Annotated in this window: 91 protein-coding genes and 3 pseudogenes; 50 read left to right on the top strand and 44 right to left on the bottom strand. The window is 39.3% G+C overall.

All coding sequences use genetic code 11. The features are described from left to right. From NUV69_04455 to NUV69_04350, 22 genes and pseudogenes are all read right to left on the bottom strand, one after another. A partial coding sequence (locus tag NUV69_04455) for a glycosyltransferase family 39 protein (GenBank protein ID MCR4324907.1) occupies positions 1-1421 on the bottom strand: 1421 nt, incomplete at its 3' end. Beyond that, positions 1418-2983 carry an O-antigen ligase family protein gene (locus tag NUV69_04450; GenBank protein MCR4324906.1) on the bottom strand — a complete coding sequence of 522 codons (1566 nt, stop codon included), beginning with the start codon at positions 2981-2983 and terminating at the stop codon, positions 1418-1420. The genes NUV69_04450 and NUV69_04455, both read right to left, overlap by 4 nt. Beyond that, positions 2958-3854 carry a glycosyltransferase family 2 protein gene (locus NUV69_04445; GenBank protein ID MCR4324905.1) on the bottom strand — a complete coding sequence of 299 codons (897 nt, stop codon included), beginning with the start codon at positions 3852-3854 and terminating at the stop codon, positions 2958-2960. Before NUV69_04445 ends, NUV69_04450 begins: the two co-directional genes overlap by 26 nt. Then, the gene (locus NUV69_04440; GenBank protein MCR4324904.1) at positions 3833-4726 is read right to left on the bottom strand and encodes a DMT family transporter; all 894 of its coding nucleotides are present in this window, start codon (positions 4724-4726) and stop codon (positions 3833-3835) included. The genes NUV69_04445 and NUV69_04440 overlap by 22 nt, the downstream gene beginning before the upstream one ends. Beyond that, positions 4723-4938 (bottom strand): annotated as a pseudogene (locus NUV69_04435) (acyltransferase). Before NUV69_04435 ends, NUV69_04440 begins: the two are co-directional and overlap by 4 nt. Before the next feature lie 126 nt (positions 4939-5064). Then, positions 5065-5307 (bottom strand): annotated as a pseudogene (locus NUV69_04430) (hypothetical protein). A 22-nt stretch (positions 5308-5329) separates the two neighbouring features. Continuing rightward, the gene (locus NUV69_04425; protein ID MCR4324903.1) at positions 5330-6433 is read right to left on the bottom strand and encodes a glycosyltransferase family 4 protein; all 1104 of its coding nucleotides are present in this window, start codon (positions 6431-6433) and stop codon (positions 5330-5332) included. A gap of 10 nt (positions 6434-6443) precedes the next feature. After that, positions 6444-7598, bottom strand: coding sequence for a glycosyltransferase family 4 protein (locus tag NUV69_04420; protein MCR4324902.1), 1155 nt, complete (start codon positions 7596-7598; stop codon positions 6444-6446). Continuing rightward, positions 7599-8342: a class I SAM-dependent methyltransferase gene (locus NUV69_04415; protein ID MCR4324901.1), complete on the bottom strand. Its 744-nt coding sequence runs from the start codon at positions 8340-8342 to the stop codon at positions 7599-7601. It abuts the gene before it with no gap. 1 nt (position 8343) lies between these two features. Then, positions 8344-9795 (bottom strand): glycosyltransferase family 39 protein, encoded by a 1452-nt coding sequence (locus tag NUV69_04410; protein MCR4324900.1) that lies wholly within the window; start codon positions 9793-9795, stop codon positions 8344-8346. After that, positions 9792-10631 (bottom strand): glycosyltransferase, encoded by an 840-nt coding sequence (locus NUV69_04405; protein MCR4324899.1) that lies wholly within the window; start codon positions 10629-10631, stop codon positions 9792-9794. The genes NUV69_04410 and NUV69_04405 overlap by 4 nt, the downstream gene beginning before the upstream one ends. Continuing rightward, the gene (locus NUV69_04400) at positions 10628-12364 is read right to left on the bottom strand and encodes a glycosyltransferase family 39 protein (GenBank protein ID MCR4324898.1); all 1737 of its coding nucleotides are present in this window, start codon (positions 12362-12364) and stop codon (positions 10628-10630) included. Before NUV69_04400 ends, NUV69_04405 begins: the two co-directional genes overlap by 4 nt. Next, the gene (locus NUV69_04395) at positions 12361-13425 is read right to left on the bottom strand and encodes a glycosyltransferase family 4 protein (protein ID MCR4324897.1); all 1065 of its coding nucleotides are present in this window, start codon (positions 13423-13425) and stop codon (positions 12361-12363) included. Before NUV69_04395 ends, NUV69_04400 begins: the two co-directional genes overlap by 4 nt. Positions 13426-13524: 99 nt before the next feature. Continuing rightward, on the bottom strand, positions 13525-15435 hold the full coding sequence (locus NUV69_04390) for a YfhO family protein (protein MCR4324896.1): 1911 nt from the start codon (positions 15433-15435) through the stop codon (positions 13525-13527). Continuing rightward, entirely contained in the window at positions 15432-16796 is a 1365-nt protein-coding gene (locus NUV69_04385; protein ID MCR4324895.1) for a glycosyltransferase family 39 protein, read from the bottom strand. Before NUV69_04385 ends, NUV69_04390 begins: the two co-directional genes overlap by 4 nt. A gap of 3 nt (positions 16797-16799) precedes the next feature. After that, positions 16800-17648 carry a glycosyltransferase gene (locus tag NUV69_04380; protein MCR4324894.1) on the bottom strand — a complete coding sequence of 283 codons (849 nt, stop codon included), beginning with the start codon at positions 17646-17648 and terminating at the stop codon, positions 16800-16802. Then, a complete protein-coding gene (locus tag NUV69_04375) occupies positions 17645-18889 on the bottom strand; it encodes an oligosaccharide flippase family protein (GenBank protein MCR4324893.1) in 1245 nt (414 codons plus the stop codon). The genes NUV69_04380 and NUV69_04375 overlap by 4 nt, the downstream gene beginning before the upstream one ends. 98 nt (positions 18890-18987) lie before the next feature. Further along, positions 18988-20553: a hypothetical protein gene (locus tag NUV69_04370; protein ID MCR4324892.1), complete on the bottom strand. Its 1566-nt coding sequence runs from the start codon at positions 20551-20553 to the stop codon at positions 18988-18990. Positions 20554-20623: 70 nt separating this feature from the next. Continuing rightward, a complete protein-coding gene (locus NUV69_04365) occupies positions 20624-21187 on the bottom strand; it encodes a class I SAM-dependent methyltransferase (protein MCR4324891.1) in 564 nt (187 codons plus the stop codon). Further along, on the bottom strand, positions 21184-21723 hold the full coding sequence (locus NUV69_04360) for an acyltransferase (protein MCR4324890.1): 540 nt from the start codon (positions 21721-21723) through the stop codon (positions 21184-21186). The genes NUV69_04365 and NUV69_04360 overlap by 4 nt, the downstream gene beginning before the upstream one ends. Continuing rightward, on the bottom strand, positions 21720-22880 hold the full coding sequence (locus NUV69_04355; GenBank protein ID MCR4324889.1) for a glycosyltransferase family 39 protein: 1161 nt from the start codon (positions 22878-22880) through the stop codon (positions 21720-21722). Before NUV69_04355 ends, NUV69_04360 begins: the two co-directional genes overlap by 4 nt. Beyond that, positions 22862-24445, bottom strand: coding sequence for a DUF2142 domain-containing protein (locus NUV69_04350; protein MCR4324888.1), 1584 nt, complete (start codon positions 24443-24445; stop codon positions 22862-22864). The genes NUV69_04355 and NUV69_04350 overlap by 19 nt, the downstream gene beginning before the upstream one ends. A gap of 64 nt (positions 24446-24509) precedes the next feature. Between NUV69_04350 and NUV69_04345 the strand changes: the two genes are divergently transcribed. From NUV69_04345 to NUV69_04245, 21 genes are all read left to right on the top strand, one after another. Further along, positions 24510-25880 carry a hypothetical protein gene (locus NUV69_04345; protein ID MCR4324887.1) on the top strand — a complete coding sequence of 457 codons (1371 nt, stop codon included), beginning with the start codon at positions 24510-24512 and terminating at the stop codon, positions 25878-25880. A gap of 18 nt (positions 25881-25898) precedes the next feature. Continuing rightward, the gene (locus tag NUV69_04340; protein ID MCR4324886.1) at positions 25899-26618 is read left to right on the top strand and encodes a glycosyltransferase family 2 protein; all 720 of its coding nucleotides are present in this window, start codon (positions 25899-25901) and stop codon (positions 26616-26618) included. Next, positions 26615-27751 (top strand): dTDP-4-amino-4,6-dideoxygalactose transaminase, encoded by a 1137-nt coding sequence (gene rffA / locus NUV69_04335; GenBank protein ID MCR4324885.1) that lies wholly within the window; start codon positions 26615-26617, stop codon positions 27749-27751. Before NUV69_04340 ends, rffA begins: the two co-directional genes overlap by 4 nt. A gap of 35 nt (positions 27752-27786) precedes the next feature. Then, a complete protein-coding gene (locus NUV69_04330) occupies positions 27787-28743 on the top strand; it encodes an SDR family oxidoreductase (GenBank protein MCR4324884.1) in 957 nt (318 codons plus the stop codon). A gap of 2 nt (positions 28744-28745) precedes the next feature. Further along, the gene (locus NUV69_04325) at positions 28746-29693 is read left to right on the top strand and encodes a GDP-mannose 4,6-dehydratase (protein MCR4324883.1); all 948 of its coding nucleotides are present in this window, start codon (positions 28746-28748) and stop codon (positions 29691-29693) included. Then, on the top strand, positions 29675-30541 hold the full coding sequence (locus tag NUV69_04320) for an ABC transporter permease (protein ID MCR4324882.1): 867 nt from the start codon (positions 29675-29677) through the stop codon (positions 30539-30541). The genes NUV69_04325 and NUV69_04320 overlap by 19 nt, the downstream gene beginning before the upstream one ends. Continuing rightward, a complete protein-coding gene (locus NUV69_04315) occupies positions 30538-31821 on the top strand; it encodes an ABC transporter ATP-binding protein (protein MCR4324881.1) in 1284 nt (427 codons plus the stop codon). Before NUV69_04320 ends, NUV69_04315 begins: the two co-directional genes overlap by 4 nt. 73 nt (positions 31822-31894) lie before the next feature. Beyond that, positions 31895-32884: a GDP-mannose 4,6-dehydratase gene (locus NUV69_04310; GenBank protein ID MCR4324880.1), complete on the top strand. Its 990-nt coding sequence runs from the start codon at positions 31895-31897 to the stop codon at positions 32882-32884. Beyond that, complete coding sequence (locus NUV69_04305; GenBank protein ID MCR4324879.1) at positions 32885-33853, top strand: thiamine pyrophosphate-dependent dehydrogenase E1 component subunit alpha; 969 nt, start codon at positions 32885-32887, stop codon at positions 33851-33853. It abuts the gene before it with no gap. Continuing rightward, positions 33843-34886: an alpha-ketoacid dehydrogenase subunit beta gene (locus NUV69_04300; GenBank protein ID MCR4324878.1), complete on the top strand. Its 1044-nt coding sequence runs from the start codon at positions 33843-33845 to the stop codon at positions 34884-34886. Before NUV69_04305 ends, NUV69_04300 begins: the two co-directional genes overlap by 11 nt. Beyond that, complete coding sequence (locus NUV69_04295) at positions 34886-36607, top strand: thiamine pyrophosphate-binding protein (GenBank protein MCR4324877.1); 1722 nt, start codon at positions 34886-34888, stop codon at positions 36605-36607. Before NUV69_04300 ends, NUV69_04295 begins: the two co-directional genes overlap by 1 nt. Beyond that, a complete protein-coding gene (locus NUV69_04290; protein ID MCR4324876.1) occupies positions 36604-37473 on the top strand; it encodes a transketolase in 870 nt (289 codons plus the stop codon). The genes NUV69_04295 and NUV69_04290 overlap by 4 nt, the downstream gene beginning before the upstream one ends. A gap of 1 nt (position 37474) precedes the next feature. Next, the gene (locus NUV69_04285) at positions 37475-38410 is read left to right on the top strand and encodes a hypothetical protein (protein MCR4324875.1); all 936 of its coding nucleotides are present in this window, start codon (positions 37475-37477) and stop codon (positions 38408-38410) included. Beyond that, a complete protein-coding gene (locus NUV69_04280) occupies positions 38397-39506 on the top strand; it encodes an aldo/keto reductase (protein ID MCR4324874.1) in 1110 nt (369 codons plus the stop codon). Before NUV69_04285 ends, NUV69_04280 begins: the two co-directional genes overlap by 14 nt. Positions 39507-39531: 25 nt before the next feature. Continuing rightward, positions 39532-40305: a class I SAM-dependent methyltransferase gene (locus NUV69_04275; protein MCR4324873.1), complete on the top strand. Its 774-nt coding sequence runs from the start codon at positions 39532-39534 to the stop codon at positions 40303-40305. A 42-nt stretch (positions 40306-40347) separates the two neighbouring features. Then, the gene (locus NUV69_04270; GenBank protein ID MCR4324872.1) at positions 40348-41346 is read left to right on the top strand and encodes an NAD-dependent epimerase/dehydratase family protein; all 999 of its coding nucleotides are present in this window, start codon (positions 40348-40350) and stop codon (positions 41344-41346) included. Continuing rightward, positions 41346-42356, top strand: coding sequence for an FkbM family methyltransferase (locus NUV69_04265; protein MCR4324871.1), 1011 nt, complete (start codon positions 41346-41348; stop codon positions 42354-42356). The genes NUV69_04270 and NUV69_04265 overlap by 1 nt, the downstream gene beginning before the upstream one ends. A gap of 22 nt (positions 42357-42378) precedes the next feature. Then, the gene (locus tag NUV69_04260; GenBank protein MCR4324870.1) at positions 42379-42930 is read left to right on the top strand and encodes a dTDP-4-dehydrorhamnose 3,5-epimerase family protein; all 552 of its coding nucleotides are present in this window, start codon (positions 42379-42381) and stop codon (positions 42928-42930) included. After that, positions 42851-43894 carry an NAD-dependent epimerase/dehydratase family protein gene (locus tag NUV69_04255; protein MCR4324869.1) on the top strand — a complete coding sequence of 348 codons (1044 nt, stop codon included), beginning with the start codon at positions 42851-42853 and terminating at the stop codon, positions 43892-43894. The genes NUV69_04260 and NUV69_04255 overlap by 80 nt, the downstream gene beginning before the upstream one ends. Next, entirely contained in the window at positions 43869-44867 is a 999-nt protein-coding gene (locus tag NUV69_04250) for a kinase (GenBank protein ID MCR4324868.1), read from the top strand. The genes NUV69_04255 and NUV69_04250 overlap by 26 nt, the downstream gene beginning before the upstream one ends. A 2-nt stretch (positions 44868-44869) precedes the next feature. Then, positions 44870-46177, top strand: coding sequence for an HAD-IIIA family hydrolase (locus NUV69_04245; GenBank protein MCR4324867.1), 1308 nt, complete (start codon positions 44870-44872; stop codon positions 46175-46177). Here NUV69_04245 and NUV69_04240 read toward each other — a convergent pair. Next, entirely contained in the window at positions 46174-46743 is a 570-nt protein-coding gene (locus tag NUV69_04240; protein MCR4324866.1) for an SIS domain-containing protein, read from the bottom strand. The genes NUV69_04245 and NUV69_04240 overlap by 4 nt on opposite strands. A gap of 270 nt (positions 46744-47013) precedes the next feature. Between NUV69_04240 and NUV69_04235 the strand changes: the two genes are divergently transcribed. The 13 genes from NUV69_04235 (at position 47014) to NUV69_04175 (ending at position 60921) form a co-directional block, all read left to right on the top strand. Further along, positions 47014-47850: a glycosyltransferase family 2 protein gene (locus tag NUV69_04235; protein MCR4324865.1), complete on the top strand. Its 837-nt coding sequence runs from the start codon at positions 47014-47016 to the stop codon at positions 47848-47850. 147 nt (positions 47851-47997) lie between these two features. Next, positions 47998-49065 carry an N-acetylneuraminate synthase family protein gene (locus NUV69_04230; GenBank protein ID MCR4324864.1) on the top strand — a complete coding sequence of 356 codons (1068 nt, stop codon included), beginning with the start codon at positions 47998-48000 and terminating at the stop codon, positions 49063-49065. Further along, on the top strand, positions 49058-49564 hold the full coding sequence (locus NUV69_04225; GenBank protein ID MCR4324863.1) for an HAD hydrolase family protein: 507 nt from the start codon (positions 49058-49060) through the stop codon (positions 49562-49564). Before NUV69_04230 ends, NUV69_04225 begins: the two co-directional genes overlap by 8 nt. After that, positions 49551-50366, top strand: a complete 816-nt coding sequence (locus NUV69_04220) for an SDR family oxidoreductase (GenBank protein ID MCR4324862.1) — start codon at positions 49551-49553, stop codon at positions 50364-50366. Before NUV69_04225 ends, NUV69_04220 begins: the two co-directional genes overlap by 14 nt. A gap of 13 nt (positions 50367-50379) precedes the next feature. Continuing rightward, positions 50380-51843, top strand: coding sequence for an aldehyde dehydrogenase family protein (locus NUV69_04215; protein MCR4324861.1), 1464 nt, complete (start codon positions 50380-50382; stop codon positions 51841-51843). After that, positions 51824-52561, top strand: coding sequence for an acylneuraminate cytidylyltransferase family protein (locus NUV69_04210; protein MCR4324860.1), 738 nt, complete (start codon positions 51824-51826; stop codon positions 52559-52561). Before NUV69_04215 ends, NUV69_04210 begins: the two co-directional genes overlap by 20 nt. Next, the gene (locus tag NUV69_04205; protein MCR4324859.1) at positions 52562-54499 is read left to right on the top strand and encodes a transketolase; all 1938 of its coding nucleotides are present in this window, start codon (positions 52562-52564) and stop codon (positions 54497-54499) included. After that, a complete protein-coding gene (locus NUV69_04200; GenBank protein MCR4324858.1) occupies positions 54486-55256 on the top strand; it encodes a sugar phosphate nucleotidyltransferase in 771 nt (256 codons plus the stop codon). Before NUV69_04205 ends, NUV69_04200 begins: the two co-directional genes overlap by 14 nt. Then, a complete protein-coding gene (locus NUV69_04195) occupies positions 55247-56203 on the top strand; it encodes a GDP-mannose 4,6-dehydratase (GenBank protein MCR4324857.1) in 957 nt (318 codons plus the stop codon). The genes NUV69_04200 and NUV69_04195 overlap by 10 nt, the downstream gene beginning before the upstream one ends. Before the next feature lie 46 nt (positions 56204-56249). Next, complete coding sequence (locus NUV69_04190) at positions 56250-57119, top strand: acetaldehyde dehydrogenase (acetylating) (GenBank protein MCR4324856.1); 870 nt, start codon at positions 56250-56252, stop codon at positions 57117-57119. Beyond that, on the top strand, positions 57100-58170 hold the full coding sequence (dmpG, locus tag NUV69_04185) for a 4-hydroxy-2-oxovalerate aldolase (GenBank protein MCR4324855.1): 1071 nt from the start codon (positions 57100-57102) through the stop codon (positions 58168-58170). The genes NUV69_04190 and dmpG overlap by 20 nt, the downstream gene beginning before the upstream one ends. 67 nt (positions 58171-58237) lie before the next feature. Next, entirely contained in the window at positions 58238-60022 is a 1785-nt protein-coding gene (locus NUV69_04180; protein ID MCR4324854.1) for a thiamine pyrophosphate-binding protein, read from the top strand. Positions 60023-60033: 11 nt separating this feature from the next. Then, positions 60034-60921, top strand: coding sequence for an NAD(P)-dependent oxidoreductase (locus NUV69_04175; GenBank protein MCR4324853.1), 888 nt, complete (start codon positions 60034-60036; stop codon positions 60919-60921). Here NUV69_04175 and NUV69_04170 read toward each other — a convergent pair. Further along, a complete protein-coding gene (locus NUV69_04170) occupies positions 60918-61862 on the bottom strand; it encodes a glycosyltransferase family 2 protein (protein MCR4324852.1) in 945 nt (314 codons plus the stop codon). The two genes, NUV69_04175 and NUV69_04170, sit on opposite strands and share 4 nt — an antisense overlap. 42 nt (positions 61863-61904) lie before the next feature. On the opposite strand from NUV69_04170, the gene rfbH reads away from it, so the two are divergent. The 16 genes and pseudogenes from rfbH (at position 61905) to NUV69_04090 (ending at position 78459) form a co-directional block, all read left to right on the top strand. Then, positions 61905-63206: a lipopolysaccharide biosynthesis protein RfbH gene (gene rfbH, locus NUV69_04165; GenBank protein MCR4324851.1), complete on the top strand. Its 1302-nt coding sequence runs from the start codon at positions 61905-61907 to the stop codon at positions 63204-63206. Next, complete coding sequence (locus tag NUV69_04160) at positions 63178-64857, top strand: glycosyltransferase family 39 protein (GenBank protein ID MCR4324850.1); 1680 nt, start codon at positions 63178-63180, stop codon at positions 64855-64857. Before rfbH ends, NUV69_04160 begins: the two co-directional genes overlap by 29 nt. Positions 64858-65192: 335 nt before the next feature. Beyond that, on the top strand, positions 65193-66188 hold the full coding sequence (pseB, locus tag NUV69_04155) for a UDP-N-acetylglucosamine 4,6-dehydratase (inverting) (GenBank protein ID MCR4324849.1): 996 nt from the start codon (positions 65193-65195) through the stop codon (positions 66186-66188). A gap of 9 nt (positions 66189-66197) precedes the next feature. After that, entirely contained in the window at positions 66198-67514 is a 1317-nt protein-coding gene (locus NUV69_04150) for a hypothetical protein (GenBank protein MCR4324848.1), read from the top strand. Then, positions 67498-68655, top strand: a complete 1158-nt coding sequence (pseC, locus tag NUV69_04145) for a UDP-4-amino-4,6-dideoxy-N-acetyl-beta-L-altrosamine transaminase (protein ID MCR4324847.1) — start codon at positions 67498-67500, stop codon at positions 68653-68655. The genes NUV69_04150 and pseC overlap by 17 nt, the downstream gene beginning before the upstream one ends. A 49-nt stretch (positions 68656-68704) precedes the next feature. Further along, positions 68705-69298, top strand: a complete 594-nt coding sequence (locus tag NUV69_04140) for a YdcF family protein (protein MCR4324846.1) — start codon at positions 68705-68707, stop codon at positions 69296-69298. Beyond that, entirely contained in the window at positions 69295-70200 is a 906-nt protein-coding gene (locus NUV69_04135) for an aldo/keto reductase (GenBank protein MCR4324845.1), read from the top strand. The genes NUV69_04140 and NUV69_04135 overlap by 4 nt, the downstream gene beginning before the upstream one ends. Continuing rightward, positions 70197-70994: an SDR family oxidoreductase gene (locus NUV69_04130; GenBank protein MCR4324844.1), complete on the top strand. Its 798-nt coding sequence runs from the start codon at positions 70197-70199 to the stop codon at positions 70992-70994. The genes NUV69_04135 and NUV69_04130 overlap by 4 nt, the downstream gene beginning before the upstream one ends. Beyond that, on the top strand, positions 70988-71773 hold the full coding sequence (locus NUV69_04125) for a glycosyltransferase family protein (GenBank protein ID MCR4324843.1): 786 nt from the start codon (positions 70988-70990) through the stop codon (positions 71771-71773). The genes NUV69_04130 and NUV69_04125 overlap by 7 nt, the downstream gene beginning before the upstream one ends. Continuing rightward, positions 71767-72384 carry an imidazole glycerol phosphate synthase subunit HisH gene (hisH, locus tag NUV69_04120; GenBank protein MCR4324842.1) on the top strand — a complete coding sequence of 206 codons (618 nt, stop codon included), beginning with the start codon at positions 71767-71769 and terminating at the stop codon, positions 72382-72384. The genes NUV69_04125 and hisH overlap by 7 nt, the downstream gene beginning before the upstream one ends. Further along, a complete protein-coding gene (locus tag NUV69_04115) occupies positions 72377-73171 on the top strand; it encodes an imidazole glycerol phosphate synthase cyclase subunit (GenBank protein MCR4324841.1) in 795 nt (264 codons plus the stop codon). The genes hisH and NUV69_04115 overlap by 8 nt, the downstream gene beginning before the upstream one ends. A gap of 9 nt (positions 73172-73180) precedes the next feature. Beyond that, a complete protein-coding gene (locus NUV69_04110) occupies positions 73181-74308 on the top strand; it encodes an N-acetyl sugar amidotransferase (GenBank protein ID MCR4324840.1) in 1128 nt (375 codons plus the stop codon). Between the two features lie 10 nt (positions 74309-74318). Beyond that, positions 74319-74699, top strand: a pseudogene (locus NUV69_04105) (GNAT family N-acetyltransferase). 57 nt (positions 74700-74756) lie between these two features. Then, on the top strand, positions 74757-75863 hold the full coding sequence (gene pseI / locus NUV69_04100) for a pseudaminic acid synthase (GenBank protein ID MCR4324839.1): 1107 nt from the start codon (positions 74757-74759) through the stop codon (positions 75861-75863). Continuing rightward, positions 75860-77392, top strand: coding sequence for a hypothetical protein (locus NUV69_04095; GenBank protein ID MCR4324838.1), 1533 nt, complete (start codon positions 75860-75862; stop codon positions 77390-77392). The genes pseI and NUV69_04095 overlap by 4 nt, the downstream gene beginning before the upstream one ends. Positions 77393-77523: 131 nt before the next feature. Continuing rightward, entirely contained in the window at positions 77524-78459 is a 936-nt protein-coding gene (locus NUV69_04090) for a class I SAM-dependent methyltransferase (GenBank protein MCR4324837.1), read from the top strand. Here NUV69_04090 and NUV69_04085 read toward each other — a convergent pair. From NUV69_04085 to NUV69_03990, 20 genes are all read right to left on the bottom strand, one after another. Beyond that, entirely contained in the window at positions 78450-79946 is a 1497-nt protein-coding gene (locus NUV69_04085; protein ID MCR4324836.1) for a hypothetical protein, read from the bottom strand. The genes NUV69_04090 and NUV69_04085 overlap by 10 nt on opposite strands. Before the next feature lies 1 nt (position 79947). Further along, on the bottom strand, positions 79948-81549 hold the full coding sequence (locus tag NUV69_04080; GenBank protein ID MCR4324835.1) for a hypothetical protein: 1602 nt from the start codon (positions 81547-81549) through the stop codon (positions 79948-79950). Next, positions 81530-82714, bottom strand: a complete 1185-nt coding sequence (locus tag NUV69_04075; protein MCR4324834.1) for a hypothetical protein — start codon at positions 82712-82714, stop codon at positions 81530-81532. Before NUV69_04075 ends, NUV69_04080 begins: the two co-directional genes overlap by 20 nt. A gap of 38 nt (positions 82715-82752) precedes the next feature. Beyond that, positions 82753-83394, bottom strand: coding sequence for a class I SAM-dependent methyltransferase (locus NUV69_04070; GenBank protein MCR4324833.1), 642 nt, complete (start codon positions 83392-83394; stop codon positions 82753-82755). Continuing rightward, a complete protein-coding gene (locus tag NUV69_04065) occupies positions 83391-84578 on the bottom strand; it encodes a DegT/DnrJ/EryC1/StrS family aminotransferase (protein ID MCR4324832.1) in 1188 nt (395 codons plus the stop codon). The genes NUV69_04070 and NUV69_04065 overlap by 4 nt, the downstream gene beginning before the upstream one ends. After that, the gene (locus tag NUV69_04060) at positions 84565-86190 is read right to left on the bottom strand and encodes a GNAT family N-acetyltransferase (GenBank protein MCR4324831.1); all 1626 of its coding nucleotides are present in this window, start codon (positions 86188-86190) and stop codon (positions 84565-84567) included. The genes NUV69_04065 and NUV69_04060 overlap by 14 nt, the downstream gene beginning before the upstream one ends. Further along, on the bottom strand, positions 86187-87254 hold the full coding sequence (locus NUV69_04055) for a glycosyltransferase family 4 protein (protein ID MCR4324830.1): 1068 nt from the start codon (positions 87252-87254) through the stop codon (positions 86187-86189). The genes NUV69_04060 and NUV69_04055 overlap by 4 nt, the downstream gene beginning before the upstream one ends. After that, positions 87251-88486, bottom strand: a complete 1236-nt coding sequence (locus tag NUV69_04050) for a glycosyltransferase family 4 protein (protein MCR4324829.1) — start codon at positions 88484-88486, stop codon at positions 87251-87253. Before NUV69_04050 ends, NUV69_04055 begins: the two co-directional genes overlap by 4 nt. A gap of 1 nt (position 88487) precedes the next feature. Next, on the bottom strand, positions 88488-89258 hold the full coding sequence (locus NUV69_04045) for a class I SAM-dependent methyltransferase (GenBank protein ID MCR4324828.1): 771 nt from the start codon (positions 89256-89258) through the stop codon (positions 88488-88490). Between the two features lie 13 nt (positions 89259-89271). Then, the gene (locus NUV69_04040) at positions 89272-90087 is read right to left on the bottom strand and encodes a class I SAM-dependent methyltransferase (GenBank protein ID MCR4324827.1); all 816 of its coding nucleotides are present in this window, start codon (positions 90085-90087) and stop codon (positions 89272-89274) included. Beyond that, positions 90074-91024, bottom strand: coding sequence for a glycosyltransferase family 2 protein (locus NUV69_04035; protein ID MCR4324826.1), 951 nt, complete (start codon positions 91022-91024; stop codon positions 90074-90076). Before NUV69_04035 ends, NUV69_04040 begins: the two co-directional genes overlap by 14 nt. Positions 91025-91081: 57 nt before the next feature. Then, the gene (locus tag NUV69_04030) at positions 91082-92200 is read right to left on the bottom strand and encodes a glycosyltransferase family 4 protein (protein MCR4324825.1); all 1119 of its coding nucleotides are present in this window, start codon (positions 92198-92200) and stop codon (positions 91082-91084) included. Further along, the gene (locus NUV69_04025) at positions 92185-93078 is read right to left on the bottom strand and encodes an NAD-dependent epimerase/dehydratase family protein (GenBank protein ID MCR4324824.1); all 894 of its coding nucleotides are present in this window, start codon (positions 93076-93078) and stop codon (positions 92185-92187) included. Before NUV69_04025 ends, NUV69_04030 begins: the two co-directional genes overlap by 16 nt. Then, positions 93075-93887, bottom strand: coding sequence for a glycosyltransferase (locus NUV69_04020; GenBank protein ID MCR4324823.1), 813 nt, complete (start codon positions 93885-93887; stop codon positions 93075-93077). Before NUV69_04020 ends, NUV69_04025 begins: the two co-directional genes overlap by 4 nt. Continuing rightward, positions 93859-94953 carry a glycosyltransferase family 4 protein gene (locus NUV69_04015; GenBank protein ID MCR4324822.1) on the bottom strand — a complete coding sequence of 365 codons (1095 nt, stop codon included), beginning with the start codon at positions 94951-94953 and terminating at the stop codon, positions 93859-93861. Before NUV69_04015 ends, NUV69_04020 begins: the two co-directional genes overlap by 29 nt. Continuing rightward, positions 94931-96076 carry a glycosyltransferase family 4 protein gene (locus NUV69_04010; protein MCR4324821.1) on the bottom strand — a complete coding sequence of 382 codons (1146 nt, stop codon included), beginning with the start codon at positions 96074-96076 and terminating at the stop codon, positions 94931-94933. The genes NUV69_04015 and NUV69_04010 overlap by 23 nt, the downstream gene beginning before the upstream one ends. Before the next feature lie 2 nt (positions 96077-96078). After that, on the bottom strand, positions 96079-96438 hold the full coding sequence (locus NUV69_04005) for a DUF2304 family protein (protein MCR4324820.1): 360 nt from the start codon (positions 96436-96438) through the stop codon (positions 96079-96081). A gap of 25 nt (positions 96439-96463) precedes the next feature. Continuing rightward, complete coding sequence (locus NUV69_04000) at positions 96464-97144, bottom strand: glycosyltransferase family 2 protein (protein MCR4324819.1); 681 nt, start codon at positions 97142-97144, stop codon at positions 96464-96466. Between the two features lie 3 nt (positions 97145-97147). Further along, positions 97148-97516: an SMR family transporter gene (locus tag NUV69_03995; protein ID MCR4324818.1), complete on the bottom strand. Its 369-nt coding sequence runs from the start codon at positions 97514-97516 to the stop codon at positions 97148-97150. A 33-nt stretch (positions 97517-97549) separates the two neighbouring features. Continuing rightward, a partial coding sequence (locus tag NUV69_03990) for a hypothetical protein (GenBank protein MCR4324817.1) occupies positions 97550-97899 on the bottom strand: 350 nt, incomplete at its 5' end.

Raw genomic sequence — 97899 nt, 5'->3', positions numbered from 1 at the left:
ACTATTACGTAAGTTTCGGTTTTCGCGATTGTCTTGCAATCTTCGGCGAGGTTTTTAATTCCGGCGTCATTTGGGTCGACAGAAACGAGATATTTTGTTCCTCGTTCGATAAATTTTTCGAGAGGTCTGTCTGTTATCGGATAACCATGACGGTTTGTTTGGTAAAGAAACGCCGCGTCGCCATTGTATGGCGCGATTACTGTCGCGTCTTTCGGCAATAGACGATCAACCGCTCTTCCGGCTTCGACTATTTCGGGTTTGTTAATCCAGTAAAAACCACGCACTTCGAAAAATCCGAAGGCGTAGATAGTCAGAAGCAACACTAGGGCGATGGTCGCGCCGATTGCTCTATTGAAATATTGAGACGGCAGCGTCAATAGAGTTTGTATACCAATCGCCATAAAGATGCAGAAAATCGGAATAAGCGGAACTTGATAATAATCGTGTCTGACGTTCCCGGAAGCAAAAACAGTCACATACAGCACTGACGAAAGCAGCCAAGCATAATAAAACAACTTTTCGCGGCCTGGTTTTTTGATGACTCCAATAACGAGAAATGTAAAACCACCAACAGTTAAGATAAGCTTCCCTAATCTTTCGACAATAATCCAGCGAAAGAAAGCGCCTTTGAATCTTATACCGTTTTCGTTTATTAGAAAGCGAAAGTTAGGAATGCCTTCGGGAAATCTCATCATCCAGACGCGCCAAGCAATAAAAGGCGCAATTGAAAGCAGGGCAAAAATCCATAAGCTTACTTTGGTAAATGCCGAAAGGCCGTACTTGTTAAATGCCAGATAAATGATTGGCAACATGAAAAAAAGCGCAATTGGCCAAGTCAGAATGGCGATGTTGGCAAAAATTACAGAGGCAACTGCCCAAATAATTTTTTCTGTCTTCATCCAATTGATAAATGACCAGTAAAGGGCAAGAAGCCCCATTACCATTAAGGGCGCGGGCAGAATCGTTGACGAATAAAAAACGTTGTACGGAAGAGTGGCGAACAAAAAAGCCGCCAAGAGGGCTATTTTTTCGCCGGAAAAACGTCTGACTACTAAATAAAGAAGGAGGGTCGAAAATACCGTTATCACAACCGTAGTAAGCCTCGCGTACATTTCGTTTACTCCCCATATTGTCCAAACCGCAGCAACTGCCGAGTTAAAAATGGGGAATTCCACAAATCTGTAGCGGTTGGGGTTATCGAGTCCGTTTGCCTGAGTAGACATGTCGTCGTATGTTGGGACAAAGGGGTTAAAGCCTTCTTTTACAAAATTCCTGGCAACGCTTGCCGTGTCTGCTTGCCTCCATGAATGCCAGTCCGCGATTGGTCTGTCGATTTTATAAAGGCGGACGCCGAAGGCGATTATTAATATCAAGCCAATTGCCAGGAAACTTAAGTTTGAAAGTTTGCTTATGGTTTTCACTTAACCTTTTTTGGTGCTTTTGTGTTTTTTGAAGAAGATGCCAGATTCGCTGTCGCGATGAGGATCGCAACTAAAATCCAAAAAGTATAGGCGACTTTAGAGGCTTCGAAAACGTCGATGTAGAGCGCGTTGACAAGAAGACCAATTATGGCCGCCACGGTTCCCGCGACAACTGTCGAGTAAAACGGGTCGTTAATATTTTTAAATCTTACGAGGGCGTAGTAAATTGCAAAAACGATCAATCCGTAAAAAGCAAGGAATCCCAAAAGGCCGGTTTCGCCTAGCGTCCTGAGGAAGTCATTGTCCGTGGATTCGGCTTCTGTGAATTGTTCGATGCTACTTTTGGTTAGCGTTGAGTAACCAGATCCAAGAAGGATATTCCTTTGAAATCCTTTAATGGCTTGAGGCCACGTGTAGTCTAAACGAATTCCAGTCGATAGATCGTACTGAACCGCTGTTTGCGAGTAAACTCTGGGTTTTGCGGGTCCCGTTGCCCCATAACCGTCCTCTGGGATTTCTTCCGTAACGTCCGCGGGTCTCGCGGTTTGGACTCCTGGCTTTTCGGTAGAAGGAGGAGTATCAGATTTGGGCGCGACAACATCCAGATATGCAATTCCATTCCCCTTGGGCGCGTCTTTTACAGGTTTAAGTAGTGAGGACGCGCTTAGGTTGTCAAGCTTGAGAACATGGGCGAACCTGTCTGAAAGGTCACCAAAAGACAGCATGATCGTTAAGGAAAAAATTGTTACCACAAACCACATTGCGCCTGCCCAAAGCCAACCTTTTTTAAAAGCTAGAATCCCAAAAACAACGGTTATACTGACTAGATACGCGACAAAGGATGTTCTTGAAACAGTTAGAATCATTAACCAAAAACCGGCAAGGCTTACAAGCAAAAAGAGAATTTTGTGGGTCCATTTTTTAACAACTGTGGCAAGAGGTATAAATATGGTTAGAACGAGCATGAGGTACGCGGCGAGGTCATAATGGCCACCAAAAGTCGAGAGAACTCTCGCGTGTTGGGACAGATAGAGTTTTATACCTTTCGAGAATTCTTTATTCATTGTTGAAAACGCGGGCCAATATAGATACTTTTGCCCAAACCCGTAAATAGAAACAGCCAAAAGGACGAGGGCTGAGAGATATACATATTTTTTAATCTGAGTAAGCGATTTTATTGAAGAGAAAAAGATAAAGAAAACAGAAATATATTCAATTCTTCTCGCGTAGTGGAGAAAAAGCTTCGAGATGTGCAGTTGCTCCATGGGGACGGTTTTTGTAATGAAGATCGCGGAAAGAGATGACAGGAGGCCGATTACAAGGTAAATCGCGATCGGGATGAATAAGGGATTACCTTTGAGCGTGACTTTTCTTCTTACGAGCCAGATCAGCCAAATACCAAAGGCAAGGGCGACAAGCAGGTCGTCGAGCCTGATTCTCACGATGTAGCCAGGCAAAATGTCAGCAAGAGGAATTTTTGGGTAAAGCGGAAGCGCGATAAGAAGAGTTAGCGAGAGATATTCGAGTATGTGGTCATCAAGCCACTTTAAGAGCTTCCGCATAGAATTTGGCGAGTTCCTTTCTGCCTAAGGCACCGAAGATCAGAATTCGAGCCAGTGCTCCTATTTTAAGTAACATACGGCTTATTTGCAAAGACACAAAACCTTTGTGCTTTTTATAAAAATAGACAATGCCCTTGTACTCCCCGATAATAGCGTTTTTGGAAACCTTACCCATCGAGCCGCGGCCTATGTGGACCATTTTTGTGCTTGGGGAAAAATATATCTTGTATCCCGCTTTTTTAATTCTATAGCACCAGTCGACCTCTTCACCGTACATAAAAATGGTTTCGTCGAACATTCCTACCTTATTAATAACCTTTTTCGGTAGCAGAATCGCGGCCGCTGTTACCCATCCGACTTCTCTTTCCTTTTTATAAAAACTGTCATGGTCTACATGATAGGGATTAAGCAGTGAGCCGCCAGGAAGGTCATCAATGAAGGTCATCCACCAGAACACTTGGGGAAGGTGAGGGTCGAAACCGACAGATTGTTGGATTGTTCTATCTTCGTTTAGAAGGAGAGGCCCCATCGCGCCGAGGTTTTTGAGGCTGTCCGCTTTTTCGACTAGTTTTTTAAGCGTGTTTTCAATTAAGTAAGCGTCGGAATTGAATAAGAAAATGTACTTCCCTTTGGCGACTTTTATCCCGCTATTGTTTCCTTTTGTAAAACCGGCGTTATAGCCGTGTTCGATTAACTTTACATTGGGGAATTTCTTCTTGACCATTTCGATACTTCCGTCTTCGGAGCCGTTGTCGACGACTATGACTTCGAAAGCGACGTCTTTTGAATACTTAAAAAGGGACGAGATCGCGTCTTCTAAAAGTTTCTTTGTATTCCAGTTGACGATAATTACCGATATATCAATGGCCATCTGATGTATTTTTTAGCGTACTGATACGATGTCGCGGTGAAAACTCCAAGGACGATTAATGCGCTTCCTGTAACGAACGCAGGAGTTAGTTTTTCTCCATAAAAAATTATACCCCCAAGTGCGCCAAAAACAGAAACAGGATAAATAACTAGGGACGCTAAAAAAGCAGAAGTATTTTTAATGAGGTACTGATAAAGGAGGAAGAAGGCAGTTGTTCCTGCAGTGACTGACAAAATCGAGACGACTGAGCTTGAGTTGACAGGGATAGATGTCGGACTCTCACCAACAAGCGGCATGATTGCCAGTGCAAGAACTGCTGTTGTTGCAAAATTAATAATTGTTAGGCCGAAAGTACTGTAGTATGCGCTGATCTTTCTGGAAACCACTGTAAAACTTGCCCAACTAAGAAGACCTCCCACAACAAGCAAGTTACCGAGCGGAGTTCCGACTGATGACAAATCTTGACCTTTAACCGAACCTACAATTAGGACCGAAAGTCCCAATAAAGTAATAACTAACCCGCTGATTTGCTCTCGGGTGAGTTTTTCTTTCAGGAATATAAACCCTATTATTGCGACTATTATGCCTGTTGGAATATAGATTGCTTGTCCCATTAGAACGGTAGTCCTTTGAATCCCTAGAGCGAAGAAAACCCAATTCGCAGCAAAAAGGAGGGTTGAGATAAAAAGTAGTTTCTTGTGTGGTTTCGGGTTTTTTATTTCCTTGTAAGCAAACGGCAAAATAAGGATACTTGATAATATTCCCCTTAAAAATATGAACGACATCGGGGGGAATATTTCGACTGCGTGTTTAATGAGGGGTGAGCCTGTTCCACCAACAATGGCGGTCAGGAAGAAGATCAGTAGCGTCATTGAAAAAGTCTGGCCCGACCGAGTTTGTAATGAGGGTCACGGTTTTTACGCTCCCCTATTACTTTTGCCGGGACTCCACCGACAATCTCAAAATCATTCACATCACTAGTCACCACAGCACCGGCTGCGACCACCGCACCTTTGCCAATTTTGACTCCTGGTAGGATCGTCGCTCGGGGGCCGATAAATACATAGTCCCCTATTTCTACCGGCTCTTCAATGGGATCAAAGCCTTCGGAGTTTACGTCGTGTTCGGAATTGTAAATTAAAACTTGTGAAGCGATGTCTACGTTGTCGCCAATTTTCAGAGGCGCGCGGCCGTCGAGAAAACAGTGGTCTCCAATTATTGTGCCATTTCCTATTGTCACGCCACTTGGTTTGTAGAAACGAGTACCCATATGTATGTAGGAATTTTTACCTATTTTCACACCTGCTAGCCGGAAGGCTAACTTCCTGCAAGAATGGAGGGGGACAAACGATGTAATGATGTTGAGTTTGAGAAGTACGAGGTCGAGAAAGTAATTGTAGAGCCTGTTTTGGGCTTTTTTAGCTACTTCACGGTTGGACAGCTCCCGACCCATTCGGTCTTTCATGTACTTATTATTATACAGATACTAAAATTTTTAGTGTCTCCTTCGCACACTTTTCCCAAGAGAATCTTTTGACGTTTTTGAATCCCTTTTCTATCAGCATTGATCTAAGCTTGTCATCGGTTAGCAAAACTAAAAGGCTTGACGTAATTTCGGGAACTTTTTCGGGATCGAATGTAAATCCGCTTTTATCAACAACTTCAGGAAGGCTTGATGTTTCTGAAACTGAGACGGGAACCCCGCATGCCTGAGCTTCAATTACAGGAATACCGAATCCCTCCCAAAGCGAAGGAAGGATATAAACCTTAGCGCCGGCTATTAATGGTGGCAGGTCGTCATCCGGTACATAGTCCGTAAAGATGATTTCCTTTTCCAGATTAAGTTTTTTCACTTTTTCAAAGATGGGTTCAAAGAGCCATCCTTTTTTGCCGGCTATCATTAATTCAACGTCCGGAATTTTAGAATTTACCTCTGCAAAAGCTTCTATCAGGCGTTCTATGTTTTTGCGCGGTTGGAGTGTGCCGACGAATATAATGTAGTCGCCGCCAATTTTGTACTTCTTTTTTATATTGTCTATTTTTGATTTATTTTGAGGCTTAAATAGTTTTTGGTCGTAACCCATATAGGTTACGGAAATTTTTGAGGGGCTTACTCCGTAATTTTTAATAATGTCGTCTTTTGTGGATTGGGAAATGGCAATTATGTGTTTGGCACCCTCTATGGAGTATTTGGACCAAGATTTTAATTGGTAAAGGTCGTCTTTATTGAAGAGTTCCGGATAGTGTAGATATGAAAGGTCGTAAATTGTAACGACATTGGGAACTCTCGAGAACCTCGGACCATAGTGTGTCATCGAGAAAAAAACGTCGGGTTTGTTACCCAAAAGTCTTAGTGGAAGGGCAAATTGCGTCCAAAGTTTTTTGGGTCCGAATACTTTGTATTTAAAGTTTTGATTTTCTTTAGGTAGATCCTCGAGCGGTTTTTCCTTGAGAAAAATTTCGAATTGATGTTTGCTTGTTGCGAGCTCGGCGAATTGCTTAAGAAGTTCGAATGCGTGGGTTCCGGAACCAACTCTGTTTTTTACATTTGCCTCGTTCGCGTCGACACCAATGAGCATGTATCAAGTGTTAAGCATCTGGAGCTTGAGTGTCAAGCTCAGGGCCTTTGGCTAACTCTTCGTAAATCGCGAGGGTTTCTTTTGCTGTTTTAGTCCAAGAATAGCGCCTTGCTCGTCCGAGACTTGCCCTTACCATCTTTTGGTAATTGTCCATGTTTAAGTTTATTACCATTTGAATAGCTCTTGTGAGTTGTCCTTCGCTTCTTGGATCGACTAGAATTGCCGCGTCTTTTGCTATTTCTGCCATCGAGGAATTATTTGAAGTGACAACGGGGGCTCCGCAGGCCATGGCTTCTAAAATTGGAAGACCGAAACCTTCGTAAAGAGAAGGATAAACGAACACTCTGCACCCAGCATAAAGACTGACTAAATCTTCTTGAGATACGTAGTTAGTCCAAATTACATTTTCCGGCGAATGGAAGCCCGAGCCCCAACCGTACTTACCGGTTAGTACGAGGTGGAACTGAGGGTTATCTTTGAGAATAGTTTCGAAAACGTCGAGAAGTTTTTGAATATTTTTCCTTGGCTCCTGTGTTGCAACAGACAGAATGTAGGGTTTTCTAATTTTATATTTTTCTAAAGCCTGATTTATTTTTTCGTCGTCTTGGGGTTGAAAGTCACCAGACGCCGCCAGATAGACTACTTTAATTTTATCCTGCGGAATGTGTAAGAATTTTGTGACGTCGTCCTTAGTCGTTTCCGAATCAGCGATGATGACGTCAACTTCACTCTTTACGTGTTTGAGTCTTCTTTTCTGGGCAGCAATGATTTTCGGGTGAAGCGACGCCGGAAATATATAAGTAACCATATCGTGAATAGTCGTCACTCTTTTAGTTTTTGGGCTTTTTATTTTTGGCTGGGTCCAATCAGAAGAGTGAAAAATATCGACTTCTCCAATAAATTTTTCTATCGGAAGAACCCTCAATCTGTTCCAGACAAATTCTAGAAGCGTGGGGGGAATTGAGGCAATTTTAAATTCCACATTTTGGTAATCCTTAAGGCTGTCTTTGAATTCTTTTAATTTTTTTTTCGATCTTAGGGAAGATCCAAATAGGACGTATTCGTTCTTGTTGTCTATTTTTAAAAGGTTTTCTACGAGGCTTTTAGTGTAATTCGAGACGCCTGTCCCATAAACAATTTGGGATACATCGATGCCTATTTTCATTTAGCGAAATTCTATCACAAACACTCGGCGGTAGCAGTTTCCGAAGTTAGCGAATTTTAAAAGTGGTATCAGGAGTAAATAGCCTTTTAGATACAGATAGTAAAAAAACTTATTTTTGGAAATCCAAGTCTTCATCAAAAATTTTCTTACTGCCAGGTTAAGGCTCGGATAAGATTTTACCTTCGCCTCTTTTTTTAAGCTCCTGAGTGATTTGTCGATTGTTACTAGTATTTCGTCTGTTCGGGGCAGACCGTTTTCTATATGCTCTTGGAGAAACTGGTGGCCGCTTTTTTGAAAAACCTTGTTCCAGTACGCGCTCAGTTCCTTGTCTTGTTCTTCTGAAAGTTCTCCGACGGGTACAACGATTATTGCTAGTTTTTTGGCGACTCTTATTTGTTCTTCAATTGCTTGTGGTCTATTTTCTTTTTTAAGATGTTCTAAAACATCTGACGATATGACGACGTCGTAAGAATTTCTGCGAAAAGGAAGCTTGGTCGCGGTGCCCTTGATTTCATGCAGCAGTTCGGATTTTGTACCAGTGAAGTCAACGTCTATCCCGTCGATTTCTCTTTTAATGTAAGGTACTATTCCAAGAGCTCCAGAGCCAACTTCCAGGATTTTGGCGCCTTTCAGTTTGGCTTTTTCAATTTCTGAAATTACCGGCATGTACCTGAGGGCTGCTTCTGGATGTTGTTTCCAGAAAAATTTGTCGAAGAGCTTTTTTAAATTTTTTTTAGCATTCATATTATTTCTCGAAGACGTAAACGAACCCGACGCCACTGAAATCTTTGGTGCCAGTATTGACAAAACCTTGTCTTGAAAGTTCTTTAAAAACTAATCCTTGAGGATCTGTTATTTGCGTTAAGTATTGAAAAAGAAATACTTTCGTTTTACCTTTTGTCGCTTCTTTGACTTTCACTTCCACCTCTTCAGGTTTAGCATTCAAACCATTTATGGCGCCCTTTGCTTCGATCTGTCCATTGTTATAAAAATCAAAAGGTGCCATAGATGACCCTGCTTCAAAAAGTGCTACTGACGTTGGTGAAGAATTCGCGGACACGAAACTGACTGCTTCTTTCCAGTGTTCGCGATGAAACTTTGGATTTGTGAAGTAGATCGTTGCGGCCGTCATGTTAATAGCCAACGCAAGCAAGAGTAAGATTCTGGTTAATTTGGGCCAGTTAACAATGTTGATTGCTGACGCGAGAATTATGTAGAGCGCTGGTAGAACAAAGAGCAGGCGAAAATACGCAAAAACGGGAATAAAGAAGCTAAGGACGAAAGCTGCAATTATGGGGACCGCAAACCAGAACCATAAGAAACTTCTAGCACTAGTTTGACGCAGAATAGAAAGTGCTGACAAGAAACTAATGTATAAAGCGACGGGTGCAAAAATCAGCGCATAGATTAGGTTATTGTCGTGAGAAATCCTCCCTATCGTGAATTTGACGAATGTGATTACGAAACTTTTGGCATCGGTGCTACCGACCACTTTCGCCCACGCGGGAGTAGAGGAAGCCGCAGACAAACCTCCTTTTATTTGGTCGGGGAAAATCAAGAGCCATGGAATTAGAAGAATGAAAACTAGAACGTATGCCGGGACGAACGATTTTAGTGTGCCTGGGGGAATTCTTTTTCTGTTTATAAATAAGAAGAGAACGTATGTAGGTAGAAGAAGATAGGGTAGGTAATCGCTATAAAGCATCAAGGTGGTTGAAATCATGAATCCTACCCAATTGCCTAATGTGTCTTTTTTGACAAGCGAGATAAAAAAGTAAACAGAGGCGCTTGCTAAAAATGCGGCTAGCGCGTACATTCTTGCTTCTTGTGAATAGTAAATATGAAGAGGCGCCGTCGCCATTAGAGTTGCCGCGATTAGAGCTGTTTTCTTTTCGTAAAGTTTTTTAGCGATAAGGTAGGTAACAAAAACCGTGAGGACGCCAAAAATTATCGAGGGTATTCGAAAGACGGCTTCTGAGTCGATAAACCGTGTCAGAGGTTCGGAAATTATTATCCAGCCTTTCAGAATTGCGTGATACAGTGGAGGATGAAAATCGCCGAGGGAGTAATTTAAAATTAATGTTTTAAAATCGAGCGCGATCGCGTTGTTGATATTAATCGCTTCGTCGAGCCATAAGCTTTGGTTAAGAGCAATAATACGAAAAAGGACTGCTGCTACAAGGATTACAAATATCATTTAGATTTTTTTTCGCCAAGAAATGATTTTACAACGGAAACCAAGATTGCAAAATCATAATAAAGTCTAAAAATTATAAATTGGAATTTTAAATGTGTAAGAGATTTGTACGAGCCTATTACAAAAGAGATGGGAAAGCTATAAAAAACTAAGGATCTTATTTTCCGAATGGGGGAGCCGGTGATAAATTCGTTTTTTCCAATCCATCTTGCTTGTTTCCAGACTTCTTTTAGTGATGAGGGGTTAGAATGGTGATAATTTGCTCCTTTTGCTAGTGTCGACTTTTTACCAAGTTTTCTTGAAAGTGACCAGTCGTCAGTATACTCCCCTGTCGCGTCAAATCCGCCAACTTTATCAAACTCTGATTTTAGAATTGCTCTGTAGACAGGCGCCTCGTCTGGGTAGTCCGGGGGAATGAGCCTGTCTTTTGGCCATCCCCTATTCAAGTTCCAGCAGGCAGACCAGACGTTTTTTTGATTGGCATTAAATTCGTTCTTGGAAAACGTTCCAATAGTTTTGCCTTTGAGTATTGGGGAAATAAGATCTTCTATGAAATCTTTTTCAAATGTCATGTCGGCATCAACAAAAACGAGGATTTTTCCTTTTGCCTTTGATGCACCCAGATTTCTCGCGGATCCGGGTCCTTTATGATTTTGGGTAATGACTTTCGTTGAAAGACTTTTTGCTATTTCTTTTGTTTTGTCGGTTGAACCATCGTCAACAAGTATTATTTCTACGTTTTTATAAGTTTGGTTTTTGAGTGAGTTTATGCATGTTGCGATAAGTAATTCTTCGTTGTAGGTAGGGATGATTATGGATACAAGTTTATTTGTCATTTTACAAAAAGAAGATAATTATCTATTTTAGTTTGTTTATGACTTCTTTGTAAAAATTTTAACGTGGCTTCATTTGTATCCCTCTGGGGCATTGCAACCATGAGCTTGTAATCTTGCTGGGAAAGTCGAGCTTGGAGAAGATTTTCGTCCGAAGGAAGATAGTAGTCGATGCGGCGATCGGAATAGTAATTTATAAACACCTCGTAGTTTTCTTTAAAACTTTCGGATAAAATGAGTGTTTGCTCGCCCTCCTTTGTGTTGCTATTTACTAGCTTGCCCACTTCGACTCCTTCAACAAATCCGTTGCTTAGAATAAGCGCTTTTGTAAAATCGAACCTTTCCTGTATGCAAAGTGTCAGGACGAGCACTATTAGCAGGGGTACGACATTGCGGGGAATTTTTAATCTTTCGACGAGGATGAAAAAACCGAAGCTTGCGCTTAACGCGAGAAACGGCCAGAGATAGATAATCATGTAATCGTGGATAAAGGCCATATTTCTAAAAACTAGATTGTGCGTGACACCGAAGATTCCGAGCATTAAAAGTATTTGAGTTTTTTTTGGAAATCTTCTTTTTATTAGGTTTATAAAAATCCAGATGAGAGCGATTGCGGAAAAAAACAAGATAGGCCTCGTAAAGTAAACCGTGATCCATCTTGCTTGGAGTTCAAGGAATTTCGTGTGGGAATAACCCATAAGTTGTTCGCCAATATTGAGCCTGAATTTTAGAACGTCAATCAATCCTCCACCAATGAGGTCTCGCGTTAGCCAAGCCGTATGTAACATGTGGACGCCAAACATCATCAGGCTGATTGCCAGAAATAGGAGAAATGTAAACTTTTTCGATTTGTTCTTCGAAAAGAGGATCCAGTGAGCCGAGAAAAGAGGTGTTACGTAGTAAGCGGGCCAGTTTATGAGGTGCGAAAAAACAAGGGCGCTTACAAGTATCAAAGAATTCTTTCTATTTGGTTTTTCGAAGAATTTGAAGTAAGCAATCACTGAAAGCAGAACGGGTGCAATAACAAGGGTTTCCTGAACGGGCATTTTCCCGAAGTAAATAACGATTGGCATTACAGTGGAGAATAATGCAGCCAAAATAGCGATTCTTTTGTTAAAAAATATATTGCCGATTGCGTATATTGCAACAATTGTTGCTAGGGTGAAGATTAACGGTACAAGACGCGCTGACCATTCATGAATTCCAAAGGTGCTGAAACTTAGAAATAAAAGTATCGGTAGAAGCGGTGGGTAATGAGTAAAAAAGTGAAAACCGTCGGGGGATACAACCCCGGTATTCATTACAGACCCAAATTTTGTCTCGATTAATCCGTATCTTAAAAAATTCCTGGCGAAATTTGAATACCACGCTCCATTCCAATCGTGATGGCCCCAGAAAGGTTTGTTGATATTAAGCGAAAGTACTATTGAGGCAGATACGAGAATTACTATCAAAAGATAATTTTGTGAAAGAAAGCGCGATATTCTTTTTTTGTCTATTTCGAGCAAGCGAGGAACACGGCTTCCAGCCGTGGTGGTAGCTGTGACTTTACTTGCGCGAAGCGAAGAAAGAGAGGACCACGGGCTTAGGCCCGCAACTCGCTTTGCGAGTAAGGACCGCAAGCCATGGCCCTGAGTAATCGAAGGGCTCTGCTTTAGACCCGCAGTCGAAGACGAGGACCGCAAGCTCTGCTTATTCGCAGAAAAGCTCCGCTTATGCCCGTGGGAATCTATCATTTCTGGAAGTTCGCAAGAAGGTTTGAATATTTCTGGGCAACTTTATTCCAGCTGAATTTTAAGGATTGGTCGTAAGGGATATTTCGATAGTTGCTTTTTGTCGCAATTACCAAATCCTTGGCGTATTGTTTTATGTCGCTTACGTCGGTTAGGATTCCCGCCCTGCCTATTATTTCCGCACGAGAATCATCACTAGTTGTGACGACGGGAAGATTACAAGCCATTGCTTCTATGTACGCGATACCGAACGCCTCAGTTTCGGATGCGAGAGTAAAGACGTTTGCCGCGCGATAATAAGCAGGAATTTCACTGTAAGGAACCTTAAGCCGTAGGTAATTTTTCCCGAGAAGCCTTTTGCCTAGACTGTCTATTGCACCCCTCGCCTGGCCATCACCCAAAAGCAGAAGGCTTAACTTTGCCTGGGCGACTGCTTTTATCGTTTGATCCACTCTTTTGTGAGGATCCAATGCAGATGTGCAAATAACAATCGGCCTGGGTAAATTTATTTTTCTTGGACGCACTTTGGGATTGAACTTCGAAAGATCGACGCCATTTGGAATTAATGTTACGTTTACTTCTGGACTAAGTTTTTTAGCCCAATCATATTGCGACATTGTGAGGGCAACAAAACAGTCAGGGTGAAACAGAATGTTCCAGGCGTCATCTGATCCTATCCCCGCTTCGCCGGGGATTATCACCTTCGTGGATGTAAGTTTAGAGGCAATTTTAAAAATCGCCGTTTGCCATCCCCCATTCAAACAAATTACAAAATCGTATTTGCCCTTTAGAAAAAGGGGAATTGCTCTTGCCGAAAAGACGAGGACTTTGAGAGATTGATAATCTAGGTAAAATTTCCCCAACACCCCCCTTTTGGCATTTGGGATTTTGGCATTGGCTTTAATCTGGGTCGTTTTAAACTTTTGGAAAGGCTTAGGATTTCCGCCTTGAAACACGGTTACTTGATGCTTTTTCGATAGCCTTAGTGCGATTTCGAATGCGAAAGTTTCTACGCCCCTTTCGACCACTCCCGAGTAAAAACTTAAGATAGCGATGTTATGCATATTGGTGAAGTTTTTGCGGTCCTCGTCACATTCATGAAACTGAATGTGACTGTGGGCCTAAGAAACTTAAGATTGTAACTGTTGCCATTTTCGACTATATCAGATTCTACGAGACTTGAAGCGTATATGCCAGAAGTAGAAGAGGAAACCAAGAAGCGTAAGTGCCGTTACTATAGCACCTATCTTGAAGCTGCGGGGCTCATATTTTACTTCAATACTTTGAGAATTTGCTGGAACCTTTACTTTTTGAAACACACCATCAGACTCTTGTACATCTGCTTTTCCATTTGCCGAATAAGCAACCCATCCGGGATAGTAATTCTGAGCAATTTCAAGTTCTCTATCAGACGGTCTGGGCTTGAATTCCAAATCTATTATGTTTGAAGCGAATCTTCGGATTACGACTTTTTCATTCGAATCAGTAAACCTTGCAACCGGCTTGAATTTTGTGTTCTCGTAGAGCAAGACATTTTCGAATTTGTCTATGAAACGTAGATCGGCGGAGTTAAGGTCGTAAGTCGAAGCAACAAACTGCACTCCGGCTCTGCCGAGCAACTCGGCGTTAGGTTGTGCGGGGTTTTGCCGCTGCCATACCTGATAGGGAGGGAAAATAACTGCGAATTCACTATGTGTATATCCTCCTGCCTTTTGAAGAAAATCGATAAAGCTTGCTTGTTGAATTGGGTTTTCTCCGTTTAAAATCAATATTTTGTTTTTTTCTAAGTATTGAGGATTGAAACAGCCTGATGTGCAGTAAGTTCGTGAATTACTGGAATTTTGGACCAGAAACCTGTATAAATCTGAGTTCTCTGAATTTAGGTTTGGTATGGAACTTAGCATTTGATAAGAAATAAAAAGGCTTTCAGCTAAAAATAAGGTAATTGCCAAGTATGCAATCTTTTTGTTTTTTATCTTGTCAAGGCCGTAGGCAGCAAGAAGACTGACGGCCAAAGTGGGAATAAACCAAAAACGTGTAGTCATCCGAGAATAATTTAGAAACGGCAAGAGACTATAGGCAATTGAAAAAAACGGCGTGGAAAGGCCCGCCGCGAACAACAGCGAGACCAGACCAAAGACGGTTAGGGCGAGTTTGTGGGCGCCTCTTAAAAAGTAGAATCCAAGCGTCGCGAGTGTTATTGGAACAAATCCAAAATAAAGCAATTCTTCGTGGTCAAAAGAGCCGAGATCGGTATAGGGAAAAATTAAACTGGAAATAAATTTTTTAAAGTTCCAAAGTGGTTGAGCAACGTCTGTGATTGTTAAGCTGCTCCTGGTTGAAAAAGGGCCAAATTCCATGTGGGGCAGGAGGGATATTGCAGAAATAAGAAGAGCAACTACAAGCATGAGAAGAGGGGTTACTAGATTCGTGCGCTTTTTGCTGTGAACTAGAAATGCTTCATAGGAAGTGTATACACCGATAAAAATAGCGGTGTAATAAAAAATTGTGGGGAAGGTCATGTACATAAACGATCCACTCAAAGAACCGATTAAAAACCAGTTGAAATTTGGTTTCTCAGTTAACTTTTTGACGCTAAGCATTACCAATGGAAAGTATGAAAACGCCGCGACCATTGTTATGTGGCCAGCCGCGGTATGGGTTAACAGTTTTATGGAAAACGCATAAATGAAAGCTGACAGCAATGACGATTCTTCCGACAATTTTAGCGACCTGGCAAGAAGGAATGTGGAGGTACCCGCCAAGACGATGTGAAGCATTAGATATAATATGGAAGCAAGATTTGTCTCGAAAGCAATAAATATTAAATTCGCTGGATAAAAAAGAGATGAAATTGGGCTGCCAACAAAAGTTTCGCCCATAAGCTGTAAGGGTCGCCAGAGTGGGATTTGTTGGTCTTCGACTACTGACCTTTTGATAAACGAAAAGGTCGGAACGGAACTTCTTCCTAAGTCGTTATCTTTTGCTGTTACTAACTCGGGCCTAAAAAGAAAGGGGGCAAAAATGATTATGGTTATTAGAATTATTTTAAACAAAGGAGTTTCTAATTTCATTTTCTTTTTAAGAGCATCAGATCCGTTGAAATTTTTTCTTTGAACTCGTAGTTTGCGTCGATGTACATTTTTATTAGGCTTGGTTTGTAGGCCCCTAGCTGATAAATGCTGCCAGTGTCGTATGGCTTTGAAACTACATACTCGGGTTTTTCTTTCTCTAGTGACGCTGATATTTTTTCTTGTTGGCCTTCAAGTTCAAGGTACCAGGGAAATTCGTCCGCCCATGGTTTTGTGGGAATACGGCCGGACAAGGGGAGAAGCTGGTCTGGACCGTTTTGGATATATATTTTTTCTTGTTGTTTCGTTTTTTGGCTTAAGATTATCGCGGTGTCAGTGATATTTTTTTCAAAAAAACGGACTTCTTGTGTCCAATTACTTTTTAAATACCTAAGAGTTGCGGCCGACAAAAAAATAAGGCCGATTAGTAAAAATATATTCGCTCGGCTTTTCCTGATAGCTACAAGTTCACCAAACGACAAGGATAGGATGGCGAGTGATGGGATCAGGTGGAAGTAATCAAATCTTGGGTAAGCAAAGACGGTCAGTAGTAATGCCGTTAGTGTTATTAATCTGATTTTTGAGAATAAAGTTGGTATAAAAATAAAAAAAAGAAATAAGAGCATTAGTAATTGTTGATGGTCAGGAAGTAGAACGTACCCTGGCATTTTTGGTGCTTGAAAAATCGGGAATAGCAAAGACCAACTGGCGAATCCGTCTAGATTATTCTGAAGATAAAACAATAATAAAAAAGCAATAAGAAAAATTGCCGGTGTCAAAATCAATACACTAATCTTTTTAAGTTTTTCCGAGTGTTTACGTTCCTTTACCAGAATTATTACGCCAAACCAGATAACAAGCCACGCCGCTTGCTGCTTAATAAAAATGGCAATCGCCAAAAATATTGATGAGATTACTAGAGCTTTAATTTCTGATGGTTTAGCGTAATATTTATAGAAATTGTAAAAGGCCAATAGCACGAGAGGCGTTTGAACTAGATCGAACCAGAGTCCGTTTACGTAAAAAGGAATAGACAAGATTGCAAAAAAGGCAGTGGATAACAAAGCTTTACTTGAGTTTTTGAAGAGATTTTTTGAGATTCTAAAAATTAACAAGTCGATAGAGAGAATGATTAACCAGGTTAAGATCTGAAATGGCATCGGAGAGTACCCGAATATCTGCGAAAAGCTACCAAGGCCCCAGATTAAAAGTGGCGTGTAAGGATTGATAATTTCTGTGTAAAGCTCGAAGCCCTGGTTAAATAAATAAGGATAGACGACCATTTCTGGCCACAGAGTGAACCTCGTTTGGGTTAGAAAAACAAAATGAAAGAGTATGGTGATGAACAGAAAAGCTTTGACCATACTTCAGCGAGGCTTGGGGTTATAAAGGTCGAGAACTCTTCTTCTTGCTTCTCGGAGTGGGAACTGAGCGAGAGCAAGCGTGTTTTCTAAGGCAGATCTTTTCTCCCAAGGGTCCCCTACAGTGCTTGGCCTTTTCTCGTAAAAAGTTTCAGGATATTTAAAATCTTTTGAGAATTTTAACCCGTACTCCAGTTTTCCTTTTTTCGCCCTATTGAGAACTCCTTTGTCTACCTGTCGAGTTGATGATCTTATTAAGTAAGTCGTGTGGAAATACCGATTTTTAAAGAATACTAAATGTTTTTTGCCGTAGTTTTGGATTGGCGTTTTTGTCTTGTCTTTGTATGCTTCGAGAGGATAATCGCCTTCTACGTGGAGACCTGGAACTTTCGTTCTAATCAAGCGCAGATTTGCCCATCCGACGTAATTTTTGGGCGCAAAGGGCCAGTGGTACCTGATTGACTCTGGGTGGTAGTGATATACGTCTCCGACTGGGTTCCATGCTCTTATTACACCAGCCCAAACGTGGGGTTTTGATCTTTTTATGACAGTCGCGAGTTCACTTATGGTAACTTTCGGCCAAATTTCATCGCCGTCTAGCAGCAAAAACCACTCCGTTTTCGTTTTTTCCAGCTGTTCTTGCCTTAATTTTGTAAGCCCCGCAGCGTCTACTTCTCCCTTCTCTTCGAACTTTATTTTGTTGCTTTTAATTGTTCTTATAATTTCTACTGTTTTGTCGGAAGACCCGGTATCATAAATTATGATTTGCTTTGCGATGTCCTTTACGGAAGAGAGGGCGTACCAAATCCATCTTTCTTCGTTTTTGACGACGCAGTGAATGGTAAGATCTATCATTTACGCTTAGCTAAATTGATAATAAGATAAAGACAAAGTGTTAGGAAAACTATGGCCTCGCTTAATGTAAAAGCCCAAGCGCCTCCGATCGCCTTATATTTGGGTACCAAAAACATGAGCGCGCAAATAAAAACGCCGACTCTAAGTGCGGTTATTCTGAATGAAATATTAGATTTGCCCAAATAGTAAAGGATTATAGAACTTGGAATGATAGACGCGAAGAAAAAAATAAATCCGATTGATAAAATCTGAAAGACTCTAACTGACCCCGCGTAATTATTTCCAAATACTACCAGAATCAGTGGCTTTGCCAAAATTGCCAAACCGAGAACCCCTATTGAAAAGAGAGCAATTAATATGGCTGCTTTTTTAGAAAAAATGATTACGCCTTCTTTGCTTTGCATGCTCGCGAATCGCGACGCTAAAACACTGGTGTAGTTGCCTCCGAACTGATAAGCGACGGTTAAGAGTTTGTAAGGCGCGGCGTAAAGGCCTGTCTCGGTGGGACCAGCAAATTTCAATAGAAAATAGTTGTCCAGCGGAATGGATGCGATTGCCATCGAGGCCCCAATCCAAGAATTGTATTTAAAAAAACCAGAAGCGATATTTTTGTCGAATTTTTTAATACTAAAAGAAAGTTGGCTTTTGCCGACAATAATCGAGATTACGGTGATAAAAAAATAAAGTGCTGTTAAAAAATAAAGATTGATCATGAAGAAGTAAGCACCTATTGCGAGAACGAGTAGCCTAGACAGATTCGCGCTGATTGTGATCAGCGAGGCTTTAAAAAACTCTTGTCTTGCCTGAAGTGCCGCCACAAAAAAATTAGTAAGGAGAATAAAAATAACTCCCGCAAAACCAATTCTTAGGTAAGGGGTAATGTGTGGCTCTCCAAGTAGGTTCGCAATTAATGGCGCAACAGACACCCCGACGATCGCGACTGTCGCTCCGATAACTAAATATGATTTCAGAGCAACGGATAAGATGAAAGGCGCATTCGGTGATGTTCGGGTAGCAAATTTTAATATGCCGGTGTCTATTCCAAAGCTTGAAATTGAAACTGCGAGCAAGCAAGTTCCGACTACAGTTGAAAATATTCCGAAATCTCCCGGGCCAAGGAGTCTAGGGGCAATCACAAAGAATAAACCTCCGGCGATAACATTTATTACTGTTCCTGCTAACACTATGCCTGTATCTTTGCCGGTTTTTGTGAAAAGAAGGTTTTTAAACTTTGTCAGCATTTACTTCGTTGAGTATAAGCAAAGCTTGCGGTCCTCGTCAAAACACTGCGGGCCTAATATAGAGCCCCTTCGATTACTCAGGGCCGTGGCATGCGGTCTTAGCGCTGTTGTTCAAAAGAAGGCGGTTTAACACTAGTGTTAATGTCATCGAACCATTTTATCTGGTTATCCATCATTATAACTTCTATATTACCGAAGATTCCCGAACTCACCTCGTGGGATTTTAAAAGCGCATATCTTTTATAAAACTCTTCGGTCTCCTCAGAAAAGTCGTGAGTAACAAAAGCGATTACCGTGCCGGGGTGGGTTTCCCAAACTGTCGTCGTTCCATAAAGGTAAGCGAAATTTGGGTCGACGTAACTTTTGACGGGTTCTTTGCCAAAAACTGTAAACAGGTATCTGTAGCCATTGTATTTCCAGCACGTAGAAACTGATTCTAGGGAGAAAGGCGCGTCCCCTACTCTGGAATTAACATATTCTATTGCCTCTCTCTTTTGTGTTAGCCCATGCGAGTTGGTGGCAATTAACAGCTTGTAGAGATTAGCGCCAACAAAGATTGCCAGTACGACGAGCCAAAGCTTTCTTGGTAATTTGCTTACAACCTTTGCCAAAATTAAAAGAAAAATCGCGAAAGTCCCTGAAATGTAATGTTCAAAAATATCCGCTTTTGCAAGGGTTCCATAAAGTTGGATGCCAAGAAAATAAACTACGAGAAGAAGGGCTGATATAAAGATGGCGGGGTTTTTGGTTTTTTGGTTGAATCCCCAAAGCGCAAAGCCGGTAAGGAGGGATGATGCCAGTAGTATCAAATACACTGGAATAATTCTTGTTTTTTCGGCGACGTAATTTCCACAGTATGAGTATTGTTTAGAGACTTCGTTGTCTCCAAGAGTATAAACGAGTCTCGCGAAGGCCGCGGGAAATATGATAGCGTTGTCAGTCGCTCTTTGTGAAAGTGTTTTTTGATCTGGCTGCCGGTTTGAAAAGTTTTTGAAATGAGAAATCATAGGTCGAGTATTTGCAAAATCATGTCTAAGGTCGAAAGCGACAAGGGGAAGGAATGAGAAAATAATTAAGCTCGTGGCAAGAAGCGTGTGTCTTGTAATTGGCAACTTGTAGATTGCCCACACCAGCCCAACGAGCAATACAAATACGAGGTTGGAAGGGTCGGCGTGGATACCAAAAGCGACAGAGACAGCGAGTGGATAAACAAATCTTGAATTTCCTTTGATTATTCCATGAAGAGAAAACAACACGATCAGTGAAATAATTGGACCCCAAGACAAAGCCCAAAAGTGTCTGTCGTACAGATTCGCAAGAAAAGAAAATGCCCAAAACACGGCAGCCGTTACGCCGGCTTTTTTGTTCAGGAACTTTTGTCCCGCAACATACGCCATAAAAGTTGTGGCGCTTCCTAAAAGAGCCCCCGCAATTCCCCACACGATTGGATTTAACTTGCCAATATATAAGAGCAGTGCCAAGAGCCAGTAAAAGTATGGTCCAAGGTGGAATCCAAAGGGTGTTACTCCCCCGATAAGTGGTATGTGGTTTGTGAGAATCAGTCTCCTTCCGACGAAGGCAGGTATAGATTCATCGTATGTGAAGTAAAAAAGTTTTTCTAGATTTACAACTCTTAAGACAAATGCCAGAATTACAATCAGCAATAGTGGCCAATGTCGGATTAAATTTTTGTACATATGAAAAATGAGTTTCTCACATATTTATTAGGAAAAATTACATTTTTATACAAATAAATAGGGTGGTTGACGCCGGAAACGGTCTTATAGTTCTTTTTATTTCAACCCTGAAGCCTAACCGCTCAAGCTGAGACTTAAGGGCGCTCGAGCTCCAGTAGTCGATGTGGTCCCTAGGGTAAAGGATAAAATCCCAGAGACGTGATAACTTGCTTCTAACTTTCTCTTCCGTGTCGATCTCTTTTATAATCAATATCTTGCCCTTTCTTAAAGAATTTGCAATGTTTTGGAGGATTTTTTCTTGGTCTTTTGAACTGATATGATGAAGGACATCTGATATTACTACCCCGTCCGCTTTTTCCAATTTGTAAGTTCTGATATCGGCATTTATAAACTTTAGATTTTTTGTGGAATTTTTTGGAAGCCTCGAAGTGTCTTGGTCGACTCCAATTACTTTTCTTTTTTTGTTTTTTGCCAGATAGATTGCAATTACTGCTTGACCACATCCAAGCTCAACGATTGTTCCTTGCTTTGGCAGAAGGCTGTCTATCTGACTTAAAGGCAGGATGAGTGGCCTTAATGATTCATAGAATGGAATCATCATTTAATTTTCCTAATTATTTTCGCGGGTACTCCGCCAACTAATGTATTTGGTGGCACATTTTCTGTTACAAGGCTTGCGGCAGCAACAAAGGATTTTTCTCCAATTGTCACGCCACTGAGAATTGTTGAACTTGCGCCAACTACACAACCGTTTTTAAAGACTACAGGTTCTGATCTTTTCGGGAAATACTTTTGAAGCGGATGATCTTTGTACCCCACATTTAGATGTGTAAGCACAGTTACTCTTTGTGCCAGAGTTACTTGGTCTTCGAGAGTTACGTTGTCGTAAAGATCGATAAGGACATCATCGGCAATAAAACAATCTCTTCCCGTTTTGAACCCTTTAAGTCCATTGTGGTGCAAGTTGAAAAATTTGGCATTCATGATGACTGTCCCCTGCCCTATTCGGGCGCCCAAAAGCTCCAGGGAAATCTTTTTTAAAGGCGGTAAAAACAGGAGGCAATAAATCAGTTGGAGAAAGGAAAAAAACGCAAACTCTAGAATTTTTTTAGTGCCTAGCTCTTCCCTGGCTTTCATTTGTTTTTTGACATAACTTCCTTATTATAATCTCGGAGTATTTTTACGCTGAAGTATGAAACAGCGAAAACTATTGGCAAGAAATATCTGTAACTTAAAACGGGATAGATAAAAATAGCCAGATACGAAGCTAGGGCCGAGCTTACAATAAGGATGTCCAAATTATTTCTTTTCCCTTTTACCAAAGACCTCAAAGCACTAACTGCTGCCAGCGCGGACAAGAGTAACCACCAGTGGTGACTGACGATGTCTCTTATAAAAACATAATGTGATATCTTAATCGCGTTTGCCATATACCTAAAAGTTTCTTCCGCTGTAAATTTGTTTGAACGCAAGCCGTAATTATTTTGAGTGTAGCTGATGGTGTCGTATATATTTGGGAGTTTTAACATAAAGGAGACAGTGATGAATAAGATTATTGGGATGAAGGAAACAAAGAGCAATTTTTTAATTTGACTCGCGCCTTTTAGTAAGAGGAGTTTTTGAAGGACTAAAGCGCTCATAAGTAGTGGCGCCATGAGAACGCTTTGCTCTCTGTTTAAGAGGGAGATTGAGAGAGAGATAAAGAAGAATATAAGCCATTTGCTCTTTTTACTTTTGATGTAATTGTAAATCGTGAATATCTGGCTTAACCAAAAGGCAAAACCGATTGTGTCTGTTAAAAAATAAGTTGAACTGTCAAGAAACGGATAGAAAGAAACAAAAAGTGCAGTTGAAATGATAGCAAAAAAGTAGCCCAGTCCTTCTTTTGACAGGCGGAACACAAGAATAACGCTTAAGATATAAGCGGTAAATACGGGTATTTGAAAAGATAAATAATCGTTGAGATTAAATAGGCTTGCCAAATACGCGGTAAGAGGGTAAAAGGGTCTTTTTTGGAAAAATGAATACGAATTAGCGTAAGTTTCCTTGTTTTGAAAAAAATTTCTGGTAATTTCGTCCGCTGCTATCAGGTCTACTTCGCTAATGATTTTTGCTTGGGCCTCGTCGTAGCTTAAACCTTTAAGTTGATAGTATGTATGCTTATAAAAATAACTGTCTGAAACGTATGGATTTTTGTGGCGCAGGATTAAAATGAATTGGGCAGTTGCGAAAACTAAAAGCAGTATGACTGCTAAATTTCTTTTAACGTCGAGGGTTACCTTTCTGTTTGCCATTTAGGATGCTTGAGAGTAAATTTAGAAAAATTTAAAACGAGGATTATTTGGGACACAATTGATAGCAGCAGTATAAGAAGGATTGCATTACCCTTTACGATTTCGGGTTTGTACTGACTGGCCTGATCTATAAAAAGGTTAAGATTTGATGTGCCGTAGTATGAGGAAGCAACGGTAAACAGAGAAACCCAATTAAAAATAATCATCGCCGCGACAAGTAAAGGTGCCAAAAGCCACGCCCTGTCTTTTAAAATTAATCGGGCAATTTCCATAAGCCCAAGCAATAGAATCGTTATATGTGCAACTACGAGCGGAAAAAAATATCTTCCCTGAAAACCAAATGGGAAATTGTGAGTTTGAACGAAAAAGTAATCCCAGACTAAAAAGAGGGCAAAGTAAACAAGGCTTGCGATAATCAAAAACGTCAACAATACGTCTTGTTGGGTAAATTTTCGGTTACGGAAGGCTAAGAAATACCTTAGAAGTACTCCTACGACTGAGACTATTATGATTCTATTTATAATTTGATAATTTAAATGCGGCACTGTTAAAGACAGCCATTTGTAGACTCCCCAATACCAAGGCAGAGTTTGAGCTATGGTTTGCCTTATTGACCATTTCAAATAATCGATAATTGATTCGCTTGCGAGAGATTCTACTTTGATAAGACTTAATTCCGGGATTCGAAAATAAGAAATAAAAGGGGTTGACGCAAACCTGTAACCTGCTTCAAGAAGGCAAATTGCAATAATTAGAATTGAGGCGATTGTCAAGGAAAGAACCTTCTTCTTTTTCCAAACGCTAAATGCGGCGCTTATTGCCAAAATTGGAACTGCGAGAAGAAATTGCTGCCTAGTAAAAACTCCTGCTGTTATGAGCACAATCCCTATAAGGAGGAACTTTGTTTTTAATCCAACTGTCATGATCTTTAAACAAACGAGCAGTACTGCGCTGAATAGGAGATTCGTGAGCGTGTCGGGAAGTACTCCGGTTGACGCATGGACAAGCATTGGCTTGAAAGCAACAAGCGTGGGAATTGTGAAAGCTAAAATTTTCTCTTTAGGGAAGACAATGTTTCCAATTTTTGCCGCGACATAAATATTTGCGACAAAAAGTAATGCAGACATAAACCTTACCGCGTACACGCGATTGAGGATACTGCCACCGTCAAAGATGTTATAAAAAATAGATGCGAGCGTGTAGTAAAAAGGAGGGTTTTGAGTTGCTTCATTTTTTACAAAGTTTGTGCGCTCTGACTCTTGTAATTGCGCAAGCTCCCGTTCTCTGGGGCCATACCAACCGTTGCCATAATTAATTTTATATTCCGGGTGATACGTGAATTTGTTGTTTCCAAGGTTGTTTCTTTCGGTTTCAAGTATTTGTTCAGAGAGGGAAACTTCTTGGGACGTGTTTAGGCTTGTTGGTACATATCCAATTTCCGCCATATCCTGTACTTGAGAAAAATGCGCTTGTTCATCCGGGTATTGCCAAACGGGAGTTAAAATAATCCACGACAAAGAGTTTAAAAGAGCAGCCGCGATAAGTAGTTTAAGGAGTCCATTCACTTAAACTTGATTATATCAGGCAGAATTCATATTTTTGCCATTCTTCGATGATAGAATTAAAACTGTGAGTAAAAACTCGGTTGTTTTTTTGATTTTAACTTTAGTTATTGTCGTAGTATGGTTTAGATCTCTTTTTAATTTCTTCGCTCAAGATGATTTTATTTTAATAAATAATTTTTCTCAAAATTCCTTTTTGGTGGATTTACAAAATGTATTCGGTCCTCCAGAAGTTACTCACTGGCGACCTATACATAACTTGTTTTTTCTTATAACAGGTAATCTTTTTGGGAAATTTTACCCTGCTTACCACGTAGTAATTCTTCTCATTCACACTCTTTGCGCATTTATGGTTTTTTTGGTTTTTGGAAAACTTTTCAAAAATAATATTTCTGGTTTTTTCGCGTCTGTTGTTTACGCTACTCACCCCTTGCACTTCACTTCCCTATTCTGGATTTCCGGAGGAGCGGTGAATATTGGATTTCTGTTCTTTTCTCTTAGCCTTTATCTTTTTATTATAAAAAGAAAGCTTGGGGCATTTTTATTTTATTTTCTTTCATTGCTTGCAACGGAAGCGATAGTTGTTGGTATTTTAATATTTGTCGCGACTTCTGTTTTTCTTAAAAGGATAGATTCCCACGTTCTTTCGGCCGTGGTTCTCTCTTCCTCGCTCAAAGATTCGCTTCATCCCCGGCTTAAAAGCCGGAATTTTTCGCTCGGAATAAAGAGTGACTTTTCTTTTTTATCAGCACTTTTTGCGTTGACTGTTCTCTTTTCGGGAGTAAAGCTTTTATTTTTTACTCCCCCCGATACTTTGAATGTTTACGTCCTCGAGATTTCGCAAAGGACAATTTTCACTTTTAGATTTTATCTGTTAAGGATACTCGGTTTTGTTGAAGGCCAAGGGAAGAGTCTTTTTTCGCTTGCTCTTATTTCATACCTTTTTGTGATTTGCCTTATATATATTCGGGGGTTTAGAAACAAAGACGACTTACGAACATTTATATTTCTTTGTTTTATAACAGTTGTTGGCCTTTTCCCGTTTGTTTTGATACCGAGTCACCTGGGTGCGCATTACATGGTAATCAGCGCATTTGGGTTGAGCGGGATTATCGGCTTTGCTGTTCAAAAACTGAAGTCATCTCACTTAGTTTCTCTTGCTCTTTTATTTTTGATTATTGCAACTTATGGACAAACACTTGCGATGAAAAACAGCTGGGTTATTGCAAGAAGTATCGTCGCAAAAGAAGCGATTAAAAATGTAAAAGACAAAAATTTACCAAGTGGTTCTATGTTAATTTTTGATGGTGCGAATAATGCATCTTCACAGGATCAGTACATTTCTTTAGGTACCGGAAAGGCAATAGATTTCTGGTTCAGGGAAAAAAATTATAAGTACTGTTTTGTTGAATTTGAGAACTGCCCCGAATTACCTTAGAATACAAGATCAGTTGATATGGTAAAAGTTGACTTCTCTTTAATTCTTGCCTGCTATAACGAAGGCCCTACTTTTGAAGAAAGCGTCCAGTCAATCTTTTTGGTCCTTAAATTGTTAAAAATCAACTGGGAAATTATTTTTGTCGAAGACAAAAGCGTCGACGAAACAAAAAGGTCTATTGAAAAATTTGTCGCGTCTGATAAAAACTTTAAAGCGATATATCACAAGAAAAATCAAGGCAGAGGTAAGTCTGTTAGCGATGGAATAAAGGCTGCAGATGGGACTATATGTGGCTTTATTGACGTTGACTGTGAAATTTCCCCAAGTTATATTCCTCTGTTTATTGAAGAAATTGAAAATGGGAGTGATATGGCGATTGCCACTCGCTATTACGAAATAAGCTCTGGAAGTGTAATGAGAGTTGTGGCGTCGAAATCATACTGCGCACTAGTTTCTAAAATAATCAGCCTTCCGTTTAAGGATACAGAGGCGGGATACAAATTTTTTAATAGGAAGAAAATTTTGCCCGTTCTTTCAAAAACTCGCGACCATGGTTGGTTTTTTGATACCGAAATTTGCGCAAGGGCACTGGTTGCAAATCTGAAAATAACGGAGATTCCGGTCCTGTTTATAAAAAGACCAGACAAGAAATCGACGGTGAGATTAATTCCCGATTCAATCGAGTATATGAGAAAACTTGTTCAATTCAGGCAAAAATTCTCCCAAGATTTGAGATGAATTTAACGCCAACTCCTTATACCATTCCCCTTCACAAGCCATTTTGGGGAAGAGAGGAAGAAAGAGCCGCAATTTCCGCGATGAGAAGTGGCACCGGCGTTGGCGACCTTTCTTTTGGCGAGGTTCTGGCTAAAACTATTTCTGATAAATTTGGTATAAAGTTTGTCCTCCCCACAAACTCTGGAACAGCAGCGCTAGAGCTTGCGTGTGCTTGCTTACTGAAGAGTGGAGATGAAGTCATTTTGCCAAGTTTTACATTTTCTTCTTGTGCTAACGCTGTTTTGCTTGCGGGAGCAAAACCGGTTTTTTGTGACATCGATATAAATACTTACAATATTAACCCACTAGAAATTGAAAAACTTATTACAAAAAAGACTAAAGCAATTATGGTAGTCCACTACGCGGGGCTCGCGTGCGACATGGACAAAATTAACCAAATCGCAAAAAAACATAATTTGTATGTTGTGGAAGATGCTGCTCATGCGCTCGGATCAAAATATAATGGTAAATTTTTAGGAACGATAGGTAAAGTGGGTTGTTATTCTTTTCATGGAACAAAAAACGCGGCGAGCGGCGAAGGGGGTATTTTTGTAACGGGCGATTTGAAGCTTCACAGAATGGCGGAAATTATAAGAGAAAAAGGGACGGATAGATCTTCGTTTATGAGGGGGGAGAAGAAAAAATATTCCTGGGTAAGTGTTGGCAGAAGTCTTGTTCTTTCCGATATCCTGAGCGCGATTGCGCTTGAACAAATCAAAAAATTAGACACAATTACTGAAATGAGAAGAAAGAATGCAGAGTACTTTTTAAAAAAGTTGGAACCATTATCGTCTAAACTGATTCTTCCGTTCAGGGATGAGAATCTTGAGTGTGATTGGCATATTTTCGCAATTCGCGTTCCAAGGCTAGCAAGGGCTCGAGTTATAAAATCTCTTAGGTCGTATGGAATTGAAGCCTCTTTCCATTATTTACCACTTCATACTTCTGTGATGGGTAGGAAGATGGGATATAAAGCGGGAGACTTGCCAGTGACGGAAGAGATCGCGGCAACATTGATAAGGCTTCCAATGTATCCCAAACTTAAAAAGTCTGAAATGGATTACATTGCCGCAGTTCTTGAAAAAGTTGTTTAGTAAAAAGTTAATTCATCCTGTTAAAATATGATTACATGGAGACGGTGCTTGTAACTGGTGGGGCTGGATTTTTAGGAAGTCACCTTTCTGAAAAATTGCTTGGTGAGGGAAGCGAAGTTGTTTGCGTTGACAATTTGATAACAGGTTCTCAAAAGAATATTGCGCATCTTCTTAACGATAAGAACTTTACTTTCATAAACCATGATGTAATAAAACCTTTTTCGAATCGTAAATTTAAATTTAATAAGATTTACCACCTCGCTTCCCCGGCTGATCCAAATTCCAACTCGCCATTTTCTTATTTGGCTCATCCTTTTGAAACGATGCTCGTAAACACAACGGGAACTTGGAATATGTGTGAGCTTGCCGCTCGTCATGGCGCTAAATTAAGTTTTGCCTCGACGAGCGAGGTGTATGGCGACCCGGAAAGGTCTCCTCAGGGTGAGGATTACAGGGGAAATGTTTCAACGATTGGCCCAAGATCGGTTTACGATGAGGCAAAAAGATTTGGGGAGACAATTGTTTCCGCTTTTGTGAGAAAGAAAGGACTTGATGGGCGAATCACCAGAATTTTTAATACTTATGGCCCAAGGATGAATCCAAGCGAAGGGAGAGCGGTTGTTAATTTTATAAATCAGGCACTTTCTGGGGAACGAATTACTATATATGGCGACGGAAAACAGACGAGATCTTTTTGTTACGTTGACGATCAAATAGAGGGACAAATTGCCGCAATGGAAGAAGGCAGTAGTGGAGAGATATATAATCTTGGTAATGACGACGAAAAAACAATTTTACAGTTTGCGCAAATGATAAAGGCGCTTACTAATAGCTCCAGCGAAATTATTTTTTCCGAGCCTTTACCTGAAGATGACCCTCTTATCAGGAAGCCTAATACGAACAAAGCGAAAAGAGACCTCGGGTGGCAACCAAAAATACCGCTTGAGGAAGGTCTTCAGAAAACCATCGAATACTTCAGATCAACTTCGTAAATATGCACAAAATATTAGTAACAGGTTGTGCAGGTTTTGTCGGTTCGACTCTTGTTGAGAGACTCCTTGGCGATGGACATGCTGTAGTTGGAATTGACAACTTTAATAATTATTACGACCCACAAATTAAAGAGAGGAATCTTGATCACGTTCTTGGTTCTAAAAATTTTAAATTGTTTCGCGCTGACATATTGGACTTTAAAAAGCTTACTGAGATATTTAAAGTCGAAAAATTTGACAAGATTATCCATTTGGCGGCGAGGGCCGGTGTTCGTCCTTCAATAGAGGACCCGCTTCTGTATTCACAAGTGAATGTTTTGGGAACAACAAATCTTCTAAAGGCAGCTAGCGACATGAACGTGAAGCAGTTTATATTCGGCTCTTCTTCTTCCGTTTATGGAAACAGCAAGCAAATTCCGTTCACCGAAGATGATCTTTGCGAAAATATTGTTTCTCCATACGGAGCTTCTAAGAGAGCTGCAGAGTTTTTTGCTAGGAGCTTTCATAAAAATTTCGGCCTTAAAATTGTAATTTTGCGATTTTTTACGGTCTATGGTCCGAAGGGTAGAGTTGACATGGCGCCTTCACTTTTTACTAACGCCATACTTGAAGACAAACCCATTATAAAGTTTGGCGAGGGAGATAGCAGTCGAGATTATACGTACATTGATGATATTATTGACGGCATAGTAAAAACTCTCGAAACTGACTTGGATTTTGAGATCATAAATTTGGGAAACAGTAACCCGGTTTCATTAAATGAGTTTATTGAAACTTTAGAAAAGTTGCTTTCTTTAAAAGCTGTTATTAAAAATATGCCTATGCAAAACGGTGATGTTGAAAATACATGGGCAAATATTGTAAAAGCTAAAAAACTTTTGGGGTGGGAGCCAAAAGTTCAGTTTACTGCGGGCCTTACAAAATATGTTGAATGGTTAAGAGCACAATAACAAGAAGGCTAACACCGACAATGAAAAATTATGAGCTTACAATTGCACCAAAACAAAAATGGCATTTGGTAAGTTTAAAAGAATTGTGGCGATATAGAGAACTTTTTTTTATTCTTTCCTGGAGAGACATCAAAGTACGCTATAAGCAGACTTTCCTTGGAATAATTTGGGTTATTTTCCAACCCCTGGCAACGACAGGAATATTTACTATTTTTTTTGGCAGGCTTGCCAATATTCCTTCCGGAAATTTGCCTTATGAATTATTTGTATTTATTGGTCTTGTATTTTGGATATTTTTTTCCGCAAGTGTAACTGCAGCGAGTAATTCGATGGTCGAAAATGTCAATATAATAAAGAAGGTTTATTTTCCGAGGGAAATACTTCCAATTTCAGCAATCATTACCTCGTTTGTTGATTTTGCGATTGCGTTTTTGGTTGTTTTGATTGTTACTTTTTATTTTGGGTTCGTTCCTTCGCCTACCATTTTTATTTATTTGCCAATTGTAATTCTGATTATTTTTTTGACTTCTTCCGGAATTGGCCTTTTTCTTGCTTCATTTAATGTGAGGTACAGGGACGTTAGATACATTTTGCCTTTTTTTATTCAATCTATGCTTTTTTTGACTCCCGTTATTTATCCCTCTGCGGTTGTAAGGGATTCTTTTAGACCTATTTTAGCCTTCAACCCAATGACTGGTGTAATTGAGACCATGAGGATAGTCCTTTCCGGATCAGGCAGGGTAGACTTGGGCGTGCTTTTTATATCCTCAGTTTTTTCGTTAATCGTGTTTGTTATTGGTCTCACTTATTTTAGGGTGACAGAAAGATTCTTTGCCGATATTGCATGAGTTCGATTATCGAAGTTAAATCGGTTTCTAAAAAATATAGGGTTGCGGAAAGACAACAATATTATTCACTTCGTGACTCGATTGCTCAAATTGCCAAAAACCCTTTATCTGTTTTTAGTTCAAAAAGAGAAGATGAGTTCTGGCCTCTAAAGAACGTTTCTTTCAACGTTGGCGCTGGCGAAGTTGTCGGTATTATCGGTAAAAATGGCGCCGGCAAAAGCACGCTACTGAAGATTCTTTCTCAGATTACTCCTCCCACAAAAGGAAAAATTACACTCAGGGGGCGTACTGCGAGTTTGCTTGAAGTTGGGACCGGATTTCATCCGGAGCTGACAGGACGAGAGAATATTTTTTTAAATGGTTCCATTTTGGGCATGACTCGATTGGAAATAAAGTCTAAATTTGACGAGATTGTTTCTTTTGCCGAGATGGAGAAATTTTTAGATCTGCCGGTTAAACATTATTCTTCTGGAATGTATACAAGGCTGGCTTTTGCTGTGGCTGCTCATTTGGAACCCGAAATACTTATTGTCGATGAGGTTCTTTCGGTGGGTGATGCAGCGTTTCAATCGAAAAGTCTGGGGAAAATGCAGGATGTAAGTAAGCAGGGCAGAACTGTCCTTTTTGTTTCTCATAATCTGCCTGCAGTTATAAATATCTGTCGGCGCGTTATCTATTTAAAAGACGGAAAAATTGTTGCAGACGGCAACGCTGAAAAAATAGTCTCGAGGTATTTGGAAGAAACAAGGAGCAATGCTTCACTTAAAAAAAGGGTTGCGAGCCGTATGTTTGCGAATAATGTTGTGCGGCTTATCAACGTCAAAGCCTTGGATAAGCATAATCGCTTGTCTAATACTTTTGATATACGAAAACCTATAACCGTAGAAGTCGAATTTGAGGTTTTGAAAAATAAGCAGAGCTTTTCTGCGAATGGGGACCGCTGGGTCGGATGCAATTTACAAATTATAAATAGTGAAGGCCTAACCATTTTTAATTCTGCTGAGGATATAGACAGGAAAATCAGAATGAAAAAAAGTGGAAAATATAAAAGTAGATGTGTGATTCCGGGAAATTTTTTATCTGAAGGAGTTTTTTCTGCTAGGGTTACTGTCGTTGATGAGGAGAGTGGCAAGACGCGAGAGGTCGATGTTCCTGACGCGGTTGTTTTTGATGTAGTTGATCCGACTGAAGGAAACTCGGTTCGCGGACACTCAACAGGATTTTATCCTGGCGTCGTAAGGCCCATGCTTAAATGGCAGAGACATTCATTGAATGATTAACAAAATGGGTATATATTTAGTTTTTAAAACTAATGTTAGCAAGATCACTTTCTGCCTTTCAAATCTTTAGACAATGGGACAAATCAAAAAAGTATTAATTACGGGTATAACCGGATTTGTGGGAAGTCATATGGTGGATTATATTCTAGAGAACCAGCCGGGAGTTGAAGTTGTCGGATTCGTCAGGTGGAGATCTCCAAAAGATAACATAAAGCACGTTTTGGATCGTGTAATTTTAGAATACGGCGATTTGGTTGATCCCTTTTCCACTCGCGGTGTACTTTTAAAACATAAGCCCGACGTTATTTTTCATCTTGCCGCGCAATCTTATGTAGATTTTAGTTTTATCGCTCCAATTGGGACGCTTGAAGCGAATGTTATTGGAACGGGCAATCTTTTGGAGAATGTTAAACAGCTAAAAGATGAAAAGGGTTATGACCCAATTATTCATGTTTGCAGCTCTTCCGAAGTTTACGGACAGGTTTTGAAAAGCGAAATACCTATTGTCGAAACTAATCCTTTTAGGCCGGCATCGCCTTACGCGGTTTCTAAAGTTGCAGAGGACATGTTGGGTTTTCAGTATTGGTCGTCTTGGAAAATTAGGGCGATAAGAACACGCATGTTTACACACGAGGGTCCAAGAAGGGGTGAAGTTTTTGCGCCCTCGAATTTCGCAAAGCAAGTTGCAGCCATCGAGGCTGGCAAACAAAAGCCAACTGTGTATGTCGGAAATTTAAAAAGCGTCAGAACTTTTATGGACGTGAGGGATGCTGTTCGCGCTTACTGGCTTTTGGTTACCAGGTGTAGAGCAGGCGAAGTTTATAATATTGGCGGAGTTGAAACGATGACTATTGGGCAGATGTTAAATAAGCTAATAAAAATGTCGACGCGAGATGATATAAAAATCATAGTTGACAAAAAAAGGTTGAGGCCTTCTGATGTCACACTTCAAATTCCTGCTGTTGGTAAGTTTAGTCGCGAAACCGGTTGGAAGGCTGAAATTCCCTTTGAAAAAACGCTTCTTGATATGCTCGATTACTGGAGAGATTACTATGCAAGATAAATGACTCGCAAAAATTTAAACCTTAAACTCTTCGAAAAAGCCTATCTTATCAGAAGAGCTGAGGAAAAAATTATAGAAGTCTACGATAGTAATGAAATGAAAACACCCATGCACATGTCTATGGGTGAAGAGGCAATTGTTTCTGGGGTAGCCAGCGCCCTATCCGGCCTTGATCTTCTTTTTGGAACTTATAGAAGTCATGGCCTTTATCTGGCAAGAAGCGGAGATACTTTTAGGTTTTTTTCTGAAATGTTTGGGCGGGAGAGCGGGGTTGTTCGCGGTAAAGGTGGTTCGATGCATCTGTCTGATCCGGATCGGGGTTTGGTTGCAACTTCTGCGGTTGTTGCAAGCACTATTCCTGTTGCGGTTGGGTCAGCTTATGCGCTGAAAAAGAAAGGAACAAGAGGCGTAAGCGCCGTTTTTTTTGGGGATGGGGCAATAGATGAAGGTAGTTTTTGGGAGAGTTTAAATATGGCAAGCCTTTTTAAGCTTCCTGTTCTCTTTGTTTGCGAAGACAATGGTTTTGCCGTTCATACGCCACCCGCGCTTAGACATGGATATAAATCGATTTCGGCTATTGTTTCAAGGTTTAACTGTTCCGTTTTTTCTTCCACTTCGACGGACGCTGAAGTCGTCTTTAATCTTGCAAGCCGTGCTAAAAATGCAATTTTTGCAAAACAGACCCCAGCATTTATTTACCTAAAGTACTATAGATATCTGGAACATGTAGGTACCCACGAAGATTTTAGTGCCGGTTACAGATCACAAGAGGAGTACCAGAAATGGCTTAAAGTCGATCCTTTAAAAATTCTGGCGTCAAAACTCAAAAAGCTGGGGGTCGGCAAGGGGGAACTGGATAAAATTTGCAAGGACATTGATCTTGCGGTCGAAAGATCCTTTAAAAAAGCCAGGAATTCAGCTTTCCCTAATCCTGCGGAACTTTATAAAAACGTATTTCATGAAAAGTAGAAGAATCAGTTATAGAGATGCAATAAGGGAAGGGCTTCAGGAAGAAATGAAGCGCGATAAAAACGTTTTTATTTACGGAATAGATGTTGCTGACTTTAAAGGCATTTTCGGTTCAACGATTGGACTGAAAGAGGAATTCGGCGATAGGGTTTTTAGCACTCCTCTTTGTGAAGATTCCCTTGTGGGTTTTGGGCTAGGCGCAGCAGTGTCAGGACTTAAACCTATAAATGTCCACATAAGGGTTGATTTTTTGCTGCTTGCAATGAACCAGCTTGCAAATATGGTGTCGAGTTTCCATTACGGTTCCGGGGGTAAGCTTAAGGTGCCGCTTGTTATCAGGGCGATTATCGGAAAAGGGTGGGGTCAGGCTTATCAACACAGTAAAAGCCTTCAATCATATTTTGCCCATTTACCGGGACTTAAAGTTGTGATGCCAACTACTCCCCATGACGCGAAAGGGCTTTTGATCTCTGCAATAAGAGACGAAAATCCGGTTATCGTTCTTGAGCATCGCATGCTTTATGACGTTGTGGATAAAGTTGACGATGAAAATAAGCTAGTTCCGCTTGGTAAAGCGAATGTGTTGAGGCGCGGAGGTGACATCACGATTGTTGCTACATCTTATATGAATGTGGAGGCAATCCACGCCGCAAATATTTTGAAGAAGCGAGGAATTAGTGCAGAAGTAGTAGACGCCCGGTCGATTTATCCTTTTGACAGCGAGACGATTCTAAAATCGGTCGAAAAAACAGGACATGTAATTGTTGCTGACTATGACTGGACTTTTTGTGGTTTTAGCGCCGAGGTGGCGGCAATCATTTCTGAAAAAAGTTTTTCAAGTTTAAAATCTCCAGTAAAACGCCTCGGGTTCGCTTTCGCGCCGGCACCGTGCACGAGACCTTTGGAAAATCTTTTTTATCCAAATGCCGAGGTGATAGTACGGTCGGTTGAGGAGAAATTAGGACTTAAATCCACTAACCTGAAAGGCGAAGAGTTTTTCACTTACGAAAATAAGTTTAGGGGACCTTTCTAGTGAAGCATTCTCCCAAAAAAATTAGAGTTGCCGATTATGTCGTGCAATTTTTAGTCAAGAACCGGATGAGAGACATTTTTCTCTTGACCGGTTACGGCGCTATGTATTTGAACGATGCGATAGCAAAGGAGAAAAAAATTAATTACTATTGCGTACGAAATGAGGCAGCATCTCCGATGATGGCCGAAGCGTATGCGAGGTTAAAACAGTCCCCAGGCGTGGTTTGCCTAACAGCGGGGCCGGGAGCAACGAACGCAATTCCCGGTCTTGCAGAAGCTTGGGTAGACGCTGCTCCTGTTTTAGTGATTTCAGGACAAGTGGAATTAAGACACACAACTCATAAGGTTAACCTTAAGAGCTTGAGGAGTTTCGGTACGGCAGAAATTAATATTATCCCGGTTGTAAAACCTATGACAAAATACGCACAAATAATCACAAACCCAACTTCAATCAGATATCATTTAGAAAAAGCGCTTTATTTGGCAACAAGTGGAAGACCCGGCCCGGTTTGGCTCGACATTCCCCACGATGTCCAGAGTGCCCTTGTTGACCCCCTCAGCCTTAAGGGTTTTAAGGTGCCCAAGAACAATTTAAACAGGAATCTCCAAAGAGATGTTTCAAGAGTACTGACGATGTTTGGCAAATCAAAGAGGCCTCTAATTGTCGCCGGACACGGAATTAGACAAGGAAAAGCAATTGGATCTTTTAAAAAACTTGTCGACTCCTGCGGTGCGCCTGTTGCTTTTTCCAGGCTGGGTATAGATATTCTTCCTTATAGTGATGAGCACAATATGGGGCTCGCGGGGATTAGGGGAAATCGTTTTTCCAATCAAGTTATGAAACAGGCCGATTTTGTTTTTGTTCTTGGAAGCAGACTCGCAATTCCTTTTGTCGGTCCTAACTTGGATTGCTTTGACAGGCGCGCAAAAATAGCAGTCGTTGACATAGAGGGCGATGAACTGAAAAAACCTGGTGTCAAAATTGATATTTCTTTGAACTACGATGTCAAAGATTTTATCGAGCACCTTTACCTAAAACTTCCAAGGAAAATTTCAGTTGAGAGACGAGCTTGGCTCAAAAGTTGTCAGGAACTGAAAGCTAAATATCCGGCAGTTGACAAGAGTATGAAAAGGAATCCAATTGATCTTTATTACTTCATGTACAAATTGGATCAGATGGCCAATAAAAACCACGTTATGGTGACAGATTCAGGGTCGAATTATTACATAGGCGGTCAGGTGTGGCAATTTAATAGCGGCCAAAGAGAAATAACATCCGGCACTTTTGGGGCCATGGGGCTTAGTATTCCTTTGGCAATCGGCGCGAGTGTCGAAGATAAGAATTCTCAAATTCTTGCGGTGACGGGAGATGGTTCACTTGAGCTCAATATTCAGGAATTGAAGACAATTTCTTATTATGGACTTAATGTAAAGGTCTTTGTAATCAATAATGGCGGCTATGTTTCTATGAGGAGATGGCAGGATACTTTTTTTGAAGGGAGGCGTATCGGCTCGGATGATAAAACGGGGATAGCGGTTTTAAATTTAAGGCGAGTTGCCGAGGCTTTTGACCTGAACTATGAAATCATCGACAGGTGGCAGGATATTAGTGAAAAACTTAAAAAAATCATGGCTGACGACAACCCAATTTTTGTCGAAGTAGTTTGCGACAGTAAGCAAAAGCTTATCGAGCCTATTAGTCCAAATGACATGCAAATATGAAGAAGCAAAGCCTTTCTGCGAAGAAGCGGGGCTTGCGGTCCTCGTCTTCGACTGCGGGCCTAAAAGCCGATCTTAAAGATAAATCAAGGTGGGTACGACTCGAGGTTTTAAACGCGGCCGCGAAAAGCGGTAAGGCTCATCTTGGAGGAACTTATTCTTGCGTCGAATTACTGGTGGCTTTGTATTACGGAAAAATTTTACGTTATAAAACGAATAATTTGAACTGGGAAAATAGGGATCGGTTTATCTTAAGTAAGGGACATGCCTGTACCGCTCTTTACGCAATCTTTTTAGATTTAGGAATAATTTCAAAAGAGATGTATAGCTCTTACGGCGAAAATGGTGGACTTGGAGGTCAGCTGGAAACATGGATAAACGGGGTGGATTTTAACACGGGTTCAATTGGTCATTCGGTTGGGGTTGCTGCCGGCATTGCTCTCGCTGCTAAAAAAAACGGGGAAAATTACAGAGCATATACTATTATCGGCGATTCTGAGCCTTTCGAGGGTTCTATTTGGGAATCGGTTATTTTCGCAAGTGATTACAAACTCAATAATTTAGTCGTAATTATAGACAGAAACAGATTAATGGTAACTGATGTCATCGATGACGAAGGACTGTATAAAAACTTTAAGGAGAAAATGATGAGCTTTGGGTGGAATATTTTTGAAATTAACGGTCACGATTTTGGTGAGATTCTGGGCACATTTGGCAAGATTGAACTTTCTAAAAAGCCGGTAGTTGTTATCGCTAACACAATAAAGGGTAAGGGTGTTTCGTTTATGGAAAATAATTTAAGGTGGCATAACGCGGCGCTTTCCGAAGAAGAGCTAAGGGCGGCGAGAAAAGAAATTATAGAGGGATGATGTGAAGGTTTCTAAAGTTGACATCCGTGACGCTTTTTTTGAAGAAATATACAATCTGGGTAAAAGAGACAAGAACGTTCTGTTTATATCGGATGATTTGGACGCATTCGTTTTAAGAAAATTCAAAAAAGACTTCCCCGAGCAATTTATTAATATCGGTGTTGCTGAACAAAATATGATTGACGTTTCGGCGGGGCTTGCTGCTTCCGGGAAAAAGGTTTTTTGCTACGGTATTTGCTCATACGTTACGCTGAGGTGCTTCGAGCAGATAAAGTTCAGCGTCTGTAGTATGAATTTGCCCGTTACCATTATTGGCGTCGGCGCAGGTTTTTCATTCAGCTTTGACGGACCAACGCACCACGGAGTTATGGATATTGGAGCGATGAGGATACTTCCGGAAATTACTATTTATAATCCTTGTGATAATAAAACGGCGGCATTTAGTGTTCAAAGTTCATATAAAATGAATGGGCCTTCGTATATAAGACTCGACAAAGGATGCTTTCCGAATTTTTATAAAAACAGTAGAGATTTCAAAAATGGTTTTAGTATTTTAAGAGGGCTCAGGAGTGTAAATGTTATAAGCACAGGTTATATGACGTCGAGGGCTTTTGAAGTCTGCGAGGAATTGGTAACTCGCGGCATAGATGTTGGCCTTATCGATGTTTTCAGACTTAAACCAGTAAGTATGGAGCTTGCTGACATTTTAAAAAAATCCTCAAAATTAATAACTATTGAAGAGAACTCGGAAATCGGCGGTTTAGGAACTATAGTTGCTGACATAATTTCACAAGCAAAAAATAAAATAACTTTGAACAAACTAGCAGTTGCAGACAAACAATTTTCCGTTTTCGGTAGCCGAGAATGGCTGCTTTTACAAAACGGTCTTGACAACCGAAGCCTCACCAAGGAAATTTCTAGATATGCAAAAGAGTAGTTTTTTAAAACTTCCCCCAATTGGACAAGGAACGGGTTTTGATTTTAGTAAAGTTTCCCAAAAGAAATTTATCTATTTACTCCAGAAAGGGGTTTCACTTGGAATGACTTTTATCGATACGGCAGAGAGCTATGGAGACGGACTTGCCGAAAAGCTTGTTGGAGCCGCAATTAAAAAAAATAGAGCTCACGTAATTGTTGGTACTAAATTTTCTCCAGAACACAGTTCTTATGGCTCTGTAATTGCGGCTTGCAACGCGAGCCTTGAGAGGCTTAGTACAGACTATATTGACTTATATCAGGTTCACTGGCCGAACTATTCTGTATCTTTTGAGGAGACCTTTAGGGCGCTTTCCGATTTAGTTGGTGACGGGAAGGTAAGATATATTGGTGTTGGTAACTTCTCGCAAACTGAGCTTCAAAGAGCAAGCAAGTTACTCGGAAAAATCAAGCTCGCTTCGATCCAATCGGAATATAATATTTTCGAGAGATCCGTCGAATATAACGGGGTCTTCGATTATTGCCAACAAAATAATTTGCAGCTTGTTGCTTTTAGTCCTTTGGACCAGGGACGAATTGGCTCTATGAGCCCTCTTCAGAAAGAATTAATTGAAGGGTTGGCGATTAAATACGGAAAATCCGGGTCCCAAATAATTCTTAATTGGTTAACAAAAAATCGCTACGTCACAGGAGTACCAATGACGCTTAATGAAAGTCACCTTATCGAAAATTCTCTTGCTGCTTCGTTTGTAATGACTAAAAGTGAATACGACAAAATAGATAAAGCATTTTTTGCTAAGCTTCTGAGCGTTCCGGTTGAAAAGATAAGGGTGTCTGCGCATGGTGAACGGGATAGTCGGGTTTACCAAACTATTGATGAAGCCCTCGAGAATAAACTCAACTTTAATCCGAGCCCAAAGGAACTTGCTGATGTCATCAAAGAAGGAGGTTTGTTGAAACCAGTAAGGCTGGTACGTGCCAAAGGTTCGAATAAATATGATTTTGATTTGATTAGTGGAAGGATACGTTATTGGGCCTGGGTAATTGCGTATGAGGGAAAAAGGCCAATACCGGCGCATGTAAGGGAATATATTTAACTCTCTTTTTACTCTCTTTGATATAATGCGAAAAATTTACAGAATGAGTGGGAAAGTCGGAATTAAAAGATACTTAAGCGGCGAGGAGGCGGTTAACTACGAGGGGGCTGTCGACCTCTTTAAGAGCTCCCCTATTCCGGACGATCAAATTTTTTCAAATCTAGGATTATTTTTAAATTCTAAAGATTTGTCCAGAATTCTTTTTATGGATTTTTTGTACCGTCAGATAATTGACCTGCAGGGAGTGGTTATGGATTTTGGCACTAGGTGGGGACACAATATGGCGATATTTTCAGCACTGCGAGGAATTTACGAACCCTTTAATAGACACAAATTGATTGTTGGTTTTGATACGTTTAGCGGATTTCCAAGAATATCGAGGAAAGATGGACGGTCGGACTTGATGACTGCCGGCAATATTTCTGTTACTAAAAACTATGAAGACTATCTTGACAGGGTAATGAAATTTCAAGAAGGCTCTAATCCTCTTTCACATATTAAAAAATATGAGCTACGAAAAGGAGATGCTTCGGTCGAAACAGTTAAATATCTCAAAGAGCGTCCGGAGACGATAGTCGCGCTCGCCTATTTTGATTTCGACATATATGAACCAACAAAAAACTGTCTGCAGGCAATTTTACCCCACCTTGTAAAAGGAAGCGTAGTGGCGTTTGACGAACTTAATGATCATGATTCCCCGGGAGAAACGCTCGCACTAAAAGAAGTACTGGGCCTTAACAACATTAAATTAAGAAGGCTTCCCATTACATCGAGAACTTCGTATTTTGTATTTGAATAAAGGTAATTTTCCCACGCATTTTTGAGAGGACAGAAGGGCAACATGTTAGAAAAAAAAGTATTAAATAATTTTAGGAACAGGAGGGTCTTGGTTACCGGGGGTACGGGACTAATAGGCAGACAAGTTGTCGATATTTTAGTTGGAGCAGGCGCTCAAGTGAATATTGTTTCTCTCGATAAAATTAATGTGAATAAACATGCTCGCCATATTTACGGAGATTTAAGTAGTTTTGAATTTTGTAAAAAAATAGCAAAGAGAGTAGATTTTGCCTTTCACCTTGCCGGGATTAAGGGATCAATCGAAGTAACAAAGTCGAAGCCAGCAAGTTTTTTCGTACCGCTTCTTATGATGAATACTAATATTCTTGAAGCCTGTAGAGTTAATGGTGTTAAGAAGGTTGTGTATACAAGTTCTATTGGGGCGTATTCAAGCGCGTCGGTTTTTAAAGAAAAAAATGAAAGTGAAGAATTCGAGGGTCCCCCTATGGACATGTATCCGGGATGGGCAAAACGAATGGCTGAATTACAAATAAAAGCTTATAAAACTCAGTATGGCCTAGATAGCTTTGCCGTTGTCAGGCCTTGCAATGTTTACGGACCGGGAGATAACTTTGACCCGGAGAACGCAATGGTTATCCCTTCCCTCATGAGCAGGATTCACAATGGAGAAGATCCTGTTGTTGTTTGGGGTGACGGAAGTGCTATACGCGATTTTGCTTATAGTCGAGACGTCGCCGAAGGTGTAATTTTAGCGCTTCACTTTGGTACAAAAGGAGGCTTTGTAAATTTGGGCAGTGGTAAAGGAGTAACAATTAAAAAACTAGTTGCGACCATGCGAACCGTTGTTGATTTTAACTTTCGATTTGATTCTTCTAAACCGGCAGGTTTTCCAAAACGAGTTATGGACATTTCCCTTGCAAGAGAAATAATTCACTACAATCCCACTACGACACTTAATGAGGGGCTTAAGGAAACATGGAACTGGTATTTGAAAAACACGGAAGAGTTTTTGAAGAGAAAAAATTACTTTAAATCTAATTAATGAGTTCATTCGAAAAAATTAATTCAAATCCCCTTTTGGTTCAATACTTACTGAGGAAAAAGATCCTGAAAGATGAACCGGTTCGCTTGGTAGACGTTGGGGCAAGGGGCGGACGTGAATATTTTTGGGAGGCTTATAAGCCTTATATAGAGATAATCGGCTTTGACCCTGACAGGGCGGAATGCTTACGTTTAAATAAATACTCCGACAATAAAACTACTTACTTCCCTTACGCTTTATGGGAGACTGCACAAAAGAAGAAATTTTACGTTACAAAAAATTTACCATCCTCCTCATTTCTAAAAGCCAGGTCATTTTTTTTGCAAAGATTCCCGGACGAAGTGAATCTCAGGGTTAAAAAGGTCATCGAAGTGCAAACTACAACTCTTGACACATTTGCAAAAGATAACGAGGTTCCCTATGTAGATTTTATTAAATTGGACATAGAGGGTGGAGAGCTTTTTGCTTTAAAAGGTGCAGTAGAAACGCTTTCAAAAAATGTGCTGGGTGTTTCTGCAGAAATTGCTTTTTCAAGAACCCTCGAGTCGCAACCTTTATTTAGCGATCTTGATGTATTTCTGAGGAACCTAGGATTTGAGCTTTTTGATCTTTCACCGATTAGATTGGGCAGAAAATCAATATTTAAATCACCAGGCATTCAAGATAGTGGGCAAGTAATCTCGGCTCATGTTCTCTATTTCAGAGACGCTGTTGGTGAAATTCTAAAAGCCAAAAACTCGAGAAGCAAATTCTGGAACGAGGTAAGACTTTTAAAGCTTGCGTCGTTCATGGAGATTTTTGGTTTGATTGACTGTTCAATTGAAGTTCTTCAAACCGCCAGACGTTTAAAGCTTGTTGGTGATAAAGACACGGGAGAATTCTTAGTAAAAGTAGCAGATAATCAAAAAAAGAAGTCCGAGACTAACAGGACCATTAAGGATATTTTAAGTAGTATAATTCCGAGCGAAGCGAGAGATTACATCAGGCGAGCGAAGCGAGAGCTGATATAATTCGAAATTGAATTTTACGAAAATGAAGATTTTAAAAACGAAACTTGAGGGACTTTTGCTCTTTAACCTTGACCCCTTTGAAGATTTTCGTGGAGAGTATGTAGAGTTGTTCAACGAGAATTTGTATATTCGTGAAATTAAAAAAAACTTAAAAGGAACTATCTACGAAAAAGATGCTTCAAAGTTGAAGTTTGTGGAGGATGATATTTCGACTGGATCTCGAGGGGTATTGAAAGGGATTCATGGCGATCGTCGTACTTGGAAGTTGATCTCGTGTCTTTATGGAAAATTCTACATTGTAGTTGTTAACTGTAACAAAAACTCAAAAGACTTCGGCAAATGGGAAGGCTTTACACTTTCCGATAAAAATAGGGTTCAAATTTTAATTCCCCCTCTATATGGCAATGGCCATCTAGTTCTTTCAACTTACGACATTTATCACTATAAACAATCTTCTTACTACGACCCAAAAAATCAGTTCACAATAAAATGGAATGATCCTAAATATAATATTTGGTGGCCTGTCAAAAACCCCATTATTTCCAGGAGAGATGAGGAGGGCAGGATTGTTTAAAAATAAAAGAGTTGTCATTGCTGGCGGAGCTGGCTTTGTAGGATCAAATTTGATCAATAGGTTATTGAGTGAAGGAGCAACGATTAAAGCTACGGTTCATAAAAAATCTCCACAAATAATTAATTCTAAAATCGATTATGTAAGAGGCGATTTAACAAAAGGGGATTTTTGCAGAAAGATAGTTCGTGGGGCTGATTATGTTTTTATGTGTGCTGCAAACACGTCGGGTGCCGCGGTTATCGAAAAGACCCCACTTGTTCATGTTACCGGGAATATCATAATGAACTCCCTAATGCTCGAAGCCGCTTATGAAGCAAAAGCCAAGAAGTTTCTTTTTATAAGCAGTAATACCGTTTACCCTGTAACTAATCACCCAGTTCGCGAAAGTGAAATGATGAACGGAGAGCCTTTTTTCAAATATTTTCCGGTTGCCTGGATGAAGAGATATAGTGAGATTCTTTGCGAGATTTACGCAACTAAAATAAAGGATCCGATGAATGTTGTTGTTGTCAGACCCGCAAATCTTTATGGTCCTTATGACGACTTTGCTTGGGAAACGTCGCATGTAGTCCCGGCTCTTGTGAGAAAGGTTATCGAGAGGCATAATCCGATCGAAGTTTGGGGTGACGGACGAGATGTGAAGGACTTAATGTATGTTGACGATTTTATCGAAGGAGTAATGCTCGTAGTCACGAAACTTAAAAAGTTTAAGCCGCTCAATATCGGCACGGGTATTCCGGTGAGCGTTAGGGATGTTTTGAAAATTCTAATAGAAGTTGAAAATTTTGATGACGCCAAGATTGTTTTTGATAAAACTAAACCGACGATGATAAAAAAGAGACTGATTGATGTTTCCCTTGCGAGGAGGCTGGTAGGCTTTAAATCAAATACTACTTTGAGGGAAGGGTTGCAGAAGACTGTAGAATGGTACAAGCAAAATGGTAATTTCAAGAACTCCTTTTAGGATTTCATTTTTCGGCGGTGGTACTGATTATCCGGCGTGGTATGAAAAAAATGGCGGCGGTGCTGTTATTGCCGCTTCGATTAATAAATATTGTTACGTTACATGCCGTCACTTGCCGCCTTTTTTCAAATACAACTATAGAATTAGGTATACAAAACAGGAGCATAAAAGGAATATTAGTCAAATAAATCATCCTTCGGTTCGCGAGTGCCTAAAGTTTGTAGGCCATGAGTCGGGGCTGGAAATGCAACACAATGCGGACCTTCCAGCAATGTCCGGATTGGGGTCAAGCTCTTCTTTTACGGTTGGTTTTTTGAATTCTCTCTATGGCCTCGAAGGAAAAATGGTGGATAAACTTCAACTTGCGCAGGATGCTATATATGTTGAGCAAAAATTGATAAAAGAAAACGTCGGTTCTCAAGATCAAACAATCGCAGCTTTTGGAGGTTTGAACAGAATTGAATTTTCTGCTGGTCCCACAATAAAGGTGACTCCAATTATGATGAACCAGGGTAGACAAAATTTACTTCTTGACCACTTGATGCTTTTTTTTACCGGGTTTTCCAGGAATGCTTCCGATGTAGCCAAAAGCCAGATTAAGGCAACATCGAAGAAAAAAAGAGAGCTTAAAAAAATGCTTCGACTTGTTGATGATGCTCAAAAAATATTGGTTAGCACAAAAGCGCCAATTGAGGACTTTGGTCGGCTTCTTGATGAATCGTGGGCAATTAAGAGGAGCCTAACGACTAAAATTTCTAATAAAGTTATCGACGACCTTTATCTGAGTGCAAAAGAAGCCGGAGCTTTGGGAGGCAAACTGTTAGGAGCGGGGGGGGGTGGCTTTATGCTTCTTTTTGTAAAGCCTGAAGAGCAGGAAAAGGTAAGGGCAAAACTTAAGAGGCTACTATTTGTGCCATTTAAATTCGAGAGCAATGGTAGTCAAATAATCTACAAGATGCCGAATGATTTTTAAACATGGATGCTGTAATACTTGCAGGGGGTAAGGGTGAAAGGTTAGGGAGGCTAACATCCAATACACCTAAACCTCTTATTAAAATTGGTAACAAACCTCTTCTTGAGCATCAAATTTTTCTATTAAAAAGATCTGGGGTAAAAAACCTCTGGATTCTTTCAGGCCATTTAGGAGACCAAATTGAAGATTACTTCGAAGACGGTGAAAGGTGGGGGTTAAGGATTCACCATTTAACAGAAGCGGTACCACTGGGTACGGCTGGGGCTATGAAACAACTCGAATTGCTTGTTAAAGATGATTTTGTTTTATTTTCCGGCGATGTAATGCTTGATATCGATCTTTATCGCCTGACTAAATTCCATAAAGCCCATAAAGGTTCTGTCGCGACAATTGTCGTCCATCCGAACGATCACCCATTTGATTCTGATTTAGTCGAGACTGACACCAACAATCAAGTAATTTCTTTTCTGGTAAGAAAGGACAAAGTTCATCCGAAAAGCCTGTTGTTTAAAAACTTAACTAATGCCGGTATTTTCATCTTTTCGCCAGAGATCTTTAAATATATTAAGAAGAAGGAGAAATCTGATCTTGAAAAAGATATATTTGAGGCAGTATTAAAGAGTGGCGGTAAGATCTTCGCCTACAACACTCCTGAGTACCTTAAAGATGTGGGTACTATCGCAAGGCTTAAAAGGGTAAGAGCGGACTATTCTTCTGGAAAGATCACTAGATTAAATTTGAAAAACAAAAGAAAAGCAATTTTTTTAGACAGAGACGGAACAATAAATGAGCATGATGGGACTCATAATGTGAGGTTTTCCAGTTTTAAATTATACCCATTTACGGCTCAGGCTATTAAAAAGATTAATAAATCGGATTTTTTAGCGATAGTAATCACTAATCAGCCAGCTATCGCAAAAGGTTTTATCAGAGTGGAAGAGCTAGATAGAATCCATAAAAAAATGGAGACGGAACTTGGACGAGAAGGGATAAAAGTGGATGCCATTTATTACTGCCCGCATCATCCGGAAAAAGGTTTTTATCGGGAGTTGGCAGAACTGAAAATAAACTGCAGTTGCAGAAAGCCTAAAATTGGGATGATAAGACAGGCTGTAAGAGATTTTAATATTGATCTTAATTCGAGCTATTTTATCGGAGATTCGACTGTGGATGCAGAGTGCGCAAAGAGAGCAGGCTTGAAGTTCATTGCAGTGGAAACCGGTTACGGATTATCTGACGGGCGATACGCTGTGCCGGAAGATACAGTTGTGACGAGAAATCTGTACAGAGCTGTTTCGATGCTGCTTTAATTTGCTTTTACTTTTTCGTCAATCTTTTCGCAAACCATGTGGATTACAAGAGCATGAATTTCTTGAATTCTTGCCGTTTTGTCCGAGGCGACCGAAAGAGATTTGTCTGCTAATTTTTTTGCTTTGTTTTTACTTTTGCCTGTTAATATCCAGGATTTTATTCCCTTTTTCTTAGCAGTTTGCAATCCGTTTAAAATATTTGGCGAGTTTCCAGATGTTGATACGCCTATTGCTAGGTCTTTTTTGTTTCCTAAAACTTCCAACTCTCTTGCGAATACCTCATCGAACCCGAAATCATTAGCGATTCCTGTTAAGTTGGCGGAGCTTGTTCCAAGTGCCAAGCAAGCGAGAGGTTTTCTTTTTTTAACAAATCTTCCGACAAATTCCTCTGCCCAATGGGCAGCTTGAGTAGCCGAACCGCCATTACCAAAGAAAATTACTTTGCCGCCTCGCCTAAGAGTTTCTTGAATGTCGGCTGCTAAATCGTTAATCTCTTCTGTTGGCAGTTCGAGAACAACCTTAACGTGATCTGAGATTATGTCATGAAAAAAATCTGGGTCGGACATTAGCGAGGACAGGAAGTCTATTTTTGCATAAATCAATTTTAATTTCTAGTAAGATCTGATATTATTATGAGCAAGAAAACCTCGGCTTTTAAACCCGGACGAGGGTGAATCTATGAGCGAATATCAAAATATACAATGCCGTGCGGTCCTCGTCGAGTCAGACTCGACTCCGGGCCTAACCACGGACTTTAGTCCGTGTGTAGTTTATTTCCACTGATGCAAGGGCGCCCAAGTTTTGATTCCTACTCAAAAAAAAGAATCTCCTATATTTTGACAATTAAAAATAGAGGAAAATCGATCGAGGCAATACTTAAAAATATCGAGGGGCTTTTGAACTCATCAGATGAGTTAATAGTTGTTGATAGCTTGTCTAAAATTGATCCTGCTGCATTTATGAAAAAATACAGAAAACTTGTAAATGTGTATATTTCCGAACCTGATATAAGCCCTACACATGCCTTCAACAAGGGGATCATGCTAGCGAGAGGAAAATATATCAAAAATATAAGCGACGACGATATTATTTATCCGGAGGCGATGGAAAAAGCCATTAAGGTTCTGGGAAAAAATAAGGATATCGATCTATTAATCTGCGGTGGATCAAAAATGATCGGCAGAAACATAAGACAAGTTTATGTTCCTCCGGGTATTGAATACGGCAAAAATTACGAGGACTTTTTCAATTATGGTGCATGCGGAGTTGGGTTTATAACGAGGCGAAGTTCCATCCCCTTAATCGGCTTATATCCATCAAGAGTAAGTTCTGACGTCGCTTACGCCCTCCAATCCTTAGAGAGAGGAGGGAAAGTTAGATTTTGCAGGGTTAACCTTTTTGTGCATAAAGTAAAGGCGAACAGCACAATAATTAAGAATTCAAAATTTGCAGAGCGTGATTCTTATGAACTGATGAAACAATATTGTTCGGCTAAGTTTTATTATACATTTCGGATTAAAAACTATTTAAAGTCAAGATTTAGAATGTTTAGATCGAGTGTCGAAAGAAGTCCTCTTTTAAGGGTTCTATTGTTCCCAATCAGGGTAGTTATGATAAAGAAAAACCTCGGAACGAAAATGCCTATTTTACGCTGGGATGGGGATTTTAGTTAATTTCTTCAAAACTTATTTTTTGCAAATTTACTAATTTTAATTACTTTTTTGTATTTTTGTTAGGATCAACAGACTAAATAAAGTTGCCATATTGCATTTTAATTGCCTCTGTACTATTGTAAGTAAAGTTTACAACTTCATACTTCAATGCCGAAAGCTTCAGTAACCTCAAACAGAAAACTACAGATCGGCGATAGATTAATTTCGGACGGCTCGGATTGTTTTGTTGTTGCAGAAATTGGGAATAACCATCAAGGAGACATCGAAACTTGTGAAAGAATGTTCGAGATGGCGAAATTCTGTGGGGTCGATGCGGTAAAACTTCAAAAGAGAAATAATAGATTTTTATACACTCAAAAATTTTTTAACTCCCCTTATAATAGCGAAAATGCCTTCGGTCCGACTTATGGTTTACACAGACAGGCACTAGAGTTCGGTAAACGTCAGTATCTCCATTTAAAAAGACATGCAAAAAAACTTGGACTAATTTTTTTCGCGACGGCATTCGACCACAAAAGCGCTGACTTTCTCGAAGACATCGACGTCGACTGCTTTAAGATAGCTTCAGGCGATATTACAAATACTCCCCTACTTTCATACGTCGCCAAGTTTAAAAAACCTATGATTGTCAGTACGGGAACGGGCACACTTGATGACGTCAGACGGGCTTACGAGACAATTGTCAAATACAATAAAAAACTAGCAATTCTACATTGCACTGCTGTTTACCCCGCTCCGGCTCACTTATTGAACCTAAAAGTTATAGAAACTTACCGGAGAGAATTCCCAGATATCGTTATTGGTTTTTCAAACCATTTTAATGGTATTTCTGTTGACCCCGTCGCTTATACGATGGGAGCGAGAATTATTGAAAAGCATTTCACGCTTGACAGATCGATGAGGGGAACAGATCATGCTTTTTCTTTGGAACCCGTTGGCATGAAAAAATTGGTCAGGGATCTGAAAAGAGTTAGAGAGGCTTTAGGTGACGGGATAAAGAAGGCGTATGAAGAAGAGGAAGGGGGCAAGCAAAAAATGGGTAAAAGTGTCGTTGCCGCACGAAAACTCTTGGCGGGACAGAAAATAAAACAGGACGATCTTGCATTTAAATCCCCTGGAACAGGTATTCCGCCTTACCTCGCCGAAGAATTTTACGGAAAAGTATTGAAAGTAAATTTGAGACCTGATCAAGAACTTACGCTCGAGTATGTCTAAACGACAGCTTGTTGGTGTAAGGGCCCGGGAAGTCAAACTTGTAGTTTTCGATTTTGATGGCGTTTTTACAGACAACACTGTTTGGGTATTTGAAGACGGCAGCGAGGCGGTTAGGTGTAATAGATGCGACGGAATCGGCCTTTCTAAGCTACGCAAGGCAGGGATATTGTCCTGGGTTATTTCAAAAGAGAAAAATCCTGTAGTTAGGTTGAGGTGCAGAAAGCTAAAGATACCATGCTTGACCGGTGTAGATGAAAAAAGATTAGCTCTCGAACAATTATTGAAAAGGTTAAACATAGAACACAAAAATACTGCTTATGTCGGAAATGATATTAATGATCTGGAGTGTATGACTGCAGTTGGACTTCCAATTAGCGTCTCAGACGCATACGAAGAAGTAAAGGCTGTTTCTCTTTACATCACGCAAAAAGCCGGGGGTTTGGGTGCGGTTAGGGAAATATGCGATTTGATAGTCACTTCTAAAAATGGCAGTTCTTAATCTTTTTAATCTGGAAGGGAAAGTGGCCGTTGTTACTGGGGCCCTTGGGCTTTTGGGGCCTGTTTGGTCGAGGGCCCTTCTGGAAGCTGGGGCAACAGTTGTTGGTGTGGATCAGAAATATGCGGTGATTCCAAAAACTTTTTCGCTCCTACAGGAAGAATATGGCAATAAGTTAGGTCTTTTAAGGGCAGACGTTTTAAACAGAAAACAAGTTGAAAAAGCATTTTTAGATTGCAAGACAAAGTTCGGTCTTCCTTTAATTCTTGTTAATAACGCAGGAATTGACCAACCTCCGACGAAAGTTCAGGAGGGATACAAATTTGAAGATATACCATACGAGATAGGTGAAAAAATATTGACAGTTAATGTCCTCGGCGCTTTTTTAATGATTCAAGTTTTTGGAAGCGAAATGGCGAGGGCAAAAAAAGGATCAATAATTAATGTTGGTTCGCTGTACGCTTCGGTTTCCCCTGATCCACATTTTTATGATCATATAGATGTGGATCCTCCATTTTTGAAACCACCTATGTATGGCCCCTCTAAGGCGGCTCTTTTGAATTTGACAAAATATGTTGCTGTGATGTGGGGCAAATATAACGTCAGGGTAAATGTGATTTCTCCAGGTGGGGTTTTCAATAATCAAGACAGACGTTTTGTTAAAAAATTTAACGCTCGGGTTCCCTTGCGTCGCATGGCTCGAAGTGAAGATATCGCAGGCCCATTAGTTTTTATGGCCTCTGACGCATCTCGTTACATCACAGGAGAAAATATTAAAGTTGATGGTGGCTTTACCGCTTTATAGTCTTTTTTAAAGTATGGTTTATCCCAAGAAAATCTTTCACTTTGTAGGTAATAAGGAAATTACTTCTGCTTCAGAACGTTTTTTTTCAAAGATAAACCCAGATTCTGGAAGAGTTATTGCGGATGTTGCAAGAGGAAATGGTCAGGATGTTGATAAGGCTATTACTGTAGCATCAAAGGCACTTGATGGTTGGAGAAAAATTTCAGTTGTCGAAAGATCATTAATTTTAAGAAACGCGACTGTAATTATGGGTCAGAGGAGAAAAGAGATTGCGCAGATCGTGTCTGTTGAAACAGGCAAATCTTTGAAAGATGCTTTGGGGGAAGTATTGGCTGCAGTTGAGCTTGGTTTTTTTATAAGCGGTGAGGGGCGAAGATTTTACGGGAGGACTACAACAAGCGCGGTCTTAAATCGTTTCGCGATGACAGTACGTTCCCCTATTGGGGTTTGCGCCCTCATAGTTGCCGCCAACACCCCCATTGCTAATGTCGCATGGAAGGCTTACCCCGCTCTTCTGTGTGGAAATGCCGCTGTTATGAAACCATCGGAAGATACCCCATATACCGCTATTTGGTTTGCAAGGGTGCTAAAAGAGGCGGGGTTACCATTAGGTATTTTCAATGTAATACTGGGATTTGGTGAGGAAGCCGGTGTAGCTTTAGTTGAGGATAGCCGAGTCGACCTTGTAAGTTTTACAGGTTCTGTTCCTGTCGGAAAGTATATTCAAAGTACTGCTGGAGAAAGACTTGCAAAGGTTTGTCTTGAGCTTGGAGGAAAAAATCCTTTTGTAGTTTGCGATGACGCTGACCTTGACGCAGCCTGCGATGCTGCTGTTCTTTCCGCTTTTTCGAATGCAGGCCAAAGGTGTGCCTCCGGAAGCAGGATTATTGTTTTTGACAATGTTTATGAAAAGTTTAAGAAGATGTTGGTTGTAAAAACTAAGAATTTGAAATTAGGGAACTCTGATAGTGATGATTTAGGCCCTGTTATAAATAGCGGACAGCTAGAACAAATGCTGCTTGCCGTAGAGAAGGCTAGAAGTGAAGGCGTAAGAGTTTTATGCGGAGGATTACGACTTGTCGATTCCAGTCATAAAAATGGGTATTATATGGTGCCAACGATTATTGAAAACGCGAATGAGAGAGCTAGTATTTCGCAAGACGAGCTTTTTGGGCCCATCACCATTCTTTTTAGGGTGAAAGATTTTGCAGAGGCCCTAAAGCTTGCAAACAATTCAGTTTATGGTTTGACTGCTGCAATTCACACTAAAAGCATTGATCGTGCTGAAGTTTTCAGAAGCGAAATACAAGCGGGTGTTATTTCGATAAATGGGCCAACTCATGGTAGCGAGCCTCACATGCCTTTTGGCGGATTTAAAAATTCCGGCAATGGGTTCCGGGAACCTGGAACGGAGGCACTGGATGTTTATTCGGAATGGAAAACTGTTTATATAAAACATGACCCAGAAAATATCTAAAGGCAAAAATTTAAAAGTGCTTGGAGTTGTCGGCGCCAGAAGCGGGTCGAGAAGTATTCCGAATAAAAACATTAAACCACTTTTGGGAAAACCGCTTATGGCTTGGATTATTGAGGCCGCTAAAAGATCAAAGTATATTACACGCTTGGTACTTTCTACTGATAGTCATAAGTACGCAAAAATTGGGAAAAATTATGGGGCCGAGGTCCCATTTTTAAGACCGAAGAAGTACGCCGGCGATCGGGCGGATGATATTACCTATCTTACTCATGCGGTTCGATGGCTTGAAAAAAATGAGGGTTGGATCCCTAATATTATTTTGCGTCTCCCCCCTACTGCTCCACTTTGTAGGACAGACTCTATTGACGCATGTATCGAGCTTTTGTTAAATGACAAAAAAGCAACTTCCGCAAGAACTATTAAAACTGCCCCTAAACATCCTTACAAGCTCTGGCGTGTTGACGGCGTGGAATTAAAACCTTTTGTGCCGAAAGAATTAACAGGTTTTAATGAGCCTTCTAATATTGCCAGACAACTCTTGCCGCAGGCGTTTGCCCATGTAGACGTTATTGCCGTAAGATACGAAACTTTAATGAAAGATAAATTGTTAACTGGTAAACGCATAAGGTTTGTGATGCTTGATGAGAACAGTTCTGTTGATATAGATAATGAAATTGATTTTCAGCTCGCAGAGCTAGTTTTAAAAAATAACTTGTAAATGCCAAAAAAGGATTCGAAATATAATAGAAAATTATCATATACTCCAATAGGTGAAATTAAGCGAATAAAATCGCGAGTAAAAAATCCCAAACATTTTTGCCAGATACTTTCTGATATTTTTAGAATAAATACTCTTTATATGATAGAGAGAGCTGGATCTGGGCACGTCGGAACCAGTTTTAGCTCAATAGATATAGCAACTTGGTTGTGGCTTCATCAACTTAAGTTTCCAAACGAATGGCAGAGGAACAATTTTGATATTTATTTTTCCTCGAAAGGTCACGACGTTCCTGCTCTATACAGTATATTGATTGGCAGTGAACGAATTTCTTTTAATTTTATCCATAAATTAAGGGAGGTTGATGGCCTTCCAGGTCATCCAGATGTGAATACGCCTTATATTGCTGCAAATACTGGTTCTTTGGGGATGGGTGTTTCGAAAGCGATGGGAATGGTGAAGGCAAGGAGAATGGACGGTAAATCCGGGAAGGTTTACGTTATGTGTGGCGATGGAGAATTGCAAGAAGGCGCTTTTTGGGAATCGCTTCAACCTGCCGTAAACGGAAAATTTAATGAGATCACGGTAATTGTCGACCACAATAAAATCCAATCCGATACCTGGGTTAGAGACGTTAGTGATCTTGGAGACCTAGAAGGTAAATTAAAAGCGTTTGGTTGGGAAGTTGAAAGATGCAGCGGTCATGATTTTGGCCAGCTTAAGAGAGTGTTTGATAAATTTGCAAAGGTCAAGAATAAACCACAAATCCTAATTGCCGATACGGTAAAAGGCAAGGGTGTTTCGTTTATGGAAAAGGTGGGAGAAGACGGATATTACAAATTTCACAGCGGGGCGCCTGCTATTGAAATTTATTTGAGTGCGCAAAAGGAAATCGCAAAAAGAATAAATTTGAAACTGGAGAAATTTGGGCTGAAGGCAATTAAATTTGACACAACAGATCTGCCCGTAAGAACTGTTTTTGAAAAACCACAAAGGTTAGTTACAGCGTATGGGGATGAACTTGTAAAAATTTCAAGAAGAAATAAAAACATCATAGCCATGGACGCGGATCTGGTTTTAGACACCGGACTTATACCGTTTAAAAATAAATTCCCGCAAAGGTATATTGAGTGCGGAATCGCGGAACAACATATGGCTTCTATGGCCGGAGGACTTGCGTTGTCAGGGAAGTTGCCCGTTGTTCACTCTTTTGCTTGTTTTTTATCTACAAGACCGAATGAGCAAATTTACAACAATGCGACGGAAAATACAAAAATTATTTATGTTGGGTCGCTTGCTGGTCTTGTTCCCGGTGGTCCCGGTCACTCCCATCAAAGTGTGAGAGATATTTCAACTCTCGGAAGCATACCTAATCTTACAATCATTGAACCTTCGTGTGAGCAAGAGGCTCGAATCGCCATAAGGTGGGCGGTCGAAAAAAATAGCGGAAGCACCTATATAAGGCTCGTCAGCGTCCCTTGTCAAATTCCTTACAGTCTACGTGCAAATTATCATCTCCAAAAAGGTCGTGGAGTTGAGATTTTGAAGGGCCACGATGTCGCTATTATTTCTTATGGTCCTGTGATGCTTAGTGAAGCATATAAAGCTGCCCGTAGCGTTGTTGCTCAAAATTTGTCTGTTGGCGTGTATAATTTACCCTGGCTAAATGAGATTGATAGCAACTGGCTGAAAAAGGTTGTTGCAAAATTCCCGGTAATTTTTACAATAGATAATCACTATTTGAAAATGGGTCAGGGGGACATGATTGCTTCTGCGATTTTAAAACTTAAGGTGCGGCCTGAAAAGTTAATTTCACTTGGCTTGAAAGAAGTTCCCGTGTGCGGCCAAAATTTGGATGTTTTGAAACACCACCAATTAGATTCTGGCTCGATAGCGAAATTAGTTAAAAAAGTTTTAGACAAGAATGGCAAAAATTAAAACGGTTATTCTTTGCGGAGGCATAGGTTACAGGTTAAAAGAGGAAACAGAATTTAAACCAAAGCCTATGGTCGAAGTCGGCGGAAGGCCAATTCTCTGGCACATTTTGAAAATGTACTCACACTGGGGGTTTAATGATTTTATCATTGCCCTGGGATACAAAGGTAACTTAGTAAAAGATTATTTTATAAATAAGAAATACTACGATAACGACTTCACGATAAATACTTCAACGCATAAGGTAAAGCACAAGAACGGTTTGCTGGAGAAAATGAATATTACCTTTGTCGACACTGGCCTTGAATCGAAGACAGGTGAGAGGTTAAGAAGAGTTAAGAATTATATAGATGGGAATTATTTTATGGTGACTTATGGTGACGGGCTTTCCGACATCAACATCCGCGATTTAGTTAAATTTCATATGCGTAAAAAAACACTTGGGACCGTGACTGGTGTTTATCCGCAACTCAAATATGGAGGTCTGGATGCCAACGGAGACGGCCTAGTTAGCGATTTTGAGAAAAAGGCCAAGATAAGACAATTGATCAACGGAGGGTTTATGGTTTTTAAAAAGGGTGTGTTCAACTACATAAAACCAGATTCGATGATTGAAGAAGTTTTTGAGCCACTTGTTAGTAAGAGACAATTAGCTTTGTATGAGCATCGCGGATTTTTCCACGCGATGGATACTTACCAGGACATGAACGATTTAAACGAGATGTGGAGGGAAAATCCTGCCTGGAAAATATGGCGCTAAGGGGGAAAAATGTATTAGTCACCGGAGGCTGCGGTTTTTACGGAGGACATTTAGTAGAACGGTTGGTGAATCTGGGGTGCAATGTTTTTGTAACAGATTTGCTGATACACCCAAAATCTTATTTCCTTCAACAAAAGCTTGACGAGAAAGTAGTTTTTGAATATTGTGATATTGGGAATTTTGATCATATAAATTCCGTCATCACCAAAAATGAAATCGATTTGGTTTTTCATCTTGCTGCCGTAACTACAGTTGATGCCGCCTTTCATAACCCCCGGCAAACTGTTATTTCGAATGTTGTTGGTACCACAAATGTTCTTGAGTCTTGCAGGCTGTATGGAAAGGTGGAGGGCGTCTTGTTTACGTCAACAGACAAGGCATACGGCAAGCTGCCGAGGGTAAGTGAGAAAAATCCCATCTCGGGCGATCATCCTTATGAAGTGTCTAAGTCCTCAGCAGATTTAATTGCAAGGTCTTATTTTAAAACTTACAACTTGCCGGTTGTTGTCACGCGTTTTGGGAATGTCTACGGCGAGGGTGATTTAAATTTCAACAGACTAATTCCGGGAATAATGGAGTCTGTTGTTAAAAATAAAGAGTTAAAAATAAGAAGCAATGGAAAGTATATTCGTGACTATGTTTACGTAAAAGACGTTGTTGACGCCACATTGACTCTTGCGAACAATATATCAAAGGTACAAGGAGAAGCTTTTAATGTTTCTTCCCTTGAAAACCTTTCTGTTATTGACGTTGTAAAGCGTGTCGAAAACATTCTTGGTGAGAAAATCAAATATAGGATTCTTTCTACCGCTGTAAACGAAATACCGACCCAATCTGTAAATTTTAATAAAATAAGAAAAGCTTTTGGCTGGAAGCCAAATCACAACTTTAAAACTTCAATGGGAGACATATTAACATGGTATCGAGAGTATTTCGATCTTCATTAGTTTCCTTTTGAGGTGTACAATAGTTTTCCCGAGTTTTACAAAGTCGATGAGTAAGCGGATTAAGGTCGGAATAATTGGTACAGGAAACATCGGATCAGATCTTTTAATGAAGATTAGGAGGTCCAAACTTTTGGATTGTGGGATTTTTGCCGGACACAATATGATGTCCGAAGGAATAAAGAGAGCAAAGGCGATGGGAGTTAATACTTCTTACGACTCGATTAACTCGATTGTTAAAAATCCTGACTTTTGTGAGATAGTTTTTGATGCAACAAGCGCGGAGGCACATAAAGTTCACGCACCAATTCTTGCAAAGCTCGGTAAATTCACGATCGATATGACACCTTCAAGGGTAGGCAAAATGTGTATTCCGATTTTAAATTTAGAAGAAGGTCTGAGGGAAAAAAACGTAAATATGGTCACGTGTGGAGGACAAGCTACTACCCCATTGGTTACCGCCCTAATGAAGATACATCCGGAAATTGAATATGTAGAAATTGTTGCCAGTATTGCGTCAAGATCCGCTGGAATTGGCACTAGAAATAATATTGATGAATATACGCAAACGACAAGCGACGCGATCCAAAAATTTACACATGTTAAAGGCGCGAAAGCGATTATTATCCTTAACCCTTCCGAGCCGCCGATTGTGATGCATAACACGATTTTTGCAAAAGTCGCAAAACCGAAAATAAAATTAATCGAGAAAGAACTTAATAAATTTATTTTCGAAATAAGGAAGTACGTACCCGGATACAAACTAACGATGAAGCCAGTAACTGAAAATGGCCGTCTTACGTTTATGAACGAGGTTTTAGGGAGAGGAGATTTTTTACCAACTTATGCGGGTAATTTGGATATTATAAACAGCGCTGCTGTTTTAGTCGCCGAAGAATATGCCAAACGCAAGATCTGACAAAAAGAAACTTAGCCCGATTATTGTAGATTCAACACTAAGAGATGGTTCGCATGCTGTTTCTCACCAGTTTACGGCAGAAGACATTTCGAATTATTCAAAAGGTGCGGAAGACGCAAAAATACCAATTTTGATGGTTGGCCACGGAAACGGTTTGGGCGCCTCGAGTCTTCAGTTGGGTATCTCGCTTCTTTCGGATAATGAAATGTTAAGGGTCGCACGCAAGCAACTCAAAAATACAAAACTCGGCGCTTTTTTGATACCAGGGTTTGGAACGATCAAGGAAAATGTTGAACCTGCCATTTCTGTTGGAGTTGACGTAATGATGGTTGCCTGCCACTGCACGGAAGCTACAGTTACGAGGCAACATATTGAATACATCTGTGGACGTGGAATTACTGTTTATGGAGTTTTAATGATGTCGCACATGATCAGCGCCAAAGAACTCCTTGCGCAAGCCCTTTTGATGCAGGAGTATGGTGCATCTGGCGTTTTGCTTATGGATTCGGCGGGGGCTTATCTGCCGGGCGACGTTAGCGAGAAGGTAAAAACTTTAGCTAGCGGTCTTAAAATAGACGTCGGATTTCATGCACACAATAATCTTTCACTTGCTGTATGGAATACCGTGACGGCTCTTCTAGCTGGCGCTAAAATTCTTGATACATGTTCGCGGGGACTCGGCGCCGGAGCAGGAAACTGTCAATTGGAAGTCTTGGTTGCAGTGCTTTTCAAAATGGGTTATCCCATAGATCTCGACCTTTATAAGTTAATGGACAACAGCGAGGACATAATTGCAAAAATTATGAAAAAGCCTCAAATAATTAGTTCGATTTCCCTAACAAGCGGCTTAGCTGGGGTTTTTTCGGGCTTTGCGCCACACGCAAAAAGGGTAGCTGAAAGGTTTGGGGTTGACCCAAGGGATATACTAATTGAGCTTGGAAAACGTAAGGTAGTTGCGGGGCAAGAAGATATCATTATTGAGGTCGCAATGCTTCTTAAGCAAAAAAGGGTATTGAAAAAACAAATAGATTTGATCGAGGCACTAATTTGAAAAAGTTCGTTTTTTCTCGACCCGCTTCGCAAGCGGAGCGAGGCAAGCAGGTTCGAAAAAAGAAATAATGACGGTTGCCGATTATATCGTAAAATTCTTGTCAGATTTACTAGTTAAACACGTTTTTATGATAACGGGCGGTCAGGCTATGTTCTTAAATGATGCCGTGTATAAAAATAAAAAGATTGATGGGATTTTTGTCCATCATGAACAGGCAGCCGGCATGGCAGCCGAAGCGTACGGTCGTATTACCGGTAAACTTGGAGTTGCTATGGTTACAGCCGGGCCTGGCGCGATAAACGCATTAAACGGCGTTGTTGGCGCCTGGGTCGATTCTGCACCAATGATGGTCATCTCCGGCCAGTCTTCGCTTGCCAATGTTTCCTATATGCAAAAAACTAAAATTAGACAATTAGGCCTTCAGGGAATAAATATAGAACCGATTGTTAAGAACGTTACCAAATACTTTAAAACGTTAGATGATCCTTCAGATGTCAGATATAATCTGGAGGAAGCTTACCTGGCAGCAACGTCAGGAAGAAAAGGGCCTGTCTGGATTGAAGTTCCTCTCGACATTCAACGCATGGAAGTACCTGTAAAACTACTCAAGCAATACGAACAAAGCACCAATATGATATCTCAAGTCACAAGCTCTGAGCTTAAAAAGATTTACTCCGTTTTCAGCCAAAGCAAAAGGCCCCTTTTACTTGTTGGGCAGGGGGTCAGAATAGCAGGGGCTGAGGAAGAATTGAGAATTTTATATGAAAAGCTTGGTGTGCCGGTAGTAACCACAAGGTTGGGTATCGACCTTATCGAAAGCGATAATCCACTTTTTGTTGGGAGGCCAGGTCTTTACGCCGATCGAGCGGCAAATTTTGCGGTACAGAATGCTGATTTTATAATTTCTATTGGGGCGAGGTTGGATACCGGCATTGTGGGATACGATGCAGGTGACTGGGGAAGAAATGCTTTTAAAGTTTCAGTTGATGTTGATAAAAAAGAACTGGAAAAGCCAGGGGCAGATATAGACATTACGGTAAACACTGATGCCAAGAAATTTTTGAGCGAGTTTTTGCAAATTGGCAAATTTAACGAGCCTGGAAAACACGAGGCGTGGCGAAAAACATGTCAGGCGTGGCGAAAAAAATATCCTATGGTTTTACCAAGTTACAAAAAACAAAAGCTGGTAAACTCATATTATTTTACAGAGAAGCTTTCGGACTTAGCTTCTCGTGGGGATGTCGTAGTTGTTGACACAAGTTCTATTTTCCACGTTGCTTCCCAAACATGGATGATCAAGTCTGGTCAAAGATTTTTAACGACAGGCGGAATTTCGACAATGGGTTATTGGCCCGCCGGAATTGGAGCATGCATAGGTAGCGGCAAGAGAACCATAATCATTACGGGTGACGGTAGTTTGCAGATGAATATTCAGGAGCTGGCGACAGTCAAGCAAAATAAATTGCCAATCAAAATATTTGTCATAAATAACGGCGGTTATCTTTTAATTAGGCATACGCAAAAAACGCATTTAGGCGGGAGGTTTATGGGTGAGAGTCCGAAGAGTGGTTTGTTGTGTCCAGACTTAGAAAAAATTGCGCAAGCTTATGGCTTGCGTTTTGTTAAGATTCCGTCGACTACTGCAGTAGATGAAAAGATAAAAATGGCGCTCGAGGGAGATGATCCTGTTTTATGCGAAGTTATGTCGCCACATTGGCAATTAATCATACCGAGGGTCGCTTCTGAAAGAAGGCCAGACGGTTCTTTTGTGTCAAGACCTTATGAAGATCTTTTTCCTTTCTTAGAAAAAGACGAGCTTCTCCAAAATATGTCTTCTTCAAAGAAGGTTTAAAAACTAGCGTTATGCGGAAAATTTTTTTGAGTGGCGGCAGCGGGTTTATTGGGAAAAATGTTTTGGGAGGTCTTGGTGGCAAATATAATTTCTATTCACCTTCTCACAAGCAACTTAATCTTTTAGATTTCGAGTTGGTAAATAAATATTTTTCTAAATACGGGCCGTTTGATGCGGTTTTGCACACAGCAATAATTGGCGGTAATAGAATGACTGGTGACTCGAGAGAGTTTGCGCTGGATAGTCTCAGGATGTTTTTTAACCTTGCATCACAGGATAAGTATTTTAAACGTTTTTTTTACTTTGGCTCGGGAATTGAATACGGTAAAGAGAAACCTATCAGGCGCGCTGGTGAAGTCGATTTTGGAAAACTAGTTCCCGCGAGTAATTGGGGGTTGTACAAATATATTTGCGCAAAGTATGTAGAAGATTCTAACAAGTTTGTGAATTTGAGATTGTTTGGGGTTTTCGGGAAATATGAAGACTACAGAATTAGGTTTATTTCTAATTCTATATGCAAAAGTATTTTAAATATGCCGATTGATGTTAATCAGAATATTATTATGGACTATCTGTATATCGATGATCTAGTCAGAATTTTAGAGCTATTTTTGAAAACTAAACTCAAATATAAAACTTACAACATAACATCTGGGAAGGGTACAGACTTGATAACTGTTGCCAAAAAAATTAATTCGATCTCAAAAGGCGAAGTTCCAATAAGAGTACGTAAGACTGGCTTATCCCCCGAATATACGGCTTCCAATTTGCGACTCAGAAATGAGTTTAGGGATATAAAGTTTACAGACATTAATGAAGCAATAAACATGCTGTATGAATGGTACTTTAAGCGTAAAGACAAGATTAAAAACAAAGATTTGATCAAGGATTATTTTTAAAGACCGATTTTTTTCCTAACAATAAAAGTCGGACGCTGTTTTACTTCGTCATAAATCCTGGATAAGTACTCCCCTATCACGCCCAATATTAAAAATAGCATCCCGAATAAAAATCCCATCAGAACGACTATCGTTGTGACGCCGGGCTGCCCCCTACCAACAATTAAAAATAGGCTTATTTGGTACAAGATTAACAAAAAAGAAACTAGCGACAGGCAAAAACCAAGAAATGTAACCAATTTTAACGGTGCGTAAGAAAATGAAAAAATTCCGTTTGCCGCAACTTTCAAAACTGTTAGGAAGTCGGCTTTTGACTCCCCCGCGAATCTCGTTGCCCTTTCGTAATTAACTCCAGTTTGAGAAAAACCTGTCCAAATTATGATTCCTCTTAAAAACTTGTTTCGTTCGGGCATTCCTTTAACGGTTTCGGTGACTTTTTTATCAATCAATCTGAAGTCTGAAACGTTTTCAGGAAATATATTTCCTGTGGATAGATTGAGTATCTTATAAAATAAAATTGACAAAAACTTTCTGGAGAAATTAGTATCTGCCCTTTGTTTAATTACTCCGTAAACAATCTCATAGCCTTGCTCCCATTTTCTCAGAAATTTTGGAATAACTTCCGGCGGATCCTGTAAATCGGCCGTTGTAATGACAACGGCGTCACCGTTTGCAAAGTGAAGACCAGCGACAATTCCCGCATCCGCGTTACCAAAATTTTTGGAGAGTTGAAGAATCTTTACTCTTTTATCGATTTGACGTAACTTGTTTAGTTTTTCAAATGTAGAATCTGTTGACCCATGCTCGACAGCTATGATTTCGAAATCATACTTTTTTTCTCTGGTAAATAGTTGCTTAAATCGTCTGTGGAGTTCTTTTACGTTTTGTTCTTCGTTAAAGAGTGGAATAACAATACTTATTAACTTTTTGGATTTTTTCATGCACGAGAGCAGTATTGCTATAATAATGGCCTTAAGAAGAAAATGCAAAGGAAAATTGAGTCGCTCGTTTCTGATTATTTTTCTAAATTTCATTTTAAAAAAGCTTTCATTCCCGGTGTAACCCAAGTTAAGGTGTCGGGCAGGGTTTTTGACGAGAAAGAAATTGAAAAGGCAGTTCTGGCATCACTCGAGTTTTGGTTGACTGAGGGGCACTTCGCGGAAGAGTTTTCTAAAAAGCTTGCGAAATTTTTGGGTGTTCGATATGTAACTATCACCAATAGCGGCTCCAGCGCTAACTTAGCGGCTTTTAGCGCTCTAACTTCCCCTAAGCTAGGCGCAAGACGTATCAGGAAGGGCGACGAGGTGATTACAGTTGCTTGCTCTTTTCCAACAACAGTAAACCCAATCATTCAGTTTGGAGCAATTCCAGTTTTTGTAGACATCGATTTGCAAAGTAGGAATGCTGTCCCAGAGCTTATTGAGAAAGCGGTTTCGAAAAAAACTAAAGCGATTATGATTGCTCATACGCTTGGTAATCCTTTTGATATTGACAAGGTTATCTCTATTGCTAAAAAGAATAATCTTTGGATTATTGAGGACTGTTGCGATGCGTTGGGGTCAAAGTATAAGGGGAAGTACGTTTCGACCTTTGGAGATCTTGCTACTTTTTCCTTTTATCCTGCTCACCAGATTACAATGGGTGAAGGAGGAGCAGTTGTCACTAGTAATCCGGACCTTTACGTTCTTGTCAATTCTTTTTGTGAATGGGGTCGTGACTGTTGGTGCAGGACAGGACAGGACAACCGTTGTGGACGAAGATTTTCCTTTCAGTTAGGCAAGTTGCCTTATGGCTACGATCATAAGTATACATATTCTCATATTGGCTACAACTTAAAAGCTACAGACATTCAAGCTGCTATCGGTCTAGCTCAATTGGACAAACTGCCTAAGTTTATAGAAAAAAGAAGAAGTAATTTTGATTATCTATATAGAAAGTTAAAAAGGTACGAGGAGTTTTTTGTTTTTCCACAATGGCTGGAAAAGTCTGCTCCTTGCTGGTTTGGTTTTATGCTGACTGTTCGAAAGGAAGCGCCTTTTGCCAGACTCGATATTGTGAATTTCTTACAAGCAAATATGATTGAAACTCGAAGTCTTTTTGCCGGCAATTTATTAAAACATCCTGCTTATTCAAAGATAAAATACAGAGTAATAGGTGATCTTGCAAACAGCAATGCCGTTATGGATTCTGGTTTTTGGATAGGTGTATATCCCGGTATCGATCGGATTCAGTTAAAATATGTCGTTTTAAAATTTGATGAGTTTCTTAAGAAATATATCTCCTAAATATTTTTTGCTTCTAATACTTTTGATGGGGTTTTTACTCCGCTTCAATAACCTTACGGTTGGATTCCCAATTCTTTACATGTCAAACGACGAGGCGATTTACCATTTGAGCGCGTTAAATATGCTTGCCACAAAATCTATTTTTAGCATTGGCAACTACGGCCCTTTAGGATCTTACGCGCAAATTCCATTTATTCTTCTTTCCTTTGTTGTTATGTTTTTATCTGGAAAAGTACACAACATCCGCGATTTTGAATTTTTACTCGTAACGCAAGAAGGTTACCTGACGTTTATTCCTCGCGTAATTTCCGCACTTTTTGGGGTTTTAAGTGTGCTTGTTATTTACAAGCTAACTGTTGAAATTTTTGAAAGTAAAAAAGCCGCTTTGTGGGCAAGCGCGCTTTTTGCGATTTCATTTAATTTAGTTCATGTTTCTCATTTAGCGAGGGCTTGGTCCCCGGCTATTTTCTTCGCACTCCTTTCCGTGTTGTTTGCTTATAAAAGTATTAAGAAGCATGATTCGGAATTCAAGAATGTAACTTTTGCCTTCATCTTTTCTGCAATCTCATTTGGATTTCATCAGATTAGCGGCATGGTTATTATTTTGATCATTCTTCTTAGGTTAATTTCAAGTAGAAATCTTTTTGAGAAAAAAGTTATTCTTACTAATTTATCAGCTTTGCTACTTTGGGCTTTTTTAATTCTTGTTTTTAATTTTCTGAGTGTTGGTGGAGATTTTTTTAAAATAGTTTCCCCGGGAAATCCTAATGTCGGACTTATTAAACTTCCCCACGCATCGGACAATTTATTTGACGTTTTGCGGTTTTATATAAATGAAGGAAACGTGCAAAAGGTTTTTGGAGACTTAATTAAAACCGACGGTATTATCGTGGGAAGCGCAATGTTATTTTTCACCAAAAGAACTAATTGGCGGCGGGAATATTTGCCGTTTTTTTTATTTATTTTCTTAAACTTTCTTTTAGTGGTGACAGTCTTTCCTCCTTTTGTTAGATACTTTTTGATTAGTTTTTCCCTTTTACCTATTTTTTCGGGTTTCGTTTTATCGCGTGTGCTTCATTTGAATTTTACATCGGTTATATTTGCCTCTATCCTCCTTTTGCTTGCTTCACTTAACTCCATTTACTGGAATATTCTTATTTTAAAAACACCTACTTTTTCTCAAGTCCATGAATGGGTTGATAAAAACATAAGGAGTGAAGTTCCAATTGCGTATACAATTAGAAGAAATTTTGGTCACGTTCCTAATGCTAGAGCGTCAGCCCCAATTAGAGAATTCCGGCCAGGTTTCTACTCGCGGGCGGCGGAGTTAACGGGTGAAACATATCCGCCAAACGTTAGAAATGTGGTTTATATAAACGAATTTCAAACACGATCAAAAGAGGAAGATCTTCAAAGGGCATCGTCTGTTTACCCTGTCAAATATGTAGTCGATTCTTATCTTGGCTCTTATGATCGATTATTATTTAACTCAAGTAGTTTTGATTTCGAATTAATTGTTCATTTTTCTCCAACCGGAGAAATTGTTTATAATTACAAAATACCTGAAGCTTTCTTTGACGCGCCTTATAACTTTCCGCTATTTTTGGTGGATAGACCCGGTCCATATTTTGATGTTTTAAAGATAAAATAGATTCCCACAGGCATAGCCCGTGGTCCTCTTTCAACTCAATTCAAGCTTCGCTTGGTCTGAATCGCCTCCTGCCATTCATCCACGGCTGGAAGCCGTGGTCTTCTGGTAAGTCGATAAACTACATGCGGATTTTCGTCCACGATTAAGCCTGGAGTCGAGTCTGACTTGATAAGGACCACAGGGCAGTGCATATTTTGATATTCGCTCACTCTCATCCTCGGCTTTAAAGGCCGAGGAATTCTCGCTCATAATAAAGTAACTTCTGAGCTGTACTTTATGTGATCACCTTGTAAATGTGGCAACAATTCGCATAAAATACGGAGACTTTTGACTTCATGAATTTAACAAAACAAACAATTCTTCTAACAGGCGGCACTGGATCATTTGGAAAAGCATTTATCGCTCATCTACTTTCGCAAAAAACTTTTAAGGGTGTTATTAGAATTTATTCCAGGGATGAATTTAAGCAACACGCACTTATGGCGAAATATCAGGGAGACAAAAGGTTAAGATTTTTATTGGGAGATGTAAGGGACTTAAGAAGATTAAAGCGAGCAATTGTTGGCGTAGATTATGTAATACACGCCGCGGCCCTTAAGCAGGTGCCTCTTTTAGAGTATAACCCTTTTGAAGCAATTCACACAAACATTATGGGGAGTGAGAATGTCATTGAGGCTTCGCTTGATGAAAATGTTTCAAAAGTTATTTTAATTTCTTCAGATAAAGCAGTTTCTCCAGTAAACTTATACGGTGCCACTAAAATGGTTGCCGAGAAAATTTTCATTCAAGCGAATTCTTATGGAGGGGAAAAGAGTACGAAGTTTAGTGTTGTAAGGTACGGAAATGTAATGGGCTCGCGTGGTAGTGTTGTTCCTGTTTTTATTTCTCAAGCGAAAAATAATCACATTACGATAACCGACATTAGAATGACAAGATTCTGGATTACCTTGGAGCAGGGGGTTGAGCTGGTTATAAATACACTTGGAAAAATGAAGGGCGGAGAGATATTCGTACCAAAAATTCCAAGTGTCAGGATTACTGAAGTTGCAAAGGCTATTTCTCCAAATTCTAAAATTAGAATTGTTGGAATAAGACCCGGTGAAAAGCTCCACGAAGCGTTGATTAGTTTTGACGAATCAAGACATACAAGGGAATTTAAGAACTATTTTTTAATTGAACCGGAATTCGACTGGTGGGCCGGTAGCAGTAAAGTTAAAAAGAAGCCAGTTGACGGATTTATGTATAGCAGCGACAACAATAACAAATGGCTTAGCGCGGAGAAGATTAAAACACTTATTTCTGATATAGCTTCAGATGGCGCAGGTTATTAACTTCGTTTTATGTCTAAAAATAACATTGTCTTTGTTATAAATACGAACGAGTATTATAGAAACTATATAACTTCTAATTGCCTTTCTGAAATTAAAGCCGACTGCACTTTTCTTTTAAATAAGGATTTGACACGAAAGCAAATTCCTCAGGCTAAAAGGGATAGAGTTTTAGAATTCTCTTACTCAAAAGAAAAGGCAAGACTACATTTTCACTTATTCAACACAAATACCCGAAGATACGGAAATAGGAGTTTAACTTTTAAGTTCCGTTTTATGAGGCTGCCTAAATTTCTTAAGATTAAATACTCACTGCTCTCATTTCCTGTTATTTATGACTTATTTAAACTTTACGTTTTTCTTGGTACTAAAGATAAAGAATTGGAAGAGTTAATTGAAAAAACTAAACCATCCTTAATTTTAATCCCATCAAGCGGATTTGAAGGTGTCACTTTTGAGTTTATTAGGATTGCAAAAAAGTATCAAATTCCGGTATGCCTTTTAATTGATAATTGGGACAATCTTTGCAGCAAGACGATATTTACAAGACGTCCGGATTACTTGGCTGTTTGGGGAAAACAGTCGGTCGAACATACTATGAGAATTCATAACGTCGACCGCGAGAGAGTCTTTGTTCTTGGGACGCCGAGATTTGAAAGCTATTTTCGGCAAAGGAGTGAAAAGCTACCTTCTCCTTACCCATTCCGCTTTGCTCTTTTTTCGGGCAATGCAATTCCTTTTGACGAGATTTCAACTTTGAGGGAGCTTGATGGAATAATAAGTCATTTAGAGGATCAAATTAAGATCGTTTACAGGCCACATCCTTGGAGACATCCACGAAAATCTTTTGATACATTTTTTGATTGGGATTTTAAAAATGTTATTTTAGACACTGATGCCAGAGCTTATTACAAAAGGGAGCAGAACAATATTATCCCGGGCTTGGATTATTATCCAAGGCTTCTTTCTAATATGGAGTTTATGATATGTCCCCTATCTACAATGCTGATTGAAGGGCTAATTTTTAATAAAAAAGTTTTTGTTATTACTTACGATGATGGAATTCATCTAACATCGCCGAAAAACGCTTTTAAATATTATGAACATTTCCGGAAAATCGAACAGTTACCAAATGTCATAATTGTCGACAAAATAGAAAAGTTGAAGTACATATTTAATAATCCCAACATTTCTAATGCAAAGGTTAATTCTAAGAGTAAATATAGCAATCTCAACTATTATCTTTCGGAAGATACAAGGAATTATTCTTTAAATCTGAAAAGGTTATGCGAGACAATTATCCAGAAGGAGAATGAAAAGACCGCTTAAGCTGATCCCCTACTCTCACCAATCGATTAACCAGAAAGATATCGAGGCAGTGACCAGAGTTTTAAAATCTGATTTTATTACCCAAGGACCCGAGGTTCTTGAATTTGAAAATGCGGTTGCGAATTACGTCGGAGCAAAATACGCTGTAGCGTTTAATTCCGGCGCATCCGCTCTTGTTGCAAGTTGTTTCGCCTCCGGAATCGGTTCGGGCGATGAAGTAATAACCACACCTTACACATTCGCAGCATCAAGCAATTGTTTTGTCTGGTTCGGAGGAATTCCCAAATTCGTCGACATTGACTTTGCAACCTTAAACATTAATGCTGATCGGATTGAGCAGGCGATAAATAAGAAGACAAAGGCGATTTTGGCGGTTGATTTCGCCGGTAATCCCTGTGATTGGGATAGAATCAAAAGAATCGCTAAAAATTATGGCCTTGTAACAATTGATGACGCGGCTCACTCGATCGGCTCTAAATATAAAGGGAGGATGATAGGAACAATTGCTGATATAACATGTTTTTCTTTCCATCCTGTTAAAACAATAACGACTGGTGAAGGAGGTATGGCGGTCACAAACGACAAAAAGTTATGGGAAAAGCTTCTTATTTTTAGAAACCATGGGATCACAAGAAAGAATTTACAAAATAATGTTGGCGGTTGGTATTATGAGATGCAGGAACTTGGTTTAAATTTTCGACTAACCGATTTTCAAGCCGCCCTTGGTGTGTCACAACTCTCGAGGATAGAAAGGTTCATTGGAGCGCGTAGATTGGTCGTTGATGTGTATAGGAAAGCATTTAGTGACTTGCCTATTGATGTGCCGAAGGAAAACAATTCTAGTTTTGCCGTTTGGCATTTGTTTACTGCGCTTTTAAAGCTGGACGAGATTAAAGTTTCAAGGAAGAGGATTTTTGACGAGCTGAAGGATCGAGGGCTCGGTGTTCAGGTCCATTATATTCCCGTCCATCTTCAGCCATATTATCGAAAAAAATTTGGATTTAAAAGAGGTGATTTTCCAATTTCCGAATCTGTTTATGAATCGGAAATCTCGTTACCGCTTTTTCCGGATTTGTCAAAAAAACAAATAGATTATGTAATAAAAACTTTTAAGGATGTGATTGGTGAATATTCGAGATAAACTTCCGAGGGCTAAAAGCCCTCGATATTCGCCTTTCAGGCTCAAAAGTATGTTTTCTCTTCAATTCATCCGAGGCCTGATAGGCCTGGATTTTCTTGAAGTCGAAAATAAATTAAAGCAAGAATTCGAATCAGTAAGAAACTCTGTTGATCCCAAAATCGATGCTGGAATTGAAGCTGTTGCTATACTTTCGGGTGAAAGCGGTGATCCGGCACTTAAAACAAATTTAAGAGACACAGAACAACGAACAGCTTACGGGCTTACGATCTATAAGAAGCTAGCAAGTTTTAGTAGCCGGGGCCCAAAGTTAGTTTTAACAGGCACTGAAGCACAAAATGATTTGATGAGAAAACTGGCAAAAAACATTGATTCTTCAAACGTAATAAAGTTGTCTAATATGCCCCCAGTCCCTCTAATTTCAACGCTTGACCAATTTAAAGAGTTGGGTAAATTAAATTTTAAAAAGTTGGCCATTGTCACTCATGCATACCACGGCCCGCGATCTGCAAGATATGCGCGAAAGTATTTGGGTAAAAAAGATTACGAATTTTTTCTACTAGACAGAAGAGGAATGAATCCAGAGGAAATTAAATCCGAAATTGGTAAAATTATAAAATATTTTATGAAAAAAGATTTAACATGAATGTATTTAAATACAAAGATTTAGAGCTTTCTTCCTTTTGTTTGGGATGCGCTCAATTTGGACAACAATACGGTATCGCCAATAAGAACCAAGTTTCAACGAACACAACCAAGTGTATACTAAACGCTGCACTTGACCGCGGAATTAACTTTTTTGACACTGCGAGTAGCTACGGGGGGAGTGAAAAAATAATAGGGGAAGTTCTTGGAAGACGAAATGTAATAATTGCCACTAAGCTGACTGCGTTTAAATCTAAAGATTCCTCTAAGGAAATTTTGGACTCGTTGAAGACTTCTCTGGGTCGACTTCACAGAAAGCATTTGGATATTATTTATATCCACGATTTCGAAGGTTTTTTTGCAAATCCTGATATTTTTTTGGATATTTTATATGACTATAAAAAGCGGGGTCTAATCAGATATATCGGTATCTCCTTATATGATCCAGGAGATGTGGACAGAGCGCTTAAATATGATGAGATTGATGTTTATCAAATCCCCCATAATATCCTAAGTCGGGACTTTGAAAGCCAAGGCAAAATGAAATTACTGCAGAAAAAGGGTAAGCTCATTGTTCAAAGGAGTGTGTTTCTTCAAGGAGTGCTACTGATGAGCACTAAAAATTTACCGGAATACTTTGGGGACGTAAAGGGTAAGCTGAACACGTTCTATAAATATTTGGACTCATATAAAGTACCGCGCGAAGAGTTACTTATTCAATTCATTGCAAACAAGAACTTTGGTCCTTTAGTAATAGGGATAACCTCGCCAAAACAGTTAGAGACGGACGTGTCTGCTTTTGAGGCTCACATTGATCAAGTAGTATTTGATAAACTTGCACAACGCATTCCCATTTTGGAAGAGAAGTACACAAACCCTGCCTGTTGGAACTTGCAGCTATGAGAAGCCTGGCGGACTTAATCAGTTTAGAAAATAGGACAGCGATTGTGACGGGTGGTTTGGGACATTTAGGCTTAGCCGCGACAGAAACACTTCTTGAATTAGGAGCAACTGTTGTTGTAACTACAACGCAGAAGACTGCTAAAAAAAGAGCTACCGTCGCTCGTGGATTGCTCAAGGAATTTGGAGAATCCAGAGTTATTGTTAAAGACTTGGATTTTACAAGCAGCAATTCTTTTCTTAAGTTTTCCAATGAAATAAAAGGGCTCCCGTCCATAGCCATTCTTATAAATAACGCTATTCATCAGGAAAAGGTATCCACCAACTTAGCTTATGACGAATTTGAGAGTAGTTTAAACGGTGTTCTTTGGAGTACACTGAGGTGCAGCCAGCTTGTTTTCCCTCTTATGAAGAGAGAGGCGAAAGGTTCAATTATTAATATATCTTCAATGTACGGACTTCAATCGCCGGATTGGAGGCTATACACTGACAATAATTTCAATATTCCACCGACGTACACAATCGCCAAAGCGGGGATTATTCAGCTTACAAAATATCTGGCTTCTTACTGGGGTAGGTATGGTATCCGTGTAAATTCAATTTCTCCAGGGCCTTTTCCTAAAGAAAACGTGGCTCGGGACAAGAAATTCGGTGAGAGGCTAAAAAGCAAGACAATGCTTGATAAGTTGGGTAATCCCGAGGACTTGAAAGGCTTGTTTGCGCTGCTCTCAAGTGATGCTTCCGGTTTTATCACAGGAGAGAATTTCGTTGTTGATGGGGGCTGGACTTCATGGTGAGGGGACGAACGGATAATATACAAAGCGTTTGTGCGATAATTCAAGCGAGATTTGATTCGGAGAGGCTACCGGGCAAGATTTTGGCAGAATTAGCCGGAAAGCCTCTACTTTGGCATATTTGTAATAGATTAAAATATTCTAAAAGGATAAAGCATATTATTGTTTCAATTCCTAGATCAAAAGACAATGATATTCTAGAAAAGTTCGCAAAAGAAGAACAATTGCAATGTTTTCGTGGCAATAAGAAAAACGTTTTATCAAGATTTTACAATACCGCAAAAAAATTTGATTGCGGGATTATTGTAAGGATAACTGCCGACAATCCCTTGATTGATCCCCAGATTATTGATGTATGTATTCGAGAATTTATAAGAGGTAAAGTTGATTATTTAAGTACCACAGACCACGTAACAAGGAGTTTGCCTATTGGCCTAGATGTCGAAGTATTTTCTTCTAATGCGCTTTTTAAGGCTTATAGGGCCGCTAAAACTTCCTACGAGAAAGAACATGTGACCCCTTATATGTGGTTTAACCGAAATCGAGAGTTTATTATAGGAAAGACGCCAAAATTAGATCCAAACTACTACCGAAATTACAGACTGACGGTTGACTGGGAAAAAGATTTATTGTTAATGAGGAAAATTTATGATAACTTCTTCAGGGAAAATGCGATTGTTGATGTTAAAAAGGTTCTTAGATATTTGGACCAAAATCAAGAACTCGCGATGTTGAATATAAAACTCGAACAGCAGTCTTGGAAGGTCTTGCGCAAATGGTGATTATTGTTGACTATGACATGGGGAATGTAGCTTCGGTAAAAAACGCTTTGGATGCTTTAGGTGCAGAGAGCAAAATTTCAAGGGAATCGAAAGATTTTGACAGAGCGACTCATATAATTTTACCCGGGGTGGGAACTTTTAGTGACGGCATGAATAAGCTGGCGGAGAGAGGTCTTATAAAAACATTGGAAGGGCAGGTCCTGAAGAATAAAAAGGCCTTCTTGGGTATATGTTTAGGCATGCAACTTCTGGCGGAAGTCGGCGAAGAAGGTGGATTGCATAAAGGTTTGGGTTGGGTTAAGGGTAAAACTCGAAAATTGAGCGTGAGCAAAAAACACTTCAGGCTACCCCACATTGGATGGAATGACGTTTACCCCGCCGATAACTCTCTTCTTTTTGAAAATGTTAAACCCAGTGTTTTTTATTTTATACATAGTTACTGCTTAGCTCCTGACGAAAGCGGCGTAGTGACAGCAACTTGTGAATACGGAGAGGAATTTACAGCATCTGTTGCGGTGGATAATTTGTTTGGAGTCCAATTTCACCCCGAGCGTAGTCAAAAAAGTGGTCTTAGAATTCTTGAAAATTTTCTAAATTTTAAGGATGCTTAAAAAGAGACTCGCTCCATGCTTACTTCTCCAGAATGGGCAGCTTGTTAAGAGCCTGAAGTTTTCTGAATACCAGATCGTCGGCAATCCAAAGGTTGCGATTCAATACTTCAATGCTTGGTCCGTCGATGAAATAATTTTTTTGGACATCAGTAAAACAAAGGAATATCAAAAGTTGATTAGGACTGACTATAACTTTAAGATGCTTGAGGATTTTGTAGAAATTATAAAAGAGTGCGCGAAAACCTGTTTCGTTCCCCTGGCGGCGGGCGGAGGTATCAAGTCTGTTGACGATATGCATATTTTATTTAAAAGTGGTGTTGATAAAATTATTATCAACACTATGGCTGTTAGAAATCCTTCTTTAATTACCGAAGCGGCTAGGCTATTTGGCAGTCAAGCGGTTGTAGTTTCTATTGACGCGAAGACTATTGGCAAGGATAAATATGAGGTTTTTATAAATCACGGCACAGAAGCAACCGGTCTGGACCCAAAGTCTTGGGCGATAAGGGCAGAAAGACTAGGAGCTGGCGAGATATTCTTGAATTCTATCGATAGAGATGGGACTCTAAAGGGTTATGATCTACCTCTTTTAAAACAAATTACGAATAAAGTTAACGTTCCTGTGATTGCTTGCGGGGGCGTTGGAAACTGGCAAAATCTAGTAGACGGTATAAAAATTGGCGGTGCGAGTGCTGTGTCTGCAGCTAATATTTTTCACTTCACAGAGCAATCGACAAGGCACGCTAAAAAATTCATGGTAGATGCTGGGCTGGACGTTAGGTTTTAGACATAAGTTATGCAGTACTGTACTAAATGTGTTTACCCAATTTCCTCTGCTGTTAAATTAACTTTCGACAATGACGGAGTTTGTTCTGGTTGCCGAGTTTCAGAAGCACGGAAAAAAATTAATTGGAGAAAAAGGGCTAAATTACTTGAGAGTTTAGCAGAAGACTCTCGTGTTTCTAACGGCTCAAATTATGATTGCATTATTCCCGTTTCCGGAGGGAAAGATAGTTACTTTCAAACTCACTATGTTACAAAGGTATTAAAATTAAAACCGCTTCTTGTCACTTACCACGGAAATAATTATCTTCCTGAGGGAGAATATAACTTGAATCGTATGCATCATGTGTTTAACGTGGATCACATCATATTCAAACCTAATGTTGACGTTTTGGTTAAACTGAACCGTATTTGTTTCAAGAAGATGGGCGACATGAACTGGCATGCTCATTGCGGCATCTTTACATATCCGGTGCAAATTGCGGTTAAATTTAAAATTAAGTTAATCGTCTGGGGAGAACATGGATATACCGACCTGGGGGGAATGTATAGAGCAGATGAATTTCCCGAGATGACAGCGAAGTATAGGTTTGAACACGCCTTAAGGGGCTTTGATTGGTACGATATGGTAGGTGAAGAAGGTTTGAAGGAGCAAGACTTGCTTTGGGCCAAATATCCGACCGAAGAAGAACTCGAGGAATCTGAAGTTAGAGGTATATATTTAGGAAATTACGTTGACTGGGACGCAAATAAGCAATACAAATTGATGCAAAGATTATACAATTGGCAACAATCTAAGAAGCCATTTGACAGAACTTACCGTAGATTTTCCAATCTTGACGACATGCATGAAAATGGTGTGCATGACTATTTAAAGTTTGTCAAATTTGGTTATGGAAGAGCTACTGATCATGCATGTAAAGATATAAGGAGCGGTTATATTACAAGAAAAAAAGCCATAGATTTGGTAAGAAAATATGATCATGTCAAACCTCGTGATCTCAAACGATGGTTGCAATATGTCGGAATGAAGGAAAAAGAGTTTGATAAAACTGCTGACCAATTTCGAGATGCGAGAGTATGGAGAAAAAACAAAGGGAAGTGGGAAAAAGATAATATTTGGGATGAAGAAAAAAATTGACAGCAAGCTAATGCTGCGAAAAGCGAATAAATTTGATCTTGCCTTTTTTTACAGCTTAAGGAATGATCCAACTGTCAAGGAAAACAGCTTTAATAGTAGCCCAGTTAAGCTTGATGATCACACTAAGTGGTTTATGGGTAAGTTAGGTGATAAAAATACTTACTTATTTGTCGCGGAGGTTGACGGCCTTCCTGCCGGTCAGGTCAGAGTTGATTTAAATAGAGACGTTGGCGAAATTAGTATCTCTCTGGTTAATAAGTACCGCGGCCGTGGATACGGTCCTGTTTTAATTCAGAAAGCATGTGATTATGCTTTTGAAAATTCCGCAGCTCTTCGTGAAATCAGAGCATATATAAAGCCCATAAATATTAGCTCGAAAAAGAGTTTTTTAGACGCCGGTTTTGTGAGCACGGGCCTGAAGTCTAGGGAAAAAGAAAAGGCGATTGAAATGGTTTTATTTAAAAAGAAATATGGAAATATTAAAAAACCGTTTATAAAACTTGGAACTAGGAGTATTGGTTCTCAATTCCCTTGTTTTGTCGTTGCCGAAATTTCGGGTAATCATAACCAAAAATTTGAGGAGGCTGTAAGGTTAATTAAAGCAGCCGCAGAAGCGGGAGCGGACGCGGTGAAGATTCAGACGTACACGCCTGACACAATAACACTTAAGTCGAATAAGGAATGGTTTATTGTCAGAGGCAAAAAGACTCCTGAGGCTTGGAAGAATGAAACGCTTTACGACCTTTATAAGACTGCCTATACTCCCTGGGAGTGGCACACTAAGCTCAAAAAAGTTGCGGAAGAGTTAGGCCTAATTTTTTTTTCAACTCCCTTTGACGAGACCGCTGTGGATTTTTTGGAAAAGTTGAAGGTTCCCTGTTATAAGATCGCCTCTTATGAAGTTGTAGACATTCCTTTAATAAGAAAGGTTGCTCAAACTAAAAAACCCGTCATTATGTCTGTTGGTTTTGCGGCCCTTTGGGAAATTGAGCTTGCAGTTGATACGTTAAAAAAATATGGTTCTGGTGAAATTGCTCTTTTGCATTGCGTAACTCAGTATTCTGCCAGTCCCCTACTTTCCAGCATGAATCTTAGGACAATAGGTGACCTTCAGGAGAAGTTTGGGGTGGTTAGCGGTTTCTCCGACAACAACGCGGGAATCATAGCCCCAACGATTGCGGCAACTATGGGTGCTTCAATCATTGAAAAGCATTTAATTACAAAACGCTCTCGCGGAGGGCCGGACTCCAGATTTTCATTAGAGCCAGAAGAATTTGGGCAAATGGTGAAAAAGATAAGAAGAAATGAAGGGGCGAAGGGCGAGGTTAAATATGGCCCGTTAAATAGTGCCGAGGAATATAACATGCGGTTTAGGCCTTCTATTTTTGTCTCTAAGGATATTAAGAAGGGTGAGAAATTCTCTTCAAGAAATATTAAAACGGTAAGACCTAGTAATGGATTGCCTCCTCGAGAGTGGGATGATATTATAGGCAGTCGGGCACTCTACGATATAGAGCTCGGCACCCCCCTTTCCTGGGACCTAATAGAAAAGTGATTGCTTCCTCATTTAATAAGTCAAAAAACTTGTACGACTATTCAGTTGATTTGTCGAAAAACTGGATCTCCAAGTATTATCCGAATAATAATTATAAGTTTTATGGCATATCACTGGAAAAAATTCAGGCTTTCTCTCAGCATCATTTTTTTTCGTCGCTTTTACAAAAGCAGCCTATAGATGACGTTTGGGGACAATACCCACAAACGTTTGCTTACTCCTTAAGTCCCGGCCGAAAGGCACTTAAATATGCATCAAAGCTTACTCACCTTCTTAAATTGATTGTGGCGCCAAGGGCAAAAATTAAATGGCCACATGTGGCATCTGAGGTTTTAATAGTGGCTAGCGGCAGGCACCTAAGTGGTCTTTTGCCACTCATTAAGTACCTCTCAAAGAGGAGGAAGGTTTTAGTCGTCGGGAAAATAACAGAGGTTGATCAAAAATATCTGAAAAGTATCAATATTTCATTTTTAAATCTCACCAACACTCAAAGGTACCAATCACGACGCGAGCGGTTGAAAGCCTTATCTTTTTTTGTCTTTAGAAGATGGCGGGTAGAAAATGAGAATGCACTTCTTGCCGGTCGACCCTGGACGCTCAGATTATGGTATTTAAGGCTTTTTTTGTTTCCTGAAATTGTTTCTTTTTTAAATTTTGCCTTTTATCTTTATTTACGAGCGAAACCTCAAGTTATTTTAACTTCAACGAGCAATGATACATTTGGCTCAGCTTTTGCTTTAATGGCGAAGTCATTTGGAATAAAGGTTGCTGAAATTCAACATGGAATAGCGACCTGGGAAATAATTGAATCTGATTTTTACTTTTCTGATTATTATTTGGTATGGGGCAGACTGGCGAAAATGATCCACCCTAAAAATGCATATATAGCCGGCTGTCCGTATTATAAAAGGCCGAAACACATTAATCATGTTAACTTGAAAGAAAAAAAGATCATAAACGTTTTAGTTTTATGGGCACCTATTTTTGGAACTTTGTCTCTTTTTTTAAGGTACTCGAATAAACAATCGATTGAAAAGCTAGTTAAAGGGCTTTCAAAATTAGATTCGGGATTTAGAATTATTCTGAGAAACCACCCTTCTTATTCTTTAAGGGACGACCTTGACGATCTGGAACTTCCCGCAAATGTAAAGGTGGATAATTCAAGTAAGGTAGAAAATGTTATTAATAAGAGTGACGTTGTAATAACAGGCGCGACAACTGCGGGTCTGATTGCAATTTTGAAAAATAAGCCAACACTCTACTTCGATAATTCATTTCTGTCTGGAAAATTCGGGGATCCTTTTGTTAAAAGTAAGAGCTCGATAAACATAAAATTTGATCAGCTTGAAGATATTGATGTTGGCATTAAAAAGATTTTATACGACAAAAATAAACTAAAAAGGCAGAGATTTTATCAAAATAAATTTTCGAATCATTATGTTTCTGCTTTTGGCATCAAATCTTTTATGGAGATCGACAAATTTATAAACAAGGTTATTGTGAGCGAGAAGCCCCAGCTTTCAAGTTGAGGCTGAGAGTGATTCTTTAAGCGAATGTCAAAACCTACAGTGCCATGCGGTCCTCGTCATATTTATGTAACTAAATGTGATTCCGGGCCTAATCATGGGCTTTAGTCCATGAATAATTTATTTAAGTAAATATGACTTCTGATACTCGACGCAAAAATCTTCCGGTCGACTTAATGTATTCGAAGGCCGAAGACAAAGATAAGCTATGGGTTGAATTAAATAACAAATATTGGAATGGGTCGACCGAGTCTTTGGAAAAGTTTTTCGCGGAGTCCTTTAAGCTGACGGCAAGGACTGTTAGGCACATATTATCTAATACGAACAAAACTCCGGGATTGATTGCAGACATTGGGGCCGGATATGGGCAATTTTCTTTGAATTTAGTATCGCTTGGATTTGAGGTCGTTGCGATAGAGCCAAGCACTAAAGATAGAAAAATTATTAAGTACTATTACAATAAGCTTCGAAAGAAAAAGGGGCGGTTAAAAGTAATTGATGGCACCGCTGAAAAGATACCTCTAAAAAGTGGGGTCGTTGATCTATGCGTCTTTTCTCAGGTCTTGGAGCATGTTCAAGATCCGGAGAAGTCTCTGAAGGAACTTGCGAGAATATTAAAACCTGGCGGATTTATATATTTGAGTTGTCCTAATTATTTTTTCCCTGTAGAACAACATTATCATTTACCATACTTTCCTTTAATGCCAAAGAGGGTTTTTTCGCTGTGGGCACTTTTTGCGTTGAAGTTTTTAAATATTAGAAAGGTTAATTGGGTAAGAGAAAGAGACTACTCCGTAGTAAAAGACTTTGTTTTCTCGCTTAATTACACAAACAACAGGCTAATTGAAAGGTTGTGCAGAGCAAACAAGCTAGAAATTGAGTGGTCGTCTGTCGAGGCCAACCGTGACTTGTCAGGACAAATTAAAAAGCACTGGAACCAAAAAAGGTCTAAAAATCAACTGCTGCTAGTTTTAATTTCTTTACCGAAGAAGCTGCTGCGCGCTGCGTTTTCTGAAGTCGGAATTCTTCCGATGAAACTTGAATACATTATTAAAAAACCTCAGCTGTAAAATAAGTAGGTGGAAATTGCTAGAATTACAATATTGGCGACAAATAAAGTAAACGTAATTTTGATATGCCACCTGTTATTTATCTTTAATTTTTTTAGCCCTTGATAAATAAGACCATACAGAGCTAGAACAGTCGTCACCTTAACAATTAGAGGTTTTAAGTAAGCCCCTTGAGATTCTTGGAAGAACAGTAATTTTAGAATTCCAACAACTTCGTTTTGTGCAAAAAAATAGATCGCTACGGGAATTCCCAAAAAAATCATTTTTCCGTTTTTTTTAAATACTTTTGTCAAATTGCTCGCCCCATAAGCGAATAAGAAAGAGATTGGTAAGTACGCGGGGAATAGATCCTTTGCATGCATTGCAGATAGTGTGAAATTTCCGATGATTAGAGTTATGAAAGTTACCGCTAAGTAAAGTGCTGACAATTTGAAGTAAGCATTTGTTCTTTTCCATTTTTTAATTGCTGCTATTATTACGAGCATAACGCTGATAAGTAAAACTAAATTTAATATTTCAGGAAAGCGTACTGTCAGCGCTCCATACCCAGACCAAAAAGTTCTAAACAGTGTTAAGGCAAAACTATTCCAATAATTTAAAGGGCCAATATTTTCTAGAAGATCTAAATGGTGGTCTCCTCCTTGCGCTTGAGTGAGCGCGTTAATTTCCAGAGGCGTGTCATAAAGAGTGAGAGCTCTTGCCAAGTACCATCCAGTGACGATCATGAAAGTCGATATAAAGATTAATATTTCTATTGCACTTCTTCTAAGGCTTTCAGGTCTGTTTCTTAATTTTAACAAAGCAACACTTAAATAGAACGCTCCGGCTGCAACGAAGGTTATTTTAGTTAAAAATCCGATACCCAGTAAAAAGCCTTGAAGGACGTGAATTTTTGCAGGTTTTAAGCTTTTGAAGTATTTTAATTCAATAAAAAGAAAAAGTGCGGAAATAAAACTTAATAGGGTTACGTTTGTAAGCGTGGTAAAAATATGAATAAACATGGGGTTGAAAAGAAAGAGTAGGCTTAGGGTTCTTTGGCTTTCGTTTTTCAAGGTGAATTTTAATAATTGAACTGCAATCAAAAAGATGCCAATGGCGCAAAGTACAGAAAATAATCTTAAAGTATGGACTAAGAATTCGAGGCGTCCCCAGCCAAGCATCAATTCTTCCTTAGTGTGTACAAACTGAGAATACTCTCCTTTTCTAAGTAAGTTGAAGTTGGGATTCATCTCTAATTGGCTTTGGGGATACTCTGGCAAGCCAAACACTTTTATGATTGGTGCCAACATTGAATAATAGAATGGTGGGTGCCAAAGATAGCAACCGTCTTGGATTTTAATGTTAGGAATTTTCCCTTTATGCGCAATATAGTCAGCGTGACAAAAATGTCCGGATTCATCGGCGCCTTCTAGAATAGGTGTAAAAATATTCCATAATATCAATAACGCTGAGAATAAAATGAGTTGAATCTTTACGATCTTTGTCATTCTAGATCTTTTTTAAGGAGTACTCTCCATTTTCGCTTTCGACTATTAAGTAGTCTAGTTTAAAGGAGGGCGTTGTATTGTTTTTTTGTGCACACTGCGATAATTCTCTTTGCACTTTTTCCACAGTTTTTTTATTCTTAGCCTCGAGACCTAACTCATATAGTAGCGCTTCGTTTGCTTCTTCTAGAGTTGATGTACCCTTTTGTAAAACTAAAAGGTCGCAAGCTCTCTGGATTTGTTCTGCGGTACTTATATAAGACCTATCCCCGGGTGAAAGATAAGTCCAGATTCCCGTAGTTGCTCTAATTTCGTCTCCTAGGCTGGTGTTCAAAGTGCCCACTACGTAATTGTTGCCCATTGTGTTTATTTGCATTATCAATGACGCAGTTCTGGTGTCTTGCGTTAAATAACTTTTGTTGTTCTGATACCAGTTATTCTGGACGTAAAAGCCAAAAATTAAAATCGAGAGCGTAGCCAAAGTCCAAAGTCGGTAATTTGCCTTTTTGAAAAAAGTATAGGTGATTAATAAAAGAGAGAGCGTAGCCAAAGGAGCTATAACTCTTGTTATCCAGTGGTCTCCTTGTAAATCTCTTCCGAGAATAATTTGGTGAAAATCAATAAGAACTGCAGCGCAAACTACATATATAAATAAAACTTTGTAGATGGGGTCGCGAGGCCTAAATTTATACAGAAGGAATGCAATTAAAAGGTACCTAATTTGGATTGGGAAGAGAAAATTTTTTTCTTGAGAAAACCGTAGAATGAACTCCTTCGAGAGAATTTCCCGTGTCAGGTAAAAATTTAAAAGCAGAGGCAGCGAAACTATCGCCCCAATAATTAAGATTTTTGTTATTTGCTTTTTGTCCAAGTTTTTTGCGGCAAAAGGTGCGATGATCAGCGATGCTAAGATAATTGTTGATGCGACATAGACAGAAGAGTAAAGCGAGAGCCCAAGGATTATTGGTAGAATTATTACTCTTTTGGGATTTTTTGACTTCAAAAACCAAATTGACGTGAAGATGGCGCAAAAAAGGTAAACATCAGATATTTGTGGGTGAGGTGTTCTCGTAAAGAGCAACGGCCCATTTTCTATCCCGGTTAAAACAGTTCCATAACTTGTGATTTTCGGTATCAGCACAGACAAAAAGGGGATTACTAGAACTGCGCTTGCGGCAAAAAGGGTGAAACTTAAATTAAATCCTAAATTTTTTAAATTTTTCGAGATTAATAAGAAAAGAGTAAACGGAAAGACAAAGTCTGATGCCATAAATCCCTTGGGGACGCTAGATAAAAGTATTGAGAGGATGGATACAGGAACAATACTACCTAGTTCTCCAAGATAGGGAGAGAGCCCGTTTCTGTATTCCCATATATATGGGTCTCCAATCAAATAACCTTTGACAAGGTGCTGTACTTGGGCAGCATAAGTATAGGCTTCCTCTTTGGAGTAGGAAACCGCAGAATTGACGGAAAAGGGCTGATAAGCTCCTTTATTATCAATACTGCCTAAAATGTGGGGGAGCGAGACTACGAAGCCAATTAGAAGCCCGAATGTTAAGATAATAAGGTTTTCTTTAGAAACCTCAGGCACTTTTTTTGACAAATGATTTAAAATTTTTATCTGATAAATTTTCCTTAATAAAATCATTTTGGACTTTCAGGGCATTGTCTCGCATTTTTTTGACCAGTCTCTTATTGTTGATTAGACTACTCATTTTTTCGTAGAGTTCATTGACTCTAGCATGCACTTTCTCCCCTGCTAGTTTTTCAACAGCAAGGTCACTTATCGTATCTTTACCATTCGTCAATATTGGTATTCCAGCGTTAAGAACTGTAAGGAGCCTGACGCGATGCGAGTAGAAATCCTCTTTCGACTCCTTTACTAGGTTAACACAGAAAGAAACATCTGCGAGATTCTTGTTAAGGTCTTTTGCAGGAAGCCAAGGAAGAATTTCTAGACGGTTTTTAGGGATTGTTTTTAATTTTGAAGTTACGTCTTTGTATATCTTTTGATAACCAGTTTCTGGATGAAAGCCTCCTAGAATTTTTAACTTCCACTCTTGATCGCTGTCCGTTATTTTTTTGAATGCTTCAATTAAAGGATAAGGATTCATCCAAGGGTAAATTCCTCCGAACCAGAGAATTTTCTTTTGGGGTGAGGGTTTAATACTTTTTTGTGAATAACCCGTAGGGATAACTGAGATCTGTCTGTTGGTTAAGTTCAAACTTTCTTGTTCGGAAAAAGTTAACCAATATTCCTTTTGTCGTTTGTTTGCAACGAAAAAATGAGACCCTTTTGAAAGTATTAGTTTAATATTGTCTTTTTGGCTATTTTTTTTAACCCAATCAAAAGGTTTGTATTTTGAAAAGGTTAACTCTTTTTCTAAGATTAGCGGAGTGTAAAGATCGACGATCACCTTACTTTTGTCTTCAATGTTACGAGCCGCGGAGTAGCTAATAGAGTCTTTTTTGGTACTTACCAACAAGTACGTATAATCTGCTTTTCTAGGCGTCCTTATTTTGTCGACAATTACAGTTTGTATTCCTTGAGACTTGAGATAAGATGAAACGCCTTCTATCCTAATAGAAATACCTGATTTAAATTTGGATTTTGTAGAGATTGGGGAGAATAGTATAAACTTCCGAGGGCTAAAAGCTCTCGGTATTGTCCCTTCAAGTTTTAGGCCCACAGTTCCAGTATAGAACGAGGACTGCAAGCTTTGCTCACAAGAGCGAGCAGAAAAAATCATCTTCATTGCTGTTGACATCTCGGAAGTATGTACTCGCTTTTCGCATTCACCGACGATTACTCTTTTTTTAATATAAAAAATTGATGCTTTGGATTTTCTGGTGGATAATAAGTTTTTTCAACCTTGAAGCCGGTGCGGCTTATTGCTTCCGTCACCTTCTTTAAGCCGTATCCTCTCTTTCCTATTTCCCAGTAATGCTCTCCTTCAAACTTGTGTTTAAAAGGGTAGTCGACTTTCGCGGCGAACTCCCTTTTGGGAAGAAAGGGAATTATTTTAAATCCGAAATACAAATTTGTTAGGCTTATATGGGGAAGTGTAATGATTGCCTTTTTTCTCGTCACCCGATGTATTTCTTTAAGAGATTTTTTAAACTCCCTGAAAGGTAAATGCTCAAGAACTTCAGCACAAAGGACTGTATCAAAACTTCCTTTCTTGAAAGGTAGCTTCGTTACGCTTGCTACTACGTCGGGTTTCAACCTTTCATCAAAATCGCATGTTTTTACGATTATTCCAACTTTTTTAAGATAATCAGAAACAATTTTGTTGCCTACTCCAATTTCCAGAGCCTCTCGAGGATTCTGGCTAATTACTTCTTTTATCTGATACCAATAACTTATCCATCTTGCCTTTGTGTCATATTTTAAATTGAAATAATGATCTTTTTTAACTTGCAGACTGAAGGTTTTAGGTGATCTCATTCTAGATTGTTGATGCGACCAAATTCACCAATAGAAGAAATGACATAGTCCTGATCGCTCAGGGAAAGTGTCGGATAAAGCGGCAGCGTTAAAAGGGTTTTCCAGACTTTCTCCGTTACCGGCACGTCTGCTTTTAAATTGTTTTTGACGTAATAGCTAAAATAATGAATCGGCATATAATGGACGCCTGTCGATATTTTTCTTTCTTTCAAAAAAATATTCAAGTCATCGCGATGAAGAGTTTTTATAACGTAATTATGAGTTGCGCTTTTTGTCCAGGGTTTTGTTAGCGGTGTTTTGATCCAAGAAAGTTTACTTAAAAACTTATTGTATCTTGCTGCTAATTTTTGCCTTTTGGCGTTGGTGCTTTTTAATTTTTTCAGCTGTACGAGGCCAATTGCTGCTGCTATATCATTCATGTGGTATTTATAGCCCAAATCGGTAACGTCGTAATACCATCCATATTGTCTATAACCCTTGTCGCTAATTAGTTCTTCACGCTCCCAGGTTCCTTTATCGATGCCTACCCATCTAAGATTTTTTATCTTGTCTGCAATTTTCTGATCGTTCGTGGTAATCATTCCTCCATCGCCTGTTGCTAAGTTTTTTACTGCATGGAAAGAAAAGCAGGTTATTGTCGATAAACTACCGATTTTTTTCCCCTTGTATTCGGATCCAGTGGCATGGCTGGCGTCTTCGACAACAAATAATTTATGCTTCCGGGCTATTGAGTGGATTTTGTCCAGGTCAGTGGCATGGCCTCCGAAATGAACCGGAATTACTGCTTTACTCTTTTCGGTTATTTTCCTTTCAAGATCATCAGGATCCATGCAAAGTGTATCTTCGTCGACATCCACGAAGACAGGTTTCGCACCAACATATAAGGCCGCATGTGCGGTAGATACGAAGGTTAACGATGGGACAAGAACTTCGTCCCCCTTCCCGACTTTTAATGCAAGCATACTTAAATGAAGGGCAGCCGTTGCTGAAGAAAGACCTATTGCGTATCTTGCATCAACAAATTTTGCAAATTTTTCTTCCAATTCCTCGGTTTTGGGGCCAAGACCAATCCATCCACTTTTAAGTACTTGTGAAACCGCATCGATTTCCTCCTGGCCCATTGCAGGTCTAAACACCGGCAGAACTGACAGGGTTGAAACTCTGCTTTTGCTATAAGTCGGCATCGTTGAATTGTAATATACGCTTGCTGAAAGGACCAAGTTTTGTCTCTTTGGACATTACTATCACCTTTTGTCCTTTGATAATTTTTCCTGATCCTACTTTAAAATTTGATTTTTTATATAAATTCAATGCCGAAATATTGCGCGCCAAAACTTCAAGATTTAACTTTTTTAAATTAAGCTCCCCAAAAGCAATTTCTTCAACTTTTTTTAAAAGAATTACCCCATAGCCTTTATGGCGGTATTGTTTTTTAATTACGAATCTTCCTATTTTCGCTTCTCCTTTTACTGCGTCTGTATCATATATTGATCCTGCACCGATTGGCTCCTTGTCTTTTTCGAGTATAAAAACCCAATCGTTGTTGTTACTTTTATATTTCTCGAACCACTTTTTTTGGTCTTCCCTTGAGATAAGACCTTGCGACAAGAATGATCTTCTGTTTTCATTTCGTAGTTTTCTTAGAAATTCAAGGTGCTTTTTGGATAAAGGTATTAATTGCACTTTTTCGCTTACTCTTTCTACTACGTTTTCTAATTCTTTACCATATTGGTAAGTTGTGTATCGTTTTTTGAGAATTATCGCGTTTTTAACCAGTTTCTTTTGAAGTTTACTGTTGTTGATTAGTTCCTTAATATTTTTTGCCAAAGCCGTCGCGTTTTGGGGCGGAACCAAAACCGCATTGAAATTTGTCTTTAAGGGGTAATGAGAGATGCCGCTGACGGCGCTTATTATTATTGGTCGTGAACTTTGTAGAGAATCCGTAAATGTCATTTGTCCTGTTGATTTTCTTATCTCTTTTAGGGGTATTACGATTACCTCCGCTTTGCGATACCATTTTGCAACTTCTTCGTATGGTATTTCATAAAGAACTTTTACGTTTTTGGGTATTTTAAAATTTACAATATTTTCCTTTCTGCAAATAATGATGACTCGAAGGCTTTTTAGTGAGTTTGCGCAAGCCAAAAGAAGCTCATAATCTCGCGCTCTATCTTTGCCAACGGCGACCACAGTATTTTTTATTGATTTAATTTTTGAGAATCTTGACTGATTGAAGAATTTCCCGTCTGAACCCATTGGGGTAAACGTGCATATGGCAGGATTGTAGACTCCAAGATTGATAAGTTTTTCTTTTTCAGCGGGAGAATGATACAAGATTTGATCAGCCGAACTTATTATCCATTTATAAAATGCGGAAAATAGACTTGGAGATTTTCTCTCGATACTTTTTTCTAGTCCGCCTTCGACATAAAAGAGGCCCACGGCGTAAATTAAAGGCGTTCTTATAACCCCTATCTTTTTTAAGAAACACAAGGGTAAAGCTACACCATCTGTGTTGGCGATTACGATATCACTTTTTGCAATCCAGGGTAAGAGTACTATGATTCGTACTAATTTAAAATCGATTTCAATTTGCTTCAAAAAAAGTCCGTTTATTGGAAATAGAAAAAAGTTTAAAATTTTTTCCGAAAGGCGGGGGGTGTCTTTAAAGTAGGCGTTGTGACCATATTTTCTTAAATGATTTATTGCGTAAAGGGCATTATCGGGGGATTTTCTATTTTTAACTTCAACCTCGAGAGATTTTCTATTTGACGGGTATATAAATAAGATTTTCATGTCGCAGCGTTTTTTATTGTGCTTATTTCTATTTTTATTAAATTTTTTAAGTCGTAATTTTTCTCAATAAACCCTCTGGCGTTTTTACCTAGTTTTAGACGTACAGAAGGGTTTGTGATGAGATATTTAATTTTCTTGGAAAGACTTTCGGAATCTACTTTTGCAAGAAGACCATTATTTTTGTTTTTTATTATTTCTCTTATTCCCATGACATTTGTTCCGATTGGAGGTATTGAGCAGCTCATAGCCTCTAAGAGAGACTTAGGGCTGCCTTCGATGAGGGAGGGGAGAACAAAAATATCTGCTTTATTATACAAGGAAGGGAGTCTTGTATTTTCAAGGCGATCGATTATTTTTAGATTTACTTTTTGTTTTTTTGCATCTTGTATTAGCTTCTTTTTCAGTTTACCTGAACCGACTATAACCAGTTCGACATTCAGTCCCTTAATTGCTTTAATTAAGCTCTCAAAATTTTTTTGGCTTTCAAGTCTGCCGATTGTCAGTATCATGTTTCCTTTTTTCTTGACCTTTTGTGGTTTGTAAAACTCCGTGTCTACGCCATTTGGTAAAAATATCTCTTTTTTGGTACCCGTTGAAATTTCTTTTGATGCTACAAAGATTTTGTTTGCAAAAAACTTAGCGAAGGGTTCGACAAGGGTAAAAAAAAGTATCTGAGGATATTTTCTTTCAAGACGCGCAACCTTTTTATAGTCATAGGCATAATTAAAAACAAAAGGGATATTGTAGATGATCTTTGAAATTATAGCGGGCGGTGTTGCGGAAATATGGTACGTTCTTATAACTGTGCACGTTTTAATTGTGTTCCTTTCTAGGATAGGTAAAAGCAGGGCATAAATATATCTTGGCAGTGAAAATTTGTTTTTGATCACGAAAACATTGTCTGGTAACCCTTTTACTTTTTCGTTAGAGTAAGAGAATATGTAGACAAGATCAAAATTCTGCGAGAAAGCTTTAAGATAAAATTTTCTGAACTGACTTCCTTGTCCTCGCTTGTCCATGTCTTCAAAACTCTCTCCCGTCGATAAGAATATTGCCAAATTCATGCCGTAAGGCTTTTGTAGAGCTTTAAGTATTTTCCGGTTACATCTTTTTGAAACTTATCTTTCATGCCAGGCAAGTCTTTAGTGATATTCCTAACGTAGTATTTATTATGTTTAATCACGCTTTCAATACCTCTTCTAAGGTCTTTTTTCGTGGGCCTTACAATAATTCCCCATCTTTTACTCAATATTTCCGGAAAAGCGCCTACATTTGTCGCCACCACGGGCGTTTTTTGAGAAAGCGCTTCTATCGCAACCCTTCCAAACGGCTCAGGCCATACTGAGGGGGCCACCAACACTTTTGAAGAAGCAATTTCATCGAGAAGTTTATCGTGGTTAATTTGACCAAGTACTGTTACACTTTTGGCTTTTTCAGCCATTTGATCGATTTCAGGTCTGAGAGGCCCATCTCCAACAAATACAAACCGGTAGCCAGGATTACTTTTTATAAGATCGGGAAGTATAGAAATTAAAAGGCTTAAACCCTTTCCTTGAGTAAATCTTCCCGCATATATAATTTTATTTTCCTTAGTTGAACTTTTTTTATTTTTAAAATCCGTTGAGTTTCCAATGACGCTCATTACATCTATGCCGTTTTTTTCAAATATTCTTTTTTGTATATTTGAAAGTGACACAACTTTGGCTTTATAGGTTGAGAGCTTTAATATATTTCGAGATGCCCTTCCCCAGAACGCATATACGAGATTGACTAAAAATATAGTGACGTTTTTGTTTGTGACGTAGTTACTGTAATATTTTTTAAAATCATCAAAAAAATAGTCTTTTAAATTACATGCCTTTTGGCCCCGCCATAGGCACAGTCCATAGTTGCATATGACTTGGTAGTCTCTTATTGTTACGACGAGGGGTAGGTGAAGAAAGATATTTGCGAGTCTTGTTGGAGGAAGCATATATTTTCCATTGACATGGATTATGTCAAAATTTTCATTTTTTAGAAAGGTAAATGTGTAGTACATGCTCCATACTATCCAGAGTGGATTCGTAAAGAAAAAATTTCCGGGGATACTGTCTTTTGTCTTTATTTTCTTATAAATGGGAAATCTTTTAATTTTTACACCTCCCATTCTCTCAAACGGTTTACTTCCGAAATTTGGTGTAATGATTGTGATATCGTGTCCAAGTTTGTTGAGGTCTTTCGCTAGATAATATGTACTCCATTCGGACCCTCCTGTAGCAAACGGTATGAAATGCTCAATTAAAAAAGCTGTTTTCATATTATTTTTGCGCGACTATTTCGAATCCGCTGGCGTCTATATTTTGTCTATTGGCCTTTTGTTGTCTCCAATTTGAAATTTTTCTGTACGCGGAAATCGAAAACCCTCCGATTATGTCGTAAAATCCTCTAAATGGAGTGTCTACCTTTCCGTAAGAAAATTCTATTATTTTGAACTTGTGTTTTTGGAGCAAGTCTTTGATTTGTTTCTCGCTGAACTCTATTTTGTGGTCGGGGTCGGAAAAGGAATTGGTACCCGCTTTTCTTTGAAGCTTTTTCCAAGAAGTTTCACTGTTTGGCACGCCCAAAAAAAGTAATCCTTTAGGTTTAAGCACTCTGTGAATTTCTTTCAAGATCTGGTCACGACTATTCAGATGCTCTAGAACGTCGAGAAAAATTATTTTTTCAAAAGAATTATTTTTGAACTTAAGTTTGTTTTCGAGATCACCTTTTTTAAACGATACATTTTTAGCTTTTTCTATTGATGCGGATTTTGTTGCAATTAAAATCAGTTGCTTATCTTTTTCGACACCGATTACTTTTTTCGCAACCCTTGCCGCCTTAATCGCGCTTTGACCTATGCCACTTCCTAGGTCAAGGACAATATCGCTGCTTGAGAGTTTTTTTGTGTACCAAGGGTCTTGGTTTAAGAAATGTTTAGGATGAATATTAACTTTTGATTTTCCTGTAATTTTAGTTAATCTGACAGAAATTGCGCTCCCTAATTCAATTTTTTTTAAGGAATTTACATACAGCTTGAGTAAAAATCTCATGGGTGGCATGAAGTTATTTCCTTAGCTCTATTACTGTATTCCAGCAAAAATACCTAAGTGGAGGAATAAGGGAAAGGGCTATTTTATCCAGAAAAATTAATGAGCCAAGGATAAGCTTTAGTGGGCCCGTAACCCTTAAGATTTTCCTCCAGTACCTTTGCTCATTCGGACTTACTCTGGAAACTATGAAGAACCAAACAAATATTAAAAGAGTGAGCATCTCATATTCACTATGTTTAACGTGAGGAAATACTGTTTTTAGCTTGTTGATATCGCCAAAACCTAAAGGGTTTTCGGTGGGAGTTCTTACTTCATTCGCAATTCTTCTATATACATTAATAACGGGGTTGTATTTAAGGGGTTCAACAAACGCGGCCCTGCCGCCTTTTTTTAAGACTCTTTTTATTTCTTTCCCAGCTTCCATAAGTTGAACGTGGTGAAGTACCCCGTTGCCGAATACGTAATCAAAGTAATTGTCCTTAAATTTTAGATCCTCTGCAGCCATTTGTTTAAAGTTGCAGTTTTTAGAAACCTTGTACTTGGTTGCCAATTTTTTTGCTAATTCGATGGACTCAGAAGAGATATCGATAGCGTCGACTTTTGCGCCCTTCGTTGCCCAATAAACTGCTGTTTCGCCAAATCCACACCCCAAGTCCAGCACTCGTTTCCCCTCTAGGTCGCCGAACATTTTTTCGGCGCTACGGTTTTCTTGAGCGGCGAGAGAAAAGTTTTCCTCCACATTTAAATCTTCCAATTTGACTGAGGAGGCGTATTTATCGTGGAAAAGTTCCTCAATAGTCTGTTTTTGGGTTTTTCTAGATTTTGGCATTTCTTTTTATTCCGACTGTTGACCTTATGATGTATAAAGGTCTTTTCTTCACCTCTTCATATATCCGGCCCAAATATTCCCCTATGATACCAATTGTGATGAGTTGAATACTACCTAAAAACAGCATCAAAACTATAGTTGAAGGCCAACCCTTAACTGTAGTTCCACCGGCCGTTAAAATTAGGGTATAAAAAATGAATCCGATCGCGCCCGTTGCTGTTGCTATTCCTAAGAAGGAGGCGATCCTTAAAGGGAAGAACGAAAAAGAGAGTAAGGCGTCAACTCCAAGTTTTACCATTGATAAAGTAGAGTATTTGGATTTACCGGAATATCTTCTTGCTCTTTTAAATTGAACGGCGGTTTGGTCGAAGCCTACCCAGCTTATCATTCCCCTTAAGAACCTCTGATATTCTCTAGTCACTTTAAGTACTTCTATAACGTTTTTAGAAATCAGTCTAAAATCTCCTACGTTATCGGGGATCTTGGTGCCAGAAAGTAAATTAATCAAACTGTAAAATGCCCGTGCCGTCCATAATTTAAAATAGCTTTCGCCTTCTCTTTTTAGTCTTTTGCCGTAAACGACATCGTAACCTTCTTGCCATTTCTTAATCATTTTTGGAATAACAGTTGGCGGATCCTGCAAGTCTGCATCCATTATTATGGCTGCGTCTCCACCTGCCATATCAACCCCACAAGTGATGGCTATTTGATGGCCAAAATTTCTCGACAAATTTACAAGTTTTACGCTTTTATCTTTTTCCCTTAGTTTATTTATAATTTCCGCTGAACGATCTGTTGAACCATCGTTGATGAAAATGAATTCTCTGTTAAATCCTTCAACATTTTTTATGACCTCTTTATAAAGAACTGGAATATTCTTTTCTTCATTTAAAATAGGAATAACGATGGATATTGTTTTTTTTGTGGAAGCTTTCACAAGAATTTTCTAAGAGTGTCGGAAGGCAGGTGTGAAAACAATTATATTTAAGTTGTTCTAAATTAGCAATCGATTGAATACCCTTTCATGTGCATTTATTGTTTTCTTCCAGTTAAATTCTTTTAATCTTTTTTGATAGGCTTCCTTACCCATTTTGTTTGCGAGTTTTTTATCGCCTAGGATTTTTATTAGGGCCCTGCACCAGGCGTCGACGTCGCTTTGTTCACAAATAAATCCATTTATTCCATTGTCGATAGCTTCTCTTGCTGAATGTGAATTATTCATAATAACCGGCTTTGCGCAAGCCATCGCTTCCAAGGGGGCAAGTGCGAACCCTTCGTCCAACGATGGGTGAACGAAAACATCAGCCAAGTTATGGAATTTATTCTTTTCTGGCCCAAACTTAGGAGTAATGAACCTTATGTCTGAAGAGAGATTTAAAGAGATCGCTCTTTTTTTAATTTCACTTTTGAGAGGACCTTCTCCCCAATAAACGAGCGCAACATTTTTGTTTGTTTTTTTAATTTCACTTAGAACTTTAAGTAGGAAAAGTGGGTTTTTCCGTTCGTTAAAAAAACCCATATACATCAATACAAATTTATTTTCTAAATTCAATTTCTTTAATAGTTTTTTGCCTTTTTCAGTCGGCTTGAGGTAACGAGGAGTTCCGTTGTGAACTACTGTAATTTTGTTTTTTTCGACGTTATAAGTTTTTATAATAAGATTTTTGACATTTTCGCTGTCGCAAATAATATGGTCCCATAAATTGTTAAAAAACTTAGACGCGAAGGGCATTTCTGTCTCTCTGAATTGATGAATCGTGGCAACGAGTTTTACATCTCTTTTGAAAAACTTGAATAGGGAAGCGCAAAGGCCTAAAAATTGCGGCTGATGGATTCTTAGAATATTAAACTTCTTTTCTTGGTATGTTTTAAATAAGGGAGGCAAGTAAAGGAGATTTGCCGCGATGGCGGGGAAGTGGGTAATTGGTAAATAATATATATGCCAATTCTTAATGCCTTTGTCGTGGGCTTTTCCTTTGGGGAGAATAATTGTTGTCTCCACTCCCCTTCTCGCCAGACCTAATAGAACTTCCCTGTCAAACACTTCTCCGCCCAAAGTGGATTTGTTCGAAAGTCCTAGTTGTGGGGAACAAATTTTTAGCTTATTTGGCATGTTTTTAAAATACCTTCCTTAAAATTTGTCTTTGGCTTAAAACCCAAACTTTTTATTTTTCTAATGTCTGAAATGTAGCTTCCTGTTTCGACACTTTGAAAATTTTTAGGCCAGGGCTTGTAGGTAACTCTTCCCTTCCCTACTGTTTTTGTTATTAGTTTCGCCATTGATTTTATTTGTATTCCTTTTCCAAAACCAAGATTGTAGATTTCCCCCGATGTTTTTCGGTCAAATGAGAGCACGAAAGCGTCGACTAGGTCGTGTATAAATATATAATCTCTTTCTTGGTCCCCTTTACCGTAAATGGTTAGTTCTTTGTCCTTTTTCGCTTGATCAATAAAGTAGTTGATCAAGTTATATCCAGGAAAGGACGAGCTCTTATGAGGACCGTAGACGTTAGAAGTTCTGAAAATTGTCACGTCAAGGTTATAGTTCATATGATAGACGAGGGCAAGTTGAGTGGCCGCAAGCTTAGATAACCCGTAAATTGAAATTGGAATTGTTGGATGATTTTCGTCAACCGGTAGATATTTGGGTATACCATACTCTAGCCGGGAACCTGAAAGAATTAGTTTTGTATTTGGTGAGTACTTAATGAGAAGTTCCAGGAGACTTGCGAATGAAAATGTATTGAGGCTTAAGCATTTAATTTTTTCTTGATTACTTTTTTCGCTGCCGGAAAACCCCGCTAAATGATAAATATAATCGTATTTCCTTTTTACAAATTTTTTTAAATCGTTTGGGTCTTCCAGATTGTTACCATTTACTAAGTCGAAATTATCTACAGTTGCACCTAACTCTTCTAATTTCTGTAAAAGATGCGTGCCAATGAAACCTGACCCTCCTGTTATCAGCACTTTTCTATTTTTAAGATTCATGCGACTTTTAAGAATTTTGCAATTCGGACTTTAATAGGGAGAGGAATAAGGTAAACCATTAAAGTTTTTTTTATAACTGTCAATATGTATAGCCGTCCAAAATAACCTTTTTGGAGTGCCTTTCGCTTGATTCTAAGATCTGTCAAGTCCATTTGTCGGAAATGCTGACGGGAACGTCTTTTATTTCCGAGTCTCCAAAGCAATAACTTTTGACCAATATTAGCCATTTGGAATTTTTCTTTTGCTCTAACAAGTAATTCGTAGTCTTCTGCCATGTCGAACCTGATATCATAACCTTTTGTTTTTTCGTAAAACTCTGTCCGCGCTAACCACGTCGGATGTATGAGCGGAGGGTACCAGCCTAAAGCTTTTTTAATTTCTTTGTCATTTTTAGGATATTTCTTTTCCCCTACTGTTCTCCCTTCCTCGTTTATAAGCTCGGCCCATGAGCCACACAAATCGACTTTCGGATTTTTTATTAGAAAATTAAGCTGAGTTTCTAATCTTTTGGGTAAACTGATGTCGTCAGCATCCATTCTAGCTATATACTCTCCCTTTGCTACTTTTAGGGCCTTATTTAAAGACGTGGCAAGACCTAAGTTTTTTGAATTCTTGATTAGTTTGATTCTTTTATCATGAACTGATTTTAAGTATTTCAGACTTTTGTCAGTTGACGCGTCGTCGACAATTATGAACTCAAAGTTTTTGTATGTCTGGCTTAATATGCTTTTTACCGCTTCTTTGAGATAAGGCATGCCATTGTGAACCGACATGATGACGCTAACTTGCGGTTTTTGTGAGGCTCTCATATACTTTTAGTGTTTCTTGAGCTGATTTTTCCCACGAGAAATTTTTCTTCACAAAATTATAACCGCTTTCCCCTATTTTATTTAAGTTTTTACTCTTAAGAGCTTTTATTATTTTTTTTGCGATTTGTCGATAGTCTGTCGGGTCCTCTATTAAAAACCCATTTACATTTTCTTTGATCAGGTATGCACAATCACCCGTTTTTGTAACGACGGCTGGAGTTTTGCTCGCCCATGCTTCGAGGAGTGAGAGCGGTTGACCTTCGTAAATTGAGGGCAGTACGAATAAGTGACTCGATTTGTAAAGTTTTATGAGTTCCCTTCCTGTTTTTTGTCCTGTCATTTTTACGTTGTTTTTAAGACCTATTTTGTTAATCAGGTCTTTTAATTCTTTTTCTTGAGGTCCAGCGCCTACGATTATGAGTGTAATCTTGGGAAATTTTTTTTTAACTTCTACCATTGCTTTAACGAGGTTGATTAAGTTTTTTTGAGGGTGGAGCCTGCCGACAAAAATTAAGGTTTTTTCTTTTGATTTTTTTGTTCTATCGAAGACTTGAGTATTTACCCCATTCGGTATGTAAGAAATTTTTTTGTTTTTATTTCTAATCTTAAAAAAATCTCTTGAAACTGTAATTTGCATATCGTATTTAATTTGAGTGAGGATAAATCTTTCGATCCAAAGTTTAAGCCTGCTATTTAGATTACTCCCTAGAGCAGTCCCGTGAACGGTGAAAACCGAAGGTTTAGCGTAGAAAACGGATAAAAGACGAGCTGTTATCCCTGGGAGGAAAGCATGAGCGTGAACGAGATCGTAATTACCTGCCCTGATGAACCTAAAAGAGCTAATTAAAAACATCAGTTTGGAAAAACTGTCAAAAGGTTTTGTTCGAGAACCCAGCTTGTAAACATTTAAATTCTTAGGATATTTGAATCCCTCTTTTCCGTTATTTCTGGTGATTATGTCAATCTTTATTCCTCTTCCGGCGAGTATTTTCGAAATCTCGAGAGCATTAATTTGACCGCCTCCCATGTGAGGAAACCAGGTATCAATTATTACGGCTACTTTCATAGACTGATTTATATAACTTTTCTGTGGAATTTGATATGTCGCTCCAATCGTAGGACTGTGAGAGAGATAAGGCTTGTACACTTTTCTTGTTGTAGATTTTCTTATCGGAAATTAGTAATTTCAATTTTTTGGAGAAAGAAATAGGGTTGTTTGGATCTACAAGGAATCCTCCTCGTCCGTTTTTTGTTATTTCTTTTTGAATCGGAATATTTGAATTAACGTAAGGAAGTCCTGCCGCTGCTGCCTCGATTGTCGCTATTCCGAATCCTTCAACGTAGCTTGGTAGACAGAAGATGTGTGATTTTTTAATTAGTGTGACTAGATCTTTTCTCGACAGATTGGAATAGAGTCTCACTTTCTTTTCAATTTTTAGATTTTTAGAAAGATCTTTGAGTTCCTTCTCTTGAGGACCCGATCCTACTATTATTAATTGTGCTTTTGGGATGCTTAAGGTGAGGTGAGCAAACGCTAACAAGAGGGTTCTTATATTCTTATATTTTGATAGCCTCGCAATTGTTATGATTGTAGGATTTGGGAACTTGATTGCCTTAGATTTAAATTCTTTTAAATCCACACCGCAATATATTGTATGGGCCTCGCTTTTTATTATTTTTTTAATTTTGTTCGCGGTTTCTTTTGAGATTGCAATGTACGCGTCGAAACCTCTTGCAAGGTTGACCCTCTCGAGCACCTCTCCAAAAATGCCCATTATCCCGGCATTTTTGATCCAAGATCCTATCCAAACATCAGGATACCAGGCAATTGATGGAATTTTTTTATTCCGTGCCACTTCTTTAGCAATGAAGTGTGTAATAAAATTTGTCCCTTCTACTATGTCAGCTTGTTGTTTTTTCCCTTCTTTAATTGCTTCTCTAATAAAAGCGATGCGCTGAAGTAGGTCTCCTGTCACGGGCGAGTAACGTCTCTTTGGTCCAACTCTTAAAACATTCATACTAAATAGTTTCTCTTTGGCCTTTGCTCTTTCGAGATTGCTCGTGATTATTGTTACATTGTGTTTTTTGGAGAGATTTTTTGCAACAAAAAAATTTCTTGCCTCAACACCCCCGGAAAATTTTATATCTTTCCTTGTTGGAAAAAATTCGGAGACGATGAGTATTTTCATTTTTATTTCCTTTTCGAGGAGGTTTTTTGCTTCGAGGGACTTTCCTGGAGAGCGATTTGACGGATTAGATAGGTTATTTCGTGACGAAGGTCTTCTATCATGACGTAAATTCTAAAAACAAGGTAAAAAAGTAGCGTCAATGAGATGTAAACAATCACATCAACTCCCCTGCCGACTCCGAAAACCGCAGCTATATTTGTTGTAGTTTTTGGCATTAATATCCCAATTAATGCTCCGATCCAGATTATTGACCAAAAAATCGCGACGCGGGTTGAAATGACTTTGTCTCTATGCCTGAATAGAACCCTAGAAAACGCGAAGAGGGTGAATGCGAGTAAGAATATTTGAATTGTCGTTAGCATAATAATTTAGGGCAATTTTACCAATTTATCTTGCTAGTCTTATTAAAGACTTCAAAAAGACTGGAATTGCGTTTGTGTTTTTTTGGCCCTTTCTCCTTGAATATTGTGTATAAATTGCTGACACTGGTACTTCTTTAACTTTGAGGTTGTTTCTTTTTGCTTCAAGTAAGATTTCGGATGAAAACTCCATTCTGTCTGCTTTGAAATCTATGTGCGCCAAAGCCTTTTTAGAAAAGGCTCTAAGGCCCGACTGCGAATCTGTACTATACACACCGAATAAAAGAAGGGTAACAAAGTTGGCGAGCCAATTAATAATAAAGCGGTCGAAGGGAACATTCTGTTTCTTTCTAAACCGAGACCCGATGGCAACGTCTGCTTTTTTGGAGATTATTGGTTCTATAATTTTGTTAATGTCTTTTGGATTGTGTTGTCCGTCTGCGTCGAAGGTAACTGCAATATCAGCGCCGTTTTTTTGAGCCCAATGCATACCTGTTTTGATGGCGGCGCCTAAGCCTCTGTTTATTAGGTGGCGGATAACATGAACCCTTGCTCTTCTAGCTTCCTGGAATGTATTGTCGCTTGAACCATCGTCCACAACAAGAACTTCTACTTTTGTAGATCCATTTATTTTTTTGGGCAGGGATTTTAAAACTTTGAATATAACGGGCGACTCATTAAGAGCCGGGACGATTATGACTGCCTTCACTCTTCACGATTTGGCAACGATAAATATTCCAACTAACATTATAGCCATACCAACAAAACGCATAAGCGAAACATCTTCATTTAAAAATTTTATCGATCCGAGTGTCGTCATCAAAAATACTATTGAAGCGAAGATGGGGTACGATTTGGAAAGATCATTGAAGCTGAGGACTCTTAACCAAATTAAAAAGGAAAGGCCATAAAGAGCCAGGCCTATTACAATATAGGGACTAACAGCAGCTTTTGTCAGCTCGAGAAATAACCTTGCTTTATCTCCACTGACTCCACCAATTGATAACACTCCTTTTTTAAGAAGAACATTTGCGGTCACATTTAATATGACGCTGACAACAAGAAGTTGGTAAAAACCCATATGATCTCAAAATAATAGCATAAGTGGTTTTAATTAAGCTACCCAAAAGCCTTGTGAAAATCGAGATAGGGTATACAGGGAAAGAAGAATGAAGACCGAAGCTATGAGGATTTTAATATGTTTGTTCCTAATTTGAGCGAGAACAATAAAAATCGGAAAGGCAATTAGAATATACCTGGGCATTGAGGCAAGAGTACCCGTAAGGGTCGGAGTTAAAACGGCAATAAAGCTAAAGACTATCCATTCGGTTTTTTTCACCTTTTTTATCGCAATGATTAATGCTCCAAGCGCAAAAAGGGTTGAGAATAGTTCAAAAAGGGCGATTTGTAAAGTTTGGCCGCTGGTGGTACTGGCGATCTTTAAGTACCTGTAAAGCACTTGTG

Source organism: Candidatus Curtissbacteria bacterium (assembly GCA_024654445.1).
Lineage (GTDB): Bacteria > Patescibacteriota > Microgenomatia > Curtissbacterales > GWA2-41-24 > JANLHP01.
The sequence above is the reverse complement of the archived record's forward strand: the minus strand, read 5'-3'. Positions and strand labels throughout refer to the sequence as shown.

Bases quoted from the DNA above. Each gene is read 5' to 3' on its own strand.
- NUV69_04450 (MCR4324906.1), bottom strand. From the start codon at position 2,983: ATGCGGAAGCTCTTAAAGTGGCTTGATGACCACATACTCGAATATCTC.
- NUV69_04445 (MCR4324905.1), bottom strand. From the start codon at position 3,854: ATGGCCATTGATATATCGGTAATTATCGTCAACTGGAATACAAAGAAA.
- NUV69_04440 (MCR4324904.1), bottom strand. From the start codon at position 4,726: ATGACGCTACTGATCTTCTTCCTGACCGCCATTGTTGGTGGAACAGGC.
- NUV69_04425 (MCR4324903.1), bottom strand. From the start codon at position 6,433: ATGCTCATTGGTGTCGACGCGAACGAGGCAAATGTAAAAAACAGAGTT.
- NUV69_04420 (MCR4324902.1), bottom strand. From the start codon at position 7,598: ATGAAAATAGGCATCGATGTATCCCAAATTGTTTATGGGACAGGCGTC.
- NUV69_04415 (MCR4324901.1), bottom strand. From the start codon at position 8,342: ATGAATGCTAAAAAAAATTTAAAAAAGCTCTTCGACAAATTTTTCTGG.
- NUV69_04410 (MCR4324900.1), bottom strand. From the start codon at position 9,795: ATGATATTTGTAATCCTTGTAGCAGCAGTCCTTTTTCGTATTATTGCT.
- NUV69_04405 (MCR4324899.1), bottom strand. From the start codon at position 10,631: ATGACAAATAAACTTGTATCCATAATCATCCCTACCTACAACGAAGAA.
- NUV69_04400 (MCR4324898.1), bottom strand. From the start codon at position 12,364: ATGATAGATTCCCACGGGCATAAGCGGAGCTTTTCTGCGAATAAGCAG.
- NUV69_04395 (MCR4324897.1), bottom strand. From the start codon at position 13,425: ATGCATAACATCGCTATCTTAAGTTTTTACTCGGGAGTGGTCGAAAGG.
- NUV69_04390 (MCR4324896.1), bottom strand. From the start codon at position 15,435: ATGAAATTAGAAACTCCTTTGTTTAAAATAATTCTAATAACCATAATC.
- NUV69_04385 (MCR4324895.1), bottom strand. From the start codon at position 16,796: ATGGTCAAAGCTTTTCTGTTCATCACCATACTCTTTCATTTTGTTTTT.
- NUV69_04380 (MCR4324894.1), bottom strand. From the start codon at position 17,648: ATGATAGATCTTACCATTCACTGCGTCGTCAAAAACGAAGAAAGATGG.
- NUV69_04375 (MCR4324893.1), bottom strand. From the start codon at position 18,889: ATGCTGACAAAGTTTAAAAACCTTCTTTTCACAAAAACCGGCAAAGAT.
- NUV69_04365 (MCR4324891.1), bottom strand. From the start codon at position 21,187: ATGATGATTCCATTCTATGAATCATTAAGGCCACTCATCCTGCCTTTA.
- NUV69_04360 (MCR4324890.1), bottom strand. From the start codon at position 21,723: ATGAAAGCCAGGGAAGAGCTAGGCACTAAAAAAATTCTAGAGTTTGCG.
- NUV69_04355 (MCR4324889.1), bottom strand. From the start codon at position 22,880: ATGGCAAACAGAAAGGTAACCCTCGACGTTAAAAGAAATTTAGCAGTC.
- NUV69_04340 (MCR4324886.1), top strand. From the start codon at position 25,899: ATGGTAAAAGTTGACTTCTCTTTAATTCTTGCCTGCTATAACGAAGGC.
- rffA (MCR4324885.1), top strand. From the start codon at position 26,615: ATGAATTTAACGCCAACTCCTTATACCATTCCCCTTCACAAGCCATTT.
- NUV69_04330 (MCR4324884.1), top strand. From the start codon at position 27,787: ATGGAGACGGTGCTTGTAACTGGTGGGGCTGGATTTTTAGGAAGTCAC.
- NUV69_04325 (MCR4324883.1), top strand. From the start codon at position 28,746: ATGCACAAAATATTAGTAACAGGTTGTGCAGGTTTTGTCGGTTCGACT.
- NUV69_04320 (MCR4324882.1), top strand. From the start codon at position 29,675: ATGGTTAAGAGCACAATAACAAGAAGGCTAACACCGACAATGAAAAAT.
- NUV69_04315 (MCR4324881.1), top strand. From the start codon at position 30,538: ATGAGTTCGATTATCGAAGTTAAATCGGTTTCTAAAAAATATAGGGTT.
- NUV69_04310 (MCR4324880.1), top strand. From the start codon at position 31,895: ATGGGACAAATCAAAAAAGTATTAATTACGGGTATAACCGGATTTGTG.
- NUV69_04305 (MCR4324879.1), top strand. From the start codon at position 32,885: ATGACTCGCAAAAATTTAAACCTTAAACTCTTCGAAAAAGCCTATCTT.
- NUV69_04300 (MCR4324878.1), top strand. From the start codon at position 33,843: ATGAAAAGTAGAAGAATCAGTTATAGAGATGCAATAAGGGAAGGGCTT.
- NUV69_04290 (MCR4324876.1), top strand. From the start codon at position 36,604: ATGAAGAAGCAAAGCCTTTCTGCGAAGAAGCGGGGCTTGCGGTCCTCG.
- NUV69_04280 (MCR4324874.1), top strand. From the start codon at position 38,397: ATGCAAAAGAGTAGTTTTTTAAAACTTCCCCCAATTGGACAAGGAACG.
- NUV69_04275 (MCR4324873.1), top strand. From the start codon at position 39,532: ATGCGAAAAATTTACAGAATGAGTGGGAAAGTCGGAATTAAAAGATAC.
- NUV69_04270 (MCR4324872.1), top strand. From the start codon at position 40,348: ATGTTAGAAAAAAAAGTATTAAATAATTTTAGGAACAGGAGGGTCTTG.
- NUV69_04265 (MCR4324871.1), top strand. From the start codon at position 41,346: ATGAGTTCATTCGAAAAAATTAATTCAAATCCCCTTTTGGTTCAATAC.
- NUV69_04260 (MCR4324870.1), top strand. From the start codon at position 42,379: ATGAAGATTTTAAAAACGAAACTTGAGGGACTTTTGCTCTTTAACCTT.
- NUV69_04255 (MCR4324869.1), top strand. From the start codon at position 42,851: ATGATCCTAAATATAATATTTGGTGGCCTGTCAAAAACCCCATTATTT.
- NUV69_04250 (MCR4324868.1), top strand. From the start codon at position 43,869: ATGGTAATTTCAAGAACTCCTTTTAGGATTTCATTTTTCGGCGGTGGT.
- NUV69_04245 (MCR4324867.1), top strand. From the start codon at position 44,870: ATGGATGCTGTAATACTTGCAGGGGGTAAGGGTGAAAGGTTAGGGAGG.
- NUV69_04240 (MCR4324866.1), bottom strand. From the start codon at position 46,743: ATGTCCGACCCAGATTTTTTTCATGACATAATCTCAGATCACGTTAAG.
- NUV69_04230 (MCR4324864.1), top strand. From the start codon at position 47,998: ATGCCGAAAGCTTCAGTAACCTCAAACAGAAAACTACAGATCGGCGAT.
- NUV69_04225 (MCR4324863.1), top strand. From the start codon at position 49,058: ATGTCTAAACGACAGCTTGTTGGTGTAAGGGCCCGGGAAGTCAAACTT.
- NUV69_04220 (MCR4324862.1), top strand. From the start codon at position 49,551: ATGGCAGTTCTTAATCTTTTTAATCTGGAAGGGAAAGTGGCCGTTGTT.
- NUV69_04215 (MCR4324861.1), top strand. From the start codon at position 50,380: ATGGTTTATCCCAAGAAAATCTTTCACTTTGTAGGTAATAAGGAAATT.
- NUV69_04210 (MCR4324860.1), top strand. From the start codon at position 51,824: ATGACCCAGAAAATATCTAAAGGCAAAAATTTAAAAGTGCTTGGAGTT.
- NUV69_04205 (MCR4324859.1), top strand. From the start codon at position 52,562: ATGCCAAAAAAGGATTCGAAATATAATAGAAAATTATCATATACTCCA.
- NUV69_04200 (MCR4324858.1), top strand. From the start codon at position 54,486: ATGGCAAAAATTAAAACGGTTATTCTTTGCGGAGGCATAGGTTACAGG.
- NUV69_04195 (MCR4324857.1), top strand. From the start codon at position 55,247: ATGGCGCTAAGGGGGAAAAATGTATTAGTCACCGGAGGCTGCGGTTTT.
- NUV69_04190 (MCR4324856.1), top strand. From the start codon at position 56,250: ATGAGTAAGCGGATTAAGGTCGGAATAATTGGTACAGGAAACATCGGA.
- dmpG (MCR4324855.1), top strand. From the start codon at position 57,100: ATGCCAAACGCAAGATCTGACAAAAAGAAACTTAGCCCGATTATTGTA.
- NUV69_04180 (MCR4324854.1), top strand. From the start codon at position 58,238: ATGACGGTTGCCGATTATATCGTAAAATTCTTGTCAGATTTACTAGTT.
- NUV69_04175 (MCR4324853.1), top strand. From the start codon at position 60,034: ATGCGGAAAATTTTTTTGAGTGGCGGCAGCGGGTTTATTGGGAAAAAT.
- NUV69_04170 (MCR4324852.1), bottom strand. From the start codon at position 61,862: ATGAAAAAATCCAAAAAGTTAATAAGTATTGTTATTCCACTCTTTAAC.
- rfbH (MCR4324851.1), top strand. From the start codon at position 61,905: ATGCAAAGGAAAATTGAGTCGCTCGTTTCTGATTATTTTTCTAAATTT.
- NUV69_04160 (MCR4324850.1), top strand. From the start codon at position 63,178: ATGAGTTTCTTAAGAAATATATCTCCTAAATATTTTTTGCTTCTAATA.
- pseB (MCR4324849.1), top strand. From the start codon at position 65,193: ATGAATTTAACAAAACAAACAATTCTTCTAACAGGCGGCACTGGATCA.
- NUV69_04150 (MCR4324848.1), top strand. From the start codon at position 66,198: ATGTCTAAAAATAACATTGTCTTTGTTATAAATACGAACGAGTATTAT.
- pseC (MCR4324847.1), top strand. From the start codon at position 67,498: ATGAAAAGACCGCTTAAGCTGATCCCCTACTCTCACCAATCGATTAAC.
- NUV69_04140 (MCR4324846.1), top strand. From the start codon at position 68,705: ATGTTTTCTCTTCAATTCATCCGAGGCCTGATAGGCCTGGATTTTCTT.
- NUV69_04135 (MCR4324845.1), top strand. From the start codon at position 69,295: ATGAATGTATTTAAATACAAAGATTTAGAGCTTTCTTCCTTTTGTTTG.
- NUV69_04130 (MCR4324844.1), top strand. From the start codon at position 70,197: ATGAGAAGCCTGGCGGACTTAATCAGTTTAGAAAATAGGACAGCGATT.
- NUV69_04125 (MCR4324843.1), top strand. From the start codon at position 70,988: ATGGTGAGGGGACGAACGGATAATATACAAAGCGTTTGTGCGATAATT.
- hisH (MCR4324842.1), top strand. From the start codon at position 71,767: ATGGTGATTATTGTTGACTATGACATGGGGAATGTAGCTTCGGTAAAA.
- NUV69_04115 (MCR4324841.1), top strand. From the start codon at position 72,377: ATGCTTAAAAAGAGACTCGCTCCATGCTTACTTCTCCAGAATGGGCAG.
- NUV69_04110 (MCR4324840.1), top strand. From the start codon at position 73,181: ATGCAGTACTGTACTAAATGTGTTTACCCAATTTCCTCTGCTGTTAAA.
- pseI (MCR4324839.1), top strand. From the start codon at position 74,757: ATGGTTTTATTTAAAAAGAAATATGGAAATATTAAAAAACCGTTTATA.
- NUV69_04090 (MCR4324837.1), top strand. From the start codon at position 77,524: ATGACTTCTGATACTCGACGCAAAAATCTTCCGGTCGACTTAATGTAT.
- NUV69_04085 (MCR4324836.1), bottom strand. From the start codon at position 79,946: ATGACAAAGATCGTAAAGATTCAACTCATTTTATTCTCAGCGTTATTG.
- NUV69_04075 (MCR4324834.1), bottom strand. From the start codon at position 82,714: ATGTCAACAGCAATGAAGATGATTTTTTCTGCTCGCTCTTGTGAGCAA.
- NUV69_04070 (MCR4324833.1), bottom strand. From the start codon at position 83,394: ATGAGATCACCTAAAACCTTCAGTCTGCAAGTTAAAAAAGATCATTAT.
- NUV69_04065 (MCR4324832.1), bottom strand. From the start codon at position 84,578: ATGCCGACTTATAGCAAAAGCAGAGTTTCAACCCTGTCAGTTCTGCCG.
- NUV69_04060 (MCR4324831.1), bottom strand. From the start codon at position 86,190: ATGAAAATCTTATTTATATACCCGTCAAATAGAAAATCTCTCGAGGTT.
- NUV69_04055 (MCR4324830.1), bottom strand. From the start codon at position 87,254: ATGAATTTGGCAATATTCTTATCGACGGGAGAGAGTTTTGAAGACATG.
- NUV69_04050 (MCR4324829.1), bottom strand. From the start codon at position 88,486: ATGAAAACAGCTTTTTTAATTGAGCATTTCATACCGTTTGCTACAGGA.
- NUV69_04045 (MCR4324828.1), bottom strand. From the start codon at position 89,258: ATGAGATTTTTACTCAAGCTGTATGTAAATTCCTTAAAAAAAATTGAA.
- NUV69_04040 (MCR4324827.1), bottom strand. From the start codon at position 90,087: ATGCCAAAATCTAGAAAAACCCAAAAACAGACTATTGAGGAACTTTTC.
- NUV69_04030 (MCR4324825.1), bottom strand. From the start codon at position 92,200: ATGCCAAATAAGCTAAAAATTTGTTCCCCACAACTAGGACTTTCGAAC.
- NUV69_04025 (MCR4324824.1), bottom strand. From the start codon at position 93,078: ATGAATCTTAAAAATAGAAAAGTGCTGATAACAGGAGGGTCAGGTTTC.
- NUV69_04020 (MCR4324823.1), bottom strand. From the start codon at position 93,887: ATGAGAGCCTCACAAAAACCGCAAGTTAGCGTCATCATGTCGGTTCAC.
- NUV69_04015 (MCR4324822.1), bottom strand. From the start codon at position 94,953: ATGAAAGTAGCCGTAATAATTGATACCTGGTTTCCTCACATGGGAGGC.
- NUV69_04010 (MCR4324821.1), bottom strand. From the start codon at position 96,076: ATGAAAATACTCATCGTCTCCGAATTTTTTCCAACAAGGAAAGATATA.
- NUV69_04005 (MCR4324820.1), bottom strand. From the start codon at position 96,438: ATGCTAACGACAATTCAAATATTCTTACTCGCATTCACCCTCTTCGCG.
- NUV69_03995 (MCR4324818.1), bottom strand. From the start codon at position 97,516: ATGGGTTTTTACCAACTTCTTGTTGTCAGCGTCATATTAAATGTGACC.